This window comes from Dyadobacter sp. CY345 (assembly GCF_021502725.1).
In the GTDB taxonomy this organism is placed as follows: domain Bacteria; phylum Bacteroidota; class Bacteroidia; order Cytophagales; family Spirosomataceae; genus Dyadobacter.
Genome location: NZ_JAKFFS010000001.1, coordinates 115,344 through 230,686 on the forward strand (window position 1 = coordinate 115,344; position 115,343 = coordinate 230,686).

109 protein-coding genes and 1 pseudogene (2 of these 110 cut by a window edge) are annotated in these 115,343 nt (G+C 40.7%); 52 read left to right on the forward strand and 58 right to left on the reverse strand.

Annotated features, from left to right (window positions below; translation table 11 throughout):
* Together L0657_RS00505 and L0657_RS00510 are read right to left on the reverse strand one after the other, a co-directional pair.
* On the reverse strand, positions 1-503 hold the beginning of the coding sequence (locus tag L0657_RS00505) for a HEAT repeat domain-containing protein (RefSeq protein ID WP_235148366.1). It extends 2,914 nt beyond the left edge of the window; only the first 503 of its 3,417 coding nucleotides appear in the window; the start codon lies at positions 501-503; the stop codon falls past the left edge of the window.
* A 159-nt stretch (positions 504-662) separates the two neighbouring features.
* Positions 663-1,868 carry a DUF763 domain-containing protein gene (locus L0657_RS00510; RefSeq protein ID WP_235148367.1) on the reverse strand — a complete coding sequence of 402 codons (1,206 nt, stop codon included), beginning with the start codon at positions 1,866-1,868 and terminating at the stop codon, positions 663-665.
* A gap of 160 nt (positions 1,869-2,028) precedes the next feature.
* Here L0657_RS00510 and L0657_RS00515 point away from each other — a divergent pair, with 160 nt between their 5' ends.
* Together L0657_RS00515 and L0657_RS00520 are read left to right on the forward strand one after the other, a co-directional pair.
* On the forward strand, positions 2,029-2,274 hold the full coding sequence (locus tag L0657_RS00515; protein ID WP_235148368.1) for a DUF1456 family protein: 246 nt from the start codon (positions 2,029-2,031) through the stop codon (positions 2,272-2,274).
* A 151-nt stretch (positions 2,275-2,425) separates the two neighbouring features.
* Positions 2,426-3,715 carry a hemolysin family protein gene (locus tag L0657_RS00520; protein ID WP_235148369.1) on the forward strand — a complete coding sequence of 430 codons (1,290 nt, stop codon included), beginning with the start codon at positions 2,426-2,428 and terminating at the stop codon, positions 3,713-3,715.
* Positions 3,716-3,723: 8 nt separating this feature from the next.
* Here L0657_RS00520 and L0657_RS00525 read toward each other — a convergent pair whose 3' ends face one another.
* Positions 3,724-6,075: a PDZ domain-containing protein gene (locus L0657_RS00525; RefSeq protein ID WP_235148370.1), complete on the reverse strand. Its 2,352-nt coding sequence runs from the start codon at positions 6,073-6,075 to the stop codon at positions 3,724-3,726.
* A 109-nt stretch (positions 6,076-6,184) separates the two neighbouring features.
* On the opposite strand from L0657_RS00525, the gene L0657_RS00530 reads away from it, so the two are divergent.
* Positions 6,185-6,523 carry a hypothetical protein gene (locus L0657_RS00530; protein ID WP_235148371.1) on the forward strand — a complete coding sequence of 113 codons (339 nt, stop codon included), beginning with the start codon at positions 6,185-6,187 and terminating at the stop codon, positions 6,521-6,523.
* Between the two features lie 42 nt (positions 6,524-6,565).
* Here L0657_RS00530 and L0657_RS00535 read toward each other — a convergent pair whose 3' ends face one another.
* The 7 genes from L0657_RS00535 to atpA all read right to left on the reverse strand — a co-directional run bounded on the left by L0657_RS00535 (position 6,566) and on the right by atpA (position 14,081).
* Positions 6,566-7,255 (reverse strand): SDR family NAD(P)-dependent oxidoreductase, encoded by a 690-nt coding sequence (locus tag L0657_RS00535; RefSeq protein ID WP_235148372.1) that lies wholly within the window; start codon positions 7,253-7,255, stop codon positions 6,566-6,568.
* 144 nt (positions 7,256-7,399) lie between these two features.
* Positions 7,400-8,263, reverse strand: coding sequence for a UTP--glucose-1-phosphate uridylyltransferase GalU (gene galU / locus L0657_RS00540; RefSeq protein WP_090338954.1), 864 nt, complete (start codon positions 8,261-8,263; stop codon positions 7,400-7,402).
* A 149-nt stretch (positions 8,264-8,412) separates the two neighbouring features.
* Positions 8,413-9,408 (reverse strand): mevalonate kinase, encoded by a 996-nt coding sequence (locus tag L0657_RS00545; RefSeq protein WP_235148373.1) that lies wholly within the window; start codon positions 9,406-9,408, stop codon positions 8,413-8,415.
* A gap of 201 nt (positions 9,409-9,609) precedes the next feature.
* Positions 9,610-10,146 (reverse strand): YceI family protein, encoded by a 537-nt coding sequence (locus tag L0657_RS00550; protein ID WP_235148374.1) that lies wholly within the window; start codon positions 10,144-10,146, stop codon positions 9,610-9,612.
* A 154-nt stretch (positions 10,147-10,300) separates the two neighbouring features.
* Positions 10,301-11,035 carry an outer membrane lipoprotein-sorting protein gene (locus L0657_RS00555; protein ID WP_235148375.1) on the reverse strand — a complete coding sequence of 245 codons (735 nt, stop codon included), beginning with the start codon at positions 11,033-11,035 and terminating at the stop codon, positions 10,301-10,303.
* A 488-nt stretch (positions 11,036-11,523) separates the two neighbouring features.
* Positions 11,524-12,411 (reverse strand): ATP synthase F1 subunit gamma, encoded by an 888-nt coding sequence (atpG, locus tag L0657_RS00560; protein WP_235148376.1) that lies wholly within the window; start codon positions 12,409-12,411, stop codon positions 11,524-11,526.
* A gap of 95 nt (positions 12,412-12,506) precedes the next feature.
* Positions 12,507-14,081 carry a F0F1 ATP synthase subunit alpha gene (gene atpA, locus L0657_RS00565; protein WP_235148377.1) on the reverse strand — a complete coding sequence of 525 codons (1,575 nt, stop codon included), beginning with the start codon at positions 14,079-14,081 and terminating at the stop codon, positions 12,507-12,509.
* Between the two features lie 287 nt (positions 14,082-14,368).
* Here atpA and L0657_RS00570 point away from each other — a divergent pair, with 287 nt between their 5' ends.
* Together L0657_RS00570 and L0657_RS00575 are read left to right on the forward strand one after the other, a co-directional pair.
* On the forward strand, positions 14,369-15,127 hold the full coding sequence (locus L0657_RS00570; RefSeq protein WP_235148378.1) for an FKBP-type peptidyl-prolyl cis-trans isomerase: 759 nt from the start codon (positions 14,369-14,371) through the stop codon (positions 15,125-15,127).
* Positions 15,128-15,145: 18 nt separating this feature from the next.
* Entirely contained in the window at positions 15,146-17,263 is a 2,118-nt protein-coding gene (locus L0657_RS00575; RefSeq protein WP_235148379.1) for a carboxy terminal-processing peptidase, read from the forward strand.
* An 87-nt stretch (positions 17,264-17,350) separates the two neighbouring features.
* Here L0657_RS00575 and L0657_RS00580 read toward each other — a convergent pair whose 3' ends face one another.
* The 7 genes and pseudogenes from L0657_RS00580 to L0657_RS00610 form a co-directional block, all read right to left on the reverse strand.
* Entirely contained in the window at positions 17,351-18,793 is a 1,443-nt protein-coding gene (locus L0657_RS00580; protein ID WP_235148380.1) for a TolC family protein, read from the reverse strand.
* Positions 18,794-18,863: 70 nt separating this feature from the next.
* Positions 18,864-22,019, reverse strand: coding sequence for an efflux RND transporter permease subunit (locus tag L0657_RS00585; protein ID WP_235148381.1), 3,156 nt, complete (start codon positions 22,017-22,019; stop codon positions 18,864-18,866).
* A 28-nt stretch (positions 22,020-22,047) separates the two neighbouring features.
* Positions 22,048-23,199, reverse strand: a complete 1,152-nt coding sequence (locus L0657_RS00590) for an efflux RND transporter periplasmic adaptor subunit (RefSeq protein ID WP_235148382.1) — start codon at positions 23,197-23,199, stop codon at positions 22,048-22,050.
* Positions 23,200-23,416: 217 nt separating this feature from the next.
* On the reverse strand, positions 23,417-23,845 hold the full coding sequence (locus L0657_RS00595; RefSeq protein WP_235148383.1) for a hypothetical protein: 429 nt from the start codon (positions 23,843-23,845) through the stop codon (positions 23,417-23,419).
* Positions 23,846-24,277: 432 nt separating this feature from the next.
* On the reverse strand, positions 24,278-25,063 hold the full coding sequence (locus tag L0657_RS00600; RefSeq protein WP_409015022.1) for an ABC transporter ATP-binding protein: 786 nt from the start codon (positions 25,061-25,063) through the stop codon (positions 24,278-24,280).
* Positions 25,064-25,192: 129 nt separating this feature from the next.
* A pseudogene (locus L0657_RS00605) lies at positions 25,193-26,091 on the reverse strand (ABC transporter ATP-binding protein); the annotation flags it as partial.
* A complete protein-coding gene (locus tag L0657_RS00610; RefSeq protein WP_235148385.1) occupies positions 26,088-27,827 on the reverse strand; it encodes an ABC transporter ATP-binding protein in 1,740 nt (579 codons plus the stop codon). The pseudogene L0657_RS00605 and the gene L0657_RS00610, both read right to left, overlap by 4 nt.
* Positions 27,828-28,086: 259 nt before the next feature.
* On the opposite strand from L0657_RS00610, the gene L0657_RS00615 reads away from it, so the two are divergent.
* Positions 28,087-29,127 (forward strand): GNAT family N-acetyltransferase, encoded by a 1,041-nt coding sequence (locus L0657_RS00615; RefSeq protein ID WP_235148386.1) that lies wholly within the window; start codon positions 28,087-28,089, stop codon positions 29,125-29,127.
* Between the two features lie 95 nt (positions 29,128-29,222).
* Here L0657_RS00615 and L0657_RS00620 read toward each other — a convergent pair whose 3' ends face one another.
* The 8 genes from L0657_RS00620 to L0657_RS00655 form a co-directional block, all read right to left on the reverse strand.
* The gene (locus L0657_RS00620; RefSeq protein WP_235148387.1) at positions 29,223-29,825 is read right to left on the reverse strand and encodes an HmuY family protein; all 603 of its coding nucleotides are present in this window, start codon (positions 29,823-29,825) and stop codon (positions 29,223-29,225) included.
* Between the two features lie 78 nt (positions 29,826-29,903).
* A complete protein-coding gene (locus tag L0657_RS00625) occupies positions 29,904-31,286 on the reverse strand; it encodes an HmuY family protein (RefSeq protein WP_235148388.1) in 1,383 nt (460 codons plus the stop codon).
* Between the two features lie 33 nt (positions 31,287-31,319).
* Positions 31,320-33,581 (reverse strand): TonB-dependent receptor, encoded by a 2,262-nt coding sequence (locus L0657_RS00630; RefSeq protein ID WP_235148389.1) that lies wholly within the window; start codon positions 33,579-33,581, stop codon positions 31,320-31,322.
* A gap of 203 nt (positions 33,582-33,784) precedes the next feature.
* Positions 33,785-34,315 (reverse strand): YceI family protein, encoded by a 531-nt coding sequence (locus L0657_RS00635; protein ID WP_235148390.1) that lies wholly within the window; start codon positions 34,313-34,315, stop codon positions 33,785-33,787.
* A 35-nt stretch (positions 34,316-34,350) separates the two neighbouring features.
* Complete coding sequence (locus tag L0657_RS00640; protein ID WP_235148391.1) at positions 34,351-34,689, reverse strand: n-acetylglutamate synthase; 339 nt, start codon at positions 34,687-34,689, stop codon at positions 34,351-34,353.
* A 28-nt stretch (positions 34,690-34,717) separates the two neighbouring features.
* Positions 34,718-35,284: a DUF1003 domain-containing protein gene (locus tag L0657_RS00645; RefSeq protein ID WP_235148392.1), complete on the reverse strand. Its 567-nt coding sequence runs from the start codon at positions 35,282-35,284 to the stop codon at positions 34,718-34,720.
* A gap of 52 nt (positions 35,285-35,336) precedes the next feature.
* Entirely contained in the window at positions 35,337-35,720 is a 384-nt protein-coding gene (locus tag L0657_RS00650) for a glyoxalase/bleomycin resistance/extradiol dioxygenase family protein (protein ID WP_235148393.1), read from the reverse strand.
* 67 nt (positions 35,721-35,787) lie between these two features.
* Entirely contained in the window at positions 35,788-36,597 is an 810-nt protein-coding gene (locus L0657_RS00655) for a helix-turn-helix transcriptional regulator (RefSeq protein ID WP_235148394.1), read from the reverse strand.
* 425 nt (positions 36,598-37,022) lie between these two features.
* Here L0657_RS00655 and L0657_RS00660 point away from each other — a divergent pair, with 425 nt between their 5' ends.
* Together L0657_RS00660 and uvrB are read left to right on the forward strand one after the other, a co-directional pair.
* Positions 37,023-37,877: a cupin-like domain-containing protein gene (locus tag L0657_RS00660; RefSeq protein ID WP_234649908.1), complete on the forward strand. Its 855-nt coding sequence runs from the start codon at positions 37,023-37,025 to the stop codon at positions 37,875-37,877.
* A 77-nt stretch (positions 37,878-37,954) separates the two neighbouring features.
* Positions 37,955-39,973, forward strand: coding sequence for an excinuclease ABC subunit UvrB (gene uvrB / locus L0657_RS00665; RefSeq protein WP_235148395.1), 2,019 nt, complete (start codon positions 37,955-37,957; stop codon positions 39,971-39,973).
* 25 nt (positions 39,974-39,998) lie between these two features.
* Here the strand turns inward: uvrB and L0657_RS00670 are convergent, their stop codons facing one another.
* The 3 genes from L0657_RS00670 to L0657_RS00680 all read right to left on the reverse strand — a co-directional run bounded on the left by L0657_RS00670 (position 39,999) and on the right by L0657_RS00680 (position 41,132).
* Positions 39,999-40,298 carry a type II toxin-antitoxin system RelE/ParE family toxin gene (locus L0657_RS00670; protein WP_235148396.1) on the reverse strand — a complete coding sequence of 100 codons (300 nt, stop codon included), beginning with the start codon at positions 40,296-40,298 and terminating at the stop codon, positions 39,999-40,001.
* Positions 40,285-40,500: a hypothetical protein gene (locus tag L0657_RS00675; RefSeq protein ID WP_235148397.1), complete on the reverse strand. Its 216-nt coding sequence runs from the start codon at positions 40,498-40,500 to the stop codon at positions 40,285-40,287. The genes L0657_RS00670 and L0657_RS00675 overlap by 14 nt, the downstream gene beginning before the upstream one ends.
* A gap of 92 nt (positions 40,501-40,592) precedes the next feature.
* Entirely contained in the window at positions 40,593-41,132 is a 540-nt protein-coding gene (locus L0657_RS00680; RefSeq protein ID WP_235148398.1) for a 5' nucleotidase, NT5C type, read from the reverse strand.
* Positions 41,133-41,244: 112 nt separating this feature from the next.
* Here L0657_RS00680 and L0657_RS00685 point away from each other — a divergent pair, with 112 nt between their 5' ends.
* Positions 41,245-41,994 (forward strand): DeoR/GlpR family DNA-binding transcription regulator, encoded by a 750-nt coding sequence (locus L0657_RS00685; RefSeq protein WP_235148399.1) that lies wholly within the window; start codon positions 41,245-41,247, stop codon positions 41,992-41,994.
* On the opposite strand, the gene L0657_RS00690 is transcribed toward L0657_RS00685, so the two are convergent.
* The 5 genes from L0657_RS00690 to ileS form a co-directional block, all read right to left on the reverse strand.
* Complete coding sequence (locus tag L0657_RS00690; protein ID WP_235148400.1) at positions 41,991-42,146, reverse strand: hypothetical protein; 156 nt, start codon at positions 42,144-42,146, stop codon at positions 41,991-41,993. The genes L0657_RS00685 and L0657_RS00690 overlap by 4 nt on opposite strands.
* Before the next feature lie 536 nt (positions 42,147-42,682).
* A complete protein-coding gene (locus L0657_RS00695) occupies positions 42,683-43,462 on the reverse strand; it encodes a 3-hydroxyacyl-CoA dehydrogenase (protein WP_235148401.1) in 780 nt (259 codons plus the stop codon).
* Positions 43,463-43,488: 26 nt separating this feature from the next.
* Positions 43,489-43,674 carry a hypothetical protein gene (locus tag L0657_RS00700; RefSeq protein ID WP_235148402.1) on the reverse strand — a complete coding sequence of 62 codons (186 nt, stop codon included), beginning with the start codon at positions 43,672-43,674 and terminating at the stop codon, positions 43,489-43,491.
* A gap of 21 nt (positions 43,675-43,695) precedes the next feature.
* Complete coding sequence (locus tag L0657_RS00705; RefSeq protein WP_235148403.1) at positions 43,696-44,139, reverse strand: DUF6934 family protein; 444 nt, start codon at positions 44,137-44,139, stop codon at positions 43,696-43,698.
* 147 nt (positions 44,140-44,286) lie between these two features.
* Complete coding sequence (gene ileS / locus L0657_RS00710) at positions 44,287-47,718, reverse strand: isoleucine--tRNA ligase (RefSeq protein ID WP_235148404.1); 3,432 nt, start codon at positions 47,716-47,718, stop codon at positions 44,287-44,289.
* Between the two features lie 159 nt (positions 47,719-47,877).
* Between ileS and L0657_RS00715 the strand changes: the two genes are divergently transcribed.
* Together L0657_RS00715 and L0657_RS00720 are read left to right on the forward strand one after the other, a co-directional pair.
* On the forward strand, positions 47,878-48,933 hold the full coding sequence (locus L0657_RS00715) for an AAA family ATPase (RefSeq protein WP_235148405.1): 1,056 nt from the start codon (positions 47,878-47,880) through the stop codon (positions 48,931-48,933).
* Positions 48,917-49,441 carry a hypothetical protein gene (locus tag L0657_RS00720; protein WP_235148406.1) on the forward strand — a complete coding sequence of 175 codons (525 nt, stop codon included), beginning with the start codon at positions 48,917-48,919 and terminating at the stop codon, positions 49,439-49,441. The genes L0657_RS00715 and L0657_RS00720 overlap by 17 nt, the downstream gene beginning before the upstream one ends.
* Before the next feature lie 104 nt (positions 49,442-49,545).
* Here L0657_RS00720 and L0657_RS00725 read toward each other — a convergent pair whose 3' ends face one another.
* Positions 49,546-50,361 (reverse strand): family 16 glycosylhydrolase, encoded by an 816-nt coding sequence (locus L0657_RS00725; RefSeq protein WP_235148407.1) that lies wholly within the window; start codon positions 50,359-50,361, stop codon positions 49,546-49,548.
* A gap of 212 nt (positions 50,362-50,573) precedes the next feature.
* Between L0657_RS00725 and L0657_RS00730 the strand changes: the two genes are divergently transcribed.
* From L0657_RS00730 to L0657_RS00755, 6 genes are all read left to right on the forward strand, one after another.
* Positions 50,574-51,581 carry a bile acid:sodium symporter family protein gene (locus L0657_RS00730; protein ID WP_235148408.1) on the forward strand — a complete coding sequence of 336 codons (1,008 nt, stop codon included), beginning with the start codon at positions 50,574-50,576 and terminating at the stop codon, positions 51,579-51,581.
* Between the two features lie 43 nt (positions 51,582-51,624).
* Positions 51,625-52,248: a DUF4230 domain-containing protein gene (locus L0657_RS00735; RefSeq protein ID WP_235148409.1), complete on the forward strand. Its 624-nt coding sequence runs from the start codon at positions 51,625-51,627 to the stop codon at positions 52,246-52,248.
* Between the two features lie 13 nt (positions 52,249-52,261).
* Positions 52,262-53,641 carry a glutamine synthetase family protein gene (locus tag L0657_RS00740; protein WP_235148410.1) on the forward strand — a complete coding sequence of 460 codons (1,380 nt, stop codon included), beginning with the start codon at positions 52,262-52,264 and terminating at the stop codon, positions 53,639-53,641.
* 601 nt (positions 53,642-54,242) lie between these two features.
* A complete protein-coding gene (gene tnpA / locus L0657_RS00745; protein WP_235148411.1) occupies positions 54,243-54,707 on the forward strand; it encodes an IS200/IS605 family transposase in 465 nt (154 codons plus the stop codon).
* Positions 54,708-55,210: 503 nt separating this feature from the next.
* Complete coding sequence (locus tag L0657_RS00750; protein WP_235148412.1) at positions 55,211-55,984, forward strand: glucose 1-dehydrogenase; 774 nt, start codon at positions 55,211-55,213, stop codon at positions 55,982-55,984.
* A gap of 12 nt (positions 55,985-55,996) precedes the next feature.
* Positions 55,997-57,379, forward strand: a complete 1,383-nt coding sequence (locus L0657_RS00755) for an aldehyde dehydrogenase family protein (protein ID WP_235148413.1) — start codon at positions 55,997-55,999, stop codon at positions 57,377-57,379.
* 89 nt (positions 57,380-57,468) lie between these two features.
* On the opposite strand, the gene lysA is transcribed toward L0657_RS00755, so the two are convergent.
* A complete protein-coding gene (gene lysA / locus L0657_RS00760; RefSeq protein ID WP_235148414.1) occupies positions 57,469-58,704 on the reverse strand; it encodes a diaminopimelate decarboxylase in 1,236 nt (411 codons plus the stop codon).
* A 51-nt stretch (positions 58,705-58,755) separates the two neighbouring features.
* A complete protein-coding gene (pyrF, locus tag L0657_RS00765; RefSeq protein ID WP_235148415.1) occupies positions 58,756-59,583 on the reverse strand; it encodes an orotidine-5'-phosphate decarboxylase in 828 nt (275 codons plus the stop codon).
* Between the two features lie 108 nt (positions 59,584-59,691).
* On the opposite strand from pyrF, the gene rfbC reads away from it, so the two are divergent.
* A complete protein-coding gene (gene rfbC / locus L0657_RS00770; RefSeq protein ID WP_235148416.1) occupies positions 59,692-60,234 on the forward strand; it encodes a dTDP-4-dehydrorhamnose 3,5-epimerase in 543 nt (180 codons plus the stop codon).
* 37 nt (positions 60,235-60,271) lie between these two features.
* Here rfbC and L0657_RS00775 read toward each other — a convergent pair whose 3' ends face one another.
* The 4 genes from L0657_RS00775 to L0657_RS00790 form a co-directional block, all read right to left on the reverse strand.
* On the reverse strand, positions 60,272-60,952 hold the full coding sequence (locus tag L0657_RS00775) for a type 1 glutamine amidotransferase domain-containing protein (protein ID WP_235148417.1): 681 nt from the start codon (positions 60,950-60,952) through the stop codon (positions 60,272-60,274).
* A 190-nt stretch (positions 60,953-61,142) separates the two neighbouring features.
* Positions 61,143-61,799: a response regulator transcription factor gene (locus L0657_RS00780; RefSeq protein WP_235148418.1), complete on the reverse strand. Its 657-nt coding sequence runs from the start codon at positions 61,797-61,799 to the stop codon at positions 61,143-61,145.
* A gap of 4 nt (positions 61,800-61,803) precedes the next feature.
* Positions 61,804-62,619, reverse strand: coding sequence for a sensor histidine kinase (locus L0657_RS00785; RefSeq protein WP_235148419.1), 816 nt, complete (start codon positions 62,617-62,619; stop codon positions 61,804-61,806).
* 752 nt (positions 62,620-63,371) lie between these two features.
* Complete coding sequence (locus tag L0657_RS00790) at positions 63,372-63,758, reverse strand: hypothetical protein (protein WP_235148420.1); 387 nt, start codon at positions 63,756-63,758, stop codon at positions 63,372-63,374.
* 556 nt (positions 63,759-64,314) lie between these two features.
* Between L0657_RS00790 and L0657_RS00795 the strand changes: the two genes are divergently transcribed.
* The 4 genes from L0657_RS00795 (at position 64,315) to L0657_RS00810 (ending at position 66,438) form a co-directional block, all read left to right on the forward strand.
* Positions 64,315-64,731: a hypothetical protein gene (locus L0657_RS00795; protein WP_235148421.1), complete on the forward strand. Its 417-nt coding sequence runs from the start codon at positions 64,315-64,317 to the stop codon at positions 64,729-64,731.
* Positions 64,732-64,814: 83 nt separating this feature from the next.
* Entirely contained in the window at positions 64,815-65,090 is a 276-nt protein-coding gene (locus L0657_RS00800; RefSeq protein WP_235148422.1) for a SelT/SelW/SelH family protein, read from the forward strand.
* Positions 65,091-65,422: 332 nt separating this feature from the next.
* The gene (locus L0657_RS00805) at positions 65,423-65,827 is read left to right on the forward strand and encodes an Hsp20/alpha crystallin family protein (RefSeq protein ID WP_235148423.1); all 405 of its coding nucleotides are present in this window, start codon (positions 65,423-65,425) and stop codon (positions 65,825-65,827) included.
* A gap of 275 nt (positions 65,828-66,102) precedes the next feature.
* Positions 66,103-66,438, forward strand: a complete 336-nt coding sequence (locus L0657_RS00810) for a hypothetical protein (RefSeq protein WP_235148424.1) — start codon at positions 66,103-66,105, stop codon at positions 66,436-66,438.
* A gap of 79 nt (positions 66,439-66,517) precedes the next feature.
* On the opposite strand, the gene metG is transcribed toward L0657_RS00810, so the two are convergent.
* Positions 66,518-68,590 carry a methionine--tRNA ligase gene (metG, locus tag L0657_RS00815; protein ID WP_235148425.1) on the reverse strand — a complete coding sequence of 691 codons (2,073 nt, stop codon included), beginning with the start codon at positions 68,588-68,590 and terminating at the stop codon, positions 66,518-66,520.
* Between the two features lie 168 nt (positions 68,591-68,758).
* Between metG and L0657_RS00820 the strand changes: the two genes are divergently transcribed.
* The 9 genes from L0657_RS00820 to L0657_RS00860 all read left to right on the forward strand — a co-directional run bounded on the left by L0657_RS00820 (position 68,759) and on the right by L0657_RS00860 (position 79,207).
* A complete protein-coding gene (locus L0657_RS00820) occupies positions 68,759-69,313 on the forward strand; it encodes a hypothetical protein (RefSeq protein WP_235148426.1) in 555 nt (184 codons plus the stop codon).
* A gap of 206 nt (positions 69,314-69,519) precedes the next feature.
* A complete protein-coding gene (locus L0657_RS00825) occupies positions 69,520-70,059 on the forward strand; it encodes a carboxymuconolactone decarboxylase family protein (protein ID WP_235148427.1) in 540 nt (179 codons plus the stop codon).
* Positions 70,060-70,073: 14 nt separating this feature from the next.
* Positions 70,074-70,634, forward strand: coding sequence for a carboxymuconolactone decarboxylase family protein (locus tag L0657_RS00830; RefSeq protein WP_235148428.1), 561 nt, complete (start codon positions 70,074-70,076; stop codon positions 70,632-70,634).
* 32 nt (positions 70,635-70,666) lie between these two features.
* The gene (locus tag L0657_RS00835) at positions 70,667-73,432 is read left to right on the forward strand and encodes a TonB-dependent receptor (protein WP_235148429.1); all 2,766 of its coding nucleotides are present in this window, start codon (positions 70,667-70,669) and stop codon (positions 73,430-73,432) included.
* Between the two features lie 16 nt (positions 73,433-73,448).
* Complete coding sequence (locus L0657_RS00840; protein WP_235148430.1) at positions 73,449-74,699, forward strand: MFS transporter; 1,251 nt, start codon at positions 73,449-73,451, stop codon at positions 74,697-74,699.
* A gap of 85 nt (positions 74,700-74,784) precedes the next feature.
* On the forward strand, positions 74,785-75,933 hold the full coding sequence (locus tag L0657_RS00845) for a DUF3179 domain-containing (seleno)protein (protein WP_235148431.1): 1,149 nt from the start codon (positions 74,785-74,787) through the stop codon (positions 75,931-75,933).
* Positions 75,934-76,021: 88 nt separating this feature from the next.
* Positions 76,022-76,591, forward strand: coding sequence for a carboxymuconolactone decarboxylase family protein (locus L0657_RS00850; protein WP_235148432.1), 570 nt, complete (start codon positions 76,022-76,024; stop codon positions 76,589-76,591).
* A 132-nt stretch (positions 76,592-76,723) separates the two neighbouring features.
* Positions 76,724-77,722, forward strand: a complete 999-nt coding sequence (locus tag L0657_RS00855) for an NAD-dependent epimerase/dehydratase family protein (protein ID WP_235148433.1) — start codon at positions 76,724-76,726, stop codon at positions 77,720-77,722.
* 78 nt (positions 77,723-77,800) lie between these two features.
* Positions 77,801-79,207: a lipopolysaccharide assembly protein LapB gene (locus L0657_RS00860; RefSeq protein WP_235148434.1), complete on the forward strand. Its 1,407-nt coding sequence runs from the start codon at positions 77,801-77,803 to the stop codon at positions 79,205-79,207.
* 37 nt (positions 79,208-79,244) lie between these two features.
* On the opposite strand, the gene L0657_RS00865 is transcribed toward L0657_RS00860, so the two are convergent.
* Positions 79,245-80,240, reverse strand: a complete 996-nt coding sequence (locus L0657_RS00865; protein WP_235148435.1) for a glycosyltransferase family 9 protein — start codon at positions 80,238-80,240, stop codon at positions 79,245-79,247.
* Positions 80,241-80,425: 185 nt separating this feature from the next.
* Here L0657_RS00865 and L0657_RS00870 point away from each other — a divergent pair, with 185 nt between their 5' ends.
* Positions 80,426-81,715, forward strand: a complete 1,290-nt coding sequence (locus tag L0657_RS00870; protein ID WP_235148436.1) for a pitrilysin family protein — start codon at positions 80,426-80,428, stop codon at positions 81,713-81,715.
* A 383-nt stretch (positions 81,716-82,098) separates the two neighbouring features.
* Here L0657_RS00870 and L0657_RS00875 read toward each other — a convergent pair whose 3' ends face one another.
* Both L0657_RS00875 and L0657_RS00880 read right to left on the reverse strand, forming a co-directional pair.
* Positions 82,099-82,419, reverse strand: coding sequence for a hypothetical protein (locus L0657_RS00875; protein ID WP_235148437.1), 321 nt, complete (start codon positions 82,417-82,419; stop codon positions 82,099-82,101).
* Positions 82,420-82,494: 75 nt separating this feature from the next.
* Positions 82,495-83,739, reverse strand: a complete 1,245-nt coding sequence (locus L0657_RS00880; RefSeq protein WP_235148438.1) for a pitrilysin family protein — start codon at positions 83,737-83,739, stop codon at positions 82,495-82,497.
* A 95-nt stretch (positions 83,740-83,834) separates the two neighbouring features.
* Between L0657_RS00880 and L0657_RS00885 the strand changes: the two genes are divergently transcribed.
* The gene (locus L0657_RS00885) at positions 83,835-85,004 is read left to right on the forward strand and encodes a lipopolysaccharide assembly protein LapB (RefSeq protein WP_235148439.1); all 1,170 of its coding nucleotides are present in this window, start codon (positions 83,835-83,837) and stop codon (positions 85,002-85,004) included.
* A 108-nt stretch (positions 85,005-85,112) separates the two neighbouring features.
* Here L0657_RS00885 and L0657_RS00890 read toward each other — a convergent pair whose 3' ends face one another.
* The 4 genes from L0657_RS00890 to L0657_RS00905 form a co-directional block, all read right to left on the reverse strand.
* The gene (locus L0657_RS00890) at positions 85,113-86,258 is read right to left on the reverse strand and encodes an amidohydrolase family protein (protein ID WP_235148440.1); all 1,146 of its coding nucleotides are present in this window, start codon (positions 86,256-86,258) and stop codon (positions 85,113-85,115) included.
* A gap of 77 nt (positions 86,259-86,335) precedes the next feature.
* Positions 86,336-86,833 carry a 2-C-methyl-D-erythritol 2,4-cyclodiphosphate synthase gene (gene ispF / locus L0657_RS00895; RefSeq protein WP_235148441.1) on the reverse strand — a complete coding sequence of 166 codons (498 nt, stop codon included), beginning with the start codon at positions 86,831-86,833 and terminating at the stop codon, positions 86,336-86,338.
* A 186-nt stretch (positions 86,834-87,019) separates the two neighbouring features.
* Positions 87,020-87,496, reverse strand: coding sequence for a hypothetical protein (locus L0657_RS00900; protein WP_235148442.1), 477 nt, complete (start codon positions 87,494-87,496; stop codon positions 87,020-87,022).
* A 12-nt stretch (positions 87,497-87,508) separates the two neighbouring features.
* The gene (locus L0657_RS00905; RefSeq protein WP_235148443.1) at positions 87,509-87,970 is read right to left on the reverse strand and encodes a hypothetical protein; all 462 of its coding nucleotides are present in this window, start codon (positions 87,968-87,970) and stop codon (positions 87,509-87,511) included.
* Between the two features lie 348 nt (positions 87,971-88,318).
* Here L0657_RS00905 and L0657_RS00910 point away from each other — a divergent pair, with 348 nt between their 5' ends.
* Entirely contained in the window at positions 88,319-88,975 is a 657-nt protein-coding gene (locus L0657_RS00910; protein ID WP_235148444.1) for an HAD family phosphatase, read from the forward strand.
* A 28-nt stretch (positions 88,976-89,003) separates the two neighbouring features.
* On the opposite strand, the gene L0657_RS00915 is transcribed toward L0657_RS00910, so the two are convergent.
* From L0657_RS00915 to L0657_RS00925, 3 genes are all read right to left on the reverse strand, one after another.
* Positions 89,004-90,662: a hypothetical protein gene (locus L0657_RS00915; protein ID WP_235148445.1), complete on the reverse strand. Its 1,659-nt coding sequence runs from the start codon at positions 90,660-90,662 to the stop codon at positions 89,004-89,006.
* On the reverse strand, positions 90,659-91,882 hold the full coding sequence (locus L0657_RS00920) for a hypothetical protein (RefSeq protein ID WP_235148446.1): 1,224 nt from the start codon (positions 91,880-91,882) through the stop codon (positions 90,659-90,661). Before L0657_RS00920 ends, L0657_RS00915 begins: the two co-directional genes overlap by 4 nt.
* Before the next feature lie 122 nt (positions 91,883-92,004).
* A complete protein-coding gene (locus L0657_RS00925) occupies positions 92,005-92,622 on the reverse strand; it encodes a C40 family peptidase (RefSeq protein WP_235148447.1) in 618 nt (205 codons plus the stop codon).
* A gap of 324 nt (positions 92,623-92,946) precedes the next feature.
* Between L0657_RS00925 and L0657_RS00930 the strand changes: the two genes are divergently transcribed.
* The 9 genes from L0657_RS00930 to L0657_RS00970 all read left to right on the forward strand — a co-directional run bounded on the left by L0657_RS00930 (position 92,947) and on the right by L0657_RS00970 (position 100,381).
* Positions 92,947-93,558: a fumarylacetoacetate hydrolase family protein gene (locus L0657_RS00930; RefSeq protein WP_235148448.1), complete on the forward strand. Its 612-nt coding sequence runs from the start codon at positions 92,947-92,949 to the stop codon at positions 93,556-93,558.
* A 30-nt stretch (positions 93,559-93,588) separates the two neighbouring features.
* Entirely contained in the window at positions 93,589-95,541 is a 1,953-nt protein-coding gene (locus tag L0657_RS00935) for a M23 family metallopeptidase (RefSeq protein WP_235148449.1), read from the forward strand.
* 2 nt (positions 95,542-95,543) lie between these two features.
* On the forward strand, positions 95,544-96,002 hold the full coding sequence (gene bcp, locus L0657_RS00940) for a thioredoxin-dependent thiol peroxidase (RefSeq protein ID WP_235148450.1): 459 nt from the start codon (positions 95,544-95,546) through the stop codon (positions 96,000-96,002).
* A gap of 126 nt (positions 96,003-96,128) precedes the next feature.
* The gene (locus L0657_RS00945) at positions 96,129-96,986 is read left to right on the forward strand and encodes a transketolase (RefSeq protein WP_235148451.1); all 858 of its coding nucleotides are present in this window, start codon (positions 96,129-96,131) and stop codon (positions 96,984-96,986) included.
* A gap of 15 nt (positions 96,987-97,001) precedes the next feature.
* Positions 97,002-97,592, forward strand: coding sequence for a Uma2 family endonuclease (locus L0657_RS00950; protein WP_235148452.1), 591 nt, complete (start codon positions 97,002-97,004; stop codon positions 97,590-97,592).
* 60 nt (positions 97,593-97,652) lie between these two features.
* On the forward strand, positions 97,653-98,609 hold the full coding sequence (locus tag L0657_RS00955) for a transketolase family protein (RefSeq protein ID WP_235148453.1): 957 nt from the start codon (positions 97,653-97,655) through the stop codon (positions 98,607-98,609).
* 235 nt (positions 98,610-98,844) lie between these two features.
* Positions 98,845-99,387, forward strand: a complete 543-nt coding sequence (locus tag L0657_RS00960) for an RNA polymerase sigma factor (protein ID WP_235148454.1) — start codon at positions 98,845-98,847, stop codon at positions 99,385-99,387.
* A 53-nt stretch (positions 99,388-99,440) separates the two neighbouring features.
* A complete protein-coding gene (locus L0657_RS00965; protein ID WP_235148455.1) occupies positions 99,441-99,881 on the forward strand; it encodes a hypothetical protein in 441 nt (146 codons plus the stop codon).
* A gap of 20 nt (positions 99,882-99,901) precedes the next feature.
* The gene (locus L0657_RS00970; protein ID WP_235148456.1) at positions 99,902-100,381 is read left to right on the forward strand and encodes a hypothetical protein; all 480 of its coding nucleotides are present in this window, start codon (positions 99,902-99,904) and stop codon (positions 100,379-100,381) included.
* Positions 100,382-100,452: 71 nt separating this feature from the next.
* Here the strand turns inward: L0657_RS00970 and L0657_RS00975 are convergent, their stop codons facing one another.
* The 4 genes from L0657_RS00975 to hisB form a co-directional block, all read right to left on the reverse strand.
* Entirely contained in the window at positions 100,453-102,030 is a 1,578-nt protein-coding gene (locus L0657_RS00975) for a SulP family inorganic anion transporter (protein ID WP_235148457.1), read from the reverse strand.
* Positions 102,031-102,075: 45 nt separating this feature from the next.
* Entirely contained in the window at positions 102,076-102,717 is a 642-nt protein-coding gene (gene can, locus L0657_RS00980; protein WP_255717724.1) for a carbonate dehydratase, read from the reverse strand.
* Positions 102,718-102,846: 129 nt separating this feature from the next.
* On the reverse strand, positions 102,847-103,122 hold the full coding sequence (locus L0657_RS00985; RefSeq protein ID WP_235148458.1) for a hypothetical protein: 276 nt from the start codon (positions 103,120-103,122) through the stop codon (positions 102,847-102,849).
* 368 nt (positions 103,123-103,490) lie between these two features.
* Entirely contained in the window at positions 103,491-104,615 is a 1,125-nt protein-coding gene (gene hisB, locus L0657_RS00990; RefSeq protein WP_235148459.1) for a bifunctional histidinol-phosphatase/imidazoleglycerol-phosphate dehydratase HisB, read from the reverse strand.
* A 236-nt stretch (positions 104,616-104,851) separates the two neighbouring features.
* Here hisB and L0657_RS00995 point away from each other — a divergent pair, with 236 nt between their 5' ends.
* The 7 genes from L0657_RS00995 to L0657_RS01025 all read left to right on the forward strand — a co-directional run bounded on the left by L0657_RS00995 (position 104,852) and on the right by L0657_RS01025 (position 111,017).
* Entirely contained in the window at positions 104,852-105,223 is a 372-nt protein-coding gene (locus L0657_RS00995) for a hypothetical protein (protein ID WP_235148460.1), read from the forward strand.
* Positions 105,224-105,275: 52 nt separating this feature from the next.
* Positions 105,276-105,446: a hypothetical protein gene (locus L0657_RS01000; protein ID WP_235148461.1), complete on the forward strand. Its 171-nt coding sequence runs from the start codon at positions 105,276-105,278 to the stop codon at positions 105,444-105,446.
* 130 nt (positions 105,447-105,576) lie between these two features.
* Complete coding sequence (locus L0657_RS01005) at positions 105,577-107,034, forward strand: TlpA disulfide reductase family protein (RefSeq protein ID WP_235148462.1); 1,458 nt, start codon at positions 105,577-105,579, stop codon at positions 107,032-107,034.
* Between the two features lie 339 nt (positions 107,035-107,373).
* Entirely contained in the window at positions 107,374-107,967 is a 594-nt protein-coding gene (locus L0657_RS01010) for a riboflavin synthase (protein ID WP_235148463.1), read from the forward strand.
* A gap of 69 nt (positions 107,968-108,036) precedes the next feature.
* Positions 108,037-108,834 carry a PASTA domain-containing protein gene (locus L0657_RS01015; RefSeq protein ID WP_235148464.1) on the forward strand — a complete coding sequence of 266 codons (798 nt, stop codon included), beginning with the start codon at positions 108,037-108,039 and terminating at the stop codon, positions 108,832-108,834.
* 46 nt (positions 108,835-108,880) lie between these two features.
* Entirely contained in the window at positions 108,881-110,683 is a 1,803-nt protein-coding gene (locus L0657_RS01020) for a T9SS type A sorting domain-containing protein (protein ID WP_235148465.1), read from the forward strand.
* Between the two features lie 28 nt (positions 110,684-110,711).
* On the forward strand, positions 110,712-111,017 hold the full coding sequence (locus tag L0657_RS01025) for a rhodanese-like domain-containing protein (protein WP_235148466.1): 306 nt from the start codon (positions 110,712-110,714) through the stop codon (positions 111,015-111,017).
* Between the two features lie 47 nt (positions 111,018-111,064).
* Here the strand turns inward: L0657_RS01025 and miaA are convergent, their stop codons facing one another.
* Complete coding sequence (gene miaA, locus L0657_RS01030; protein ID WP_235148467.1) at positions 111,065-111,985, reverse strand: tRNA (adenosine(37)-N6)-dimethylallyltransferase MiaA; 921 nt, start codon at positions 111,983-111,985, stop codon at positions 111,065-111,067.
* Positions 111,986-112,035: 50 nt separating this feature from the next.
* On the opposite strand from miaA, the gene L0657_RS01035 reads away from it, so the two are divergent.
* Positions 112,036-112,698, forward strand: a complete 663-nt coding sequence (locus L0657_RS01035; protein WP_409014947.1) for a DUF4230 domain-containing protein — start codon at positions 112,036-112,038, stop codon at positions 112,696-112,698.
* Positions 112,699-112,819: 121 nt separating this feature from the next.
* On the forward strand, positions 112,820-113,422 hold the full coding sequence (locus L0657_RS01040; RefSeq protein WP_235148469.1) for a hypothetical protein: 603 nt from the start codon (positions 112,820-112,822) through the stop codon (positions 113,420-113,422).
* A gap of 234 nt (positions 113,423-113,656) precedes the next feature.
* Here L0657_RS01040 and gldN read toward each other — a convergent pair whose 3' ends face one another.
* Positions 113,657-114,694, reverse strand: coding sequence for a gliding motility protein GldN (gene gldN, locus L0657_RS01045; RefSeq protein WP_235148470.1), 1,038 nt, complete (start codon positions 114,692-114,694; stop codon positions 113,657-113,659).
* Between the two features lie 50 nt (positions 114,695-114,744).
* Positions 114,745-115,343 carry the 3' portion of a gliding motility protein GldM gene (gldM, locus tag L0657_RS01050; RefSeq protein WP_235148471.1) on the reverse strand. Its footprint extends 994 nt past the window's final position, so 599 of the gene's 1,593 nt are visible here — the last part of the coding sequence; its start codon lies off the right edge, out of view; it ends in the stop codon at positions 114,745-114,747.

The following is a 115,343-nucleotide window of genomic DNA, read 5'->3' on the forward strand; positions in this document are numbered from 1 at the left end:
CGCCATACTTCATCTTTTTCAACGGCAAGATCTTTCCAGTCATGGGAGCCGTCACCGTTCAAATCTTTCAGCCAGGCATTTTCCTTGCTTTTTGACGGATCAAATGTGCTGCGTAAAAACGCCCGGCGATCTTCCACTGTTTGAAGTGCGATCGAAGGCGTCATCCAGTTCCGGTGTCCGCGGATATCAAACTCAGAATTTTTCTGCCTGTTTGTACGGTTAAGGTAAACGCGTCCTTTATCATCGATTGCAATGGCAACCGGGTCCGGCGCCAGGGAATCAGAAGCCCACAAATCAAGCTTTAATCCGTCGGCAAGTTTAATAACCGTATTGTCACGAATTTCTTTTGCTCTTGCCTTTCCGGTAGCTGCATCTTCACGGATCACCAAAGCTTTGCTGGAAGTTTTGGAAGTTGTTGGAGCCATTTTCATACAGGAAACAACTACAATAGCCGTAAGTGCTAGTACAGGGAGTGGTTTTCGTAAAAAGTTTCTGGGGATCATCAGGTTCAATTACTGTTTGGTATGGAATATCGTTTTAGTCGTCGGTGACTAAATGTAACTTGCAAAATATAAAGAGGCGCAATTGTCCGGTTTTTACTGATGGAAATCAAGAATGTGCTGCAAGGGTTATTAATAAGATAAAAAATAAACACCCTACGCTCAAAACAATTCCAGCTGGCCTCTGTTTCCCTTTGGTTTTTTTGCCTTACCCATTACTGTCCGGCCTTCATATTTCCAGGAATTTTCCCGTTCATTTTGAATAACATCTTCAAAACGGTTATTCGGTTGAAAGTCTTTTTCAAGCTGGGCGGCTACTTTCGACAAATTTTTCAACGCGTCCGATTTATCATGTTCACCAAGTCTGGCCTTCTGAACAGCCTTGTCCAGAATTTGAATTGATTCGTCGTAAATTGTTATCGGGACAGGAAAAGGATGTCCGTCTTTTCCTCCATGCGCAAACGAAAACCGGGCAGGATCAGAGAAACGGGAAGGCGTTCCGTGAATAATTTCACTGACAAGCGTCAGCGACTGGATCGTCCTCGGACCAACGCCTTCCAGCAAAAGCAGCGATTCCATATTGCCCACCGGATTGTCTTGCGCGAGCGCCAGCACAGCACCAAGTCTTTTTAAATTCACATCGTCAGCCCGGACATCGTGATGTTCGGGCATAATTAATTTTCTGATTTCCCGCATGATTTTATCAGGATTCTCCGAAGTAAGTTCCAGAATTCCGGATCGGGTAGGAGCGGCAGCTTTGTCTGTCAGGTTTAATATTTTTCCCTGATTTTGACCATAAATAAAAGTATGAGGTTCTTCGATAAAAGACTTGATACTTGGCGAGTGCCAGTGATATCGCCGCGCCATTTTTTCATTCGTATTCATTCCTTGTTGCACAACCGCCCAATTCCCCTCTTTTGAAACGATGAAAGAATGGAGATAAAGCTGAAAGCCATCCTGAATGGCCGTGTTATCAACTTTTGCAGAAAGACGACTATTATGTACGAGAAGATTTCCATCAAGCCCGGTTTTATTTGCAATGGCCAGTAATTCAGCGGGTGTCTGCAGCGATTGTTTTCCTCGTCCGCCGCAAATGTAAATCCCTAAATCGGCTGATCTTTTATTAACAGATCGTTTCAAGGCCCCCATGACCGAAGTCGTAATTCCTGATGAGTGCCAGTCCATACCCAAAACACATCCCAACGATTGAAACCAGAAAGGATCACTCAATTTTTGCAGCAAAACATCACGCCCGTACTCAATCACAACGGATTCCACGATTGCTCCTCCCAGCAAACTCATTCGCTGGGCAAGCCATTCCGGAACTTTTCCATAATGTAAAGGCAAATCCGCATGTCCACTTTTCATACATGAAAGTTAATCAAAATCGCTCGAATCGGAAAGCTCGGAGACGTTGTCTTATATCCTGAGTCTCCTTATAAATCAGTTTTTTTAATTTTAAGAAAGACAAGAGCAAAACAAGGGCGATATTTGTAAAAAAAATTTTTTGGGTAATAAATAAGAAGATATGACCAACAACGATATTCTAAAAAAGTTACGTGTAGCACTTCATTTAAGAAATGATGAAATTATTCAAATTCTCGCGTTAGTTGATTTTAAAGTAACTGCCAGTGAATTAGGCGCATTATTCCGCAAGGAAGGACATGAAAATTACAAACCATGCGGCGATCAGTTATTGCGGAATTTTTTGAATGGATTAATTATTCACATGCGCGGACCTGCGCCTGATGGGAAAATTCGTGATGAAGAGTAGCCTGGCTATCAGTTAAAAGTGTTCATTTGACAAACAAAAACGCTTTGATCATTTCATTTTTTATATCTTTGATTGTACCGGATATGATTTACGCTAATCAATCCGGTTAATTTTTTTACGCTTAACACTACAATCACTTAAAAAACAAAAAATGGTCATTCAGGTTATTATTACCCTGGTCCTTGTACTTCTAAATGGTTTTTTCGTTGCTGCCGAATTTGCTATTGTAAAAATCAGAGCATCGCAACTCGAACAAAAGGCACAGGATGGGAACAAGATGGCCATTTTGTCAAAAAAGATTGTGGCAAACCTCGATGGTTATCTCGCTGCGACGCAGTTTGGTATCACACTCGCAAGTCTGGGGTTGGGTTGGATTGGAGAACCTGTTGTTTCGAAGATACTGATCGGAGGAATGGAGCTGATCGGCATCACACTTGATCCGGTTCTGGCTCATCAGATTGCATTACCTGCCGCCTTTGCGATCATTACCGTTCTACATATTGTTTTTGGGGAATTAGCTCCTAAATCGATTGCCATTCAGCGGCCGGAAGCTACAACCTTGTTTTTGTCATATCCCCTTCATATATTTTTCATTGTCTTCCGCCCGATCGTCTGGATTTTAAATGGGATTGCTAATTTTATTTTAGGTGCAATCGGAATAAAGCCGACGCATGGCAGTGAGGTTCACAGCAGCGATGAGTTGCGGTATCTGGTCCAGCAGCAAAAGGAAAGCGGGATGATAGAGGCTGCGGATTATGATCTGATCAAAAATGCCTTCAATTTCTCTGAGCGAATTGCCAGGCAGGTAATGATCCCGCGAACAAAAATGGTCGGTGTTGATATCAATGATTTTACAGAAACGGATCTCGAAAAAATCATTGAAGAAGGATATTCCAGAATACCGGTTTATGAGGACTCCATGGATCAGATCATTGGTGTTTTGCATTTAAAGGATTTGTTGATGAAGATGAGAAAGGGAAATGAAATTGTTCTTTCTGATCTTGTCAGGCCAATTTCCATGGTTCCTGAATCAAAACCGATCGGAGCCATTCTGCGTGATTTTCAGCTGAGTCGTCAGCAAATGGCTGTTATCGTCAATGAATATGGCGGTGTGGAAGGAATTGTGACGATGGAAGACATTCTGGAAGAACTGGTTGGAGAAATTCAGGATGAATACGATAACGAAACGCCAATTGTTAAAAATGAAAACGGGAATTATCTGGTTTTAGGTTCGGCCTCGCTGAGTGATATCAATGAACACTTGCCGACAGATATTTTCAGGGAAGGTGATTATGAGACGCTGGCAGGTTTTCTTATCTCAAAATTTAACCGTATTCCATCGATAGGTGAAAAGATCCGTACGAAGGATTATGAATATATGGTCATGAAAAAGCAGCGTAGTATGATAACGCTTGTGCAGATCACAGCCTTGGAAGAATAACAAATTTTCTATTTCAGGGAAAGATCGATTTTTAAAACCTGTTGATTTCGCATGATTTCAAGGTCCAGTTTGCCGGTCCAATTATATTGCTGGCGAATTGCTTCCAATCTTACTACGTTTCCCGCTTCCTCGTTATTGGCCGTCCTGATCACATCGCCGGCTTGAAGTTTGCTTTTTGAAAGGATACTCGAAGCAGGGATTTCGACAAGAATAACACCTTTTTCATCCGGCAGTCCAAAGGCGGAACGATCGCCCAGGCCATTTACATTTCTGATTTTGGCACCCAGCCAGACAGCTTCCTGCAACTCTTTTTCCAGCGCTGCATTAAGCAAAACAGGAAGCTCAACTTTAACAGCCATTTTTCGAAGACGAGCTTTTGTTACGCCAAAATTGTTCATCGGGAAATTCTTAAAGCCGGTTCTCAAAGCAAAACTGGATGACTTAACGTGATAATTTCCACTTTTGGCATCTGTAAAAACAGCATCACCAGCCTTACTGTTTTTGTCGATGTTCAGGATTTGCGCACTTGCCAGCGCAGTTTCGTCGGGGAAAAGATTATTGTTTACCTCCTTACCCCAGTCGTTGACCAAAATCGGAAAATAAGGACGCATAACAATATTTTTTCTAAAAACATCACCGCTGTTTTTAAACCAGACGTGCGGATGAAAAGAGTTATTGATCAGGATATTATTTTCGGCCATGCGACTGAATCCTTCCCGGAATTTAAGTCCGCCGCTTAGCAAAACGTTGTTATAGATATGGTAATTGCTGCTTCCGTCGTCAAGGTCGATATCCCAGCCATGATCGCACCGGAACCGGTTATTTCTTATCACGATCGTTTTTTGAGCATCAAGAAATATCAATTCCGGATGTTTTGAAACAAGGCTATCCATGGTTTTTCTATTCGGATGCCAGAATCGATCCCGTCCCCAGGAGTTAAAAGCACCGTGATCGCCTGTCTCCATGACGGTCTCAAAAACGTCATTGTTTTCAATTAAATGTCCACCCCAGCAACCATCTCCGATATTTATTCCGGCACGCGGGACGCGATAAATGGTATTATGACGTACCAAAATCTCTGAGGCCATCTCAATCTGCACCGCGGTTGACTGTTTTTCAATTTTTCCAATATCATGTATCAGATTATTTTCGGCAAAGCAACCGGAAGGAAACCGATTATTTTTCGGGCCAGGAGTTTTATCCAGTTTAGTATAGGGAACAAAATTATCATAACCAAAAGCCGGAGAGCGGACGGCTGAACTATCTCCGACAAAACAGATCGCGCTGGCACCGATGTCATGAAAATGAGAGCCTGAAACCCCGGAAGCATGATTATATCCGCTGAACAAAACTGCGTTTCCGCCTAAAAAAGCGAATTCCGAATCTTCAACAACACAGTCTTCCGTATTTTCCATCAGAATGGCACCGCCACGATAAATCATCCAGTCACTTCTCAAAAGAGGCTCATAATGTTCCATGAAGGTTCTTTCAGTATGCGTAAACCTGATTCCTTTCACAGTCACATTACGAACTGGTTTGTCCGGAGTGCCCTTAATTTCAAGAATATGTTTAAGATTGGAAACCTCAATCGTTGCTGTTTTGAGGTCACTTCCTGGCTGAGGATACAGATATAATGTTTCCGATTTTTTATCATAATACCATTCGCCGGGCGCATCCAACTCTTCAAAAACGTTTTCAACAAAACGGTACTTCGGATGAAGCGGCGCAGGACGGTTGTTTTGCCAGCCTCCTTCCATATCAGCTTTCCCGTTTGCAATTCCCGTAATCCGGTAGTGAAAACTTCCCCATTCGCCCTGATGTAGTGCATGAAAATAACCGCCCGCCGGATTTTTCCATTTGGTCATCCGTTCCTGTGAAATTGCATCTTCCGCAGTTCCGTTAAACACCCGGGCGGTCGAGTCGAAATTAGGATATCGTGCAAGAATCTGTGGTATTCCGTTTACAAACAATGCCTCAAAGCCGGTATTTTCAATTTTTGCCTTCGAGATATTTTCGTTGTATTTTTCCCAGTCAGGAGATAATTTCAAGCCAGCACTAAAAGCGACTTTTTCATTTTTGAACGCTTCGATGGATACTGTTTTTCCATTTAATACGTTCTCATTGAGCATTATAGTTTGGTCAAGGTAATAAGTTCCTTGGCGAATAAGTATGGTAATTTGGCTATGTTTTAACTGATTTATTTTATTAATAGCACCTGATGGTGTTTTCAAAGGAGAGGTGATTGAACCTGCATTTGCATCGTTTCCGGATGGAGAAACGTATAATTTATGTTGGGCGTATGAAGTGAATGAGACAACCTGGATCCAGATAAGCAACGTGTAAAAGTATCTATTTCGCATATTGTCAACGTAGATTGAAAATTATGTAACTCTTTCCTGGTTAAATTAAGATTTTCTCATTACTATTCTACCCATTTTTAAATGGACACACTTGCAAAATATTATTGCCATGAAGTATTATTCAAAATTGGTGGCTGGGGTTATTCTTCAAATATGGGCAGGAGGTTTTCTATTTGCACAGACCAAAGTGCCAAAAGATTCTCTTCCTCCTTATGCGCAGATTATGCCGAAGTTTTCAGAAATGACTGATTATATTAGTCCTGTTGTAGATGGGATTCAAGAGTTGCCGTCAGGAAAGGCCCCAGCTTCGAATCAATTGAATGCAGATGGTTCCATAAAAGTCAATCGGACCGGAGAAATTATTGTTCCTGCTACAACGCCTGATGTAATGAAGATTAAAAGGCAAAAAGACTTGCCAGGTCCGGTAAAAAAGGTAATTAAAAAATAGTTACATAAATAAAATCGGGCGTTGTGTTTCTTGGTTAACAGATTAGTCTTTACTGTAAATTTTCAAAACGGTTTCACGAAGTTTCATCCCTGGCTCGCTCAGTACAAACGCGATGTTTTCGGCAATATCTGATGCAGCAACCCATTTAGAAAAATCAGCATCGGGCATGGCTTTGCGATTCGTGGGTGTATCAATGATCCCAGGTACAATGACTGTTGCAGTAATATTTTTTGATTTTCCTTCCGCGTTAATGAACTCAGCCATTTTGAAAACAAGTGATTTGGAAAGTGCATATGCGAAGTTATCTTTTCCCTGATCAGCTTCAAGTGCAGGTCTGGCTCCGATAAAAATAAATTGCCCGCCGCCGCTGCTCTCGAAATGTTTCATGAGTGGTTTGACCAGATGGAAAGCTGTGAAAAAATTAATACTGAACATTTTTTCAAGTAGCGCATCATCGGTAGCATGAAGATCTCCGGGCGTATATCCGCCTACCAGAAAAATTCCAGCCTGAATTGTCGACGCTTTTTCAAGTGTTGTAGTGACAAAATCCATAGCTGCTTCCTGATCTGACAGGTCAACAACCTGGCTTATTACATTTTCGAGGTCGTTAAAAGCTTCCGATTTTGTTGACCCAAATGTTACATATAAGTTATTGCCGCCTTCACTGAGTTTTTTTACTACGTCCTTTCCCAGTCCTCCTGATGCTCCACTAATGATGATATTTTTAGACATTTCTATTATTGGCTGATGTGATTGCTAAAATAAGGAAGTAGTAGGAAAAGTGTGCGGTTTGGATAAATAAAAAAGAGAAGCCGGCTAAAACGCGTCGACTTCTCTTTTTCGGTCAGGACCTACCTGGAACCTCAGCTTTTTGCTTTATTTATTCAAAAGGTCAATCAGAAACTTTCTGAATGGTTCTGCAAATTCTTTCCTTTTCAGTGCGAACTCAACGGTTGTTTTAAGATAATCCAGCTTATCACCGATATCATGACGTTTCCCTTCGATGTGATGCGCGTAAATATTCTCGCGTTTCAGAAGAAGCAACAGGGAATCCGTCAACTGGATTTCATTATTTTTTCCTTTTGGTGTTTGTTCTATCGTATTAAAAATTTCCGGGGTCAAAATGTAACGACCTGCAATTGCAAGATTGGAAGGCGCAAGTTCAATGGCTGGTTTTTCAACCAATGTGCTCAATTCTAAAATGGTATCGCTTAGCGATGTGCCACCAACAATGCCATAACGATTAACCTTATTTGCCGGAACCTGTTCAACCGCGATCACCGATCCGCCATACTGCTCATAGGTATCCATCAATTGCTGCGTAACCGGGATTACTGAATCCATGATCGTGTCACCCAGTAAAACTGCAAATGGTTCATTACCAACATGATGCCGTGCGTAATAAATGGCATCGCCCAGTCCGTTTGCTTCTTTCTGACGTACGAAATGGACATTGGCCATATCAGCCAGACGGCGCATTTCATTAAACCAGATCATGTCTTCTTTTTCTTCAAGACGGGATTCAAGCTCAACATTTCTGTCGAAATGATCTTCAATCGCACGTTTCCCTTTTCCTGAAATAATCAAAATATCTTCAATCCCTGAATCAACAGCTTCCTGCACAACATATTGAATTGTGGGAATGTCGATGATAGGCAACATTTCCTTCGGCATCGATTTGGTCGCTGGCAAAAAACGGGTTCCTAGTCCGGCAGCAGGAATTACAGCTTTACGAATCATGATTTTGGCTTTCGGCAGTCGGCTATCAGCAATCGGCTGGCAGATAAATGCCTGTTGGTTAAATTTTTTAGATATATTTTATATTACTCTAATTATTAGGAAAATTTGTATCGACTAGTCGCCGACTGTTACTGGCCGACAGCCGATTGCTAAATTACAAACGGCTTAATTACCCTTGCATTGTATTTTTTGAGTTTTACAAAAAGCTGGTTTAGCATATCATCGTCTTTATAGATTCCGATAATGGTTCCGCCGGAACCGGCAAATTTGGCTGACGCTCCGCAGGATCGCGCTTCGTTGATCAGTTTTTTATTAGATTCCGGGACGTTATATATCTGACAGCGAAGATCGAAATTCTGGTTCATTAGTTCGTGGAGGTCGTCAGGCCGGCCCTCTTTCAAAGCAGTATGCGCTTCTTTTGCTTTCTGTGCGATTTGTCCCAGGACGTCGATCACATCCTGTTCGCCGCGATCAAATCTGGCGCGGACGTCACTGTGAACTTTCCCCGAAACTTTGCTAAGATTGGTATTGTAAGCGACATAAAGCTTGGGCAAAAGTGCCGGGTCTATTCTTTCGTAAAGTCCGTATCCCTGGGTTTGAATCAGCGATTTGTCAAAATCCATATACACACAACCTTCATAACACTGGATAACACGGTCCTGCAAACCAGCAGCAATCCCCAATTCTTCCGTTTCTGAAACCATCACCAGCTGTGGCAGAATTTCGATAGGGATTTCTACCTTGTAAAATTGCATCAAAGCCCTGAAAAGCGCGACAACAATTGCGCTGGAACCAGACATTCCTACCTGACGGGGTATTGAGGATCGGTATCTTACAGTAAAATTCCGGTTGGGTAATTTGATATTGTTATCTTCACAATAATCAGCAAATTTTTTGATGCCTGCTTTTATTAATGGAATTCCGCCATTGTAACCCAGCATACTGACAGAATCGCGCAGATGAAAAACGCTGCGGAATGTACTGCCATCCTGCGGTTCTGGCTCTATGTGCAGCTCTGGGGATTCGTATAAAGAAATAGATGCTCCGAAATTCCGGACAGATATTGATATTGTTTTTCCAAAAAAACCGTCAGAAGGATTTCCCAGCAGCCCGGCCCGGGCATATGCGCGTGTTTCAATAATCAATGTAAATATTTTTTAACGTCAAAGTAGTAACCTGTTGACGAAGCTTTACAGCTTTGTCCCTTAATAGAATCTGACGCTCAATAACGTAAAATTTATCAAAAAATAATGCTTAATTAAAATATTTTCTCTGCCAATTAATAAAAAAAGGACAGACCAGGTACGTATTCGACCCGATCTGTCCGCCAATATTTCTGCCTAAAATTAAGCTTGTTTAATCAACTGGATATTGATCACCAATTTGATTTCGTCGCCAACTACAACACCACCTGCTTCGGTTGTGGCGTTCCATGTTAAACCAAATTCCTTACGGCTGATTTTACCTGTAACCTCGAAACCCGCTTTGCTTTGACCATAAAAGTCTGTCATCGCTCCGCCATATTCAGCATCTAAAACAACTGGATTCGTTACACCTTTAATGGTTAAATCACCTTTAAGTTTATAAGTGTCTTCACCCGTTTTTTCCAGACCTGTCGAAGCGAAAGTTAATTTTGGGTAATTTTCTGCATCAAAAAAGTCGCCTGAACGAAGGTGTTCGTCACGTTGAGCCTGATTTGTGTCGATGCTGGCAACATCAGCAGAGAAATTAATACTTGCTGTTGTCAAATCGTCTCCGTCAGTTTCGGCCGTTCCTTCAAAAGTTTTGAATGCGCCTGTAACAGTTGAGATTACAAGGTGTTTCACTTTGAACTGAATCTCTGAATGCGTTGGGTCAATAACCCATGATGTTTTAGTTGACATGATATCTAATGTTTTGATTAATATGTTTCTACATTTAATGTATATACATGTAAATGTCAGAAAAAGTTTTAAAAATGACAAAAAAAATTCTCAATCTTTTTAGACTGAGAATTAAAGTACTGATAATGAAATGTTTACTTTTATTTATTTTAAATTATTCTTTTGGCATAACGAAAATGGTTTCGTCGATCTTGGGATTTACCTGCAACGATTTGATTGTCATGGCCATCGATGCTCCCGGCATCGCAGAAGTTTCAACTTCCGAAGTGAAGGGATAGGTTATGCCATCCACTTGTCTGAAATCTGATTGGTTATTTGTCGACTGGACATCCTGCCCATTTACGTTCATGAAGGCAACAACTTTCAAAACATAATACGTGTCTTTGGAAATGTAGTTGGTACGTTTGCCTCCATTTTTCAAATTTACAGTCACTTTGTAAATTTTTGCGCCTGCAAGGTCGTCCTCGCCGTCCAGTGTCAGGGTTTGTCCTTTTTCTTTGTAATTGTAAAGTCCGGTTAGATCGGTTTCTGCGGAGAGAGACTTAACTACTTCCTCTGGTAACGGTGTTGCTTTGGTTTGGCCAGCCATCGGATTAACAGACCAACCTTTGTCTTTATCAATAACCTGAATGATTGTCTGTCCTTGTACTGTTGTCTCACTACGGAACCCACGGTCCTGAACGATTGTGGTAATGACCGGAATTTCCATGTTCATTACCTTCATTTCTCCGGTTATTTTTACACTTTTCAACTTTGACAGTTTATCAGCACCACCCATCGCGGTAAGGTGCTTTGCTATAATCTCGTCAACGGTTTGCGCAAAGGTGGATGTGCTTATCCCGGCTATGATCAAAAAGATCACCGACTTTAAAAATGTCTTATTTTGCATTTGAGCTTGTTTTGATAAAGTGTAAATCTAGGGAATATTAGTTTAAAACCGAAGATGGTTAAGGTTGGACGGACAACTAGTCTGTTGAGCGTTGAAATTTTTGTTTACCCGTCCGATGGCGGAAAAAGCCATCGGACGGGTCGCTCGTACCGGTCGGACGGCTTTTTCTGCCGTCCGACCGGTAAAAAAACTGCGCAAGCCACAGCCGTTTTATTCGAACTTTGAATAAAAAAAACGAACAGACGAATGACGTTCTCGCCAAATGTTGGACGGACATCTAATCTGTTGAGCGTTGAAATTTTTTTTTACCCGTCCGATGGCGGAAAAAGCCATCGGACGGGTCGCTCGTACCGGTCGGATGGCTTTTTCTGCCGTCCGACCGGTAAAAAAACTGCGCAAGCCACAGCCGTTTTATTCGAACTTTGAATAAAAAAAACGAACGAACCAAAAATGATCCGCTCGCCAAAATATATAAGTTCTTAAACTAACTATGAATTTTTTAATGCTTCCGCACCACCAACAATTTCAAGGATTTCTGTTGTAATTGCTGCCTGACGCGTACGGTTATAAACCAGTTTCAACGCTTTCAAAAGATCCTGAGCATTTTCAGTTGCCTTGTCCATTGCTGTCATACGCGCGCCTTGTTCCGAAGCATTCGATTCAAGAACTGCGCGGTATAACTTGATCTTCAACGATTTTGGAATTAATTCAGCAAGAATTTCTTCCTCGTTTGGTTCAAATATATAATTAACCTCCGGTGCTTTAACTTGCTGTGCAGTGGTATCAGCAACGATCGGTAAAAACGGATCTGTATGAATTATTTGAGTTGCAACATTTTTAAATTCATTAAAAACAAGATCAACAACATCATAACGACCTTCTGAAAAGCCCTTCATGATGTTTTCTGCTGCTTCTTTAACGTTAACAAATTTAAGTCTTGTAAAAAGATCAGTAAAACCTGTGTTCACTTTAAATCCTCTGCGAACGAAAGCTTCTGCACCTTTTTTACCAATTGCAAAAATCTCAACATTTCCTTTGCTCGCCTGCACTGAATATTTTTCATTGATCAGTTGCAAGGTTGCTTTGATAATATTAGTATTGAAAGCTCCGCATAATCCACGATCGGACGTAACGACAATGATCAATACTTTTTCTATTGCACGAACGTCTTTCAGCGGGCTGTCAACAGAATTTTCAGAACCTGCCGACACTGTCGAAAGCATTTGACCTAGCTTTTGGGCATAGGGACGCATTTGCAGGATATTGTCCTGAGCTCTGCGCAATTTAGCAGCCGCAACCATCTTCATGGCTTTGGTGATCTGCTGGGTGGAGTTAACCGAAACGATCCGGTTACGTACTTCTTTTAAGCTTGCCATCTTAGGGAAATTAAATGCGGTCCGCCTGAGGTAATCAATAAGTGAAAAATCAAAAACATGTCACTGCTTCTAATTTTTCACTTAAAGCTTCTCTTTTAATATTTAGCTGAAATTTCTTTCGCTACTTTGTCTAGAACATCTGTGATGTTGCTGTCAAGCTTACCTGCACGCAAAGCGGCAAGGGTTTCGCTGTATTGAGCAGAAAGAATAGTTAGGTATTCTTTGTCAAACTGCTTAACCTTATCAACTGGAACTCTGTCTAACAATCCTTTTGTAGATGCATAAACAGTAGCCACCTGATGTTCAACTGGTACCGGAGCATATTGAGGTTGTTTCAATACTTCCTGGTTACGGCGTCCACGGTCAATCGCAAGTTTTGTAGAAGCATCAAGATCCGAACCGAATTTTGCAAAAGCTTCCAATTCACGGAACTGAGCCTGATCAAGTTTTAACGTACCTGATACTTTTTTCATTGACTTGATCTGAGCATTACCACCCACACGTGATACCGAAATACCTACGTTGATCGCAGGACGAATACCCGAGTTGAACAAGTTTGATTCAAGGAATATCTGTCCGTCAGTAATAGAAATTACGTTCGTTGGGATATAAGCAGAAACGTCACCAGCCTGTGTTTCAATAATTGGAAGTGCAGTTAATGAACCACCACCTTTAACTTTTCCGATCAGGGAAGGAGGAAGGTCATTCATGTTTGCAGCGATCGCATCATCATTGATGATTTTTGCAGCTCTTTCCAACAAACGGCTGTGAAGATAAAATACGTCACCTGGATAAGCCTCACGTCCCGGAGGGCGACGAAGCAACAAGGAAACTTCACGATATGAAACTGCTTGTTTTGAAAGGTCATCGTAAACAATAAGTGCAGGACGACCAGTATCACGGAAGTATTCACCGATTGCAGCACCTGTAAACGGAGCATAAAATTGCATTGGTGAAGGATCCGATGCACCAGCTGCTACGATTACCGTATAGTCCATTGCACCATAACGGCGAAGTGTCGCTTCGATACCTTTGATTGTTGAAGCCTTCTGGCCGCAAGCTACATAGATACAAAATACAGGCTCGCCTTTATCGTAATATTCTCTTTGATTGATGATTGTATCAATAGCAACAGCTGTTTTTCCAGTCTGGCGGTCACCGATAATCAACTCACGTTGTCCACGTCCGATTGGAATCATTGCATCAATTGCCTTGATACCAGTCTGAAGAGGCTCAGTTACTGGCTGACGGAAAATAACACCCGGCGCTTTACGCTCAAGTGGCATTTCAAAAAGCTCTCCCTGAAGAGGACCCATACCGTCGATTGGTTCAGCCAAAGTGTTAACAACACGGCCTACAATCCCATCACCAACTCTTACTGAAGCGATTTCCTTCGTACGCTTCACTGTGTCGCCTTCTTTGATTTCACTTGAATCACCAAGTAAAACGGCTCCAACATTATCTTCCTCGAGGTTTAGTGCGAGGGCCTTTAAGCCATTTTCGAAAACAAGCAGCTCACCCGCCTGTACTTCAGAAAGGCCATAAATGCGGGCAACACCGTCACCAACTTGAAGGACTGTTCCTACTTCTTCGAGTTCCGCTACCGATTTAGCGCCTGCAAGTTGTTCCCGCAGGATGGCCGAAACTTCGTCCGGTCTAACAGATACCATAGTATAATTGACTTATTTAGAGTATAGTAGTAAGTTTTTGAAATCAGCCGCAAAGGTAGGCTTAATTCTTTAAATAAAGAATACTTCACTTAAAAAAGTGGCTACAAAAATTAGATTTTTCCAAGTTTACTACTCTGTGCTATTACAGAGGCGTAAAAATATAGAATTTCAGGCATTTAAAAGGTTTTTAAAACTTTTTTAGGTACTAATTGTGTTTTTGTTGTAATTGAGTTCGTTAATAACTAATACTTATCAAAAATTTAATTTTCTGACGATCCTTAAGTAGAATGTACAAATTAGAAAAAACCATTTTAACCTCTGTATTATGTATCGGTTTAGCTGCATCACAAGGGTTCGCACAAGCACCTAAAAAAGTAACCAAACCAGCAGCGACAGTTAAGAAGTCCACAGCCACAGTAACAAAGGCAGTACCTGCATCAAATGTACTCAAGAATCAGATGGATTCATTATCTGCGGCGATCGGAGTAAGTTTTTCCAATTCATTAGCGTCTCAGGGAATTACTGGTATCAATACGGCAATTCTCAATAAAACGATCTCAGCGTCACTTAAAGGAGAAAAAACAACTTTTAGCTCTGAGGAAGCAAACAAATTTATTGGTGAGTATTTTCAAAAATTAACTGAAGAAAAAGGAGCCGTGGTAAAAATTGAAGGAGAAAAGTTTTTGGAAGAAAACAAGAAAAAGACAGGAATAACCACAACTGAGAGTGGATTGCAGTATTCTGTTATTAAAATGGGAGATGGTCCTAAACCAACAGCCACTGACAAAGTAAAAACACATTATCACGGCACTTTGACCAATGGAACAGTTTTTGATAGTTCTGTTGATCGCGGTGAGCCGGTTGAGTTTCCGGTAAATGGTGTGATTAAAGGGTGGACAGAAGCGCTACAGCTTATGCCGGTTGGTTCGAAATGGAAATTATTTATTCCTTATTCTCTGGCTTACGGTGAACGCGCGGCAGGTCCTCAGATTCCAGCTTATTCAGCTTTAGTATTTGAAGTTGAATTATTAGAAATTGTTAAATAGTTAACAAAAATTCGACGAATGAAAAAATACCTGATCACTCTTATTCCTGTTGTATTACTTGGCTGGCAGCGAGGTCCCGTACAGCAAAATGCAATCGTTACTACGGAAACTTCACTGGCGGAAGATATAAAGCCGACAGTTGCGCAGTATAAGGCCGAAGAACTTTCGACGCGAATTCTATCAAATTATCACTATCGTAAAATAAAACTGAATGACTCTTTGTCGTCAGCTATTTTCGATAAATACATTGATGGTATTGACCATGGTCGCTTGTACTTTCTGGCTTCTGATATGGCAGAATTCGAAAAGTACAGGTATTCTTTTGATGACTTTTTACAAAAGAGAGAACTGGATGTCCCTTTCAACATGTATAACCTTTTCAGAAAGCGTTATCAGGAAAGAAGCGAGTATATCCAGACGCTTTTGAAAACGCCAAAGCCGTTTGATTATACCGTAGACGAATCATTAAACACAGACCGTGAGAAAGTAGCCTGGGCTAAATCAAATGACGAGTTAAATGATACCTGGAGGAAGTATTTGAAAAGCGAAGCGCTTGATTTGAAACTCGCCGGAAAAGCCGACTCATCAGTGGTTAAAACGATGAGCGATCGTTATAAAAATCGTGACCGTGGTTTGAGCCGTATCAGAACAGAACAGGTTTTCCAGATGTTTATGAATGCGTATGCCGAATCGATGGATCCGCATACAAGTTACATGGCGCCGACTTCTGCTGACCGTTTCAAACAGGAAATGAGCCAGTCGGTTGAAGGTATTGGGGCACTGCTTCGTGAGGAAGACAACTACATTAAAATTGTTGAAGTAATACCGGGCGGCCCGGCTTTCAAAGGCAAACAGCTTAAGAAGGAAGATAAAATTATTGGTGTTGCGCAAGGTGACGACGGTAAATTTGTGGACCTGGTAGGTTGGTTTGTGGATGATGCCGTTAAGCTGATTAAGGGTACTAAGGGTACAGTAGTTCGTTTGCAAATTTTATCGGCAGACGCTTTATCAAGCACTCCTCCGAAAGAGATCCGATTGGTTCGTGAAAAAATCAAACTGGAAGATTCTCGCGCTAAGAAGGAAATTGTTTCCGTAAATACAGGAAATAAAGACTACAAAATTGGCGTGATTGATATTCCGTTGTTCTATCGCGACTTCGAAGGTGCGCAGCAGAAAGAAAAAGAATTCTCAAGCACAACGCGTGATGTTCAAAAGTTGATCGCCGAACTGCAAGCTGAAAGTGTTGACGGAATTGTAATTGATTTGCGTAATAATGGGGGAGGTTCTTTAACCGAGGCTGTTTCATTGACAGGTTTATTTATCAACAAAGGTCCGGTAGTTCAGGTTAAAGAAGGTCAGGGAGAAATTCAGGTTGAGACTGATAATGACCCAATGATCGCTTACAATGGTCCAATGGCGGTTATGGTGAATCGTTTCAGTGCTTCTGCATCGGAAATTTTTGCTGCTGCTATTCAGGATTACAAACGTGGAATTATTGTTGGAGAACAAACTTACGGTAAAGGAACAGTGCAGACTTTGATTGATCTAAACCAGTGGGCTCCGAAAGAAACGGATCAGCTTGGGCAGGTAAAATTGACAGTTGCGAAATTCTATCGTATCAATGGAAGCAGCACGCAGCTGAAAGGTGTTGTGCCTGATATGGAATTACCGTCCGCATTTAAAGTCAATGAATATGGAGAAGGATCGCAGCCAAGTGCATTGCCTTGGGATCAAATTGCTTCTTCGAAATACGAGAGCGCTAATAATATCAATGAAAAAATCGTTGGTCAGCTTCGTGATAAGTACAAACAACGTTTGAAATCTGATGAAGAATTGAAAACGTTGGTGAAAACACTAGATGACTTTAAAAAAGCACGTGAAAATAAAATGGTTTCATTGCAGGAAACGAAACGTAAAGTAGAACGCGACGAAGCTGAAAAGAAACGCGCTGCCATGAAACAGCTTGGTGAGGATGCAGAGGAGGAAGACGAGGATGCTGATCCGAAAGTAGCGACCGAAGCACCGAAAGATGTCAAAAAGAAAAAGGATATCTACATTACGGAGACTGGCCGCATACTTGCAGATTTGATCGTTGCGTCGAAAGAGCCAAGCTTGGCCGGAGCGAAGAAAAAGTAAGATAGATTTTAATACAAAAAATGGACAGTTGGTGCAAACCGGCTGTCCATTTTTTGTATTAAAATATTGATAATTTTTTCGCCAGTCTTATTCCCAACCGCCGCCAAGCGAACGATACAATTCTATCAAAGCCAGATGTTGATCTTTCTGAACTTCCATTAATGACAATTCAGCCTCCAGTACATTTTTTTGCGCCGTTATTATTTCCAGGTACGTTGCGTAGCCGGTAAGAAAAAGATCGCGGGAAACACCCACAGCCTGTTGCAAAACTTCGACTTCCTGCCTTTTGAAATCCGCAAATTTTTTGGTGTTTTCAATTTTCTTTAGACTGGTACTTACTTCCTGAAACCCGGTCAAAATTGCTTTATTATAAGAGTATAAAGCCTCGATATTCGCCGCCTCAAACCTTTTTTGTCCAGCTAAAAGTGCCTTTCTATTAAATATCGGAGCCGCCAAACCGCCTAATGCACTGTAAGCAATGGAGCCCGGATTGAATAATAAGGAACTTTTAAAAGCGTTAAAACCTAATAATCCAGTTATATTGAGGGAAGGCAGAAACGCTAGTCTGGCAGCTTGCAAATCTGCATTATTTGCCAGTAATTCCAATTCAGCCTGTTGAATATCCGGGCGTCTGATGAGCATTCTTGAAGGAATACCAGCCTGTACGCGTTCAGGTAAATTTTCGTTTAATGTTCCGCTTCTCGTGATTTTTTGTGGAAACCGCCCTAGCAAAAAATTTAGATTATTCTCTGCCTCAACGATACGCTGGTTGATCTGTATTTCAAGGCTTTGCGTATTTAATAATTGCGCCGTAAATTGTTGAACACCCAGTTCATTCGCACGGCCTCCCTCTTTTTGTATTTTAATATTTTCTACGGCAGATTGCTGCAGAATAATGTTTTTCTTAATAATCTCCTGCTCAGCGTCCATTCCCAGTAACTCATAATACAGGCGTGATACCTGTGCGATCAAACTTGTTGTCACCAGATGTTTTCCTTGTTCAGAAGCAAGAAAACGGGTATATGCTGCCTTACGCTGTGTTCTTAATTTTCCCCAGATATCTACTTCCCACGTGCTACGAAATCCAACAAAATAGTCAGGTAGGAAAGGAGCAGGTAGCCTTCTGTCGGCATCAATATTATCCGAAAAGTTGGTATCATAGTTTCCGACACCATCCATAGTGTAATCTCCGAATTTCCGTCCGCCGCCAGACACTTCTGCATTTACGGCAGGCAACAAAGCACCTTTCGCTAGCAAGACATTGGACCTGGCCATTTCAATGCGCTGCACAGCAATTTTCAAGTCAGGATTATTTAGCAAAGCGGTATCAATCAGAGCGATCAAGTTAGGATCTTTGAAGAAAGACTTCCATTGCATCGAGCCAATTCCAGTTGAGTCAGTTTGATTTTCAAAAGTTTCCGGCGTTCGGATAGACGCCGATTTTGTTACCGGCTGCATCATCTTACATCCACTCATGAATATCAAAGCAGCAACGGGAAGGGTTTTATAAATTGTTTTATATGTTTTCATTAATTCAATGCAGTTAGTAAAAAGCGGGCAGCCAGAATTTCTTCGTGGCTGCCCTGATATTGGCTGATTCTTAATGGACCAGAACTTCTTTTTCTTCCACTTTTGGCGCAGAAGGTTTTTTCGGGAGTGCCAGTGTTGCGAATAAAACGTAAAGGCCCGGAATGATAATGACCCCGAAAAGTGTTCCGACAAGCATACCACCGGCAGCTGCCGTTCCGATTGACCGGTTACCCAAAGCACCAGCACCGGATGCAATACAAAGTGGAATAAGTCCTGCAATGAAGGCGAAGGATGTCATTAAAATAGGACGTAACCTTTCTGTGGCTCCTTCCAGCGCCGCCTCAAAAACTGTCCGGCCCTCTTTCTGACGAAGAATAGCATACTCCACAATCAGAATGGCATTTTTCCCGAGAAGACCAATAAGCATGACCAGGGAAACCTGTGCATAAATATTATTTTCCAGTCCCATTAATTTTAAGGCCAGGAATGCTCCAAAAATCCCGGTAGGTAATGACAAAATTACCGGAAGCGGAAGCAAGAAGCTTTCATATTGCGCAGCCAAAAGCAGATAAACAAAGAGCAGACATATCCCAAAAATATACATCGCCTGATCGCCCGACAGGATTTCCTCCCGGGTCATCCCTGACCATTCATACGAAAATCCTTTGGGAAGCTTCTCTTTTGCCACACGTTCTACGGCCTTAATAGCATCTCCACTACTAAATCCGGGAGCAGCATCGCCGTTGATCATCGCGGACGTAAACATGTTGTAGCGCGTCAATAATTCTGGTCCGTAAACCCGTTCAAGACGTATGAAAGTTGAAAAAGGAACCATTTCGCCACGGTTATTCTTAACATACAATTTTAAAATATCTTCCGGGCTTCTTCGGAAACTTGGGCCTGCCTGAACCATAACCTTATACATCTGCCCAAACCGGATGAAGTTGGAAGCATACAAACTACCGATCAAAGTCTGAAGTGTGCTCATGGCGGCATCAACAGAAACTCCTTTTTTGGAAGCGATATCCGCATCAACATGAATCATATACTGCGGAAAGCTTGCATCAAAACTGCTGAATGCGCTGGAAATTTCCGGAGTCGCCATTAATTCCTTTACAAATTGATTCGTAACACTGGCGGTTTTTTGAAGATCATCACTACCTGTCTTATCCTGAATACGCAGCTCAAATCCACTTGAATTACCAAATCCGGGAACTGTCGGAGGAGGGAAAAACTCAATCTTGGCATCTGTGATATGCTTCGTTTTTTGCTCCATTAGTGCAATAATATCTTTCACCGATTCTTTGCGCTGATCCCAGGCTTTAAGGTTAATCATCGCCATACCGTATGAAGATCCGGCAGATTCTGTAATCAAGCTATATCCTGAAAGGGAGGATACAGATTCGACAGGTTCCAGGGATGCTGCTACTTTCTGTATTTCATCGAGTACAGCTTCCGTTCTTTCAACCGTAGCAGCGACCGGCGTTGTGACGTTCACATTAATCACACCCTGATCCTCAGTTGGAATGAATCCACTCGGAAGGATCGAACTGATACCATATGTGCCGATACAAAACGCGATCAGCAAACCAATCGTAATCATTCTACGGCCAATAATGACAGAAAGCAGTTTTTGGTATTTGTTGGAAATACCATTATATCCATTATTAAATCCTCTGAAAAACCGGTCAAGCGGGGTGTTTTTTGAAGGTTGACCATGTGTATTTTTAAGCATTATTGCACAAAGTGCGGGTGTCAGGGTCAATGCGTTGATACCTGAAATTACAATTGAAATGGCCAGCGTAATCGAAAACTGCCGGTAAAATATTCCGACCGGACCAGACATAAATGCGACCGGAACAAACACAGCTGACATCACGAGCGTAATGGCAATAATTGCCCCGCTCATTTCTTTCATCGATTCGAGCGTTGCTTCTCTGGCATCGAGATGTTTTTCAGCCATTTTTGCATGGACGGCCTCGACGACGACAATGGCATTATCGACCACAATACCAATCGCCAATACCAAGGCAAAAAGGGTAAGCAAATTAATCGAAAATCCGAAAAGCTGCATGAAAGCAAATGTACCGATCAAAGCTACCGGAACGGCTAATGCAGGAATCAGGGTTGAACGGAAATCCTGTAAGAAAAGGTAAACAATAATGATAACGAGAATAAATGCCTCGATCAATGTGCGAACCACTTCATGGATAGAGGCGTCTAGGAAACGAGATACGTCATAAGAAACAAAGTAGTCCATTCCCGGCGGGAAACTTGTAGTTTTCAGCTCAGCTACTTTACTTTTGATATTCTTGATAACATCCTGCGCATTGGAACCCGGACGCTGTTTGATCATAATGGATGCCGACGGTTTTCCGTTGGATTTGGAAGCCATGTCATATTCCAATGTTCCAAATTCGATATCAGCAACGTCTTTTAATTTCAGCATAGATCCATCCGGATTGGATCTCAGAACAATATTTTCATATTGAACCGGTTCAAATAACTTTCCGGTATATTTTAAAACATATTGCAAAACTTGTGTTTCGCGGCCGGAAGCGACGCCCGTTTTTCCGGGTGCAGCAACCACATTCTGGTCGCGTATCGCCAGCACAACTTCATCTGCCGATACGTTGTAATTATTCATCCGGTCGGGTTTCAGCCACACACGCATAGAGTAATCCTTACTTCCCATGATTTGCGCGCGACCCACGCCGTCAATTCTTTTTAGCTCTTTTAAGATGTTTATATCAGCGAAGTTGTACACAAAGTCCTCGCCAACAGTGGTGTCGGTGCTCATAATATCCAGATACATGAGCATACTGTTTACCTCTTTTTCAGTGGTAACACCAGCCTTAATTACTTCTTCCGGAAGTTCGTCAATTACTGTTTGTACACGATTTTGTACGTTTACCGCGGCCAGGTCAGGGTCTACTCCTACGTTAAATGAAATGGTGATTGTCGTAACACCATCGTTGCCGGATACGCTTGTCATATAAGTCATCCCAGGAACACCATTGATGGCTTTTTCCAGCGGAACTGCAACGGCATCGACACAAACTTCTGAGTTAGCCCCTGTATAAGTGGCCGTTACGACAACCGAAGGAGGGACGATATCAGGAAATTGGGAAACCGGTAGTCCTGTAAAAGCCAGAATACCCAGGAGGGTTATGAAAATAGAAATTACCAGCGACAGAACCGGTCGCTCTATAAATTTTTGAAACATGGTTTAAAATTCAGGTGAGCGTTTGATTTTATCGCGCTGTAAGCTCGATCTTGTTCGTTTCTGTTTTTACCGAATCCAGAAGGATGGTTTTTGGATTAATCGTAACGCCATCCTTCAATCCCTGAAGTCCTTCGCAAACGATCGTTTCTCCCGGCTCTAATCCTGATTTTACAATGTAATATCCCGAGAGTCTCGATTTCGGTACGAAGCTCCTGGTCTTAATCTTATTGTCTTTACCCAGAACGTAAACGAAGCTCTTATCCTGAATTTCAAAAGCAGCTTTTTGTGGAATTAAAATGGCATTTTCAACGGTATTGGTCAGTCGGATCGTACCGGTTGATCCATGTTTTAATAATTTTTCAGGATTTTTAAAACGTGCTCTGAAAGCAATAGATCCGGTACCTTCATCGAAAGCGCCTTCCATTGTTTCAATAATTCCTTTATGTTTAAAAAAAGAACCATCTGCCAATTCAAGCTCTACGACCGTGTTGTCATTGGATTTTGCCCCCCGCGCTCTTGTGTATTCGAGGTATTCATTTTCTGAGACATTGAAATAAGCAAATACATTTTTAGTATCAGAAAGCGTAGTAAGCAGAGTGCCTTCATTTATCAGACTGCCTGTTTTGTAAGGAAGCCTGTCGATAACGCCATCGAACGGTGCTTTGATCACGGTTTGTGCAAGGTGCAATGCGGCTGTTGATCTTTCGGATTTTGCCTCTTCGATTTTAGCATTCGCAGCTGCAAGTTTTGCCTGTGCAACCTCCAGCTCCGTCTTTGAAATAACATTCTTTTCAACCAGTAATTTGACGCGTTTCAGTTCAAGTTCCGCCCCTTTTGCATCCGCATCGGCACTCTGTAAATTCGCTTTTGCTTTTGCAAGGCCGGATTCATATTCTGCGCTGTTGATGCGAAACAATGTCTGCCCCTTTTTTACTTCTTTGCCTTCATCAACATAAACCTGCTCAAGATAACCTTTAACCCGTGCGTATATTTCTACATTCCTGACAGCGTGGATTGATCCCACATATTCTCTGTGAAGATCTGTTTTCTGGGATTTTAATTCGGTAACCGGGATGGTCAGAATCGAATCTTTGATTTCTGAGGAGTCTTTACTTTGCGTTGAACAAGCCGTGGCAAACAGGCTGACTCCCAATAAAAAAGACCAGTTATAATTTTTCATGATGAGTAGGTAATGATTTTAATTTAATATTTGGAAGAATAGGAATGGGATTTTAGCACACAGTTTTACAGCCAACATGTTGAATTTGGCATACGGATAATGTATCAGCAGAATACAAAACACATGCTTTTATGAGCAGGCATTTCGAGTGTCTGTAATACTTCAATAAATCTGTGCGGCTGAAAAATAATTTGGCAGAAATGCCGGAATGAATCCGTTAAAACGGACAAAGCCTGTGAAGGAAACTATAATAATCCGGCAAGGTAAGTAACCCCTCAATGGAGCCGATAACTTGCTTTGTATAATGTTTTACAACTGATTTTAAACAGCAATAGAAGTAATCAGAGAGGACAGTTTCGAAACTCGAAAAGCGATAACTGGATGTCCTGTGGCGTAACAGATGGGTCAGACTTTCTTTCCATTCAAATTCATCTGCCTTCACAATTGCCTGGCGCTTACAAATTGAATAATCAATTTCAATCAAATCCTCCTCCTCCTCTACTTCCTCGTAGTAAGCATTATTGAAAGGAGATAAAAATTTAATTCCAAAATTAGATCTGCACGACGCCTCTGCCTGTCCAGAGAACAGTGCCGAAGCAAAAATTTGCCCAATGCAAAAAAACAGTAAGAAAGTTTTTTTAAACATAGTACTTATCAAATTTCAAAACACCAAAAATTCATATTCTTATAATGAATTCAAGAAATATTGGAATTATTGGAATGGGAATACAAGACCGTAATCTAATAATTCAAATATAACAATTCAAACTTGATAACCAAATTTTCCTGATTGTTAACATCTGTTAATTAAATCTAATTTTTTTCTAATTTGGTCGTTAACTAATTGATTTTTAAGTTGCTTTATTTAGATCGACATACGCGGTTGAACGATTTCTCTCATCTTTTACATCTCGGTCACCCTGGATTGGTTTTACCGAAATGTAATTTTCGGTATCAACGATTTTTTTTAAAATAACTTTTTAACTGCACTTTTATTCCGAAACGTATCTTGTTTTCACATATTGAACTTGGGATAATCTAATTTTATACTTTTAAAAGAAAATTATTTCTGTATTGTTTACGAGAATTGTCCAGTGTATAATTGATAGTATTTACCTTTTTTAGACATAAGATCGGTATGACTTCCTCGCTCAATAATGTTGCCAAATTCCAGTACGATAATCTCATTTGCATTTTGCACCGTAGATAATCTGTGAGCAATGACGAATGTAGTTTTACCCTGCATCAGCGTGTCCATACCTTGTTCAATGAGCTTTTCAGTTCGGGTATCAATTGAACTTGTAGCTTCATCCAGAATCAGAATTGGTGCTTCGGCAACCGTGGCGCGGGCGATGTTAAGCAATTGTCGCTGTCCCTGGCTCAGGTTACTTCCGTCGCCATCGAGTACCGTCTGATATCCTTTCGGCATTCGGGTAATAAATGAATGAGCGTTAGCAAGTTCTGCTGCATTAACAACTTCGGCGTCTGTTGCTGTTAATCGTCCATATCGAATATTTTCCATCACAGTTCCGGTAAATAAATGTGTGTCCTGCAAAACAATCGCCATCGATTTTCGAAGGCTTTCTCTGGAAACATCTTTTATGTCAATGCCGTCAATCGTTATTTTCCCTGACTGGATATCGTAAAAACGTGGAAGCAGGTTAATAATCGTTGTTTTACCAGCACCAGTTGAGCCAACAAACGCGATTTTGTTACCTGGTTTCACACTCAAATTAATGTCATGTAAAATCACCTTTTCCGGTCCATATCCAAATGTCACATTTTCAAAACGAACATCGCCGTTTACTTTGGAAAGTGTAATTGCATTTTCTTCGTCAGTTGGTTCAGGCAATTGATCCATCATTTCGAAAACCCGTTCAGCTCCTGCCAGCGCAGCTTGTAAGCTGTTAACCTGGCTGGATAATTCATTTATTGGCCTTCCAAATTGTCTCGAATATTGTAGAAAGGATGCCAGACCGCCAATGTCCAGTCCACGTGTTACTGCAAGAATTCCACCGATTGTTGCCGTAAGCGCATAATTGATGGTGCTCATATTGATCATAATCGGCATCATCATACCAGAAAACATCTGCGCTTTTGTCGCTTTTTCCCGCAGGTCAGAATTCAGTTTTTCAAAATCAATTTCTGCTTTTTTCTCATATCCAAAAACTTTAACGACTTGATCCCGGTGATGATTTCTTCGATATAACCATTTGTAACTCCGACTGCTTTTTGCTGAGCCATAAAATAATTTTTACTTCGTTTAATCACTTGCGAAGCCAAAAAGAGCATAAGCGGGACCATCACCAATGTCACCAAAGTCAGCAAAGGACTGATATATAACATGAGCAGAAATGTTCCGGTCAGGGTTATGATGCTTGTGAAAATCTGGGTCAGGCTATTGTTTAAAGATTCGCTGATCAGGTCAACATCGTTTGTAAACCGGCTCATCAATTCTCCGTGACTATTCGTATCAAAGAAATGCAGAGGCAGTGATTGTAGTTTTTCGAACAGATCATTCCTTATTTCATTCACAGTTTTCTGAGAAATAATGATCATAAATCTGCTTTGCAAATAAGCAGTAGTAGCGCCTGCGAGATAAATGATCAGCATAATGCCCAGCATACGAAACAGACCGTCAACATCTTTTGGGATTATGTAATCGTTGATGAGCGGACGAAGCAGGTAGGAACCCGTCAGCGAAGCGGACGTATTGATCAGAATAAACAGGACAACAGTGGATAATCCGAATTTGTTTTTTTGTAGATAGCCCCAAAGTCTTCGCATCGTCAGACCCATATTTTTAGGTTTTTCTACGGAAAAGCGACGTCCGGAACTTGATCCGGGCATGCCGTCCGGTGCTGCTGAGGTGGTTGTATTTTTATCGCTCATGAGGCTATGGCTTCATTTTGCTGTTGTGACTGATAAATTTCCTGGTAAACTGCATTCGTTTTCATAAGCTCTTCATGGGTGCCGATTCCGATAATTCTGCCGTCATCCAGAATGACAATCCTGTCGACCGATTCAATGGAGCTGATTCTTTGGGCAATTATGAATGTAGTTGTCTGATGATGGTTTTCCTGTAATGCAGTCCTGATTTTCGCCTCTGTCGCCGTGTCCACTGCACTGGTGCTATCGTCCAGAATAAGAATGATCGGTTGTTTTAGAAGAGCCCTGGCGATACATAATCGCTGCTGCTGTCCCCCGGAAAGATTGACGCCGCCCTGTCCCAGCACTGTTTCATATTGTTCAGGAAAGGACATGATAAAATCGTGTGCCTGGGCATCTTTTGCAGCCGCAATTATTTCGTCGTCCGTCGCATCGGGTTTACCCCATTTCAAATTGCTTTTGATGGTACCTGAAAACAATACATTTTTTTGCAAAACGGTCGCAGTTGCTTCGCGAAGATGTTGCAAGGAATAATTTCTGACGTCAACGCCATCAATCAGGATTTGTCCTTCGGTTACGTCGTATAATCTTGGAATAAGTTGAACGAGACTTGTTTTTGCGGAACCTGTTGCGCCGATGATAGCGATCAGTTCTCCCGGAGCAACTTTAAAATTGATATCCTTCAAAACAAACAAATCGCTTTCTAAATTGTATTTAAAACACACCTCCCGAAATTCGATTTCGCCTTTCTGTACTTGAAAATTCCCACCATTAGCAGCTTCGGTATCTTTAATATCGATTTCGGTATCCAGTACTTCCAAAATCCTTTTCGAAGAAGCGCTTGCTCTGGAAAACATCATAATGGTCATGGAAAGCAACATTAACGCGATCAGAATTTGTGTGATATAACTGATAAACGACATCAGCTGGCCAACCTGCAAGTCGCCGGTCATCACTTTATTTCCTCCAAACCAAACCACAGCAACAATGGACACATTCATGATCAGCATCATCACAGGCATGATCAAAACCACGATCGTAGACGCTTTTACCGACATATCCATTAAATCCCGGTTGGCTACTGAAAATTTTTCTTCTTCAAAATCACTCCGTACAAATGATTTTACAACACGGATATTGGTAAGATTTTCCTGGATCGCTGCGTTTACACGATCCAGTTTTTGCTGCATTTTTGTGAAGTATGGAATGCCTTTCTTCATGATGAAAAAAATGGCGAAACTTAATACGGGAATGGCAACAGCTATAATAATGGTCAGTTCCTTATTGATTTGTAATGCGAAAATTACTGCGCAAACCAGCATCAACGGAGCCCGGATCAAGAGACGCAAGGACATCATCACCACTTGCTGAAGTGTATTGATATCGTTTGTAAGTCTTGTCACCAACGAGGCGCTGCTGAACGTATCAATATTGGAAAATGAAAATTCCTGAATTTTGTTGAACAGGCCCTGACGTAATTCACTCGCAAAACCCACGGAAGATTTAGAAGAATAATACACATTTCCAACGCCTCCAACAATTGCGACAAGTGATAGCGCAATCATAAGTGCACCCATTTTCAGAATATAATTCGTATCCTGATTTTTTATTCCGATATCGACTATATCAGACATGAGCATCGGTTGTACGATTTCGCCAAAAACGTCGATAATCGCCAGCAGCGGCCCTAGTATGATTGCTGTCTTGTATTTTGTTATGAAGGGGAAATATCGTTTCATCTTAATTTTGGCATATGGAAAAGGATCATATTACAGAGGAGTACGCAAAATAGAAATATATTCGGGAGGATCGTTACAAATATCCTGCCTGTTTCAACGGAAAATCTCAGATTTAACCCTGATGTCACCAAAAAATAAAAGAGATACATCTATTCTAAATTTATCTTTCAAAACGTATATTTAAAAAATCATCAATTAGTTTATTTAATCATTTGAATTTGTGACCGTTACTTGCAAACTATGCAAGGTGGTATCTATTATGAAAATATTTTCCATCAAGACCAATCGTTTTATTTTAACAAAAATGACAGCCTCTGATGGCGACAAATATTTTAGATTGAGCAACAACGAGAAAGTAATGAAATATGTGACCGGCCACGCGTTGAATCGTCAGGAGTCGGATGAAATGCTTGGCAGGATTGTGGAGGAAAATAAATCGGATACTTATTTTGGAAGATATTTAATTGAAGAGAAAAAAACCGGAAAACTGGTCGGGGCTGCGAAATTGGAAGCATTTGGTGCCGAAGTTGAAATAGGTTACCGGATTTTGGAAGAATATTGGGGGAAAGGTGTCGCAACCGAAATTGCCAAAGCTTTGCTGGTTTTTTCTATCCGGAAATTTCAGCCACCTGCCGTAATCGCTTTTGTAAATGTGGAAAATGCCGCTTCCATACGAGTTTTGGAAAAGGCGGGGTTGAGCAATTTAGAGCGCATTGAAGATCTTGACGAAATTAAATATAAGTTCAGTTTCACACCTCAAACAAATCCTCTTATGAAAAAAGCGCTCTACATTCTTCTTGGAATCGTTGCCATTTTTATTCTTGCGGCGACACTTATGCCCAAAGAGTATGCCGTTGAAAGAGAAATAATTGTTAATAAGCCAAAGGCCGAAGTGTTTGCATATCTGAAACCGTTGAAAAATCAGGACAATTGGAGTGTGTGGATGGCTAAGGATCCGGATGTGAAAAAAACATACAAAGGCACAGATGAGACGGTTGGTTTTACGTTCCGGTGGGAGGGAAATGAGGAGGTTGGGGTTGAAGAACAGGAAATTAAAAAGATTACAGAAGGTGAGAGGATCGATACCGAACTTCGGTTTATCAAACCGTTTGAATCGACGAATGATGCATATATGATCACGGAAACCGTTGGTCCGGAACAGACCCGCGTGAAATGGGGTTTTACAGGTGCCATGCCGATTCCGATGAATGTATTCCTGCCTTTTATGGGCATGGAAGACTCAGTTGGAAAAGATTTTTCTGACGGATTAAAAAATCTGAAAAAGATTCTGGAAAAATAAAATTTTGCCACGAATACATTAATTTTCACGAATGTTTGAATCGATATTCGTGAAAATTCGTGTATCCGTGGCGAGAAAAAGTTGATCTGCGAAGGTTAGAACTTACCATTTTCGTCAGCTAAAACATATCTGAAAGTATAGTATTTTGATTCTTCCGTCGGTACATCTTCCGGCGCGCCTTTGTAATAACTGATAAATTCAATTTTTGCGAATTTGCCCTCAGCCGTTTTAACTACAATGGTTCTGCCGGTTATTGGTAAAATCGCATGAACGTTCATATCATATTTGTACCAGGAATTTCCACTGCCGCTTGCAATTGCGTTTCCTGAACCATCGTCAGTTTTATATCCGTCTTTCGGGGCTTCTGTAACAGTATCAAATGGTTTTTCTAAAATTAGTGCGGCACCTTTTCCCGATCCGCTCGTACCGCCGTTGACAAGAATTGTGGTACCGCTGAAAGCAAGATCCCATTTGGTTGTTTTCGCATCCTCTGATAATATTTCTGTTCCTGCGACCAGACTGAAATAATGATACGTGTTTGGTTTTGCGGCAGCGATAAAATCCTTGATAACCCTGACTTCTGGTGTTGCCAGACTGGAAATAATTTCGAAATTAGCCTCAAAATCACTGTCAAAGGATGTTTTTGGAACATCCGTATTAATAAATAATGAGACCGAAAAAATGATTGACTTAAACATTTTTGTATTGATTTTCTTTTAAAATCAGAGAGAAAGGCACAAGCTGTTCTCTCTGATTTTTTGGAATAAGTTAAATAATTAAGCTCCTTTTTTAACCAGTTTGTATTCAAGTTTTGGCTTACCTCTTTCGCCACCGTCACTGGCGTGGAAGCTCAGGAACCTGAGTTTGTAAACATTTCCGGCAGCATCTTTGATGACATAAAAACGATCTGTTTTTACGCCGACCGTTCCACCTGAGGTAACTCTCCATTTTGAACCGATCACGTCACGATCCGCAACGAAAGTCACTGCTGCTATATTACTTTCAGCAAATGTGTCATAAGTTGTAGTCGAAGTCAACACCTCCGCCGCAGTTACGCCTGCATGATGATTGATGAAAACAAGGTCTGAGAAAGAATAAGGAGTTGTTCCTGTGAAATACAGACTATATCCCCAGACTATATCCCAGCGTGCTTTTGCAGGTTCCACACTTACAGCGGCGCCTTTTTCAAGAGATGCGAACTGAAAATTATAAGTCGGATCTTTTGTTACATCAAGTGTTTTGAAAGTGGTCTCATTCAATTTTGCATATTGAAGTGTATAACCCGTTCCTTTTCGAAGTACTCGAACTTTGTAAATTTTATCAACTGTTAAAACTGAACCCGAACCTCCTGCACGATTAACTACATACACCTTATTTTCAGCATCCGTGGCAGAAATTTCCTTGATAACGGTTTTAGTAAGATCGCCGGTGACACCGTCATACAGTGCGAAGGTGCCGGCACCTTGTCCGACAGCTAGTGTGTTGATGTCAAGATCTTTATCGGAAACAGTGTTGATATCCGATTTGTTAATCTCAATGGCCGTCGCACCGTTGGTATTGTTAAGAACCACACGAAAATCTGTGCCGCTGTTGAAACCCAGATCCCAGCTATCGCGCAGCACAGGTGTCTGAGTGTTGGCACTCAAATCCAGATAAACGGAATTTCCGGCGCTCGAACCAGCCTCAGATCCAGCAATCCCGTTTAGTTGCAACTGTGTTCCATCCGAAACGATCGCCTTAAAGCTAAGCTTCAATTCAGTGTTTGTGCCAACAACAACAGGAGACGAAACCGACGCGATTTTAAATGTTATACTTTCGTCACCATTTAAAAGTACGCCTGTTTTTTTTAGCACCTTAATATTTGCGGTAGTTTGCCCAGCCGGAACTGTTAAAGCAATGGTATTATTTGTAGCTGCCGGCTCCGTTGTAAATTGCGTACCATAAGTCAAAAGGCTTGGCGTAAGTGCAACTGAAATTGAAACCGCAGTTTCCGCTGCTCTTCCCAGATTGATTTTTAGATCAACACTTTCTCCTTCAAATCCTTGCGCTGTTGATTCGAAAGAAGCGAGATTGTCCGGAAGTGGTGGTTCATCGTCGCTGCACGCGTTAAATATCCCTAAAAGTGTAATGATAAGCAGAGATTTGATCAATCGTTTCATAATTGTTTGTTTTATTAAAAATGGGTAGGTGTATTATCTTTTTGACCATTGGACATTCAGTCCCACAAAATAAGAGCGACCACTGAATCCCGGTCCGGTTGCGTCATGGCCGGTACCGATGGTTGTATTTTTTATAGAAGTCAGATCGAAGAGGTTTTTGGCTCCACCGATCAGATTGACATATTTTCCGATGGTTTTCGTGACAGTGATATCGGCCATATTGTATCCGCTAATTTGTCTGAGACTGGCCGAAACCGGCGTTGTGCTCATCAGTGCATAGGCAGGTTTTTTGCCAGTATACTTATAGAAAAGATTTACACTGGCTCCCAGTTTTGGGAAATTGTATAGAAGGTTTGCATTAATTTCCGGAGACCAGACAAATTCAGGAAGGTTCTCATTCAATTCCGCGTCGTCGCTAATTTCGTTGTAAGTTCCAATGTAGGTTCCGCCCAATGACGCCTGAATATTTTTCCAATAAAGTTTATTGTCGAACGTCAGGCCAGTGGTTTTGTACAAACTGATATTCAGATAAGTTGTCTGAGTAGGATTGTTGGGGTCAAATCCGGTATCGATCCGGTCGTGGAAAACATTATAAAATCCGCCAAGCGTCGAGGTTAAGCGGAGCGCTGTTTTTTCAACTGCGCGCCAGGTCAGAAAGGAATTAAAGCTGTTAGAATATTCTGCTTTCAGATTAACATTGCCATTGATCGAGTGCGAAGCATCGTGAAAATCAAAATACAATTCACGTAGCGCAGGTGAACGGAAACCGCGTGCATAACCCATGCGGAGGTCCAACACCTTATTCAGTATTATTTTCGCATTCAGCGCAGGAATAACCGGCGGGGCATCATAAACAGAGTTTTTAATGAAACGAACTCCCGGACTAAACTTTATCGCAGGCGTTATTTTCAGTTCAGAAGAAACGAAAAAGGCATATTCATTTATGGTTGGAGAGCCCAGAATCCGTTGCCCGCTGCTGTTATTGTTATTAATTTCGATACCAGGAAGAATCGTAACATTGGGGTTAATTTTATATAAAGCGGTTCCTCTGAAAAACACTGTCGTGAAAATGGATTTATCCTGAGCCGCCGCGTCAAGTGAAAGTGTCCTGCGGCCAGTGTTAAGATCCAGCACTGTACTCAGGGTTCTTCGGCTGTAATCGGTGTAGGAAAGTGCTCCCGTGAAACCTAATTTGTCACTCGATTTATACTCTCCCTGCGCCTGATGAAACCATCGTTTCGTGATATAATCCTTGTCCGCAGCTTTATTTTCGGCACTTATTTTCCCAAAATATTTTATGGTTTCGTCCGTTCCATTGAAACGATACCAGACGTTCCATTTTTCTCTCGAATACCCGATTCCGGCATTATACAGCATTTGTTCCTTCGGCATCCAGGCTTTCAGGCGGCCCGTGGAATCACCTTGCCAGCCGCCGAAGTTATTTCTGGTGAGGCTTCCGGATAACTGAAAGCCGTTCTTTTGCCAGTTAATTCCCAAATTCTGGTTATGCGTTCCCTTATGCGTAAAAGCGTTATACTCGTCACTTACCGTTTCTTCCTGTAAGCGCGCCGAAATGGAGAGATTGTCACTTCCATCTCCTTTTTTAGTAATTAAATTGATAACACCGGCCAAGGCGTCTGTTCCATAAATAACAGACATCGGCCCTTCGACGATCTCTATACGTTCGATGGTATTGATATCAATTTGGCCAAGACTTTCGCGTGTTGCACCACGGTCAACCATCGGAATTCCGTCCAACAAAATCTTTACACTTTGGCCGGACATTCCCATTAATTGTATATCCGACGTGCCGAGTGTCGGATCATTTGAAAATCGGATACCGAGTTCTGTATTAAGTATGGTTTGTACATTTGTAGCACCCCGCGCCCGAATCCGTTCGCTATCAATTGTGCGGACCTGATATACTGAATTACGTAACGATTGCTTGCCAAATTGCCCTGTTATCACAGCATCATCCAGTGAAATGCCTGATTCCGAGAGCTGTATATCGTCCAGTATCGTCACTGAATTTGTCACCACAACTGGCAGTTCACGTTTTTCATTACCAAGAAGGCTGGCGACCAGTGTGTAATTTCCGGAAGGGGCTTTCAGGCGAAAATTCCCATCGCTATTGGTTGTGCTGCCATATTTAGTATTCTTCAACGATATAGTTACACCCTCAAATGACTTACCGTTTTGTATTAAAATCTTTCCTCTGATTTCTCCGTATTGAGCAAAAACCTCTGGTGCGCAGGACAAACAAAGAATGCATATAAGGGTAAAAAAATGTTTCATTGGGGAATTATATCTATTTAGACCAATTATATTTTGCAAATAAAAGGTTAATTAGACTAATTACAAAGTAATGGAGAGCGATTTATTTTTTATCAGGTATGAATCCGGGTGTTTAAACGGAAATTGGTGGAAGCTAAAACTGAAAAATGCATCTAAATCAGCCTGTGCCGATTTAGATGCATTCTATATCTCTGTTGGATCTTTTATTTAATAACCGCCTTCATCGTCACAGTCACCACATCTTTCAATTTCCAGTTGCTTTCTCCCACTTTATAATCCAGCCTGTTAATCTCAAATGTGCTATTGAGTGAATAACTGCCGTCAGCATTTTTCTTTGCTTGGAATGGTAAGGTTACGGGTTTAGTAACATCTTTAATTGTCAGCGAACCGATTGCCTGATATTTATCACCCTTCTTCTCAATTTTGGAAGATTTGAAACGGATTTCCGGATATTTTGCAACGTCAAAATAGCTATCGCTTTTCATATCCTTATCACGGCCATTACTATTCGTTTTGAAAGAATTTGTAGCAACAGTGAGATTAAAGGCGGAGGCATTCAAATTATTCGGGTCAAAATTGGCAGTTCCTTTTGGCGCATCGAAGGTGCCGTTACAAGTGCCAAGGATAAACTTTACGCTAAAATCGGTCGAGCCTGAAATTACTTTTGAAGTCTGTGCCGGTGCTTGTAAATAAGCGAGTAATGTAAATACAAAAACAAAAAATGTTGATTTCATAAATTTAGAATAAGTTATTAACGAACCGAACATTCTCAAAGTTCTTCCAGAAGTGAATTGCCTTCCGACAGATCTCCCGAAGTCCATTGCCATTTTTCATGTAAACGAATTTTTCCGTTTGGTAATATTTCTGGCGTCGACTTGCATATGCCCGTCGTAATTTCACCCTTGTCATTAATCTGATGATACCGCATATCAAGGCATCCGTTTTCATCGACAAGCGCAATTAAATGTCCCATACGGATATTAGCGCCTACGTAATCGCAGGTCAGAAGGTTGCCTGATTGTTTATAATGAAACTGCATTTTTAAATCAACTTCACCATTTTCTGAATTCGAAAGAGGAATAAATGTTTTGCCGTCGTAATTAATCATTTTATAAAAAAGTTGCTGTTACCGGTATTTAGACATCATTTTTACTGCACAAACTATCCACGCGCTCTGTCAACTTTTTCAATAAGTCGAGCTGTTTTGCCTGCACATCAAATAAGGTTTTGATTTGTTCTTCCAAAAGTAAATCCATTTTCTGATGCAGACTGCGCACTTCCAGCTCTGCTTTCATATTGATCAGATAATCATTTTCTGCCCGTATCCTGTCTTTTTCTTCCTGCCGGTTTTGGCTCATCATGATGATAGGTGCCTGCATCGCTGCTACACAGGAAAGTATCAGATTCATCAAAATAAACGGGTAAGGATCGAACTGCTCTGCTTTTGGGAGCGTTGAATTGTAAATAATCCAAAGGATAAGAATTACGCTGAAGATAATAATGAACGTCCAGCTGCCGCCAAATCTTGCCACTTTATCAGAAACACGTTGTCCCTGCGTAAGAATTTCCTGAGGCGGATGTGCCAGATTGTCAACGATCAGTTCTTCTTCCTGAAAAGCTTTTGTGACAATATCATGTAATTTTTTAATCTGCTCGTTTTGGTTGGCGAGAATATCGTCAACTTTATCAAAAATTTCGGCCATCTTTAATTCGGGTAATTTGTTTTAAAAGTACGAATTAAAGATGGCTTGCAAATTATTTCACGGAAGTAATCCACCAAACGTTCCCGCTCGGATCTGTCACGCCGCAGCCCCTTCCATAATCCTGATCTGCCGGTTCCATAATCGTTATTGCTCCTTCTGAAAGTGCTTTTTGATAAGTTTCATCGGCATTATCAACATAAACAAAAAGATTGGCAGTTTCTGTTTTCCATTTTTCAGTACTGTCACAAAACATAATCGTACTGCCACCGATCTGAATTTCAGAATGCATGACAACGTCCGTATCATCGCGCATTTTCTTAAACATTACTTCCGCATCAAAAACCTTTGTCGTAAAATCAATAAATTTCTCAGATGATTCCAGCATTAAATAAGGCATTATCGTCTGGTGTCCGTTTGGAATTTTCATAGTGCTCATTTTTTTTTATTTTATGTTTAAGCAAATGTAACTGGCCGGAAATGGCCAAAATTGGAGAAACACGACATTAAACATCACGGTATTCTGCACCTTCTCCTTTTCCTGAAAAGAAAAATTTTGTGTGTTGTCCGGAAAATTCTTTAAAGTCGTGAATGAAATGAGACTGGTCATAATACCCGCATTCATACGCGATTTCCGTAAGTGATTTTTCAGAATCCCCATACATATTTACTGCGGATTGAAAGCGGATAATCCGGGTATATAACTTGGGACTGAAACCTGAAAAGGTTTTAAATTTTCTTTCAAATTGCCGGGTTGATAAAAAACTTTGTTCTGCCAGTTGCTGGACATTAGCAATGCCCTTCGTTTGAATGATATCACAGATTGTTGAAAAGACAGCCGGCTCATATCTGTAATTATCGGCAATCTTTTTTTCCAGAAAAGCGGTAATGATCTCAACTCTTTGCTCATTTGTTTTCGCCAGCATTATTTTTTCTTCCAAAACTTTGCCTTCATTTCCCATCAATGTTGGAAGATCCGGCATTTGGTTACTCAGTTCGTCGGACGGCATTGAAAAAAGTATCGGGATAGCAAAAGGGTAGAGATAAACACCAAAAATTCCAAAATTTTGACGAACGATAAAACGGCGGAAATTTTGAGACTGACCGTGAACACCTGAATGGAAAGAAGTTTCAATAGTATCGTTTGACAGGATTTCGTCAAAGGGAGCTTGATAATGAAAAATCATCTCTGCGCAGCCGTCAGCCATGACCCGATGGATATAAGGTTTTTCAGAACCGACTTCATTTTCTAAAACCCAAAAAAATCTAACAAATTTTGCAATTTTAGGCGGCGGGGCAATGGTCCGGTATTCCATAGATCAGGCTGTTTATTATTAAAAAACCTTTCAATAATCAAAAGTGAAGATACGTTTAATGTATAATTTTGAGGTTGATTCCGGTCATATTTTTTCGTTGTGCAATCATCTAATTTAGCGGCACTATTTGGAAATAATTAGTTGTAAAGTACACATTATGAAATCAGTCAACTAAATGTTAACTCAAAATACAATAGGTATATTTCCGATTTCCTTTAATACATTTGAAGAAAAATTGGCAATATTGATTCAAATACTAGAGGTCTGCATCTAATATTATCGTCGTTTTGATGAATAATATGAAATTCAAATCTTTTAGAACTAATACCCAAATTGGAATTGTTATAGGTAGCAGTTACAAAACGGCTGCGAGCTCATAACAATCTCTTTACTCAGTCGATTACTAATTATACTCAGTTTCTGTCATGAAATTAGTGCCCATAGAAAAGCGTACCGGACTTACCCGGGAAGAATTTATTGAAAATTATCTTAAACCAAGTCGTCCTGTTGTTTTCACAGATTTGGCAAAAGACTGGCCGGCCATGCAAAAATGGACATTCGAATGGCTTCGTGAAAACCACGGACAAATTGAAATTCCATTGGTGGACAACCACATGCACGACGCTGACAAATATTTCCAGATCGCAAAAACAATGAAGTTTGGTGAGTATTTGTCCCTGATCGAAAAAGGCCCGACAGACCTTCGGCTTTTCCTTTTTGATATTTTCAAAAAAGCTCCTTCTCTGACAGAAGATATCCGGTTTCCAACCATTATGGACGGGTTTTTGAAATACTATAAATTTGTATTTTTTGGTGGTGAAGGGTCTATTACAAACCTTCACTACGATATGGATTGTTCAAATGTATTTTTGACGCAATTCCACACCCGCAAGCAGGTTATTTTATTTTCACCGGAAGAAAGTACAAGACTTTATCAGCATCCGTTTACGGTAATGAGCAAAGTGGATCCGATCAATCCGGACTACGAGCGCTTTCCGGCAATGAAAGGTGCAACAGGTTTTGAAACGACTTTGTACCACGGCGAAACAATATTTATTCCATCACTTTGGTGGCACTATATCCGATATATCGACGGAGGTTTCAGCCTTGCGTTGAGAGCAAATAATTCAGTTTTCACTGCGGTTCGTGGTGGTATGAATCTTGTTCGTCACACCTTCGTGGACAAAGGTATGGCTTCTCTTTTGGGTCTCGAATGGCAGCATTGGAAAGAGAAAAAAGCAGTTGAAAAAGCACAGCAGCTGATCGCTCAGGAAGCATAGAGGAATTCTGACGCATTCCGAAGAAACTATTTTATCTTTGGAATGCGTTATGACTTGTATTCCTTTTATGTTTTGATATGAATTTTGAACTCACTTCCGAATACCAGCCTACGGGAGATCAGCCCGAGGCAATCAGACAACTTTTAGAGGGAATTGCAGCCGGCGAGCCTGCCCAGACTTTGCTTGGGGTAACGGGTTCCGGAAAGACTTTTACAGTCGCTAACGTCGTAGCCGAAATCAATCGCCCTACGTTGGTATTAAGCCATAACAAAACCCTGGCTGCCCAGCTTTACGGCGAGTTTAAGCAGTTTTTCCCGAATAACGCGGTTGAATATTTTATTAGCTACTACGACTATTATCAGCCCGAAGCCTTTATTTCAAGCACCAATACTTACATAGAAAAGGACCTGATGATCAATCAGGAAATTGATAAATTACGGTTACATACGGTTTCCTCGCTCATGAGCGGACGCCGTGATGTTTTAGTAGTTGCTTCTGTATCATGTATTTATGGCGCAGGAAATCCGAATGAGTACAAAAAGAGTATTGTAAAGGCAAAACTTGGAGATATTGTTAGTCGTAATCAGTTTTTATACAGACTGGTAGAAATTCTTTACAGCCGTACCGAAGTTGAATTCGGGCGCGGGACATTTCGGGTAAAAGGTGATACCGTTGATATTTATCCTGGATATGCGGATTTTGCTTATCGTTTTATCTTTTTTGGAGATGAAATCGAAGAAATCCAGCGCATTGAACCTGAGAGCGGAAAGAAGGTTTCAAGTGAAAAAGCAGTTTCTATTTTTCCTGCTAATCTATTCGTGACTGGCCGTGATGTGCTTTCTCAATCAATCAAGGAAATTCAGGATGACCTGGTAAAACAGATTAATTATTTCACCAATAATGGAAGGGTAGCAGAGGCTGAGCGCGTAAAAGAGCGTACAGAATTTGATATGGAAATGATGCGGGAGCTTGGGTATTGCTCGGGTATCGAAAACTATTCAAGATATTTTGACAGGCGAATTCCCGGTCAGCGGCCTTTCTGTTTGCTTGATTATTTCCCGGAAGATTTTCTGATGGTTGTGGATGAAAGTCATGCAACCATGCCGCAGCTAAAAGCCATGTGGGGCGGCGACCGGTCCAGAAAAGAAGCTTTGGTGGAATATGGTTTCCGTTTGCCTTCGGCGATGGATAACCGTCCATTGACTTTTCAGGAATTTGAAGACCTTACGCCTCAGACGATTTTTGTAAGCGCAACGCCGGCAGAATATGAATTGCGCCGCTCGGATGGAGTTGTGGTTGAACAGATTATTCGTCCTACGGGTTTGCTGGATCCGGAAATTGAAGTGCGTCCAAGTTTGAATCAGATTGATGATTTATTAGAAGAAATAAACATTCGTATCAAACAAGGCGACCGCGTTTTGATCACAACGCTGACCAAAAGAATGGCCGAGGAGCTGAGCAAATATCTGGATCGTGTTGGTATCAAATGCCGCTACATTCACTCCGAAGTAAAGGCACTGGATCGGGTTGAGATTCTTCGTGAATTGCGCTTGGGGGTTTTTGATGTTTTGGTAGGTGTCAATCTTTTGCGTGAAGGTCTGGATTTACCGGAAGTTTCATTGGTTGCCATCATGGATGCTGATAAGGAAGGTTTTTTGAGAGATATTCGCTCATTAATTCAAACAATCGGTCGCGCTGCGAGGAATGAAAACGGAAAAGTTTTGATGTATGCGGATGTGATGACCGGATCGATGGAAGAGGCAATTGGCGAAACGAACAGGCGTAGAGCAATTCAGCTTGCTTATAACGAAGAGCATGGAATTACACCAAAAACAATCCTGAAATCAAAAGAAGCGATTATGTCGCAAACTTCGGTTGCTGATTCGAAACCAAGAAAAATTTATGTTGAGCCTAGTGAAATCCGGATTGCGGCAGATCCCGTTGTTCAGTATATGGGTAAAAATGATCTGCAAAAACTGATCATCGAGACTCAGAAGAAAATGGAAAGTGCTGCAAAAGATATGGACTTTTTGGAAGCTGCAAGGCTGCGTGATGAGTTGTTGCAGTTGAAAGAGCGGGCTAAGGAGAAGGTTTAGCGTAAGTGTAAATCCGGATAAATAATTATTTAAATTTATCCGGATTTTGACTTGTGTGGAAAATAGAAATAACAAAAATTGTTTTTAATTTCTCGTCAATCCAATAACAAATCAGATACGGAAAAATCGTTAAAGGTGCAAAACGTAATTCATTTTCATATTTAACTGCAAATTTGAATGGATTATCACTGATTCGTTTCAAAGAACTGGAAACCTCGTTGAAAAATCTATTTCCTAATTCGGATTGTTTTTCATTGTACCAATCAAATGCATCTGATAATTCAATTTCAGCATCAGCAATGAGCTCTACGCTATACTGATTCATATTCTTTTTTTATTTCTTCCCAGGATCTGGATCCTATTTTACCTTCGATCAAATCTTGTTTCCGCTTAACAAGATCTGCCATTTTTTCATCAGAAACATAAAAATCATGGTCAAGGGCAAGCTTGATTTGTATTATTTCTTCCTCATTCAAGCCTTTAATAGTCTCAATAAGTTGATCGATTGAAAGATTTACAGATACCATATCACTACATTTTGCTAAAAATCATCAGTTTATAGTACAATATACAAATATTGGTTTGAATATAATGTCTTGTTTACAGGCCGAGGGTGTTCTTAAACCACCTCAATATTCTCTCTCAACAACTTTACTGCCTCAATCCAGTTATTAACCCTGGTATGTTTTGTAACATTGATGTTATGTCCGGCCGTGAACAGGATTGGCATGCCCTTATGAAAATCAAGATTTTTTAGATGATCATCAATTAAGAAGTCAGTACCGATCACACTTTTATCTCCACAAAAAATAATATTTTTCCAGGAAATAAACGAGAAGTGCTCAGCCAGCCAGTCATGTTTTTCAAGTAATGAATTTGGAAATTCCATCGCCGCTGACACGATATAGATTTCAAAATCTTTCTGTATTTCTTTCAATGCTTCAACGGCACCTTCAATAATAGGTGCATTTCTGAAAAATCCCGGCTTGTATAGGAGGCTTCTTGCCTTATCCGGATCGGGAAATGCAAAATCTTCCGGTTTTCCCAAGAGATCCTTTTTATCTACCCGAACGCCAAACTCCTGTTCGTATAAATTTATCCAGTTGGTTTCAATATCTGCAATGACATTATCCATGTCGATGGCCACTGTTTTTTTCATAAAAAGATTAAGTCTGGTTTGCTATATTGTGCATCAAATGTAAAAACAATCTGCAATATTTTGCAATATAAATTTTAATTAATTGATATATTTGCAAAAAGTTGAATTGATTATGTTAAAGGAAGAACGATTTCGGATAATACTGGATCAGTTGGGGCAGGATCAAAAGGTGCATTTGGCGGGGTTGAGCGGTATACTCAACGTTTCAGAAGATACTGTTCGTCGTGATATTAAAGAATTGGCAGATCAGGGGTTGCTGAAATCTGTAAGAGGAGGCGCTGTGCCTCACTCGCCTGGTCCGCATCGTTTTAAAGATCGCGTTGAGTATGGAAGTGAACAAAAGCAAATTATTGCTGGTAAAGCATTAAGCTTTTTGAAAGACGGGCAAGTTGCCATTTTCGATGGAGGAACTTCCGCTTTGTTAATTGCTCAGGCTTTGCCAAAAGATATTCATTTGACAGTTGTAACAAACAGTTTTCCAATCGCCAGTATTTTGGAAGAACATGAAAAAGTGGAAGTGTTATTTGCCGGCGGGCGACTTTTAAAAAACTCTTTTGTGACGATCGGAAATGAGACCATTCAATTTTTCAGAAAATTCAGAGCGGATATATGCTTTTTAGGAATATGCAGTATTCATCCGGATTTTGGTGTCACGGGGCCGGATTATGAAGAAAGCGAGGTGAAAAGAGCCATGGTTGAGTCTTCCAGAGAAATTATAGCGCTCTCTACGATGGAAAAACTCGGAACCGCTGAGGCATATTATGTTTGTCCGACCAATCAGTTAACTACAATAATAACCGATCAGCCGGACAATCTGGATGCATTTGAAATTTACAAATCGATGGGCATCAACATGGTTTAGTCTTCATCTTCCGAAGTTTGTTCAATCTTATTAAGCGTATCATCAATCGTTTTTGTTTCCTGATTTAAAACATTGGCAAATCCCAGCATATAGGCAATGGTGATATACCTGAGCCATTTTATGGCTCCGAGAATTATTTTATTGATTTTCATGATTTCTGATTGGAAGTAATAAAATAGCCGAAACCAGATTCCAGAATAGGCAGGAACTGACATTAACTTCGCAATTAATTGCTAAGCATTCCGACAAAAATTATAAGTTTGAAACAGTTAGAATCTGTTTTTAGCAAACAAAATCAGGAAATCAACAGAGGAATCAGAAGTCAGATTGCGGCTTCTGAAATGAAGAATAATATTGCGAAGTACTAATTTGGAAAGAGAGAATTGTTTGTTCAAAAAGATATGGACACGATTATCCGACATTCTGGATAATGATTTTATTCGAAGAAATTGAAAATTGAATTTTTGAAAGTAGCCGCTTTTTTCAGTGCAAATTGAAAAGCTGGCAAAACTTCTTTTCTTCCGGGAATTGAAGATAAACTGATCAACCCGTTCAATTTGAACAGTTTTCCCAAATTGAAGATTGTCGTGATATGATGATATTCCGGACGATAAAAACAGAAATAACAGCCAACTGAAAATTGGAATTTTGAGTCCGTTAAGTTGTTTATTTTTCATATTCGATTTCATTATTTCGCCCCCATTCGTATCGCACCATCCAACCGTATCACCTCGCCATTTAACATTGGATTTTCGACTATGGATTTTGCCAGCAAAGCATATTCCGAAGGCTTGCCTAAACGTGATGGAAATGGAACTTGTTGTCCGAGAGAAACCCTGGCTTCTTCGGGTAAATCCATTAATAACGGTGTTTCAAACAAACCTGGTGCAATCGTCACAACCCGAATACCAGCTTTTGCAAATTCGCGTGCTATTGGCAAAGTCATACTAACAATACCACCTTTGCTGGCTGCATAAGCCGCTTGTCCAATTTGTCCGTCATAAGCGGCAACGGAGGCTGTATTGATAATTACGCCGCGCTCACCTTCTGAATTAGGTTCATTTTTCTCCATGGCAAAACCAGCCAAACGAATCACATTAAACGTTCCAATCAGATTAATACTAATTGTTTTTTCAAAAGCATCCAGAGCATGCGGGCCATAAACGCCATCCACTTTTCCGATCGTTTTCCGGGCAATCGCAATACCTGCGCAATTCACAACAATCTGAATTGAACCAAATAATTCAATAGCAGCATTCACTGCCAGTTTTACATCAACTTCATCCGATACATCTGTTTTGACAAATTTCAGTTTAGTAGGAAATTCCAGTTCAAGTGCTTTTCCGGAAGTTTCGTTGAGGTCAAGAATAACTACGTTCGCTCCTTCTGAAAGAAATAACCGAGCTGTGGCTTCACCAAGTCCGGATGCGCCGCCTGTGATGAGTGCTGTGGAGTTTTGTAGTTGCATGAAGTGTGAAGGCTAATTACTGTTAATCACTTGTCACTTCTATGTCGATTCAATATATGCTCTGGAATTGGATGTTTTTCTAAAAATGCGCGGGCTTCATCGTTTTTTCTTTGTGCCGCAGCTGGTATTGGTAAGTCATTTAATGATTTATCAATAATTACAGCACCATATTTTGGCTCTGTTTTTACCTGTTTTGGTCGCAATGTTTTCATGACAAAATTATTTAGCTAACTCTAAGATATTATACTTTTACCAATTAAAAAACTTTCGAAGGATAAGTTAGGTTCAAATGGAACCCATTTCTCATTAATCCAGCCGTAAATTTCAAAGTCGTTTTTGAGATCGAAATAAACTTTATTTATAGCAATTTGATATAGACGCGTTCGGGATTGTGAGCTACCTGTAAACTGGATCAGCTTGCTTGGTCTTATGTTTAAAAATAATTTTATGGCCTGAATCACGGTCGCGAGTACCTCTCTCATATCGCCATTATCGGTAACGGATAAATCAGTATATTCATCGGTAACCGGATCGTAGTCTAATAAAGCCAAATTGCATGGATTATCCAATAATGAGATAATTATGACTTTTTCAAAAATACCTCTCTTCCCAATGCTTTGAAATTCATAACGAGTATTATCTTCATTAATGTGTAAAGTGTATGGCTTGTAACTCATATTCTATAACATGGCAATCAAATTCTTGTTTAAGACGTGACACATCAAAATAAGTTACAAAACCAAAAGAAAAAGGAGTTTCACAAAGACAAAGAATCTCTGTGAACCTCCCTTTTTAAACTCCTCTAACTCTGCGTTTCCTTAAACCTAAGAAACAACTTCAATTTTTACTTTCAACAAAAACTCATCCATTTCAATCTCGCTGGCAGAACCATTAAGGTCGCTTACCAAACTAAGATCCAATGCCTGAACTTCCTGACAAATATATTCCCGGTTAGCAGTTATTGCACTTGCCAATAATTCGTCATTGTTTTGCAGCGTGATCTTGATCTTATCTGTTACTTCAAATCCGCTGTCTTTACGAAGATTTTGAACACGGTTTACGAAGTCGCGTGCGATACCTTCCAGACGGAGTTCGTCAGTAACGGTGATATCAAGTGCAACAGTCAGGCCATTTTCACTTGCAACCAACCAGCCCGGAACGTCTTCAGTATAGATTTCAACTTCGTCAATTAAAATCGCAGCTACCGGATGAAAATCGGTGATCAAAAACTGACCGTCCTTTTCCAGTTGTTTGATTTCAGTGTTGTCCCAAAGTTTAATTTTCTCCGCAACAGCCTGCATATCCTTTCCAAATTTCTTACCTAAAACCTTGAAATTTGGTTTGGCTCTTTTATGGAAAAATCCGTCGTTATCATTGATCGCGTCAACATCTTTCACGTTAACCTCAGACAAAATAATCGAAGCAACCTGATGGATCTGGCGACTTGTTTTTTCTGTCAAAGCCGGGATCAGAACTTTTGAAAGTGGCTGACGTACTTTTAGTTTATGTTTTTTACGGATCGAGTGAACCAGCGAACTGATCGACTGGGCCATTTCCATCGCTTCTTCCAGATCCAGGTCTATGTCGTTATACTCAACAACCGGCCAGTGTGACAAATGAACCGAGTCGTATTTCAAATGAGAATCCGCTTTGATCAATTCTTCTCTGATTCCATCCGTCAAACTTTTGTATAACCACTCTGCAAAAAACGGAGCAATGGGCGACATCAGTTGAGAAACTGTTACCAGACAATGCTGCAAGGTTTCATAAGCCGCTTTTTTGTCTTCCGTCAATCCCGAATTTTCGCTTGAAGGATTCCAGAAACGTCGGCGGTTCAAACGGATATACCAGTTTGAAAGCTGATCCGTCACAAAATCCTGAACCAGGCGTCCCGCTTTTGTCGGGTTATAATCATCAAACTGTTCGCCAACTTCTTTGATTAACGTATTCAGTTTTGACAAAATCCAGCGATCCAGTTCCGTTCTGCTTTCCACAGGAACAGACGTGGCTTCATGGAAATTATAACCGTCCAGATTCGCATACAAAGCGAAGAAATTGTAAGTATTAAGCAGCGTTCCAAAAAACTTGCGCTGTACTTCCTGGATTCCGTCGATATTGAATTTAAGGTTATCCCAAGGTTCCGCATTGGTGATCATATACCAGCGCGTTGCATCAGGACCATATTTTCCAAGTGTTTCGAATGGATCAACAGCATTTCCAAGACGTTTGGACATCTTGTTGCCATTTTTATCCAATACCAAACCTGTTGAAACAACATTTTTAAACGCAACCGAATCAAACAGCATTCCAGCAATCGCATGCAAAGTGAAGAACCATCCACGCGTTTGGTCCACGCCTTCCGAGATGAAATCGGCTGGGTAACTTTCGTTGAATGTTTCGTTATTTTCAAATGGATAATGCCATTGTGCATATGGCATCGCACCTGAATCAAACCAAACATCAATCAGATCCGGCTCCCGGAACATGATTTTCCCCTGGGATGAAACAAAATAAATATTGTCAACATAGGGACGGTGAAGATCGAAATCTCCTTCGCCTAATTTGGCAAGATAAACCGAATTGCTTTCCGCCTGCTCTGCCGATAATTTACCCGAAGTATTAGCCTTTTCAAGTAATTCTTTCAGTTCACTGATCGCACCAACACAAACTTCTTCTCCATCTTCACTGCGCCAGATCGGAAGCGGCGTTCCCCAGTAACGTGAACGCGATAAATTCCAGTCAACCAGATTTTCCAGCCAGTTTCCAAAACGGCCTGTTCCTGTGCTTTCCGGTTTCCAATTGATGGTTTTGTTCAATTCAACGAGCTTATCTTTCATCGCCGTTGTTTTGATAAACCAGCTATCCAATGGATAATACAAAACCGGTTTGTCCGTACGCCAGCAATGCGGATACGTATGTTCGTATTTTTCGACTTTGAACGCCTTTCCTTCTTCTTTCAGTTTGATCGCGATCAAAACGTCCGTTGCACGGAATTCAGGATCAGCCTGTTCTTCTGCCGAATAATATTCAGGCTTCACAAAACGGCCTGCATAATCTGTAATTTCTTTAACAAAACGTCCGCGACGATCTACTATCGGCACCTCTTTTCCGGTTTCATCTTTCACCATAATGGCAGGAATACCGTTGGCGTTAGAAACCCGGAAATCGTCCGCACCGAAAGTAGGCGAAGTATGCACAACGCCGGTACCATCTTCTGTTGTAACGAAATCACCGATAATCACACGGAAGGCAGGCTTGTCCGGTTGGACGTATGGCATCAACTGCTCGTATTCAACACCTTCCAGATCTTTACCTTTAAATTCTTTCAGGACAGTCCAGGGCAATAATTTTTTATCGCTCGCCGCATATCCCTCAAAATCTCCGTCTTTTCCTTTTTCTGTAAAATATTTTCCAATCAAATCCTTTGCCAAAACCACTTCAACGGGTTCGTAGGTATAAGGATTGAATGTTTTTACCAACACATAATTGATGTTAGCCCCCACCGTCAAAGCTGAGTTTGCAGGCAAAGTCCATGGCGTTGTCGTCCATGCCAAAATGCGCAGATCAACCAAACCTTCAACATCAGCAAAAACAGGATAAGTTTCCAACGCTTTCACCTTAAACATCGCCACAATCGTTGTGTCCTTCACATCTTTGTATGTGCCGGGCATGTTCAACTCATGTGACGAAAGTCCGGTTCCTGCTGCCGGAGAATAAGGCTGGATCGTATAACCTTTATATAGTAAACCTTTGTCGTAAAGCTTTTTAAGCAAGCTCCAAAGACTTTCGATGTATTCGTTTTCGTAGGTTACGTATGGATTTTCAAGATCCACCCAGTAGCCCATTTTTTCCGTAAGATCATTCCATTGGTCTGTGAATTTCATGACCGTCTGGCGACATCTTTCGTTATATTCTTCTACTGAAATTGTTTTCCCAATATCATCTTTCGTGATCCCAAGTTCCTTTTCAACCTGCAACTCGACCGGAAGTCCATGGGTATCCCAGCCTCCTTTACGCTTCACCTGAAAGCCTTGAAGGGTTTTGTAACGGCAAAAAATATCTTTAATTGAGCGCGCCATCACGTGGTGAATACCCGGCGTTCCATTTGCCGAAGGCGGACCTTCATAAAAAGTAAAGGAAGGCGAACCTTCGCGCGTATCGATCGACGCTTCAAAAATTTTATTGTCTTTCCAAAATTTCAGTATATCATCACCAATCTGTGGATAACTGAGGTTTTTATACTCTTTGTAGTTCATATTGGCAGTTAGCTGTAAGCCGTGTCGCTTTAAGCTTCGTTATTTGGCTCTTCCTAAATTTCAGACCGCAAATTTACGGATTTTTTGGGTGAAAGGGAAGGAGGTGTGCTAATGAATACAGGTTAGATTTTGTAATATTGTAAAAAAGGGACAATAGAAATGGCAGATAAACTAATCATAAGGGATTTTGGGCCTATCAAGAATGCTGAACTTGATATTAAGAAAACAACTGTATTGATTGGTCCGCAGGGGAGTGGGAAGAGTACGCTGGCGAAGTTGGTGGCGATATTCAACTCACTACAAAATGGGGAAGAAGACTTAATTGCATTACTTTCGAGATATAGTTTAAGTCGTAAGTATATCACAGGCGGAACTATTTTAGAAAAAAGTAAAGAAGTAGACTCTTTTACACGCAAAATAATATTTGAAAGCTTAAAATTGAATTTTGACTTTAATACTTCGCAAATAGGAGTTAAGGCAAGAGATTTTGAAGATTTTAAAAACTTTTATATTCCGGCTGAGAGAACATTTTTACCACTCTTTATAGATTCAATATTTGAGCTCATCACACAAGAGACTTCAATTCCTAAATTTATTTCAGAATTTGCAAGAGTCTATTTTATTGCAAAAAGTAAAATAACTACTTTGCCTGTGGAATATTTAGATGTTTCTTATAAAAATGAAAATGGGAATGATTATATATTTAGTAGTGAGTCTGGAGATGTGTTGCTAAGTGAAAGTGCAAGTGGTTATCAATCAATTTTTCCAATGAAATTGGTGATTGAAAATAACATTAATAACGTTGGGAACTTTTTTATAATTGAAGAACCTGAGTTGAATCTGTATCCGTCGACCCAAAAAAGTCTAATATATGATTTAACAGATAAATGCACTAGAAAGGGAGGTCATTTATTGATGACAACTCATAGCCCGTATGTCCTTTCATCATTAAATACTTTACTTTTTGCCTACAAAGTTGCTCAGAAACATCCTGAACGAGCAGAAGAAATAGCGAAAGTTATCCCAAAGGAATCGTGGTTAAATCCTGATGATTTTATTGCATACTTTGTTGCAGAAGGCACTATACGTTCAATTACTAGTTCGACAACAGGACTTATTGCCGAAAATGAACTGGATGGTGTTTCTGAGGATATAATGGATGAATTTAACGCCTTGATGGAAATTTATAGAACAGAAAATGCAACAAGCCATTGAAAATTCCTTTCCGCAAATTGTTGGTGGTACGTGCTTGGAAAGATTGACCACTTCGTTTGAAATATTTGATAATGATAGTGATCCGCGGCGTTGCTATGTTCGTAAAAATTTAAACGAACAAGTTCATTTTGCTGTAAAAAATCCCAGGAATATTGAAATACATTTTCTGGCTATTGATAAATGTATTTTTACTGATTTGGGGCCATCTCGTTGTGATTGTGCAGTCTTTACAGAAAGTGATTTTTGCTTTTTGGAGATTAAATTCTCAAAAAAACTTGGTCAGAGAAAGAGGGCACGGGAAACTGCTCAAAAGCAGCTACAAAATACAATTTATGAGTTTATTAAGGCAAATATTTCTTTTCATCGGCTTCAACTCAAAGCCATAATATGTATAGTCGGTAATAATTCTTATCCTGTGGCCAGAGCTGAATCACTTAATGCGGTTGTTGATTTTCTGGATAAGTTTAATGCTGAGCTTTTGGTAGGAAATGAGATTACATTACTCTGACAATGAGTATTTATTCCACTATTTCAAACCCTTATTTTTACTATGGTCATAAGAAATACCTATGTCAAAAATCTAACAGAGTTAGTTACAATCTTGAAACCTCGTCATTTCTGATAAACCCTCACATAATCAATCTCATAACGCGCCGGAAAATCCGTTTTAGCAGGATCTTCTCCATTATCACCACCAATCGCCATTCCGACTAAAATGTAATGTGGCTGACGGAAAGGGTTTTTGTGTGGTTCTTTTGCGTTGTATGTTTTTTCAAGATCAATGGAATTCATCAAAAAATCATCAACATAAAGTTTGATGCTTTTTTCATCCCAATCCATTCTCCACATGTGAAATTTGTTAGACCATTCCGGATCATTAAATTCTGAAATTGGCTTTTTCACAGTGCTCCAGATACCTTTCCATTTTTCCCTAGAACCCCAGACAGCGTTGGCCAGGATCGTTCCGCGGTAATATTCCATTATATCAATTTCACCGTTTTCGGGCCACTCGCCTTCATTTCCTAGCGTCCAGAAAGCTGGCCACATACCGGATCTTGTATCAATTTTAGCACGCATTTCAAATCGGCCATATTTGAAACTTTGCATGCCTTGCGTGACCAGGCTCGCCGAAGTATAATGAGCTGAACTTCTTTCCTCCTTCCAGTTCTTACTTCCGGAAATATAATTTGGATTTTTCACCTCTTCCCGGCGCGCTTCAATAATGAGCATTCCATCTTTACAAAAAGCATTTTCTGCCTGATACCATTGATCTTCATGATTCCTGACAAATCCTTTTTCAGCTTTCCAGTTTTTTGGATCCGGTTTTCCGTCAATATTAAACTCATCAGACCAAACCAGCTTCCACTGCGCTTTGGCAGAAATATTAGAAAATACTGAGAAAATTAAAATTAGGTAACTGATTTTCATTTTAAGGCGTTTATTGATCAGGAGTTTGACTTTTCAACGATGATAACAGATTATTCCTGGCCAAACAAATAGGTCAAAAGGATTTAATTACGTTATATTCCACGACGAGATCGCATCATTCTAACCTTTTGTTCATTAGTTAGAATTCAGAAAAAATTATTGATAAACTGTAACGCATTGATCTGATTAACTTCGGATGTAGTGAAAATGAAATGAATAAAATTGCAAATGTGGCGCAAAAGGCTGGTTTGGACGGATTTTTATTGTTGCTGATCAGCATGATCGGATTGGCGTATTTATGGCCATATCCCGGAATGAAGACAAGCCCTGTGCCATTGGGGGAGATTGCGACGTACGGTGTTTCAGTAGTTTTTTTCTTTTACGGATTAAGGCTAAGTCCGGAGAAATTAAAGGCGGGCTTGTCCAACTGGCGATTGCACGCAATGATCCATTTTTCAACTTTTGTGTTATTTCCATTAATCGCGCTGGCTTGCCGTCCGCTTTTTGTTGGGCATGAGAATGAAATGCTTTGGTTATCTATCTTTTTTCTGACTACACTTCCTTCAACTGTTTCCTCTGCTGTTGTTATGGTTTCCATAGCAAACGGTAATATCCCGGCTGCAATTTTTAATGCCAGTATTTCCAGCTTAATGGGTGTTTTTATCACACCGCTTTGGATGGGGCTGGTACTGGATGATGCTTCCGGTGATTTTGATTTGATAGGCGTAGTCGGAAAACTGTCTTTACAAGTGATGTTACCAGTGGCGCTGGGGTTATTGCTGAATAAAAAATGGGGAAATTTTGCAGAAAGAAATAAAACCAAAATCCGGTATTTCGACCAGTCTACCATTCTATTGATCGTTTACACTTCATTCTGTGAATCATTTGGCGAGCATTTATTTAGTGGATTTGAAATTAAAGATATTGTACTTTTAGGAATAGGAATGTTGTCCTTGTTTTTTCTAATTTACACAGTATTAACCTTTTTTAGTCGACTGCTGCATTTTAGTCGAGAAGATGAAATAACTGCAGTATTTTGTGGTTCGAAAAAATCTCTGATTCAGGGCGCTGTAATGTCCAAAGTTTTATTTTCAGGCGCTGCTTATGCCGGAGTAATGTTGTTGCCCATTATGCTCTATCATGCGTTACAGCTTATCGCGGCTAGTGTTATAGCACAGCGAATGGCCCGTGAAAATTTGAAAATTACAGATTCTGAATAGCTTTAATAGGTTGATAAAGAGATAAGTCACTTAAAATAATTTTATGCGTTTAATTCCATTCCTGATCCGATTTTTTTTATTCGTACTTATTCTGGTCGGATTAAAATCAATGTGGGATAATTTCAGTACCGGAAACTGGATTCCGGACTGGGTTTCGGGAAAAGGCAAGACAGAGACAGTTCATACTTTGGTGCTTGAAGAAATGACGGCTATGGGCAAGCTGGAACTGGTAAAATATAATTTTAAAGATGTCGTGGAACAGGAAGTTGTTAAGACCTGGCTTCCCAATGCAAAAGCGGTTATCATTGTACAGGGAGAAGCAATTGGTTGTGTGGATTTAACCAAAATTGAGATTGCTGATATTACCTCTGAACAGGAGATTTTAGTAGTGAACATGCCTGAACCGGAGTTATGTGTTTTCAAAATTGATCATGAACATTCCAAAGTTTATAATACGGAATATGCTTTTATGGAAGAGGGGAAACTTGTGAATGAGGCATTTTTACAAGCGGAAAAGCAAATCCAGAAGTCGGCCCTGGATATGGGGATTCTGGAACAGACAAAGGAAAATGCAACCAAAATATTGACGCCCATGCTTGAAAAAGCGTCAGGTAAAAAGGTTATGTTAAAATTTCCAATGAGTACTAAAATAGATAAATTACGCTAACAACCACTTTCTTATGCCCGTTAAAGGATTTCTCACACAGGAAGATTTTGAAAAAAAAGTTGAGCTTGAAGAAATTGAAACTGTAATCGTAGGGTTTACAGACCATTACGGGCGCTTACTTGGAAAGCGGGTGGACGCTGAATATTTCATTGATAGCGTACTGAAATCGGGAACGCACGGCTGTGATTATCTTTTGACAACGGATATGGAAATGGAGCCGGTTCCGGGATATACTTATGCGAACTGGGAGCTTGGTTACGGCGATTTTCACATGGTTCCCGATCTATCCACTTTGCGTATGGCGGACTGGCTGGAAAAAACAGCGCTGATTATCTGTGATATTTTTGATGAAAAAAACCATGCTCCTGTTCCTGTCGCACCGCGCTCAATCTTGAATAAGCAGCTTGAAAATGCCGCAGACTTTGACGGGTTAAAATGTTTTGCAGCGTCGGAATTGGAATATTACCTTTTAGAAAATACTTACAAAGATGCTTTTCAAAAGCATTACCAGGATTTAACCCCGGCCGGATATTATCTTGAAGATTACCATATACTTCAAGGGACGAGAAATGAAAAATTCACTTCTGCAGTCAGAAGGCATTTGAAAAACTCCGGCATTGCCATCGAAACGTCCAAAGGCGAGTGGGGGTTAGGGCAACATGAACTGAATGTGAAATATGCTGAGGCTTTACCCATGGCGGATAACCATGTTGTTTATAAACAATGCATGAAAGAGGTGGCCGATGCCATGGGTTTTTCGGTAACTTTTATGGCAAAGTTTGCAACAGGACAAGCCGGTTCAAGCAGTCATATCCACATGAGTTTGTGGAAAGATGGTAAAAATGCTTTTGCAGGAGATCAGCAGTTTGGGCCGGTAAAAGGGTCAGATATTTTTCGCTGGTTTCTGGGCGGATGGATAAAACATGTGCCGGATGTGATGCCGTTTTACGCGCCGACAGTGAATTCCTATAAACGTTTTGTCGACGGCTCCTGGGCTCCGACGCGCCTTGCATGGAGTTATGACAATCGCACAGCTGGTTTTCGCGTGGTGGGACATGGTTCAAGTCTGCGGATCGAATGCCGAATTCCTGGCGCTGACTGTAATCCTTATCTGACTTTTGCAGCTTCGCTTGCATCAGGATTGGCAGGAATAAAAAATAAAGTTGAACCGCCGGAATGTTTTGAAGGAGATATTTATGCAGCCGCGCATTTGCCAAGAGTCCCGTACACACTTGCCGAAGCAACAGCTCTTTTTGAACAAAGCACATTTGCCAAGGAGACTTTTGGAGAAGATGTAGTGAAACATTATACCCATTTCTTTAAAACAGAACAGCGGGCATATGATATGTCGGTTACGGATTGGGAACGGAAGCGGTATTTTGAACGCATTTAAGGGAGATTTGCGAGTTAGGCAGGAGGCTCCTACGGAGCCGGTAAAATTTTACCTTGCAACAATTTCTATAAACAGGATGCTCCTACGGAGCGAAAGCCAGGAAAGTGGATTTTTGAAGCGACAATTTATTCCTGAAATTTAGAATTATCCAGCCGCAGCGCGACTTCCTGTTTATAGTGATGGGACTAATCCTGGCCAGTGTTCGCAAAGGAAACCTTTGACGAAGATGTGGTAAAACATTACATTTCTTTAAAACAGAATAGCGTGCATATTATATATTGGTTACGGATTGGGAATGGAATCGATGTTATTGAACGGATTTAAGGGAAATTTACGAGTTAGGCAGGAGGCTCCGCTGGAGCCGGGAATTTTACCTTACAACAATTTCTATAAACAGGATGCTCCTACGGAGCGAAAGTCCGAAAAGTGGATTTTTGAAGCGACAATTTATTCCTGAAATTTGGAATTAGCCAGCCGCAGAGCGGCTTCCTGTTTATAGAAACGGCACTAATCCTAGCCGGTGTTTGGCTCCGTAAGAGCCTCCTGGAAACCACAACTATCTATGAATTGATATATTACCACACACTAAAAAATAATAGAGATGGCAAACACCTATTCTCAAATTTATTTGCAATTTGTTTTTGCGGTTAAAAACCGACAAAGTTTAATACCTCAAAATCACAAAGAAGAATTGCATAAATATTTCACTGCTCTGGTTCAAAACAGAAAATCAAAAATGTTGGCCGTAAATTGTATGCCGGATCATACGCATATTTTTGTCGGATTTAAACCTGTTTTGTCCATCCCTGATTTTATCAAAGAGATTAAGGTTGAGAGTAATGAATTTGTCAATAGCAAGAAGTGGACGAATTATAGATTTGGATGGCAGGAAGGATATGGTGTGTTTTCTTATTCACATTCTCATATTGGTTCGGTCATGAATTATGTTTTGAATCAAGAAGAACATCATCGAAAAAAAACATTTGAAGAAGAGTATCGTGATTTTCTGAAAAAATTTGAAGTGCCGTTTGATGATCAATATTTGTTTGAGTTCTTTGATAAATAGTTAGGAGGCTCCGAAGGAGCCTGGATTCCGAATCAGAAGAAGCAATTGCTATAGACAGGATCCTCTGATGGAGCGGGGGTGTAAAGAGGGAAATTTCTCGAATAAGAATTAATATCTCAGAATCAGGAATTATCCAGCCGCTTAGCGGCTTCCTGTTTATAGAAATGAATTATAAAGCGCAAGGTTTGGCTCCGTAGGAGCCTCCTGGATTTGATTGCAGCTGTATTTAATAAAAATTGGGAGACTCCGAAGGAGTCACGATCAGGCTCACATAAGCAATGGGCTATAAACAGGATGCTCCGGTGGAGCTGAGTAATAAGCCGGAGAGTTGCTGAAGAGAAATTAGTTCTAAAAATTTGGAGCCAGCCGCAGCGCGGCTTCCTGTTTATAGTGATGGGACTAATCCTGGCCAGTGTTTGGCTCCGTAGGAGCCTCCTTGAAATACCAGAAAATTTTAAAACGATAATAAACTCAATTACTATAATTTTAAACAATACCATCCAATGCGTTTAGAAAACAAAGTCGCCCTTATCACAGGTGGAAGCGGTGGAATCGGCCGGGAAACTGCTCTTTTGTTTGCAAAAGAAGGAGCGAAGATTGTTATTACCGATGTCAATGATAAAGCCGGGCAGGAAACGGCGGATATGATAACCGCAGAAGGCGGCGAAGCTTTTTATCTACATGCCGACGTATCAAAAGCAGCCGATTGTGAAGCAATGGTTGCCTTCACTGAAGAAAAATTTGGAAAGTTAAACATCATGTTTAACAACGCCGGTATCATGCACAGCGATGACGATAATGCGGTAACGACCGAAGAATCCATTTGGGATCTGACGATGAATATCAATGCAAAGGGAGTGTTCCTTGGTTGTAAATATGGTATTCCAGCCTTGCAGCGGGCAGGTGGAGGATCCATTATCAATACCGCATCTTTTGTGGCAATTTTGGGAGCTGCAACACCGCAAGTTGCTTATACAGCGAGTAAAGGAGCTGTTTTAGCTTTGACAAGAGAATTGGCCATTATCCATGCACGTGAAAATATCCGTGTAAATGCCTTGTGCCCGGGCCCTCTTCGTACAGAATTGCTAATGAAATTTTTAAATACAGAAGAAAAGAAACAACGCCGTTTGGTACATATTCCCATGGGTCGTTTTGGTGAAGCAAAAGAAATGGCTTCTGCCGTTTTATTCCTTGCATCAGATGAGTCTTCTTTTGTAACAGGAACTGACTTTTTGGTTGATGGAGGGATTACCTCTGCTTATGTAACGCCATTATAAATTTTCGGTTTTATGCAAAAAACAATAAGTCCCGTCGATGGATCCATATATCTGGAACGGCCATTGGCGACAGATGAAATGATCGAAAATGCTTTGGCAAAAGCAACAGAAGCACAGAAGGAATGGAAAAAAACGTCGATTAAAGATCGCGCTGATTTTTGTTTACAAGCTGTTGAGTATTTCCTGAACCATGCCGACGAAATTGGTTTGGAGCTGACCTGGCAAATGGGGCGCCCGATCCGTTATACTGCCAATGAAATTCGCAAAGGATTTCAGGAGCGTGCGAAGTATATGATTTCTGTTGCTGAACAAGCTTTGGCAGACGTTGAGGTGGAGGAAATTGCCGGATTTAAGCGGTTTATCAGACGCGATCCGGTCGGCGTAATATTTGTGGTTGCACCATGGAATTATCCTTATCTGACTTCGGTCAACTCCGTTATTCCAGCGATTATGGCTGGAAATACAGTTATTTTGAAACACGCACAGCAAACACCGCTTTGTGCCGAACGTTATGCGGAGGCATTTGCCTACGCAGGTTTGCCGGATGGTGTTTTTCAATATTTGCATTTAAGTCACGAAAAGGTGGCAAAGGTTATTTCCGATCCGAGAACTGCCTATGTTGCATTTACAGGCTCGGTGGAAGGCGGACATGCAGTTCAAAAATCGATCAATGAGCGATTTATTGTAGGCGGGTTGGAGCTTGGTGGAAAGGATCCTGCCTATGTGCGCGCGGATGCCAATCTTGCTGACGCAGTTGAAAATCTGGTGGATGGATCATTTTTTAATTCCGGACAATCATGCTGCGGTATCGAAAGAATTTATGTTCACGAAGACGTGTACGACAAATTTGTTGAAGGATTTGTTGAACTGACGAAAACATATACCCTCGGTGATCCGCTTGATGCAGACACAACTTTGGGACCGATGGTTAGAACTTCTGCCGCCGCTTTTGCTCAGAAACAGGTGGACGAAGCAGTTAAACAAGGCGCGAAGGCACTTGTTGATACGTCGCTTTTTCCTTTGCATAAAGAAGGAACGCCTTATATGGCTCCTCAGGTTTTGGTCAATGTCGACCATTCCATGCAGGTGATGACGGAAGAAACTTTTGCTCCGGTTGTCGGAATTATGTCGGTGAAAAGTGATGAAGAAGCGATTCAATTAATGAATGATAGCCAATATGGTTTAACGGCTTCTATCTGGACAAGCGATATTGATGCGGCTTTGGAAATTGGAGCGCAGGTGGAAACAGGAACATGGTTTATGAACCGCTGCGACTATCTTGATCCTGCCCTGGCTTGGACGGGTGTTAAAAATTCTGGTAGGGGAGTGACGCTTTCAAAAGTTGGATACGAAGCTTTGACAAAAGCAAAATCTTTCCACTTGAAAATCGGGTAGGTTACACAGGGGATCACAGAGAAAATTAAGAGGGACACAGAGTTTTATTTTAACGTAAACTCTGTGTCCCTCTTTTTTTTTCCTCCGTGTTACTCTATGTAACCTACCTGCGTGCGAAGCAGATCTTCCAAAGTCTCGCGTCGTCGAACCAATTTCGCGGTGCCGTTGTCAATTAAAACTTCTGCCGGGCGGAAACGGGCGTTGTAGTTTGAACTCATCGTGAAACCATACGCGCCAGCATTCATAAACGCCAGAACATCACCCTGACGAACTGCCGGTAGCGGACGATCGGTTGCGAACGTATCCGTTTCGCAGATATAACCTACAACAGTATAATCCTTTTCTTCACCCGCCGGATTAGAAATGTTCAGGATATGGTGGTAAGATCCGTACATCATCGGCCGGATAAGGTGGTTCAAACCAGAGTCGATATGAACAAATGTGCGGGCCGGATCTTCCTTTACAACAGTTGCATTTACCAGCAAATAACCACATTCGCTCACCAGAAATTTCCCTGGTTCAAACCATAGTTGCAGTTCACGGCCATATTTAGTGCAGAAGTTTTTGAAACGTTCTGAAATTTTATTCCCCAAAAGCTCCATATCAGTGATCGGATCATTTGGTTTATAAGAAACTTTAAAGCCGCCTCCCAAGTCAATAATTTCAAGGTCCGGGAGCTGCAATGCAGCCTCGAAAAGAATATCCGCTACCTGTAAAAATGGTTCAGCATCTATTATGTCTGACCCGGTATGCTGGTGTAAGCCAATAACTTTGATGTCGTACTTTTTTACAACTTCTAAAATCTGGTCCATAAGCAACACCGAAATCCCAAATTTGGAATCTGCATGGGCAGTCATGATTTTAATATTTCCACCGGCAGCTACGTTTGGTTTCAGACGTATCAGGCATGGCTTTGTATTTCCATAAGTTTGTCCAAACCATTCCAGCAAAGGAATGCTGTCAACATTGACGATTGCACCAGCTTCAACTGCCGTTTTTACTTCGTGAAACGGAACACCGCTTGGTGTGAATGTGATTTGTGTAGTATCATATCCGGCTATTTTTCCCATTTCCAACTCGCCGGTCGAAACCACATCAAGCCCAACGCCGATTTCACGCATCAATCTTAAAATGGCAAGATTCGTATTTGATTTGCATGCAAATTTTATCTTCATATCAATGCTTGAAAAAGCACTTTGCAATTCCTGCACTTTGCGACGAATTGTAGATCCATCATAAACATAAAGAGGGCTGCCGTATTGCTCAACAAGCTGAATCGGATCAATGTTTTGTATTGTATATATATTTTGTTCTGAAAGCTGCATTGGAAAATAATTGGATGGTATTAAATTAATTTTTAGAAAGCGGAAGGTGACTTATTTGCAATACTTGTCGAGATATACAGCCATTTCCTTTTGTAAAACCTGCGCTTCCTCCTTCGCCTTTTGTGCAAAATCAAGACCGTCGCTGGCGTAAATGATACTTCTGGAAGCATTGACAAGTAACCCGCAGGATTTATTCATACCATATCGTGATACTTCTTCGAGGTTTCCACCCTGTGCGCCAACACCCGGAACCAATAAAAAATGATCAGGAACGATTGTGCGGATATTGGCCAGATCTTTTGCCTGCGTCGCCCCAACCACATACATCATGCGATCAGCACCTGCCCATGTTTGTGAAGTTTTCAAAACGTGTTCATATAAAAAGCCTTCCTTTGTTTCAAGTCGCTGAAAATCAGATCCTCCTGAATTAGATGTTAGCGCTAAAAGGATCACCCATTTACCATCGAAATCAAGAAATGGTTTTACTGAATCACTTCCCATATAAGGTGCGACGGTCACCGAATTAAAATCCAGGCCTGATGAAGATGGATCGAAAAAAGTACGGGCATACAGTCCTGACGTATTTCCAATGTCACCTCGTTTTGCATCGGCAATAGTAAAATGGCTTTTTGGAATATACTCAATTGTTTTTTGTAAACTTTCCCATCCCTTTGCGCCCAGAGCTTCGTAAAATGCGATATTTGGTTTATAAGAAACGCAATAATCAGCTGTGGCGTCAATAATTTGTTTATTGAATTCAAAAACCGGATCACTCTCTTTTTGTAAATGAGCAGGGATTTTACGTATATCGGTGTCAAGTCCGACGCAGAGGTAAGATTTCTTTTGGGAAATTTGGTCAAAAAGCGCTTCGTATGTCATGTTATTTCGAAATAATGTGCCGAAATTACAACGTCTGCAAATAGATTCATAAATTTGAGCGCACATTAAATTGTTACAATCTTAAAAAGGGTAATTTAAAAAGTCATTATGCAGATCCGTGAAACATCTATTGCTGGTTTAGTCGAAATTTTCCCACGTGTTTTTCAGGATGACAGAGGGTTTTTCTTTGAGTCATACAATGAAGAAGTGTTTGAAAAATTAGGCTTGCCAACGAATTTCGTCCAGGACAACCAGTCATTTTCAATCAAAGGAGTTGTCAGAGGCCTGCATTTCCAGAATGCACCTTTCGCTCAGGGGAAATTGGTCCGTGTAATATCAGGGCGTGTTTTGGATGTAGCCGTTGATATTCGTCCCGATTCTCCAACTTTTGGAAAACATGAAGTTTTTGAATTACGCAGTGATACCAACAACATGGCATACATTCCGGAAGGATTTGCACACGGTTTCGTAGCGCTCGAAGATTCTGTATTTAGTTATAAATGTACCAACGTATATAACAAAGGCGCTGAATCGGGCTTGTTATGGAATGATCCTGAACTAGGTATTGACTGGGGCGTTACAAATCCGATTGTCTCAGAAAAGGATGTAATTCTGCCAACGTTCAAAACATTGTTCGAAAAGTTTGTATAACATTGATAAAAGGCTTCTGTGATTTATCAGGAGCTTTTTATTTTTCAAAAAGTTCTTCCAAAGCTTTGGAGGCAACTTTTCCGGCAGAGTTCGGATTTTGTCCGGTGATCAGGCGTTCATCCATTTCAATGTATTCAATAAAAGGAATCATTGATTTGGTATAATGCGCGCCCCGTTCCCGAAGTTTGTCTTCCAGATGAAATGGAATTTCACTGACAAAACTCATCAACGTATCCTCAACGTGGGAGAAGCCTGTAACGTATTTATCTTCAATCAGATAAGAGCCGTCGGATAATTTAACATTCAAAAGTCCGCTTACACCGTGGCAAACAGCGGTTACCATTCCATAGTTTTCGTAAATTATTTTTGTAATTTCCTGTAATTCAATGTTATCAGGAAAATCCCACATGCCTCCATCGCCTCCCGTAAAAAAGATCAGACGATAATCTTTTGCAATTATTTCAGATGGATTCAGCGATTTTTCAAACTTTGCTAAAAACGCTGCATCATTAAGACATTTCTGATTGATCTCATCCTTCAGATCAAAACTTCTTTCGTCAATTGGAATCGTCCCGCCTTTCGGGCTTACTATATCAACCAATACTTTTCGCTTTGTCATGGCATCATAAAAATGCGTCAACTCACTCAGCCACAATCCTGTTTTTCCCGTTTTTGACGGGTAACTGTCGTGATTGGTACAAACAATAAGTACTTTCATTTGATCAATGATTGAATTTTGAATGATGGAATGTTGGGTAATTCTATCATCATTAATAAGTTAGAAAGATAAATAAAATTGGAAGAATGATTTCATACGAAACAAAAAAGATAAAATTAAAGCACGCAAAGCTATTTGCGTGCTTTAATTTTATCTTCTAAAACTTTGGGTGAAATATGAAACGAAGAGTCTATAAAAGCTGATTTTTGTAAGCAAAAGCAACAGCAGCGGCAGTTGTTTTTGTACCTGTTTTTTCAAGAACACGTAGACGATGCCCTTCTACGGTACGCACACTGATAAATAGTTTTTCACTTATTTCAACGGTTGATAACCCATCACAGATTAATTGTAGAACTTCTTTTTCCCGGGCTGAAAGCGCAACGTTACATGAGTTCGGGAAAAACGGATGTTTGTTTGGCTGGCGGTTCACCATTTTTCGGTGCATTGCCTTTGATACAAAATCGTTGTAATAAAATCCGTCTTCCGATACGCGTCTGATTGCTTTTTCAACTTCGTCTGGGCTGGTATCTTTTAAAAGATATCCCTGAACTCCTTTTTCGAGCATGTGTATTACAAATCGGTCTTCGTTATACATGGAAACAACGATGATTTTTATGTCTGGAAAACGCTCGAAAGCAAGTTCCGTCGCCTGGATACCGTCCATGACGGGCATTTGCAGATCCATAAAAACAATATCAGGCATATTTCCGGGAAGTTTATCCAGAAGTTCCTGGCCGTTGGCCGCCTCCAAAATAAAATCAAAATCAGGGATATTACTCAGCATGGAAATAAATCCTTTTCTGAATAATTCGTGATCGTCTGCGATGCCTAGTTTCAAGGTTTTCATACTGCTAAATTATCGCTTTTTCACGACGAAATGGATGTAATGGTTCCGGTTTGGTGGCGGAAGTGGGTACTACCGGTATCCGGGCATATGCCTTGCATCCGCCCATAGCAGGTTTTTCGTAAGCGATGGTTCCATCCACAATGGCAAGCCGGCTTTCTATTCCAAGTAAGCCAAGACCCGCCAGTTTGTTTTCCTTAATCATCTCAGGATCAAATCCTATACCGTTATCAGTTACCTGAAGCCCGATAATCGTACTGTTTATCTGCAAGTTAATTTCAATCTGGGAACATTGTGCGTGTTTGATCGAATTGTTGACAAGTTCCTGCATTATGCGATAGATCGTGAGCTCAACCTTAGCGCTCTGCCGGGGAGCGTCTTCTGTATTAGAATGAAAGGAAAGAGTTAAGTTATTATCCTCTTCAAGTTTGCTGATAAATTCTTCGATAGCCGCGGCCAGGCCAAATCTTTCCAGCGTGGTCGGTACCAAGTCGCGTGTAATCCGCCGCACATGGAGGATTGTTTCTTCAAGAAGCGACTGAGATTTTCGCATAATCTGCTCCTCCTTTACCCCGCTGTCAACCGTTAGTTTACTAAGCTGATTTAAGCTAAGTTTCGTCAGAGACAGCATCGTCCCAATATCATCGTGTAAATCCTGTGCAATCCTGCGACGTTCTGTTTCTTCTGAATTTAAGGCAGTATCAAGTAAAAGACGCTGATAGTCTTTTTCAATTTCCCGAAGTTTTTTTTCCTGCGATAGTTGTCGTTTCTGATAGAACATAACGAAGAGGATCACAAAAAATGCCATCATTAACATTGCCATAGTTGCAATTAGTAAAGCCCACTTTAATTCGTCACTTTCGAGCATAATACCGCACAGAAAAGATCCAAGTACCGACACCAAAAAGTATCATTGAGATACTTTCGAAAATATAAGGGATATGCTGTAGAAAACCTATATCGATTTTATTATTCCATTTTTCAGTATAACTCAAAACAGGGGCAATAAAAAGAATGGTAGAATAATACAATAATAAACCTGAACATACCCAAAAGAAAGGAAACGTCAATATGTTAGGGATTTTAAGCGCCTGAATTGTTTGATAAAAAAACAATAATACCCAAAAAAGCATTAAAAGGCTTTCCAGGGTAGTCGCATATAGCACCATACGATGATTATGCAAATCTGAAAGCAATGGATTAACGTGCAAAAAATCCCAAATAAAAAATAATATGAAGAGACCTATGGATACTAATATTCCGGTTTTGAAAATCTTAATATCCATTTTATAATAAAACATACCACTAAAAAGCGCGTAACGTATGGGGACGCCAATGTTGTAGTACAAAATATTATTTACTCTTATGGATGCGTAATGAAACATGACCAGGTCAATACATAATTTTAAAACCAGATAGACGAAAAGCAGCAAAAATGCCGGATCAATAAATGCTCGTCTATACCAGATCACTAGTATGGGTATAATGGTGATAAAAACGGAAATACTTGCGATTGGCTGTCTCTGACAGAATGATAAATAACCCTCAAACATTTACGTTTCAATTAAATCATATTTAGCAATGCGAGGGACACGTCGGCCCGCCTGCCATAGCATCGTCATCAGCAGGCATATCCTTATGTCCCATTCCTTTCGTAATGTCTCTGCCGTTTGCATCAACCGGCACGATCACTAACCTCGAGGTTGGCTTTCCTTTTCCGAACACTGGCTCGTCCCCTTCATGGTCTTCATTCTGTGCGCCATAATATACCCGAAATCCTACACAGTTGTCTCCTAAGGGCTCAATTAATTTGTTAAATGTATTAATACCAAAAAATTCTGCCTTAATATAATTTTCACCACGGGCATGGATCGCCTTTTCCTTTGCCTGGTGTGGCTCCATTAGTGCTTTGGCCGCAAGTGCCGAAATAAGTCTGCCTTCATTACCAGTAAACTTTGCCATAACTTTTTAATAAGGGAAGAATGTGGGATAAATTAATTAGACGTAAAATTAATCCTAACCATTTGCATAACAAGACCGGTCAAATCACCTTAATAATTTTATTCTATAATTTACTGATTAATAGTGAGTTATTGTGATTCATTTAAGTAAAACACGTAATTCTACGTATCAGAATGGGGGTTATTACCACTTGGCAGAACCTGGTTTACGCGCCGTTTAAATCAGGGTAATTCACGCTAAAATACAATAATGGCTTCTTGTAATTTCGTGTCAGCCATGAAAGATATTTCCACAGCGTACGATTAAGGTTAAGGTTAGGCTAGTATAAAAATCCGGAATGAAGATTCATTCCGGATTTTTTGTCTTTTAATTTTTGTACTATCAAAACAATCTTCATCAATGAAGGAATAAACATTGAATAATTTCAAGTTTAAAATTTGTTTAAAGATAATGTTTTGGCGTGGTATTTATTTTGTATTGACTTGTATATCAATATTTTATAGCTTTATTTTATTGAAGAGTATCAGTTCTATTTTTATTAATAAACCTGTATGCTATGAAAAACTATTCTATCAAGTTCTTATGGTTGTTTTGTTTACTGATTTTGTCGGTTTTAAGTAAGCGGGCTTCGGCGCAAAGTATTACCGAAAAGAAAGAGGCTGCTTTTTATTCTGATTTTTATGTGATGCAGGTCAAGCCAATGAAATTTCAATTGACTTATAATTGGCCGGCTACCGACCGGGTACTTATTCGAATCAGTGATGGAAACAGGAATTTGCTGTTTACTGAAAAAGTACTGGTTTATAAAAAATATGAGAAGTTGTTTGACCTGTCCACGTTCATAGATGGTCAATATACCTTTGAGTTATGGGATGGGGAGAAAAAATTTGTTCAGTCCTTCAACATCACCACGGTAACCAAAAGAGAAGCCACTGCAAGAAATATCGCTTTTTTATCGAATTCTGAACTTTGATTTTACATTCACAAGTAATCTTCTTCGCCATTCTCGTCTCCCGATAAAGATTCTGTAACTAACTTTATCAAAAAAGATTCAAGATGAAACCCACAATTACAATCGAGTATTGCCCGAAGTGCGGCTGGTTGTTACGGTCAGCCTGGATGGCGCAGGAACTGTTATCCACTTTTACAGAAGATATACATGCAGTTACATTAGTCCCATCAGAAGTTGCCGGACGGTACACAATCAGGCTGGATGAAGTACTTTTGTGGGACCGCAAACGAGAGGGACATTTTCCTGAGCCCAAAGAGATGAAACAGCGCGTTCGCGACCAAATTGATCCAAACCGGGATTTGGGTCATAATGATCGATAAGCGCGACAAAATCGTATGTTCGGTAAAATTGATCTGTAATTATCTAAAATAATGTGTTAAACCTCCAAGATGTTTTTGAGTCTATAATAAAGATAGATTTAAAGGACATTATGGCATTTCGTTTAAATGGATCGGTTATAATGTCAGCTGTTACAAGTTTAGTAAAAAATTTCATTTTTGCCACAAATCATTATTTATTTTGTAATATACTTTAAATCAATAAGTTATATTGTTTGGTTGTATTTTTCAAATCAAAGAATTTTTATGGGTAAAATTCTGGTATAAATGTTTTTGTTAAGTGTACAATTGAGTTAATACAAAACGCGGAACACATGGAAAGCAAAATAAAAATACCCCGGGAAATGTTGATGCACATTGATTTTACTAATAGCATCAATGGAGGAACGAGTGAGCCGGTCGTGCACCTTGAAAAGGGAACCGACGGCTATCAGGTAACAGTAAAAGCTCCCGGGATTGATTCGGATGATCTGGAACTTGAAATTGTAAAGAATAAAATGCGTTTATATCACCTTTTGCCTATATTTTCACAGGATGGGGAGCGGGAAGAACAGTGGAAAACAATTCATTTCATTAGTACGCTGACAATTCCTGATGGAGTTGACGCGGATAATATTACTGCAAGGTATGACGAAACAAAACGTCAGCTAGTCCTATTTCTTCCATTCAATCACCAACAAGATGACTTTCGTAGAAAAGTGGATATCGAGCGTTGGTAGTCGGAAAGAGAATATAATTGACATTTAGAAGGCCTCACAATTTTACTGTGGGGCTTTTTGTTTGCCAAATAATTCAGACAAAAAATACGTTCTCTAAGCGTGGATAATGATTTTCGTGAATTACCTGTTTCTCAAATGGTTTGAACGTTAAATTTATTGTATCAATCTAATAGTTAATGTTAAGATACGATTAACCTACCATGTCGGGTGAATAATAAATTTGGATATGTGTATATTCGTGTAGAAAATTCCTCCAAATAATTGAATACAACGTTATGAAAAAATCAAACATCTTTGCTTATATCGAACTTTCGAAGTTGGCAGAAGGTCTTCGTATTTCTGATTCTACAGAACATGCAAAAAATCAGCTAAAATCTCAGGCAGCTTATTTCAATATTATAGAACCTAAATATTTTTCGGACGATCTTATGATTGAATGGGAAAATATTCTAGGATATACAAAAAAGCTGGGAGCGAAAGTTAACGAGGAAGGTAGGATTGTTTCTAATGCTGTAACAAATACAATAGAAAATATGTCCGATGCAGAATGTAAGGTTTTGGTGGAACGTGTTAATGCGATTTACGACAAGTTGAAAAAGGAATTCGAATAGATATTCATAGTCTAAGCTTATAAAACAAAACCTATTGCGCTTGGCAATAGGGTTTTGTTTTATATATACAGATCAGTTATCAATTAACGGTGCCGCCATTCCACACATCTTTTCCAGGCTGAACAAAAGCAAGACTTCCGTCTTTGTCTTCTGCCATCAGGATCATACCGTGACTTTCCATTCCCATCATTTTTCGGGGTGCCAGATTGGCCAGGTATAGAACAGTTTTACCAATAATATCTTCCGGTTTGAAATGTTCAGAAATTCCGCTTAAAACGGTACGTTGTTCGCTGCCGATATCCACTTTAAGTTTCAAAAGTTTTTTGCTTTTTGGAACACTTTCGGCTTCAACGATCGTTGCCACACGAATATCCATTTTGGCGAAATCATCAAACTGGATTTCTGCCTTCACCGGTGCTACAACTTTTCCTTCCAGCTCGTTCGCACGTTTGGCATCGTGTAGTTTTTGAACTTGTTTCTCGATCACGTGATCCTCTATTTTTTCAAAAAGCAAACCTGCTTCACTGATCGGCTGGCCGGCCTCTAACAAATCCAGTTTTCCGGCATCAAGCCAGTTTTTGCTCGTTACGCCTAATTGTTTCTGAATTTTTTCAGCTGTAAAAGGAAGAACTGGTTCGGATACAATCGAAAGAGACGCAGAAATCTGTAATGCAATATTCATAATCGTGTTAACCCGCTCCGGATCTGTTTTGATTGCGTGCCAGGGCTGCGTGTCTGCCAGGTATTTATTTCCTAACCGGGCAAGATCCATGATAAAAGTCAACGCTTCCCGGAAACGATAATTTTCCATCGCATCACCTATTTTTGCAGGAAAAGCAGCCAATTCAGCCAGGACAGCCTTATCAATTTCCGTTAATTCTCCCGCAACGGGTACTTTGCTGTCACAGAATTTTTGCGTTAAAACAACCGCACGATTGATGAAATTTCCGAAAATTCCTACCAGTTCGCTGTTGTTACGCGTTTGGAAATCCTTCCAGGTAAATTCGCTATCCTTGGTTTCTGGTGCGCTTGCTGTTAACACATAACGCAAAACATCCTGTTTGTCAGGAAGTTCTTCCAGGTATTCATGCAGCCACACGGCCCAGTTTCTTGAAGTTGAAATTTTGTCACCTTCCAGATTCATAAATTCATTGGCAGGAACGTTATCCGCAAGTACCAGATTTCCTTCGGCAATAATTGTCGCCGGAAAAATAATGCAATGGAAGACGATATTGTCTTTTCCAATAAAATGAACCAGCTTGGTTTCCTCCGCGCCGTCTTCATTTTTTTGCCACCATTTTTTCCAACCCTCGTCTGTTCCGTTTTTCTGGATGAGCCAGTCTTTGGTAGCAGAAATGTATCCGATTGGAGCTTCAAACCATACATAAAGAACTTTTCCTTCTGTATTTGGCACAGGAACCGGAATGCCCCAGTCAAGATCGCGGGTCATTGCGCGTGGCTTCAAACCTTCCTTCAACCAGGACTGGCATTGTCCCAACACATTCGTTTTCCATTCCGGATGGCTATTCACATATTCTTCAACCTGCGGCTGTAAAGTATCTAACGGTAAAAACCAGTTTGTCGTCGGGCGCATCACCGGTTTTGCTCCCGAAAGCATCGAATGCGGCTCAATCAATTCTGTCGGGCTCAAAGCAGATCCGCAGCGTTCACACTGATCGCCATAAGCATTTGGATTGGCGCATACCGGACAGGTACCGACGATATATCGGTCCGCCAAAAACTGCTGAGCCGTTTCATCATAATATTGCTCCGTAGTTTCTTCTATGAAAACACCTTTCTCATACAGATCTTTAAAGATTTCCTGCGAAGTTTCGTGGTGAATTTTCTTACTTGTCCGTGAATAGACGTCAAAAGAAATTCCCAGCTGCTTGAAAGATTCGTCAATCTGCGTATAATATTTATCGACAACCTGCTGAGGCGTAAGTCCTTCTTTTTTTGCGCGGATCGTGATGGGTACGCCGTGTTCATCCGTGCCACTGATAAACGCAACATCTTTTCCGTTTGAGCGGAGATAACGTACGTAAATATCAGCCGGAATGTAACATCCGGCAAGGTGGCCAATATGAATAGGTCCATTGGCATAAATCAATGCCGCCGTGACGGTATAGCGTTTAGGGTCAATAATTGCCATTAATTTTTAACTATAATTTAGTTTATTGTGCAAAGTTACATCTAATTAAAATGTAACAAATTGTTGGAAGTTAATTATCCAGATAACTGAAAATAATGTGGGGTTTGGAAATTTCAATGCTTGTTATATATTTGTACAATTATAAGTAAAACTTTTACTTTTGTAACCTTGGGTCGCATACTTTCCATATTACTTTGCGGGCTTTTGCTCTACAACATGATGGGCTACTCTGTGGTCTATTTGTTGGAGGACAAGTATACCGTAAGTGCTGGAAATAATGATTTTATAGAGAAACAATCTTCCTCAAAAGACATTCTGATTAAAATTCCTGTCTCAATACCTTATCAAACCAGCTGGGATAATGCCGAACAGGCAGAAGGCAAGATAGAACACGAAGGTGAATTTTATCAAATGAAAACAAGGCAGCTGATTAATGACACGATGTATGTTCATTGCGAATTTGATCAGAACGCGCGCGATCGTTTTATGACACTTGCTTCAAATATTAATGATGAAGTGGCAGGTGACAACGCGGATCCTGGTAAAAAAGCACCATCAACACTTTTAAAAAGCTTTCTTAAAGATTACATGTCTTCCGGAAAGAAACATGTTTTCTATGTAATGGAATGGTCTGAGGAAATAATTAATCCTGCCGACCGTTGTCATTCCTTTTTGCTTCAAGCCTTCCTGAGTATCCCATCTCCGCCTCCTGATTTAGTGTAAATTTTTACTTCCTGTTTGAACTATGGAAACTTCACTCTAATGTTTTAGCATCATGGTATTTGTTTGTCTATAATTCATTTGGTTTTGACCGGCAGGAACTTCTCTGAAAATTTTCAACTATTTCAAAACCAGTTGGTTGTCGCTTGTTTTATGGCGAAACTGCGATCAGTCATTTTCAATGATTGAATAAAATTGCTCATACTTAAATGGCGCATATATCCTTACCGAATGAGGAGCTTCCGGGCATTGTCGGACTTTTCTACTTTCGTCCCGAAACTGCTAAACCGCTCAACGCACTTGCTGAGGTGCTGCTCAGAGGCCCGTCTTCTCTGACAAGCGGCGACCGCGAATTAATTGCTTCTTATGTTTCAAATCTGAACAATTGCCATTTCTGCCATACTTCCCACGGTGCCGCGGCAATGGCGCATTTGTCATGTGATGTAGATTTGCTGGATGATATCAAGCAGGATTTTGTCACAATCCCGGTTTCACAAAAATTACGTACACTATTAACGATTGCCGCCAAAGTTCAGAAAAGCGGAAAAAATGTATTGGAAGAGGATGTTCAGGCAGCGCGTGAATCAGGCGCTAATGATGAAGAAATTCATGATACAGTATTGATCGCGGCTGCATTCTGTATGTTCAATCGCTACGTTGATGGCTTGGGAACCTGGGCTCCGAAAGAAAATGAGGCCTATCGCGAAATGGGCGAACGAATGGCTTTTGTAGGTTATAACCGGTTCTGATAAACATCCTGAAAATGCCACATATACCATTACCATCACATTTACCGGGTATTACCGGTTTGCTGGAATTCAGCCAGGACACGGCTGCGCCTATCCGTGAGCTCACCCAGATTTTGCTTCGCGGCGACTCCACGCTCTCACAAGGTGAGCGGGAATTGATCGCAAGCGTAGTTTCCAATGACAATGAATGCACATTTTGCACCACAGCGCATACAGCAGCCGCCGATTTGCTTTTAGGTGAATCGGTCACCTGCGAGATGGTTAAAAAAGATATCGATTCAGCGCCGGTCAGCAGTAAAATGAAGGCACTTTTGAAAATCGCAAAACTCGTCCAGCAAAGTGGAAAAGCAGTGACAGAAGAAGCTGTTTCAATAGCAAAAACGGAAGGGGCAAGTGATCTTGAAATTCACGACACCGTTTTGATCGCTGCGCTTTTTTGCCTTTACAACAGGTATGTAGACGGCCTTGCCAGTGTAACGCCAACAAACCCGGAGTTTTATCAATACCTGGGAGAACGGATCGTAAATCATGGCTATAACCGTCTGCCGCAAGGTTACGATCATTTAAAAAAATAAATTTCTGATATCACAATTGTTCACCCTTCCCTATGAAAAGAAACTTTTACCTGTATATATTATTTACGGTCTTATTCAGTGCTGCGATGGCAAAAGCACAATCTTCCAAAATTTCCGGCCTGGTTCAGGATTCGGAGACAAAGCAGCCACTGGCGGGAGCGTCTGTCGTGGCAAAAGGGAATATTGCCGGAACAATCACAAATGCCGCGGGTAGTTTTGAAATAACAACTTCATCAACAACTTTAATAATTTCGCTCGTTGGCTACGATCGTCAGGAGGTGAAGGTTAATAACAATTCGTTTATCACTATTTCCCTGAAATCATCTGCCGAAGAGTTGGATCAGGTCGTGATATCTGCTTCGCGTGTTGAAGAAAATATTCTGCGCTCGCCGGTAAGTATTGAAAAAATGGATATCCGGGGTATTCAGCAGACACCGTCCGCCAATTTTTATGATGGCTTGGTCAATATCAAGTCTCTGGATATGGTTACCAGCAGCTTGACTTACAAACAAATCAATACCCGCGGATTTAATACAACAGGTAATGGTCGTTTTTTGCAACTTGTTGATGGTGTGGATAATCAGCCTGCTGGTTTGGGTTTCGCCATGGGTAATTTGTTCGGCCCGCATGATCTTGATGTAGAAAGTGTCGAGTTAATTCCGGGAGCTGCCTCTGCGCTCTATGGCCCGGTGGCTTTTAACGGCATGTTGTATACCCGAACAAAAAATCCTTTTGAATATCAGGGATTAAGTGTTCAGACAAAATTTGGTGTAAATCACATCGGAGACGGTACTGGTCTGGGCGCGAAACCGATGTATGATATGGCTGTCCGTTATGCAAAATCTTTTAACAACAGACTGGCTTTTAAAGTAAACGCTTCGTATTTAAAAGGCACTGATTGGTATGCCAATGATTACACGGATATCGATCCGAATACGCCTGTCGAAAACAGAGGCCCAAATAATTCAGGTAAAAATTCATTGAATATTTATGGAGACGAAGTGGCTCAAAGTCTTGTTGGGATTGGCCGCGTCTCCCGAACAGGTTATGAGGAAAAAGATCTTGCCAGTTATGGCGTGTATAGTTTAAAGTTAAATGGCGCGCTTCATTACCGGATAACGGATAAGATCGAAGCGATTTATCAGGGTAATTTCAATCAGGGAACGGCGCAGTACACTGGCAGCAACAGGTTTGTGATCAATGATTTTAAATTGATACAACATCGCCTTGAATTAAAAGGGAGTAATTTTTATGTCAGAGCTTATTCGAACAAAGAATTATCCACAAACTCGTACAACACAAGGGCGCTTGGACAGCAAATTAACAGGACTTGGGTCCGCGATTTAAACGGAGCGACGGTAACGCCGGATAAGGCTGACGCAACGTGGTTTACAAGGTACGCGGCGGCATTCAACGGCACGATCGGCGGTGTGGCAGGAAATGATAATAATGCAGCGAGAGCCTTTGCTGACCAGGGAAGAGTTTTGCCAGGCAGCGCGGAATTTGACGCTGAAAAAGAAAGATTAATCAAAGTTCGGGGACTTTCAGGAGCGGGCATTTTGAGCGAATGCAAATTGGAACATATCGAAGGAATGTACGATTTCAGTTCCCTGCTTAAAGTTTTCAATTTACAGGTTGGCGGGAATTACAGAAAATATTACCTGAATACCGGCGGAACATTATTTGATGATAAAGATAAAAATCTGACCAACGAAGAATACGGAGCTTTTGCTCAGGCTTCAAAATCTTTATTTAAAGATCATTTGAAACTGACTCTGTCCGGTCGTTACGATAAAAATGAAAATTTTGAGGGAAGATTTACGCCACGCGCTTCGGCTGTTTATTCAGTTGGTGATCATAATTTCAGGGCTTCCTATCAAACTGGTTTCCGTAATCCAACGATCAGTGATCAGTATATTAAATTAAATGTCGGGCCGATTATTATTCTCGGAGGTGCGCCATCAAACGCTATCGGCCAAAATGCATATGAAAATTCTTTCACTTCCGCGTCAGTTTCGGCCTTTGGTTCTGCTTTTGGAAAAGAAGTGCAGCAAGGTGTGCCTTTCCCGCAAGCGGTTGCGAATAATAAGGATAAGCTGGTAAAGTCAGATGTTCCTTACATCAAGGCAGAGCAGGTGAAAAGTTATGAGATTGGTTATAAGGGTTTGTTTGGAAAAAAACTGCTGGTAGATGTGAATTATTATCATAGCCAGTACACTGACTTTATTATCAATACGGTTGTTATCCGTCCGAATTCAAATGTCTTGGCCGCTGATGGATCGATTAATCTTGCCGCCGCAGGTGATATTCCTGCCGGAAATATTCAGGCTTTTCAGCTATATACCAATGCTACTGATAAAGTTTCAATTCAGGGAGTAAGTGCAGGTTTGACTTATTCTTTTCCGAAATCATATCGTCTGAATGCTAACTCAACCTGGGCAAGCTTTAATATTCTGGATGCAAATCCAAATAATATCCCTGCATTCAACACGCCGGAGTGGAAGACAAATCTGGTATTCAGCAACCCGAAAGTTACAGAGAATTTAGGTTTCAGCGTCGCCTGGCATTGGCAGGATTCGTTTGATTGGTATGGCAGCTTTACGGAGATGCGTCCGGGCAAAATAAATGCTTACAATTTATTGGATGCGCAGATCAGCTATAAAATTCCTTCGCTGAAAACGATCGTCAAACTTGGTGCAGCAAACCTGACGAATAAATATATCGTGCAGGCATACGGCTCTCCGGCAGTTGGAGGATTGTATTATGTAAGCTTGAATTTTGACCAAATATTCAGATAGGTTTATAAAAATAATTATGGAAACCCTGGAATTGCAAAAGGCAAAAAGTCACGTATTGTCCAGAAACTGGATCGCATTCGGTTTGTGTATGGTGAGCTATATTCTTAGCGGAACGGTATCCACATTGATGTCGGTTTATTTGCCGGTTGCGATTCCTGACCTCTTAAAAAGAAATGTTTCGGAGGCCGAACTGGGGGAAATCGGAGCTTACGTGAACGCGACATTTTTATATGGCTGGATGCTGGGAGGGCTGCTTTTTGGTCTGATTAGTGATAAAATCGGAAGGGTCAAAACACTGGCTCTGGCAACAGCGCTTTCGGGTTTAGGGACTTGTCTTGTTGTGATCGTGCCAGACTGGTATATTTTAATGGGACTAAGATTCCTGACTGGAATGGGTGTTGGCGGGGTATTGCTGGTATCGACAGTTTACATTTCCGAAATATGGGAGAAACGCACGCGTCCGGTAATGCTGGGAATTCTGGCTGTTTCTTTTCCAATCGGCATTGTAGCGACAGGAAGTTTAAACATACTTTTTGCGGAATGGAGACCGGCATTTGGTCTTGGTATTATTCCTATTGTTATTGCTGTTTTGATTTTACTGACGTTAAAAGAATCAACATCATGGCAACTGACCAGGACACAAGTTTCCCAAAAACCGGAAAGTATTTTTGATAAAACAAACAGGCCAAATCTTATCGCAGGATCTGTGATTTTTGGTTCGGTACTTATAGGTCTCTGGGGTATTTTTTCCTGGCTTCCGACCTGGGTTCAAACGTTACTTGCGGCTGGCGAAGATGGTCAGAAACAACGCGGCCTGACCATGGTACTTCTGGGGTTAGGCGGAATAACCGGCGGGATTTTGTCAGGTTTTTTGATCCGGAATTTCGGAAGCAGAAAAATCCTGATGATGACTTTTTCCGGTTGTATCGTTATGTGCGGGATTTTGTTTATTACAAACCATACTTTCAATACGGTCATTTATGGGGAAATAGCGGCACTGGCACTTTTCTTTGGCATCAGCCAGGGTGCTTTGTCAAGCTATATTCCTGAATTATTTCCGGTGGTGATCAGGGCAACGGCGACAGGCTTTTGCTTTAATATCGGCCGCTTTTTTACTGCTACTGCTGTTTTTTTTATCGGTGCGCTGGTTGCAATCCTTGGTGGATTTGGCAATGCATTAATGGTTTTTTCAATACCATTTCTCATCGCTTTGACCGCTGCCTGGTTCAGCAGAGACACGGATACTAATATTAAGAACTTATCATAGGTTAATTAATTCAAGCAAACGGACTTGTCATTTGACGAGTCCGTTTCTCTAAAATTGCAAAACCTTTGTTTATCAAAATTTTACAATGAAAAAATATTTTTACGTCGGCATTATCGGATTAATTCTTTTTGAAATTGCCAAAGTTTATTTCATCATGCCCATGCCGGGAAGTCAGCGGATGAATAGTATTGATCTCGCTTATTTTTTGCATACCTGGCGCTGGACGTTCAGGATTTTATTTATTATACTCATCCTCCTGGGCTCGCCCTCAGTTTTTAAAACAAAGAAAAAGTGGCTGCCGGCTTTGATGATATTATTGGTCGCAGGAGTGGCCTACGCTGCTAATTTTGAAATGGCGGCTGATACCATGTTTTACCAACCGAAAACGCTATTGCTGAAAAATGCGGGAAGTAATAAGGTTGACAAAGACAGACTGGTTATCGGCGTCGAAGAAAATGGAGAGGCAAAAGCATATCCAATTCAGTATATCGGGTATCATCACCAGGTTGAGGTTCAATTAAATGGGAGACCTGTTATTGTTACCTATTGCACGGTTTGCAGAACCGGAAGGGTTTTTGAACCTGTTGTAAATAATCAGCCGGATGTTTTTAGATTGGTCGGAATGGATCATTTCAACGCCATGTTTGAAGACGGGAAAACGCACAGCTGGTGGCGGCAGGCAAATGGCGAAGCAATTGCAGGACCATCAAAAGGGCAAACTTTGCCTGAAATCAACAGCACGCAAACATCTTTGGGCGAATGGCTGAAACTGCATCCAAACAGCCAGATCATGCAGCCGGATCCGGAATTTCAGATGAAGTATGATTCCATGAGCAAGTATGAAAGCGGGAAAGGTAAATCCGCGCTGACGAAGACTGATTCTCTATCCTGGAAAGAAAAATCCTGGGTTGTTGGAATTCAGATGGGAAAAGAAAGTAAAGCTTTTGACTGGAACCGTTTAAAAAAAGAAAGAGTGATTAATAGTGAAGTTGGAAATACGCCGGTTGTTTTGGTTCTGGCTTCGGATGATAAAAGCTTTTTCGCTTTCATCAGGTCTTCTCAACAAGAGAATTTTATAGTAAGAAATGACACAATTATCGGCGCGGAAAACAGATATAATCTGCTTGGTAAAAATGTTACATCTGAATCTTCAAATGATTTAAAACCCATAAACGCCTACCAGGAATTCTGGCATAGCTGGCAGACATTTCACCCTAAAACTGAGAAGTATTAAAACACAAAAGTTATTAGCCATGATTTTAATTCGGTCGCTCATTTTCGGGCGGCCGAAATTTTTGATTCCCATATTAATCTTCAATAAAATGGCGCATATAAAAATTCCGGAAGAAGACCAATTACCTGGGATTCGCGGTCTGATGGCTTTCAGGCCAGAAACCGCCAAACCCTTAAATGACCTCGCTGAGGCTTTGTTGAGAAAAACAGATAACGATCTGTCAAGAGGCGACCGGGAGTTGATCGCTACCTACGTTTCCTATCTAAATGATTGCCTTTTCTGCCAAAGCGTACATGGGGCGGCAGCGCAATGTTACCTGGAAGATGACGGAACGTTGGTAAGGCAGGTTAAAAACAATTTTGTCGAATCAAAGGTTTCTGAAAAAATGAAAAGCCTGTTGTCCATTGCTGCAAGCGTTCAGAAGGGTGGGAAATTTGTCACCCCTGATCAAATTGAAATTGCAAAAAATAACGGCGCAACAGATTCGGAGATACACGACACAGTTTTGATCGCTGCGGCATTTTGTATGTTCAACCGTTACGTGGATGGTTTGGGAACTTGGGCATCGGCTGATCAGGAAAGTTATATTCCAAGAGGAAAGAGGATTGTTGAAGAAGGATATGCGGGTTATGATCCGATGAAGAGTTTGTTGAAATAAACCGTTGGTTAACAACTAAATGAAGGTGAATACTTTAATGGAAAAATTATATTCTTGTTAATATTCAAAGCCTATTATCATCATGTGCTTTATTACAGCGAACTTTGACGATCTACTGTTCGTTCTACATTCATGAAAATCCTTATTACCGGAGCCACAGGTTTAGTTGGAAGTACTGTTGCAAGGCAACTTCTGGCAGAAAATCATACTGTTTTTGCACTTGTTCGTTCAGGTTCCGACAGAAGTCTTCTCAATGATATTGAAAAAAATATCCAATGGATTGAAGGTGATATATTGGATATCAAGTCGTTAGAGGAAGCGATGGATCAGGTTGAGTATGTGGTTCATACCGCCGCCGTTGTCTCCTTTATTCCCAAAGACCGGAAAATGATGTACAAAGTCAATATGGAAGGCACTGCCAATGTTGTCAATGTTTGTCTGAAATACGATATCAAAAAATTTTGTCATGTTAGCAGTATCGCCGCCATCGGACGGCCTGATTCTCGAAAAATTATTGATGGTCAGGACCTGATTATTGACGAGGATCAGCGCTGGGAAGAATCTCCTGAAAATTCTGAATATGCAAAATCTAAATATCTGGCTGAACTCGAAGTTTGGCGTGGTATGGAAGAAGGATTAAATGCAGTCATCGTAAACCCTACATTAATTCTCGGCGAGGGCGACTGGGCGAAAAGCAGTACACAGATTTTTAGATACGTTTATCAGGAAAAACCATTTTACACCGAAGGCATCGCAAACTATGTCGATGTTCAGGACGTGGCAAAAGCGGTCGTTCAGCTGCTTGCGTCGGATATTTCCGGGGAAAGATTTTTGCTGAATGCGGGGAGCATTTCCTATCAATCTTTGTTTAATAGTATTGCGGATGCAATGGGTAAAAAGCGGCCGGCCTTTAAAGTCGGTCCCGGACTGGCGGGTGTGATCTGGCGTGTGGAGGCTGTGCGTACCTGGCTGATGGGGACGAAGCCGCTGATCACGAAAGAGACCGCACAATCGAGTGCAAGAAGATTCCGTTATAACAACGAAAAAATTAAAAAAGCAATCGGGTTTGAGTTTCAGCCTATTGAAAAAACGATCGCTCGGGTGAGTGAAAGTTTGATCGGCAAGATTTGAATAGACCGGATTTATTTTTAACTTTCTTTTATTATAGTTAGTGGTAAATTTACCCTCAACTCTAACCTACTGATCCGTATGATGGAGAAAAACTTCGGGGAAAGAAAAGATTACATGAAAGAAACATTGCTCAGGTTTGAAAGAATGTTGAAAACCAAAGAGTCAGAGTTTTTCGATTTGGATACATACGAGAAAGTAACGGAGTATTATTTGGAAAAAGGGGATTGGGATAAGGCTTATCAGGCCTGCGAGTTAGGTTTGGCAGATTTTCCATATTCGCTTGATTTATTGCTTAACAAAGTACAGCTTCACGCCAATCGCGGCGAGCATGATCTGGCGATGGAGATATTGGAGCGTGCTTCTCTTTTTCATCCCGGCGACGTTGAAATTTCCTTTATGCAGGTGGGCATTGCCAATATGATGGGCGAATATGAAGAAGCGATCACAATTCTGGAAGGACTTTTGAACAGGGTGGAGGACAAGGATGAAATCTATTTTCAAATAGGGCAGACATTTCAGAACTGGGGAAAATATGATGAGGCGATTTTAAATTACAAACTTTCATTACGAAACAACCTGAATAATGAGAGTGCATTATATGAGCTGGCACATTGCCTGGATTTGATTGGTGAGCTTGAAAGTCATCTTGCTTATTATCATGAATTGGTGGATCGTGATCCGTTTTCACAACATGCCTGGTATAACCTCGGAATAGCATTCAGCAAACTTGAACGCTTCGAAGATGCGGTGAATGCTTATGAATATGCAACGCTTGTAAAAGACGATTTTGCGTCTGCTTTTTTTCAACTCGGTAATTCTTACATGAGCCTTGAACAATATGAGCAGGCAAAAATACAATATCTGAGAGCCATAGAACTGGAAGGCAAGCAAACAGAAACCTGTTGTTGTCTGGGGACCTGTTATGAGAAACTTGGTGATTTTGAAACCGCAATAAAATACTATCGTGAGGCTGTAAAACTGGATAGTCAGTGGGACGACGGCTGGTATGGTCTGGGGATATGTTTCAGCGAACTCGGACGCTGGTATGAGGCAGTTGGGTTTTTAAGAAAAGCGATTCAGATCACAGAATTAAATCCTGATTACTGGCTTGCTCTGGCCGAAACTGAATTCCGGGTTGGGAATGTCATTTCAGCATTCGAAGCTTTTGAAAAAGCCGCCGAAATTGAACCTTCAAATCCTGATATCTGGCTAAAATGGTCTTTTGTACTTTTTGAGCAGGGAAATTATGCGCGTGCCTGTGATCTGATACAAGCTGCGATTGACGAAATGCCCGAAGAAGCGGATCTTTATTATCGTATGGCAGTTTATCAGATCCACGCCGGCGATTATCGAGAAGCTTTGGTTAATCTGGAAGTGGCGCTTACCCTTGATTATGATGCCCATTTACAGCTTTTTGACTTTTTTCCTGAATTGGAAAAACAAAAAGCATTGTTCAGAATTATCGAACAGTACCGCGAAAAGTAGTATCGGATTATAAAATATTGACAGTTTCTTGAACCTGCTATCTCAGAACTTCAAGAAACTGTTCTGTTTTAATGTCGACAGCACATTTGAAATGGCCTTGGGGACAAGCCTTGTGACCATGAAGCCCACAGGGACGGCAGGTTAATTTTTCCAAAACTTCAATAAGATGTGAATTGTCAGACAACGGCCCGAAGCCAAATTCCGGAACTGTTGAACAATAAACTGCCGTTACGGAAGCATTGACCGCAGAGCTGATATGCATAGGTGCAGAATCGTTCACAAAATTCATTACCGAAGATTTCATCAAAGCGGCGGATTGCAGGAAGGATAGTTTTCCGCATAAGTTCTGAACCTTTGCTTTGGAAGAAATCTGATTTTGAATACTCTGTGCCAGTTCATCATCGCCTGGTCCGCCGAGGAGAAAAATCTGATATCGATCTGTAATTTGACTGATAAACTTGATCCAACCTTCCGCTGGATATTGTTTCGTAAACCAAACAGAAGCCGGCGCGATACAGATATAAGATTTTGACTGATAATGTTTTACGAAATTGTAGTCATCCGCAGAAGGATATAATCTTGGTTTAAGAAGTTCGCCCGAAATCTCATTTTTTACAAGTTCGAAGTTACGGGTTGTTTCATGGATACCATTTTCAATTTTGTGCGGAAATTTATTAGTAAAAAGAAAAGAAAATGGATTTTTGTCAAAACCAGTGGTCTTTGGAGCCTTTGAAAATGCCGTCAGCATTCCCGTTCCGCCAAACCTTTGTAAATTGATAACCCAGTCATATTCCGATTTTCTTATTTGTTTTAATAACTGGAAAAGGCTTTTGAACTTACCCTCTTTCTTTTTCCAAATCAGTACATTGTTCAAGTAAGGATGATTTTCAAAAAGGCCTTCATTACCTTTTCGAACCAGAAAATCAATTTTTGCGTCCGGTAAACCCTGATGCAGGTTTTCCAATAATGAGGTCGCAAGAATTACATCGCCGATAAAAGCAGTTTGGATAACGAGTATGCGCCTAGGAATCATGTGATTGGAATCAAAAATTATATTTTCAAAATAAAATTAATAAGTAATTGATTTTCAATAAATTATTAATTTTTCAATAAGTCGCTTTTTGACCATTGGCCTAAAAAAAACATCTTTCAAACAAAAGTCTGTAATTTTGCAGACATCACCGAAAATTATTGACAGGTAATTTGTGTTCATAAGGAATGAAGAGAAATAATATGCGTAAACATGTGAATGCCGAAGCTCCCTCATTAGCGCTAACAGAAGAATATAAATTACACACCTTAGCAAACGGAATTCGCATTGCACATAAACAAGTTCCTTACACGCAGATTGCGCACGTAGGAATTATGCTTGATATCGGAAGCCGGGATGAACAGCCTCACCAACAGGGACTGGCTCATTTTTGGGAACACATGGCTTTCAAAGGAACTGAAAAACGTAGTTCATATCATATCATCAACCGTCTTGAAAATGTTGGCGGTGAACTTAATGCGTACACAACCAAGGAAAAAATTTGTTTTCATGCATCTGTTCTGGATGATCATTTTGACAAAACGCTGGATTTATTAGCGGATATTGCGTTTCATTCAGTTTTTCCTGACAAGCAGATTGAGCGGGAACGAAATGTGATTATTGAAGAGATGTCAATGTATAACGACTCTCCGGAAGATGCGATCCAGGATGATTTTGACCAGCTTGTTTTCGCAAATCATGCGTTGGGGAATAATATACTGGGAACCCCCGAAACAGTCAATTCCTTTGGTCGTGAAGAGCTTTTCCAGTTTATAAATGAAAATCTTGATACAGAACAAATTGTTGTTTCTTCGGTAAGCCGTTTGCCATTTTCGAAAGTAGTACGTGTTGCTGAAAAATATCTCGGGAATATTCCTCATAAAAAAACGACAAGAATCCGTCAGGCTCCCGGACTTTATACTCCCATTATTCAGGAAAAGGAACGTTCAATTACGCAGGCCCAATGCGCGATGGGGCAACCGGCATATGCACTTGGAGACGATAAGCGTTTGCCATTTTTTATGCTTGTAAATCTGCTTGGCGGACCCGGCATGAACTCCCGGTTTAATTTATCGCTGCGTGAAAAATATGGTTTCGTTTATTCCATCGAAGCCAATTATACGCCATATCTGGATACCGGATTTTTAGGGATATTTTTCGGGACGGAACAGAAACAGCTGGCCAGAAGTATTTCTTTGATCAATAAAGAGTTAAAAAGAATCCGGGAAATTCCATTGTCGACATCACAGCTGCATCAGACAAAGGTTCAACTGATGGGCCAATTGGCAATGTCGGAGGAAAGCAATATGAGTTTCATGCTGATGATGGCAAAAAGCTTGCTTGATACAGGACGTGTGGATTCTTTGCCTGAAATTTTCACAGAAATCCAGGAAATTACGTCGGAACAATTGCAATCAATCGCCCGGGAAATGTTTAACCCAGAGCATTTTAGCTATCTGACTTTTATTCCTGAGTAAGTTAGATTTTTGGTATAATATTATGGACAGTCATTTGCTTCGGTGAATGACTTTTTTTTGTTTTTTAAATTACGTTTTCAGGCGACTCCGAAGGAGTCTGATATCAGGCATTTCTGTCTCATTACTATAAACAGGATGCTCCAAATGGAGCGGGACATTTGGTGAACGTCACCTGAAATTGAACTGTTATGATCACTGTAATGAATAACCACAGCGTAGTTCCCTGTTTATAGCAAGTACCTAAAACAAAAGCGCTCCTGGCTCCTTAGGAGATTCCTGTTTGTTATTTATCGTACGGAATTTTTGTAAATGATGAAAAAAACTTCCGGATGTATACCATGCATCCGGAAGTCAATGTTTATTTCGCGAAGTAATTGACCAAATTATTTGGCTTTAAGTATTGCTTGTACCTGATCAAAATCTTTGGTCAGAAATAATTTATATAACTCTTCAATTTCAGCCCAGTCGGAGAATTGCGCCTTTACGTTTTCATCCTCGTCTTCATTGAAAATTCCGGTAACCGTCAGATCTTTCTTTGCTTCCAGTATAACCTCGGCATCGCCAACAAATACGCCAACCCAAAATAAGCCTTGTTCATCATCCATTTCGATTGTTTCAGAGATCGCCCAGCTAACGTCTTCCATGTCCACGTCGTCTACGGAATCACCCCATCCTGTCTGCAAATATGTTTGTGGTATTGTCATTAACCAATTATTTTAAGGTTGAAAAAAGTGGGACTTTGAAATAATCTCATCGAATTATTTCAAAGCTGTAATTATTTAAACACTTACCTCAGCCCGGTAATAAAGCGTCGATCCGTTTTCCGGCCGCAGTATATTTTTTGCAGCTTCATGCAAGTCCTCCGATTTCATATTTCGGATAATTTCGGCATCATCATTTGCCCAGTCAACATTTCCCGCGTTGGCTGCAAAAGCAAGGTTCATCGCACGATTCAGAAGCTCAACCTCTGAAAATGCCAGGGTTGCTTCCGTCTGATTTTTAACCTTGGTTACCTCTTCATCTGTGGCACCAGTCGCAACAATTTTACTTAACAGATCCTTTACCGCTTCGTCAGCCTCTTCCAAAGTAACGCCCGGATTAAGATTTCCCCTAATCAAAAGAAGTCCGGGATCCAGCGAAGATGTGGTGCTTGCGCTGATACTGTTAAAAAGCGGTTTGTCTTTCAGCAAAGCCTGATACAGTCGCGATGATTTCCCTCTTCCCAGAATATCACTTAACAAATCTGATGCATAAAACTGATCTTCATAGCGGCCAGGCATATGAAAAACTTTGATCAATGAGTTTAATGGAACAGCTGCGGAAGTTTCCAAATGACGTGCTTCGGTCTGTTTCGGTTCTTTGGGAATATTACGAACGTAAGGGGCCCCGGCAGGAATTCCTGCAAACCACTTTTTCGCTAATTGTTTTATCTGTTCCAGTTTTACCGCACCGGCCACCACCATGACTGCATTATTGGGTCTGTAAAAACGGAAGAAAAAATCCTGAACATCTTCCATCGTGGCACGTTCAATATGTTCGATGTCTTTTCCGATCGTTGCCCAGCGGTATGGATGTTCCTGGTAAGCTAGCGGTCTCAATTTCAACCACATATCACCATAAGGCTGGTTAAGATAACGTTGTTTGAATTCTTCTATGACCACCTTGCGCTGAACTTCCAGCACATTCGGATCAAAAGACAAACTCAACATTCTGTCGGATTCGAGCCAGAAAGCAGTCTCAACATTGTCGGCGGGAAGTGTGATATAATAATTCGTAATATCAGGTGATGTAAACGCATTATTTTCGCCGCCTACGGTCTGGACCGGGATATCATAGTTTGGAATATTTTTTGAGCCACCGAACATTAAATGTTCAAATAGATGCGCAAAACCGGTGCGTTCTTCATCCTCATCCCGCGATCCGACGTTATATAAAATATTAACCGCAGCCATCGGCGTTGAAAAATCTTCATGAACATATATTTTCAGACCGTTGTCTAACGTAAAGTGCTCGTAGCGAATCATAAGTAAGTCAGTAATTAGTAGTTGAGGTTGTCTCCTCAAAATAAACAAAAACAGGAGAAACCTGTACGCAGGTTTTGTGGTTATAAACAAAGCTAATGCTCAGGTGGGATTCCACCAAACCATTTATCCCGTTATCATTGATCGTCATGAAATTTACGTTGCGTTTTATTCTATTAACCATTTTCTTTTTTGTTGCTTCAAAACCCGCAGATGCCCAACTATTAAATGACGCTGCATCGCTTAAATTAATTCAAAAAGGGCTCGACCATATTTACAATTACGAGTATACAGAAGCAAATGTCATTTTAAACCAGGTCGAAAAAAAATACCCCAATCACCCGGTCTCTTATATCCTCGACTCTTTTGTGATGTATTGGCAATATCTGCCGATTAAGGATAATCCAACGAAGTCAAAGGAATATATCGCCAAGCTGAATCAATGTCTTGATGCGATAACGAAGAAATATGGAAAGAACAGTACCGATCCGGAAGCTGTTTTTTATACCATTGTTGCCCGAGGTTATATTGCGATGATGTACAACTACAACGGAGAACTGATGAGCGCGGCAGGGGAAGCAAAAAAAGCTTACAATGCGCTGACCACAGGTTTGAAATTGACTGAAAGAAATCCTGAGTTTTATTTCACCTCCGGGATGTATAATTATTATGTTGAATTGTATCCGGAAGACCACGCGATGGTTAAACCATTGATGATTTTCTTCAAAAACGGAAATAAAGCACTGGGATTAAAACAGATTGATATTGCGACTCGTCATGGCGTCATTACCAGAGCAGAAGCCTGTTTTTATTTGTCACATATTTATATGGAACATGAAACGAACTTCCCAAAAGCGCTGACTTATTCTCAAAAACTGGCTGACTGGTATCCCAAGAATCAGATTTTCAATATGGTCAACACCGAGGCATTGCTGCTTACCGGAAAGTATTACCAGGCGGAGAAAGGAATGAATATGCTGAAAGCGAATACGAGAGGATTTTATCCGATTGCCTACAATACTTTTCAGGGAATCATTTATGAAAAGAGTGCAAAAAATGACAGCGCGGCTCAAAGATCCTACCTTACTGCACTTAAAACGCCACATGACGATCAGTATACCCGTGAATATTATGCGATGTCCTACTCGGGTTTGGCTCGTATTGCTAATCGCGCAGGCAATAAAGCGAAAGCCAGAGAATATTATAAAAAAGCTTTGGAGAAAGCGGAATACAAGTCAATTGTGAAAGAGGCGAAAGAGTTTAAATAATGGTTAATTGTTAATGGTGAATTGTTAATGAGGCGGGCTTGCAAGATCTTTCTGGCAAGCCCGCTTTTATCATATTGATCAACAACTTTTAAGTTATTTTCAAAATTATTATTTTGGAAATAATGACTTATCCAATCCTGGAATGATGGTTAAGGCGTTTTTGTAATAAAGTTTTTTTAATACATCGTCGGAAAGTCCCAAACCATACATACGCCAGAAAGCGTGGTATTTTTTGTGATATGGAAAATATTCGTCTTCCGTTTCAAGCACCCTGAAATAAGTACTGTATTCAGACGGAACCCAGCTGTCTTTTCCAAAAAGAACCTTGTCCTGCCATTTGTCAAAAAACTTTTTTGCTGCTCTCGGCTGGCGTCCTAATTCTGCAATAACCGCACCGATTTCAACGTACATATTTGGCAGGGCGGTCATCAGGCTGTCCAACTTTTTCAGGTTGTTCGGATACCAGCCCATGTGCGCATTTATAAAAATCGTTTTCGGATTATTTTTGAAAATGTAGTGCTGTTCAGCGATCAGTGAGTCAAAAGGAACTGGGTCATTAATTCCACGCCGACGGCCGGGGTGTGTTTTTAATTCCAGCCAACGCTCATTGTAACGGTCCATCGGGTCCCAAAAGGAGGGAACGTCCGCGGTATGAATCAATACCGGGATTTTCAATTCACCGCATTTTTTCCAGATAGGATCAAGTCTTGAATCATTCACCGCAACCCGGTTTCCCTTATCATCTTTAATGCTACTGAAACCGAGATTTTTATAGATTTTAAGTCCTTTGGCACCCATTTTAATATCAGCTTCCAGCTGTTTTACCGCTTTCTCCGTCCAGTCCTTATCGCCAAATCCTTTAAATTGAAGGTTTGTAAAAAGGGCAATACGCTTTGGTTCGTTTTTAGCAATATTTTCTAGCGATCCTTTCAACGTTGCTGTTCCCTCACTCCATTCCTGCGACCAGCCTCTTCCGCTCAGATTTATCATGATGCCCATATTCAAACTGTCCATTTGCGAAACCAGCGCTTTCAGATCCTGAGTCTGCATTTGATACTGATGGTTATGAACATCAATAAAAGGAAACTTTGCCCGTGTGACCTTGTGTTCCTCAACTTTCAAAGTCGAGACCGGATCATATTCTTCAAAACCTAGTGGCTGAGGAATTTCCTGCGCAAAGGTGTTCCGCGGAAAAAGGTTTGAAACACTGACAATCGATAAAGAAAATAGGAGTAAAGGTCTGATGATTTTCATAGTAAACGGTTTCAGGGGGAATTTTACCTTTATTAGAAAAATGTAATGACGCGACGGCTTTTAGGGATCAAAAATATTTATCTAGGCTTACTTTCAGAACGATAAATCAACGCAACACAGTGCGCGGCAATTCCTTCCTCTCTCCCTACAAATCCAATATGCTCAGAAGTGGTGGCTTTTATTGAAATATCATCCTCAGAAATCTGCATTACGCCTGCCAGACAAGCTTTCATTTCAGGAATATGTGGATTCAATTTTGGTCTTTGCAGCACAATCGTAACGTCAACGTTACCAACTTCAAAGCCCTTCTCACGGACCATTTTCAGTACTTTTTTTAATAAAACCTTGCTGTCAACGCCTTTCCACTGTGGATCCGTATCCGAAAAATGATAACCAATGTTCCGCATATTGGCTGCCCCTAGCAAGGCATCACAAAGCACGTGGCACACGATATCTGCGTCAGAGTGGCCTTTTGCGCCGTGGGTATGCGGAATCAAAATGCCGCCCAACCAAAATGGGCGATCTTCAACTAATTGGTGAACATCATAACCTTGTCCGATCCGAAAGGGAAACATGTAAAATTGGATTAATGAATAGTAAATGCAAGTTGGTGATTGAAATTGTGAAAGACAATAGTGAGGTGGAAAACGGATAAATTACTTATATGTCTGAGATAGGCTACTGCTAAATTTTGAAAAGCTGTAACAACGAAAATCCCTGCATCCGGACAGTCGGAATGCAGGGATTTTTTATAGAAAAAATTATCGTTGTGGTACTGAAATTTCGGTTCTTAGTTTTTCAATTTCTTTTTCCAGACTGGCCGATTTAAAATAGTAATACAGACCTGCAATCAGGAATATTTTCGATAATATAAAAACGGCGATAAATGCCGGGCGCCACCACTTGTGAACTTTTATGTAAGTATCGTTTACCTCGACATTTAAATATTCTTCCTTCTTTTGTTCAGTTTTTGGAATGTCGTAATAGGTGTGTTTTCCGGCTTTTTCAATATCAGTTTTCCCGGCACGAAGCTGTATGGTTTCCCTCACAACGGGCGGAGGCGGAACTGCATTTTGAATAAAATATCTATGGGCATTTTTTTCGAATTCCACCACGTAGTCCGCAAATTCTGAGCTGGCCAGGATCTGCTGATTAACTTCATGTTGTTCTTCCTCCGAGGCAAATCCCAAGAGGTAAGACTCCAAAACACCACTTTTTATAAATTCCTGCGTATTCAAAGTTTATATAAATTAAGCGTGAGGAAAGGATTTGAAAAATTCATGAAAAGCTTTTAGCACCTCTGACTTTGAGATCTTTAACTTTTCAGCAACTTCTTCCGGAGAAAATCCCTGACGAAAAGCAAGGTCAAAAATTAACTCTGGGGTTACTTCCTGCTCATTCTGAATTCCATCTGCATTAAAAGAGCCAATCGACATTAATTTTCTCTTTGCCTCTATCGCTTTTGAACGGGCCAGTTTGATGACGCAGGCTGCAAATGTAAAAGGATAACTATTGCACGATTGTAATAGCGGCGAGGAAAATACATTGACCAAAACTTCCTGCGCCAAATTGGGCTGAGGGATAATTTGCAGGATAATTCCATATGCCATAGCGCCATATTTGTCATAAACTTCTAGCGACGTCATCGGTGCTGATTGCTTGGCAACAGACTGATGCCCGGAGTTGTCATTTAAACGTTCTAGTTCGTTCATATAACGCTGATTTTGCGGATAGAGATAGGGGTAAGGTGTTAATCTGATATTGAAATAACGAAGCTCAATCCTTTATTTGGATGAATAACATTACAATAATTGCAGAAATGATTATCAAATATTACAAATATACCAAGGCTAAATTAAAAAGTATCCCGGAAAAATCACTATGGATTATCTCATTTTTTTAATTAAAATTGAGATATGTGCCCAATTTATCTTTAAACGGTGAATTTTTTTTACAAGTATTTCTACGAACTATTTTTTTAAGAAGTTAAATACTTGGTATATCAGGCCGATAATTATTTGGTATTGCGATTTTACTTCGTTGATCATTAACTTTAAGGCATGAAAAAAGAAATTGCAGTCATATTTGATATGGACGGAGTAATCGTTCATACCAATCCTTACCATTCCCTGGCTTTTCGTAAATTTTTTGCAAGCCGGAATCTTGCTCCAACGGACGAGGAGTTTGCTCAGCACATGTTTGGAAAAAGCAACAGTTATATCCTGAGCCATTTTCTCCAAAGAAAGATTGAAGGAGAGGAGCTTAGTTTGTTGGAAGATGAAAAGGAAAGTTTGTTCCGGAAAATTTATGAGCCCCATATTGACCCAATAAAAGGCATCGTTCATTTTATTGAGGATTTATATGCAAATGGTGTAAAACTTGGCGTTGCGACCTCTGCACCGCTCGCCAATCTTGACTTAATTTTAAGCAAAGTGCCACTGCGCGAAAAAATGGGTTCTATTCTGGCAAGTGAAAATGTGAAAAAACACAAACCGGATCCGGAAGTGTATCTTACTTCTTCAAAAAATCTGGCTGTATCTCCTGATCAATGTGTGGTTTTTGAAGATTCATTTTCAGGTATTTCTGCTGGTTTGAATGCCGGAATGAAAGTAGTGGGTGTGCTTACTTCGCATACCAGAGATGAATTGCCGCCGTGCAGTTTTTATATCAAGGATTATTCTGAGCTTTCGTTTAAGAAAATCGCGGAGTTGTTTTAAAATAAAAATGATAATATTTTATCGAACATTACAATGTCGTAGGGTCTGTCACCTGTGCATCAAATGCGCCTGTTAAAACCTGACCGTTTCTTTTGACCTGCAAAAAAATTCGATAACGCCCTTTTTTTGGAAACGAATATGGGAAAGAAATTCTATTGCCGTGTTCCATACCGATCATTGCTCCGCCATCTTGCTTGTACATACCCATTTCAGTCATTAAAGTTTCTTCCCGTTCTATGGTAGACATCGCTTTGAGTTTAGCCAAATAATGGTCAATGCTGTCTTTAAATACAACAGAAGATGGTCTGCCAACGAGTTTTGTCGTATCAGTTAATCTGTTTTTCATGGTCTGTTCCGCTGCCATCGCAAATGTTCCTGTTGGATGCAAATGAATATAAACAGAACCATCGGAACGGAAAACGGCCACGTGTCCCATCATACCCAGATATGGTTCCGGAAAAGTCGGCGTACCGTCCGGGTTGAAAACTTCAAAATTCAATAAATAAGGTTTTCCAGCTTCAAGCGCACGATTCGGTTTCCCTTCCCAAATTGCATAGGAACTATCCTTAAAAACAGTTTTTGTACCTGGTTTTCCACAAATTACAACATTGTCGTCCATTGGAATCTGCCCTGGCGCGTTGATCGGATCCGTGACGACATAAGTATCCTCTTCCGCCGTCTTTTTCAGGACAGAAGTTTTTTCAGCCTGTTCCGGAATATCAACTGTATCAACAATCGTTTCAGCAAAACCAGAATATTGAACAATATCGGCGTAAACCAGGTATTTGCCTTTCGGTAAATTCGGAAGATATGCCTGGAAAGTCGTACTGTCAGTGCGTTCGGGATGGATATGAGCGAAGGCGTCCATTTCAGGCGTGCGAATCAGGAAAGCGTGCATCAGTTTTCCATGGTCAGGGATTAGCGTACTTAACATCGATCCCCTGTTTCTTTTAGTCCAGTCACTCGTATCGATTTTTAGTGTAAATATACGCTGGTTATCCTCTTCTATTATACTTGAACTACCCTGCAAAGGTTTGTACATAAACTCTTTATAATCTTCCGCCCAGCTATTCCACCAACTGCTTCCACCATAAAGTATCAGCGCACAGACAGCCGTGGCAATGCCCATGTTGATCCACCTTTTCCGTTTTTGTTGGGGTGATAAAACTTCTCCGGGACGTAGGAGACCATCGCTCACACTGGCACCAATTGCTGTGATCATTAACAAAAACAGTAGAAGACCAAGAATTGAAAGTCCGATACCCAAACCCTTCGGCATTTCCCGTTGCGCGGTTGATACGGCAACGATGGGAACAATAAACTCGCCTTCTCCCTCTTTTCCGGAAATCTTGATCTGAATGCTTGACGAACCATTTTGCATTAACCAAACTTCTCCCTGAAATTGTCCTGGCTGATTTGGCAAGGATAGAATTTCATCCGCGGAAGGAGCGCCCTGGTCTCCTGAACGAAAATATATTGGGCGTACCAATATTTTTTCCGCTGTTCCTGTCTCTACAAAAACAGTGATTTTAGCCGTTCCGGGAATAACATCCGGCGGTTTCACGTCAATTAATACCTTGTAAGGACCCGCCTGACCCTGCATCAGCACGCCTGAGCTGCCCACATGCGCGAAAGATATCTGGATTGAAACCAGTATCAGGACGATAAAGTATAGTATTTTTTTCATCGTTGAATTTTGTTCATCCAGTTTCCCCATTTCAAGCCAATTCGCGTTGAAACCAGGCAGCATAGCCAGGCAATAGCCAGACCTTTTACAAGTTCAGCCGTTGATTCGAGGCCCCAAGGCGGAAATTTATATCGAAATTCCCAGTCCGGGTTACTTCCAAAATACCAGTAGTGACTGCCGAAAACCCAGTTTCTTGCATAAGGAGATTCCACCAGGAAAGTCCCGAATGGCCATTGTACCACAAAAAAGGTCAGAAGAAAGGCTGTCGCTAAAATCGGGGTTAAAATCCAGTCGTTCAGGTATGCAAATTTATTTCTCAGAATATCAGTGACTATAGCAGGAATTAGCAGCAGCAAAGGAAACTTAAATCCCTGATAATGATCGATATGGTTGATGACCGGACCAAGTTTTGGCTCTGCGGGGAAAAGCGGAATAATCCAGAGGGTCAGCAGCATTAATATAGTATATGTTCCGGTTACAGCTGCAATTGTCCACCTGTTTTTCACAGCTTTGCCAAAAGCCATAAGAAAAATGGGGAAGACGATACCGGCCACAATGTAAAAATCTGATTTATGCGTGTCTCTGTGGCCCATTTCTTCTGAAAGCAAGGTATACCACATCGTCAGTAAAAAACCGGCAGAAAGTGAGAACAGCCAGAAAAGTATTTTATTCCTGACTTTTTTCCTGTCTGGATTATCGCTGAAAAAAAGTTTAGTCTGATTTTTCAGAGAAATTACACTGATCATTGCTCCAAACTGCACGCTGATAATTCCGAGTGCCAGAACGGTATGAGGCGGCGAAAGAATCGTGACGTCGAGTCCGTAGGTGTTGTGCCACCAGTCATCGAACGGAGCAGATGTCAACATCGCAAGCGCACCCCAAACACAGAATAATGCACCCAGAGAACTATAAAAAAATCCCCAGACTTTTACGCTTTTTGCTTTCTCAATAGGTTTTCCGAAAAAGGTAATCCTTAAAATTTCGTATCCGGAAAATAATCCCGACACCACCGCACCTAAATAAATAATTAAATGAGGAGGAGATAACAATCCGTCGCGCCCGATACTCATGTGCCAGCATATGTCCCAGATCAGACCTGTGATGACACAGAACGATGAGAAAACAGTTGCAAAAATATACGGTGGAATTTCTGAGCTTCCAGGATGCAGGGTTATAACCCGGCCTGGTGGCTCAGCTGGCGGATCAATCGTCGTTTCCATGATCAGTATAGGAGGTTAAGGTGTTTCGGATATATGGGAAAAAGTTTTTAAGCCACTGTCAATGATGTACTTAAAAGAAATAGTTAAGATACTACTACTTAATTTAATTCCTGATATTTATCTCAAAAAGGTCGCATTGCTTTGACAAACCTTCCTTTAAAATAGGTAGAAAATAAATTGTCTTCCCGGACACCACGGGATGTTGATGCATGGATGAAAAAAATCTCACCTGGGTTGCGTACATCAGTAACAATTCCCGCATGGGACACATATCCTTCCTTGCCGGCTTCTGGAACAAAAAACAGCCAATCGCCTGCTTTTATTTCTTCGATACTACCAACTTCCGTCCCGAATTCAGATTGCTGCCAGGAAATCCGAGGCACTTTTACGCCAATTTCTGAATAAACAGAACAGATCAGCCCTGAACAATCGATACCATTTTTATCGTTGCCACCTGATCGGTAAGGCGTGCCGGAGTATGTTCTGGCAACTTCAACGACTTGCGGAATTTCTTTTGAAAAGTTGCCAGTTGGACGGGTATATGTGGGTTTGGCAGGAGCGTTTCGTGTTGTTATTGGAGCGGGGCGTCTGCCTGCTGGCGCGGTAGGTCTTCTGTTCGCTGTTGTCGGCGGTTTTCTTTTTTGAGCCGTCGGAGCGGGGCTTTTACGTAAGGTATCGCAGGAAAATAAAACGAAAATGCAAATCGCGGTAATGAAAGAAATGGAAATCTGCTTCTTCATGAATTACTTTTTATTGATTGAACTAAACGGCAAAGCCAGAAATTTTGCTGTCAGGACGTATTATTTAAAAAAAAGTTACATTGGGTTATGTCTTAATCTATACAAATAACGCTACTTCAGATAAAAATTGTAGGATAGATTCAGGAAAAGGTGGTAAGAAATATCTAACCGGTTGACATTCAAATTTTACACATTTTTGGCAATATTAAAAAATGGTGGAAATATTATGTGACTGTGCGCTTTGTAAGTAGTTTTGTCATTGACCAGAATTATTCACTGAATAATTTTTCTGATACCATTATTTATAATCTCAAATCAATTTTGATGAAAATTATTTGTGTTGGCCGTAATTACACGGAGCATATTGAAGAGCTTAATAACGAGCGCCCCGACGCTCCGGTTATTTTCCTCAAACCTGAAACGGCCCAAATCCGTGCAGGAGAGCCATTTTTTTATCCTGATTTTTCAAAAGATATTCACCACGAAGTTGAGTTAGTGGTAAAAATAAACCGGGTTGGCAAAAATATTGAAGAACGTTTCGCACATAAATACTATGACGAAATCGGCGTCGGCATTGATTTTACCGCGCGTGATGTGCAGTCTGAACTGAAAAGCAAAGGATTGCCCTGGGAACTTTCAAAAGCATTTAACGGCTCTGCTCCGGTTTCTGAATTTGTTCCGATCTCCACGTTTGAAGATATCCAGAATATCAATTTTAGCCTCGAAGTGAATGGTGAAACACGTCAGAGCGGAAATTCTTCGATGATGTTGTACCGTATCAATTACCTGATTTCGTTCGTTTCAAAATACTTTATGCTGAAAAAGGGAGATTTGATATTTACGGGTACTCCCAAAGGCGTTGGTCCGGTTCAAATTGGTGATCGCCTGACGGCTTACATAGAAGGTAAAAAACTTTTGGAGTTGGGCGTGAAGTAAGGAAAAAGTTAATTTATCAGAATTATTTTCATGTTTTATAATTATTTGGCAGTCAGACGTTCCGGGTTTTTATTCTTGTTGTTTCTTGGCATTTTTTTTTCTGTCAATGCTCAGAAACAATCCTATCCAAAAGGCTATTATCAGTTTCCAATCCGGCCGGGTTTGTCTAATTCCCTGGCAGGCGGCCTGGGCGATTTACGTACCAATCATTTCCATGCCGGTGTAGATATCCGGACACAGCAGGTGGAAGGTTTGCCGGTATATGCTGCGGCGGAAGGTTATGTGTTCAAAGTCGCTGTGCAGCGGTCAGGATATGGCAACGTAATATATCTACGGCATCCAAACGGTCAGACGACAGTATATGGACATTTGCAAAAGTTCAGCGATTCGCTGGCTGCGTATGTAAGGAATGAGCAATATAAAAAACAGACTTTTGAAATTGATCTATTTCCAGAACCTGGAAAATATGCCTTTCGAAAGGGAGAGTTGATCGCACTTTCAGGAAATACCGGAGGTTCTGCCGGGCCACATTTGCATTTTGAGATTCGTGATTCAAAGGATAATTACCTTAATCCTTTGTTTTTTGGTTTCAACGAAATCAAGGATGTTACACCGCCTAAGTTTGTTAGCCTGGCCATTCGTCCGCTTGATATCAATGGCCGGGTAAATGGCAAATTTGACAGACAGGCTTATACTCCTGTTCGCCAGAAGGACGGCACTTTCATTATTCCTGCAACGATCACCGCATCAGGAATGATTGGTCTGGAATTGATGGCGCATGACATGATGACGGGAACTGGCTTTCGGTATGGTTTGCAGTGTATTGAAATTAAGGTTGATGATAACGAAGTGTTCGCCTACAACATGGAAATTTTTCCAAATGCTGCCACGCGGGATTACAACAATCTCATTGATTATGAAACGGAACAGGAAACAGGTCAGCGTTATTTAAAATGTTATGTCCCCGACGGAAATGTGTTTGATCTTTACAAAACCGGTGCTTACAAAGGCAAACTTTTCATAGCCGACACACTCGTTCATAAAGTCAAAATCAAGGTTTTTGATTCCTATGAAAATTCATCCGTTTTGATGTTTAGTATCAAAGGAGAAACGGAAAGTCAGCCTTTGCCTGTTTACGATACTGAGCTTAAACCCGAGTGGATTCAGACCGAAATTAGCGGAAATACTTTGAAAGTCAGAGCTAAATATTACAGAAGTTCACTTCCACTAGCGACATTTTATGTAGAGGGAAGGCAGGTTAAAAAGATCCCGGATTTATATGAAAATGAGTCTGCGGTTTTTCTTGCTGATTTAAGAGAATATATGCCCGACTCTGTACAAATTGGTAATACAATGGCCAGGACATATCTGCGGGCAAAGATCTCTCCGGGAAGAATTGCAAGTTATAAAGGTAACCGCTGGTCTGTTGATTTTCAGGAGACAAGCCTGTTTGATACGTTATACATAACCGGTCAGCAAAATTACAATGCGCTGACAATTAATGATAAGGGAACACCGCTTCGCGATTATGTATCGATAACTTTCAAGCCGGAAGAAACCCCGACAAATAAGGACCGTAGCAACATTTACAGGTATACAGGTTACAGTTACCGTTTTATTGGCGGCGAATGGAAAGGGGATGAAATTACTTTTAAAACAAAAGAGCTTGGTACTTTCGTGATTCAGAAAGATACCATTCCTCCGAGAGTAAGATTGATCGAACATAGCAAAAACAGGATCCGCGCTTACATTGCGGACGGAATGTCCGGGATTGATCGTTTTAAGGCCTTCATCAACGACGAATGGATTTTAATGAATTACGAAGCAAAGACGGGCGTTATCTGGTCGGAAAAACGCGACAACACGCAACTTTTTGAAGGAGAACTAACGCTTGAAGTGACAGATGGCGCCGGAAATAGTACTATCTTGCAAACTGATATAGTTGAAACGGTGATCGCACCTACAAAACGAAAACGAAAATAATTATGGCACTTCAGACAGGTGATCCAGCTCCGGAAATTTTGGCCAAAGACCAGAGCGGAAATGACGTAAAACTTTCCGATTTCAGAGGCAAAAAAGTAATTCTTTACTTTTACCCAAAAGATGATACTCCCGGCTGTACGGCTCAGGCATGTAACCTTCGTGATAATTACGATTCTCTTTTGAGCAAAGGTTATGTAGTTTTGGGCGTCAGTGTGGACGGAGAAAAATCGCATCAGAAATTCATAAAAAAGTACGAACTTCCTTTTCCGCTACTGGCTGACACGGACCACGCGATTGTAGAGTCTTATGGCGTTTGGGTTGAAAAAAGCATGTATGGCAAAACGTATATGGGGACTGCACGTACAACTTTCGTCATAGATGAAAACGGTATTATTTCAGAGATTATCCAGAAAGTAGATACGAAGAATCATACTGATCAAATTTTGAGTAAAAATGACTAATTAAAAGTCAGCAATTAATCGTTTTTAATACGTAATTCGCATCTCCTTACATGATGCTTATCATGAACGAGATAGCGGAAGTTTAATCCAGCTGTATTACGCTCCAAAAAAAATAATAATCGAGAAATGGAAATTGAACAATTAGAAAAAGTCGCAGCACAAGTTCGCAGGGATATCGTTCGCATGGTACATGGCTGCCAGTCAGGACACCCGGGAGGATCTTTGGGCTGCACAGATTTATTAGTTGCGTTGTATTTTGAACGCATGAAACTGAAAGAAGAAGACGGTAAGCCCGTTTTTGACATGGATGGAAATGGAGAAGACCTTTTCTTTCTTTCGAATGGCCATATCTCTCCGGTGTTGTACAGCGTTTTGGCTCGTAAGGGTTATTTCCCGGTTCCGGAACTGGCAACATTCCGCAAGCTGAATTCCAGACTTCAGGGACACCCGACTCCTCACGAACATCTGGAAGGTATTCGTATCGCGTCAGGTTCATTAGGCCAGGGCATGTCTGTCGCAATTGGTGCGGCACTTTCTAAAAAACTGAACAAAGATGATAGTCTTGTTTACGTCCTGATGGGAGATGGCGAGCAGCAGGAAGGACAGGTTTGGGAAGCGGCTATGTTTGCGCCTCACCACAAAGTTGACAACCTTATTGCAATAATAGATTTGAACGGTCAGCAGATTGACGGTCCGACAGCGAAAGTGATGGATAACCGTGATCTTGGTGCCAAATACGAAGCATTCGGTTGGGAAGTAATGGAAGTGGAAGAAGGAAACGATATGGCTTCTGTTGTAAAAGCGCTTTACGAGGCAAAAAGCAAAGCCGGACACGCAAAACCAATTATGATCCTTCTTCGTACCGGAATGGGTTATGGTGTTGACTTCATGATGGGAAGCCACAAATGGCACGGTGTTGCGCCAAACGACGAACAATTGGCAGCGGCATTGGCGCAGCTGGAAGAGTCGATGGGGGATTATTGAGATCAGAAATTTTGGATGATGACAAGCTTAGATCAATTAGATTTTTCCCGGCAATACACCTATGCAGATTATCTGCAATGGAAATTTCAGGAACGTCTGGAACTGATCAGAGGGTACATTTACAAAATGTCGCCTGCGCCTGCTCGTCGTCATCAGGATATTTCTCGGAATCTGGGAAGGCAAATAGATAAATACCTGCTTGATCTCCCGTATCAGTGGTACTCAGCACCTTTTGATGTCCGTTTACCTCGTCGTAATAAAAATGGAGATAGTGAGATTAGTACGGTGGTGCAACCCGATATCTGTATTGTTTGTGATCTGTCAAAACTTGATGATCGCGGCTGTATCGGAGCTCCGGATGTTATTATTGAAATACTTTCTCCGGGCAATACGAAGAAGGAAATGTTTGATAAATTTCAGGTATATGAAGAAGCTGGGGTGAAAGAATACTGGCTTGTTGAGCCCGCTGATAAGATGGTGTTGGTTTACACTTTGAATGAGCAAGGGCAATATATCGGCAAGCGGCCTTTTACCGAAGGGGAAAAGATGAGTTCTTTTGTGTTTCCAGAATTAGAAGTGGATCTTAGTACTGTTTTTGTTGATTGAAAACTCTGTCTGTGACAGTTACCCAAATAGATAATTAAAATATTATAGACATTATTCATAATGAAAAAATACACCTTCACCGAAAAAAAAGATACCCGTTCGGGCTTTGGCGCCGGAATGCATGAACTTGGTCAGAAGAACCCAAACGTGGTAGCGCTTTGTGCTGACCTTGTTGGCTCTTTGAAACTTGAACCTTTCATCAAAGAAAATCCTGAAAGATTTGTTCAGTGTGGTATTTCTGAGGCAAACATGATCAGTGTTTCTGCTGGTTTGACTATCGGTGGTAAAATTCCTTTTGCAACAACTTTTGCCAACTTCGCTACGGGCCGTGTTTATGACCAGATCCGTCAAAGCGTTGCTTATTCGGGTAAAAATGTAAAAATCTGTGCTTCACACGCAGGTCTTACTTTGGGAGAAGATGGTGCAACCCACCAGATCCTTGAAGATATCGGGATGATGAAAATGCTTCCGGGTATGACCGTGATCAATCCTTGCGATTACAATCAGACAAAAGCGGCTACAATCGCAATCGCGGATTACGAAGGGCCGGTTTATTTGCGTTTCGGTCGTCCGGTTATTCCAATTTTCACTGCGGCAGATCAGGTTTTTGAAATTGGTAAAGCTTGGATGGTAAGTGAAGGAACGGATGTAAGTATCTTCGCAACAGGCCATATGGTTTGGGAAGCGATCCAGGCTGGTGAGCAATTGGAAGCAGAAGGTATCAGTGCTGAAATTATCAATATCCATACAATCAAACCGCTGGATGAAGAAGCGATTCTGAAATCGATTGCAAAAACGCGTTGCGCTGTTTCAGCTGAGGAGCATAACCGTATTGGTGGATTGGGCGATAGCATTGCACAGGTGATCGTTAAAAATGACCTGGTTCCTCAGGAATATGTTGCAGTTGATGATAGTTTCGGAGAAAGCGGAACGCCAGCACAATTGATGGAAAAATATGGTTTGACTGCTGCTGATATTGTTGCAGCGGCAAAACGTGCGATTGCTAAGAAAAAATAATATATCCTTCTGGCAAATTAAAATAGCCATTGGAACCGGAATACCTTTGAGTCTTGTATATAAGTGAGATAACATTCTGCTTATATACAAGACTCGAATTTTATTTGCCCTGGACAAAAAAATAGACTATTATTGATTTTTCTAAAGAAACAAGAACCATCATTGTATTTAGAAAAGGTAAAGATCGTTTTAGATTCAGCCTTTTATCAAACAATCAGACTAGGACTGAGTATAAATGTCTGACGAAGAATTATTAGCATTATTCCAAAATCCCGAAACGCGGAGAAACGCTTTCAACCAACTGGTGCGCAAGTATCAGCAAAAGGTCTATTGGCTGGTTCGTAAAATGGTGGTAGACCATGACGATGCTAATGATATCACACAGGATGTGTTTATCAAAGCATGGACAGCGCTTGAAAATTTTAGAGGTGATTCCAAGTTTTACACCTGGCTTTACCGCATCGCAAGTAATGAATCGATTAACTTTTTAAATAAAAAACGGAAACGGTTTTTTGTGCCAATTTATGATGTTGAAAATGAATTAAGCGAAAAACTTGAAGCCGATCCATTGATCAGTGGAGACGTAATTCAGCTTAAATTACAAAAAGCTCTACTGAAATTGCCTGAGAAACAGCGACTTGTATTTAATTTAAAGTACTACGAAGAGTTGCCATATGAAGAGATATCCGAGATCACGGGCACATCGGTAGGAGCGTTGAAAGCTTCGTATCATTGGGCCGTGAAAAAAATAGAAGACTTTTTAAACGAAACAGATTAAACCATTTGTAAGTCATTAAGTCAAAGATTAGTAAGACAAAGAAACACGCAGTCATGGACAAAAAGCACATACGGTTAGATGATCTAAAAAAGGAAACGCCTTTTGTAGTACCAGATGGCTATTTTGAAAATTTACCCCAAATCATTCAGTCAAGAATTCCTAATGAAGTTGTCCGTGAGTCATTTATTCAATGGAGCTGGCGAAGGTCGGCTGGTTTAGTGGCTGCGATGAGTTTTTTACTGGTGATGGTGTGGATTACTTTTCCTGAACGCCAAGGTTCTTTGGGGCAGGAGCCACTTAGTTCAATCAGTGATGCCTCGATAGTAACATATCTGGAAGATCAGGATATCAGCTATTATGATTTAAGTGAACATCAGGTTGTGCAGAAGGCTTTCGATACAGATTCGACCGTCATGTATTATCTGGATGGACTGGATGAGGATCTTATCCGTGAGCAAATCCTGGAATCAGGTTCAGCCTCCGAACAAATTTGACATTTAATGACCTAACAGAAATGAATCCATTACAAAAAAAGACCAACGTTAAGATATTTAGTTTGATGTTGCTGTGTACGCTTTTCTCATCAGCTTCGGCTTGGGCCCAACGTCCGTCAGGTGAGGAAATGCAGAAAATACAGGATGCTAAAATTGCGATTATAACCAACAGGCTTAACTTATCTCCCGAGCAGGCAACAGGCTTTTGGCCGGTCTATAATGAGTATTCTCAGAAAAGAAAGGATATTCACCGTGCGCAACGCAAAATTATCAATGATAAGAAAGCAGAGGGCAAAACGGATGATCAGGTATTGAATAATTTGAAAGAAGTGCAAGATCTGAAACAAAAAGAGCTGGATCTTGAAAAGGAATATCAAAATAAATTCCTGAAAGTTATTTCCGCGAGCCAGGTAATAGAGTTGTATAAAGCAGAACGGACTTTTAACGATATGCTTATCCAGCGACTGAAACAAAGGAAAGAGCAAAAGCCAAACGAATAAAACTTGTTAAAAAATGATCCCCGCAATCGATGATTCTTTTGCGGGGTTCATTTTTTTAAGAGGTCCCGGACTTAGTGTCCGCCAACTGATGATACGGACTCGATACCTCTGGTTTCCACTGTTATGTTTTTCGCAGGAGCTGCGTGTTTCCTGAATTCCTGAATAATTTCCAGAACGTCGTAGTCTATATTCATCGACTTGGATCCATCAATAATCACCTTTGAGTTTTCCGGAAGATTGTCCAGCGTATGCCCTATACTTCCTTTATTCAGAAATGTTACCTCCTCCGACAAAACAAGCGTGATGACGTCGCCATCTTTGTATTCTTCTTTCTTATAGTGATAAGAATGTTTGTAATTCTTTCTCAGAATGAAGTATATCGCAATGACCATACCAACAGCTATTCCTTTCAACAGGTCAGTACTTAAAATGGCGATAATCGTCACGATAAACGGAATAAACTGCTCTTTTCCTAAATTATACATTCCCCTGTAGAGCTGCAATTTTGACAATTTATAGCCCACAACCAATAGAATCGCTGCCAAAGACGCAAGCGGTATATAATTCAGATAAGTTGGTATAAAAATGGCAGAAAGAAGCAAGATGGAACCATGTGTTACGGTTCCCATTTTTGTCCTGGCCCCTGATTCAATATTTGCAGAACTACGAACAATTACCTGAGTTACCGGCAAGCCGCCCAAAAGACCCGAAATCATATTACCGATTCCCTGCGCTTTCAATTCACGGTTTGTAGGTGTATTCCTTTTATACGGATCAAGCTTATCAGTTGCCTCCACCGAAAGCAGAGTTTCAAGACTAGCTACGATAGCCAGAGTAAATGCCACTGTATAGACATTAACGTTTGTGAATGCACTAAAATCCGGATGTTTGAAAAAGCTAATGAATTCGGAAGCGCTTGATGCCACCGGAAGCTGCACCAGATGTTCTCCACTCAATGCAATCGAAGGGAAAAAATTGATGAACACCAAATTTAAAGCAATTCCAATCAGAACAACGAAAAGAGCACCAGGTAAAAACTTGAAAAGCTCAATTCTTTTTACGAAAGGTTTGTCAAACAGAAGGAGTAGTCCAAGTGAAATGGCCGAAATAATGATGGCGCCTGTACTGCTATAACGGATAGCATTATACACTTCCGTAAAAGTATTTTGTCCATCTTTCTGACTGAAAGCTTCGTCGCCCATAAAGTCCGCATCATAACCGAACGCATGTGGTATTTCCTTTAAAATAAGCGTGATACCAATGGCAGCAAGCATTCCTTTAATGACAGAGGAAGGGAAATAATAACCAATAATCCCCGCGTTTAAAAATCCTGCAATAAGTTGTATGGCGCCGGCTATGACAACGGCAAGTAAAAAGGCTTCAAAACTTCCAAGTGTTTCAATCGCAGTCAAAACGATAACCACGAGTCCGGCAGCAGGGCCAGAAACTCCAAGCGCGGAACCACTTAGAAGTCCGATTACAATGCCGCCAATGACCCCGGAAATTATCCCGGAAAATAAAAGATCAGGTCGTCCGGTTGATGCAAGCGCAACACCCAGACAAAGCGGCAAAGCTACCAGATATACGACCAATCCTGCCGGGAAATCGTATTTAAGGTTTGAAAACAGACTATTCTTATTAGCTGACATAGGGATTGTTCGAAGAATAAAAAACGGTTATTTAAGAGCTTTAAATTATATAACAGCAGTTTCCATCCGATACACATCTTCGATGTCTTCGTTATTCTCGATTGTCAGGCCAAGATCTGTCAGAACGCCATCCTTAACACTATATACAATTCCATGCACCTGAAGTGATTTTCCATTGGCCCAGGCATTTTGGACGATCGACGTTTTTGTTAAGCCATAAACCTGCTCCTGAACATTCAATTCAACCAGGCGGTCGCCTCTTTTACTTGTATCTTCAATAGCGTTCAATTCATCTTTATGCAGACGATATACGTCTTTGATATGACGCAGCCAATTGTCTATCAAACCAACCTGTTTGTGTCCCATTGCCGCATTAACTCCTCCACAGCCATAATGGCCACAAACAATAATGTGTTTCACATTTAAAACATTTACAGCGTAATCCAGAACACTCAACATGCTTATGTCCGTGTGGATGACCATATTGGCAATGTTTCTATGTACGAATATATCTCCCGGGAATGTTCCAGTAATTTCATTTGCCGGAACACGGCTGTCGGAACAACCGATCCATAAAAACTGTGGTGACTGGCCCGCTGCAAGGTTGTCAAAGAATTCAGGGCTGCGTTTTTTTGTTTGCTCCACCCATTTTTTGTTGTTGTCGAAAAGCTGATTATATGAATTCATGATTGTCTAATTAATTATCGTTGAAAAAAACAGCATATAGCTGAAAAAGTAGACCGATGCCGATCCAGAGGAGCAGGCATAAACCTTACTGACATTAAATAATGTCAGTGCACTAATTCGATAAGAAACTTAGACTAATTCGGGTGGGGGAGATAGGAGATTTCTGTAAATCTCATTTTCGAAACCGACGGTGTACGAAAAAGCAGTATTTAGGACAACTGCGGCCGTAGCATGATGTAAAGAAAAATGATCATCAGAAAATAACTGATCGTCAATCATTTTTTCAGCTTCCTCAGTATTTTCGTTATCACAAGTGCCAGAATCGCAAACAACTTGTGCCTTTTCTTTTGCCAACAGAAGGCTTGCAACATCTGTGGCTTTACAGATGAGGAAGGTCGTGAGCAATATTAGACAAAGTGTTTTAAACAAAGCTTTGGAAATAATTATGATTTGTGACAGAAACAGAGTTTTACCGCTAAAACGTTCAGAGGGCTTTATTGGTATACTAAATGAATAGAATTGATATTTTTTACAATAATGGTTTAAATTTTGCAAATAAAAAAGGGAGTTAAAATAACTCCCCTTATATCAAGGCTTATAGCTTTTTTCGTGATTCTCTAACCAGCGGCCAACCAAAAAGGCTGAACCCAACAGAACCACATAAAAAACTATCATTACAATCGTCATGAACATAATAATATCTGATTAAGCGTAATTGAATATGAACAAAATTAAAGAAAAAAAGCAGATGCCTGACCTCGATACATAAAAAATTATAAAACGCCTTTGGTTGAAGGCATAAAATCCAACGCTTTCAGGTCACGGCGAACGGCCATTTTAATTGCTTTGGCGAAACCTTTAAATATGGATTCGATTTTATGATGCTCGTTTTGGCCTTCAACTTTGATATTCAGGTTTGATAACGAAGTATCAGAAAATGATTTAAAAAAGTGGAAAAACATTTCCGTCGGCATTTCACCAATTTTTTCTCTTTTGAATTCTGCATCCCAAACTATCCACGGGCGACCAGAGAAATCAATTGCAACCTGTGCCAAAGCTTCATCCATCGGCAATAAAAATCCGTATCGACTGATACCACGCTTGTCTCCGATAGCAATTCTATAAGCTTCACCCAAAGCCAGTGCTGTATCTTCGATCGTATGATGTTCATCAATATGAAGATCGCCTTCCACATGAATGGTCAGGTCCGCGCCCGAATGTCTTGCCAATTGGTCAAGCATGTGGTCAAAAAATCCTAGTCCTGTATGGATTTCAGATCTTCCGCTTCCGTCAAGGTTCAGTTCAATGCTTATCTGCGTTTCTTTGGTATTTCTTTGCACAGAAGCCGTTCTTGCCGGCAATTTCAGGTGTTCATATATAGCGTCCCAATCCGTCGAAACGAACGAAACTGCCGATTTCATTTCTTGTGAAACGCCGTCCTGCGCTAGCTCCGAACCAATAAATATCGCTTTCGAACCCAAATTTACCGCCAGTTGAACATCCGTAAGCCGATCTCCGATCACGTAACTATTCGCCAGATCATATTCTTCTGAGAAATAAGAAGACAGCATACCAACTCCCGGCTTTCTGGTAGGTAGGTTGTCTTCCGGGAAACTTCTGTCAACATGTACCGCTGTAAACTCGATATTTTCTCCTTTTAACGTTTGAAGCATTTTATTTTGCGCCGGCCAAAAGGTATCTTCAGGAAAAGAACTTGTTCCAAGTCCATCCTGGTTCGTAACCATAACCAGTTCATAATCTGTCTCTTCCGCTATTTTTCGAAGATTGGAAATGGCTTTGGGTAAAAATTCCAGTTTTTCAAGAGAATCAACCTGGAAATCTGTTGGTGGCTCGACGATAATCGTTCCGTCGCGATCAATAAATAATACTTTTTTCATTAAAATAGGATACTATGGCTCAAACGATTTGATACAAATTGGGGTAAAGGAAAAAGGCCGCTGCCTGTTATCCGCCACGAAGTTCGTAAACTAGTGGTTAAATTAAAAGAAACACTAATGTGTTCCCAGAGCAATTTCCGCTTTAATCGAAGCTATCATCAAAAAAATGCTATATTATTTACAACTATTTTTACATTTAGGTGTCATGTACATGAATCATAAAACCACATCATGTTATGCATTTTATCGTCCAGGCTCTATTTTTCTTTATTTTGCTCTTTGTTTTTTCATCTTCTTGTAAGAAGGAAAAAATTGAACCGGACTGTGGGTGTGATGGGTCAGTATACCTAACAATTGAAAACCTACAAGCCAGACATTCAGGCAATGGATATTTCGTTATTAATAAAACAGATACAAATGGAAATTTAACTTATGGATTGGCTTGTGATGTAGATAGTGCCTGGGAGGTCAGCACAGATGAGAAAAAGTGGAATTACATCATTTCGGGAAATATGAAAAACAGATGCCCGAGTAATCTTGATGGCCAGTATGTATTAATGTCTCCGGGAGGTTGGATTCAGATCACATCTATCATTAAGAATAATTGAGTTTAGATATTTGAAAAAGATCCTGTGTTTCAAATCTAATTTACGTTAGTTGATGAAACATAGAATAAAGGGGAAAGGCTGTTTTGCGGAAGTTCTTGTTTTGGATAAGGAGAGCGCAATTCTCCCGGTTGCGTTCCAGATAGCAACCGTATCAAGAATAGAAGGGGGATGTGGGGAAATTGATAAATATGTCGCAATTGAACTCCGGGTTGATATGTGCTGACGTTCCGTATGGGGAGACATGTAAAGTTAAAATATTTCAATTTTTAAAAGAAAAAGTCTTTGTCTCCACAGAATACATTTTATAAGCGTAAACTCATATAAGCGACTTTTATTTATAAAACTGGAATCAAATGCACAATTACCTTTATCTGGTATTGCTTCTTTCGACATTACTGATCGGCACAGCAGGCTGTGAAAAGAAGTCTAAGGAATCAGTTAAAATATCAATTAATATTCCGAAGGCGGCTGGGGATACCATTGTAATTGAAAGAACGAACATGATAAGTTTCGCAGGTGTCGAACTGGCGAAAATCCGGTTGGATAGTGTAGGAAAAGGTTTTGCAGAAGTGGCTATAAAGGAGTCTGTCTTTTGCTATTTTAACAACGGAGAAAACATGGCGGCAGGCTTTTTGATTTCGCCTGGGGATGAGTTTCAGATTGTGTCTGCCGAACCTGGTGCAAAATTCCCCTTACGTTTTGAGGGAGATGGGGCAGCAGTCAACCAGGTTTATTATGAGGCGCTGGAATTGAGGTCCGCTTTTGATAAATGGAATGGTATTTATTCTTTTCAGCTTGCAGGGAATGAATTTTTGAATGCAAAAGATTCATTGGAAAGAAGTTATGGTCAATTATTAGGCAAACTGAAAACCAATCCGGAAGTTGCCAAGGAAAAGTTGGACCTAATGAAGCGTTATTTCGATATGCATGTGATTTTTTACCAATATAATTTCGCTGTCGGAAAAGACTCCGCAGAAATTCCACTTTCGGTTTGGGAAGTAGTCCAAAAGTTTCCGGTTGATACAATAGCGCTAAAGGCCGGTGTGTACGACTACGAATTCATTGGAAGCAATTTTTATCGTGAAAAAATCAGTAATGCTATTTATGATGAAAATAATGAAGTAGACGGCGATACACTGGAAGCTATTTTCCCCCAACTGGCAGATAACAAAATTAAAGCTAGCCACTATCCGAAGTCCATAGAAGATTTTCTCAGGGTAAAAAGTACCAATGTCCAAATCGGGTTGAATGGTCTTACGCCGAACCTGCATAAGCTTGCGGAAGCACTTGAAAAGGAAGTTACATCAAAGGATTATAAAAGTGTGATTCGCGAAGATATTGCCCGCTGGGAAAAAATAGGCCCTGGCCAGCCAGCCCCAAATTTCTCGGGCACTACTCCGGATGGAGAGCAACTGGCGCTGTCGGATTTGCGGGGTAAAGTTGTGTATGTAGATATTTGGGCAACCTGGTGCGGGCCTTGCATAGGCGCGTTTTCAGATTCTAAAAAGATCCAGGCAGAGTTTAAAGGCAACGACGAGATCGTATTCCTGTACGTGTCGGTAGACCGCGATACCCTCGCCTGGAAGAAAATGGTGGCTAGCGGCAAAGTGCCCGCTGGGCTGCATATGCTTAATGGAAACGATAAGCCTGAATCCATTTGGAACCTGTACCACGTCTGGGGCATTCCGCGCTACCTGCTAATAGACGAACGTGGCCGGATGATAGCTGCGCACGCTGCCCACCCGTCTGAAAGCAATGCCACGGATGATCTGAAGAAGGCGTTGGCAGCAAGCAGTTTTGCAAAGAGATAGTGGTACGAGCCGTTGCCTAGCGACAATCACAATTCCGCCTCGCGCAGAGGAGGTAAGTCTTGAAACATAAGTTTAGCATTCTTTAAGTATCAAAGAACGAAATGGATCGACGGTCTTATCTGGACAGTAGCTTTGAGCTGTTGATTCAAAGTACCTAGTCAAGCGACTGTTCTTGTCCGTTTTACCTCTAACCTTCCACCGCAGCTTTGCTGACGTGAAACCCAACAACACCAAATTGAGAGATTCACACCAACTAAATAATACCAATCACCAAGTCTACCTCAAAAAGGTCTCCAAGAAGTTGTACATTTACGTTAAAAATTAATTCATTTTTGCAGAATGTTTACAGGAATTGTTGAAACCATAGGAGAGGTTCTAAAAGTTGAAACGGAAGGCACTAACAAAACCTTCACTTTACGTTCAAGTTTGACTCCTGAATTAAAAATTGATCAGAGCCTGAGCCATAATGGCGTTTGTCTAACGGTTGTGTCAATTAAAGAAGATACTTACCAGGTAACTGCTATTGAAGAGACTTTAAATAAGACAAATCTGGGTCAGTTAAAAGAGGGAAGTAAGGCAAATCTTGAAAGATGTATGTCGGCAAACGGTCGTTTTGACGGACATATAGTCCAGGGCCATGTGGACCAGACTGCCATTTGCAAGCGTGTCGAGGAGCGTGACGGAAGCTGGTTGTTTGATTTTGAATACGATGCTTCGCTGGGTAATATGACGGTGGAAAAGGGATCCATCTGCATCAATGGCGTTAGTTTGACTGTTTTTAATTCGGAGACTAATTCATTCCGGGTTGCCATTATTCCATACACCTATTCTTTTACCAATTTTCACCAATTGCAGGAAGGAGACACCGTTAATCTTGAATTTGATATTCTTGGAAAATATATCAAGAGAATTCTTGGTTCATATACCGTCTAGGATATTTGCATCTTGAAATATTCCTTCTATTTTTACCGTTTTTAGAAAATTACCGCATCATGTTTTTCCATGGCAAAAATTAGCACACAATCCCGCAAGGATCTTTTTATACATATAGGCATTGTAGTATCACTCATACTGGTATTTTTTCTAGGCTTTTTCTTTATTTATTTACCATTCACGACTAATCACGGGGAAGCAATCACCGTTCCTGACCTGCGTAAAAAAAATCTGAGCGAAATTGAAGAATTTCTTGACAGCCGTGACCTTCGTTATGAGGTAGATTCCACTTATGTTGCCAACATTCCGCCTTTGACTGTTATTCAACAATATCCAAAACCGGGCGCAAAAGTTAAGGAGGGAAGAAAGATTTATATCACGGTTGTTGCATTAACAGCTCCGCTTATAAAAATGCCAAAACTCACAGACATGACGCATAGAAGTGCGCAAATGCAGCTGAAAAGTTTAGGTCTTGAAGAAGGAACAATTTCTTATGTGCCGGATATGGCGCAAAATGCGGTTTTGAGACAAATGTATAAGGGCGTTGAAATTTTGCCGGGCCAGCCAATTGCCAAAGGATCGAAAATTGATCTTGAATTAGGAGAAGGTTTGGGATCTGCACAGTTTGAATTGCCTTCTGTTATCGGAATGCCACTGGATGAGGCCAAAGTCCAGATCGTTGGAGCAGGATTGAAAGTTGGCCAGGTTATGGAAATAGCGGCGGAAGAAGGCCAGATTCCCGGTACGGTAGCAAAACAAAATCCTGAGGGAGGCGGCAAAGTTCGAATCGGCGATGTAATTGACCTCTGGGTAATCCCGGCAGGGGCGGAACCAAATGCCACAAATGGAGAAGACACACAACTATAGAACACTATTCGTAAAGACTTTTAAATTTTGTATCATCACATTTTTGATGCTGACCTCGATTCAGTACAATCTTGTGCACGGCCAGTTGAAACTTGTTCCGATCGGAGCAAGTCCTCATGCAGAATCTGCATCGCAGAAATCAGGGAGGATTCAGGCTGTCAATTTGCCTTTTTTTGACGATTTTTCGACGACCGCTTCGTCTCAGCCAGATCCTGCTTTTTGGATGCAGGGAAGCGGTGTTTATATAAACAATACCCTCGCGACAACGCAGCCTTCCGTCAATATGGCAACTTTTGACGGACTGAATGCCAGCGGTGTTCCATACAATTATACAAACCAACTTTCTCAGGGAAATACTGATACTTTAACATCTGTTGCAATTAATCTGGCAGGGCTGGCACCCAGCGATTCTGTCTATTTGAGTTTTTACTGGCTGGCTAAAGGTCTGGGAGAATTTCCTGATGAGAATGACACTTTGCGGCTGGAATTTTTAAATCAGAACAAACAGTGGATCTCAGTTTGGCAAAAAAATGGGATGGTTTATGATTCTTTATTCAAACAGGAATTTATAGCGGTCAATAACCCAGCGTTTCTACACGCCGATTTCCAGTTTCGTTTTCGGGCTTATGGCAGGCTTTCCGGTTTTTATGACACCTGGCATCTGGATTATTTGTATTTGAATAAAGGCAGGTCGATCAATGACCGGTTTATTAAGGATATCGCAGTTCGGAAGCCGCTGACTCCGTTTTTGAAAAAATATACTTCTATGCCGTTGAAGCAATATTGGGTAAATCCAAGGCTGGCAACGGCTGATTCTGTTGGGACTGATATTCTGAATCTCTTCAACAATTTCAATTTCACAACATTTACATTTACAGTAAAGGACGAACTTACCGGTAGACAATTACAGAATTACAATGGTTCTGCCTCCGTTTTTATAGGAGGAAGTCAAACGCAGGTGAAGTCGGTTGCGCTTAATCAAATCGCCGAGGATAATTCTGTAAAGGCATTAAAGTTGCGTTATAAATTCAATCTTATCACCACAGACGATCAAAATCCAGCTATTCCGTCTGTGAATCTGCGGCGAAATGATACGATAAGTGCGCGGGCGGATTTGAGCGATTATTATGCATACGACGATGGAAGTGCAGAATATGGTGTTCGGATTAACCAACGGCTTGCACGTGCAGTTGTCAGATTTTCACTTTCGCAACCGGATACTTTGGCCGGCGTGCGTATGTCGATTGTGCCATTTAATAAGGATATCTCGGGACAGTCATTTACGCTTCAGGTTTGGAGTAATAAAAACGGAAAGCCTGACCAGTTGATTGTACAAAAAGCAGTGGCAGCAAGTTATGCTGCTGAACGTGACAGTTTGATTCAATATGCATTTGACAATCCTGTCGCGGTTGCAGATACCTTTTATGTGGGATGGCTTCAGATAAATGAAGAACCTTTGAGTATAGGATTTGACCGCAATTCTTTATTAGGAAGGAATGAAGTGTTTTTTAATTTGGGTACTGAATGGGTAAAAGATACCGGATTAAAGGGCAGCATCATCTTACGGCCGTATATGGGTGGGAGAGCAGTCGGAGTTGTAACCGGCTCAGAAGAATTTGAAAAAGACGCTTATTTTTTTCCAAATCCTAACAGAGGTGTTTTGAACTGGAAAAACAAACAGATAAAAAAAATAGAGATTTTTTCAATCGTCGGATCTTTGGTCAGCGTTTTACATCCTGAAAGTGGGACCTTGTCTGCGACAGTGAATGATCTGCCAGACGGAATGTATTTAATAAAAGCATCCGATGGGAAACGATCTTTTGTGCAAAAAATGTTGATAGTAAAATAGATTTAAGCAATATCATAACGCAATAAATATGGATATCACAGTAGAGGAATTGAAAGAACGTCTGGATAAAGGTGAAGAACTGAATTTTTACGACGTACGTGAAGAACACGAATTTGAAGAAGATAATCTTGGCGCCATTTTGATTCCTCTGGCCGAATTGCCGGATCACGTGGCGGAACTTGAACCCCTGAAAGATTCTGAAATAATCATCCATTGCCGTTCCGGCGCCAGAAGTGGTAAGGCTGCTAAATTTCTGGAATCACAAGGTTTCACAAATGTTCGTAACGTCTTAGGTGGAATTCTTGCTTACAGGGAATTGGAAGAAGAGGCATAATACATCGAAATTAAGTCGAACCGGGTTAATCTGATTTCTCAAAAAATCTAGATTAACCCGGTTTCTGTTTGTACAAAGTTTAATAGTTCGTTAAACTGATTGGGCTGAAACCATTTGAAATTTCCCTGATGTCTGAACCAGGTCAGTTGTCTTTTTGCATATCTCCTGGAATTTTGTTTCAATCGACGAACCATTTCTTTTTCGTCATATAACCCATCCAGATAGCCATACACTTCTTTATAACCGACAGTTTGCAGAGCATGGCAATCCCGAAACTGTATTACACTTTTAGCTTCTTCGACCAAACCTTCCTTTAACATATTATCCATTCTCAAATCTATCCTGTCATACAGTTCTTTTCTATCCCTATCCAGGGCAATCAAAATTTGTTTGAACGGGCGTTGCTGGATATTTTTTTGCTGATACTGAGATATGGGAACTCCTGTCGTTTTAAATACTTCCAGGGCTCTGACCACACGCTGCGGATTATGAATTTCTTTTGTTTCGGCAAAAGCAGGATCAATGACTCTGATTTCTTCCTGTAAAACTTCGAGGCCTTCATTTATTAAACGAGCTGTCAAAGTCTCACGTAAACCTTCCAAAGGCGCAGGCAGGACATCTAATCCTTCACAAACAGCTTTGATATATAAGCCTGAGCCACCTGTCATGACCACACAATCATGATGACTGAATAGCTCATCAAGTTTTCCAAGTGCATCCCGTTCGAAGTCACCGGCGCTGTATGTTTCCGTAATGGAATGGGAATTGATAAAATGATGTGGTACAGCTGCTAACTCAGCCGCATTTGGCTTGGCGGTCCCTATGGATAATTCTCGAAATATTTGTCTTGAATCAGCCGAAATAATTTCAGTGCCTAGTGCCCCGGCGAGCTTAATAGAAAGTTCGGTTTTCCCTACTGCCGTTGGTCCGGCAATGGTAATGAGGTATTTTGCCTGGCTGTTTGGCATTCTGGACTTTTTATGTGATTTTAGTAAACACAAAAATACACATCATGGAAATGAGCACACTACTTTTTTTTATTTTATCTGTTACACTGGGAGGAAGCCTCGGGGCAGGAGCCTATTATTTTTGGTCCCGAAAATATTTGGCAAACTCTGAGCCGCAAAAAGAAGCAATTGTTTTATTAGAAAGAATAGAGAAAGTTTTCAAAGTTGTGATGGCAGAAGGATACTTCACGGAAATTTATAATTATCAGCACGACAAAAATATCTGGAATTTGATAAAGGATAAGAAGAAAGCATTGATCATAGCAAAAGCGAAAGTTCTGGTTGGATATGATTTTGGAAAGCTTCGTTACCATATTGAAGGAAGTGAAAAGAAAATGATCATCGACTTTTTCCCGGAACCGGAAATTCTTTCTATGGATACCGATTATAAATTTTACGACATTGAGCAGGGATGGCTGAATAGATTTCAGAGCGATGACTATACTTCCATACTGAACGAAGCCAAACAAACGATGAACGAGAAAGCATTGCAAAGTGACCTTCCCCGAATCGCAACAAATCAGGTTCAATTGATGATGTTTCAGCTTGCTGCGACGATGAACTGGAAAATTGATATGCAGTTGCCGGAAGCCAATAAAGACCTTCTGGATGAATACACGGCCTACAAACCAATTGATGCCGGGATAGATTCGCTAAATAAAAAATTAGATTGAAATTGATGATCCTGCAAAATAATACTTGTCAGTTTCATCACTTTGATCATTTCCAGCGTATACTTAATTGAATTCTCTCATATTCTTAATAACTATTACTCATTCTTAAACTTTTACTTTTATGTACAAAAAATTATTATTGGTTGTATGCGTATGCTTTATGGCATTTTTGGCAGGTTGTAAAGGGGACGATGGCGCAGTTGGGCCGCAGGGTGAGAAAGGTGAAACTGGCGCGACTGGGCCCGCAGGGCCGGCAGGTAGTGGTGGAGCAGGGGCATCCGCAATTGTACTTACAACCGGTGCTGTGTCGGGAACGGGAACGCAGGGCGATTTGTCATTTGTAATTGATGATCAGCTTGATGCGGAAGCTGAAGCTTTCTACGACAGTAGCGTTGTGGTAATGGTTTATGGTAAATCTTTGGGTGTCTGGTGGCCTTTACCGGGAATCGTTCAATTTACAGGTGATGCTGTAAGCAATTTTACCTTCGTTCATGGGGTTGATCAGGCAACTTTTTTCCTGGATATCTTAACTACGGGTTGGTCTGAGGATACAGATACAGCGCCTACGAGAAATTTCGATGATATTAGAATTGTTTTGGTTCCTGCTTCGAGTGGAGCAAGACTTTCGGCTGATGTGAATTGGAAAAGTTACGAAGAGACAATTTCAGCGTTGGGGTTGAATGCCAGTCTTGCTAAAAAGGCTATCCCATATAGGAAGAAATAGATTTATCGAAAGACATTATTGACAGAATCCCGATCTCAACAATCGGGATTTTTGCTTTTGAATTAGTTAAGCTAGATGTTTAGTATTTAGCAATTCCGATAAATTCATTGAGTTTTCAAGACAAACTCTCGCCGAGATAATTCAACGACTATAATAAGAAATTTACAGTTCCTTTATAACAAAAACGGAGATACCAATCTGGCATCTCCGTTCGTGTTATAAAGAAATCTGGAATTAATATTCCCAAAGCCCGTGTTCAAGTTCCATCAACTCCTGTTCGTAGTTAAGAGACTTTATAAGTGCTTCTTTATCTCCTTTGTAAATGTCAATAAATGATTTGTCAGCTGCATTGGAGTATTTTGTAATACGTCCGTAAAACAAACGCAAATCGAAAGCATCTGCAAGGTTTTTATTCTGAGCAGTGTTCTTATTGTTATACCAGATGTATTTTTTAGGATCACTTCTAAATAGACGCTCTACATCTTTATAACGGAATGAAGCAATTGGTAATTCAAGACCTGTTGCAGCGTTCATATCTGAAGGAATCAGAAGTGTGATTGCCTGGATATCCATGTACAAACGAGAGCGTTTTTTGTCAAAAGTCCAATCTTCCTTCACTTCCATCAAATTGATCTGATCAGGAAAAAATTCTTCTTCAATCGCCATCGTAGCAGCTATCTGGAAAGTATCAACTGGTGCAGTTGCAACAACCGGTGGTTCTTCTTTTATCGCCTTACCTTTTGTTCCTTTTTTCTTCGGTTTAGGTGCTCCCCATCCGTCATCTTCGACAGCTGCTTTTTTAGTTGGTGCTCCCCATCCGTCATCAGCCGCTGCTGTTTTTTCGGTAGTTTTAGTGTCTACTTTTGGCTTATCATCCCATCCACTGGCATCCGTCGAAGGTTTTCCAAAACCTGCTGCAATTTCTTCGGCAGACAAACCCGCTGTCTGATTTGGAATAAGCAGTTTTTTATGAATCAGATCACTGGATAATTTAGTAGTACAAGAGTCGTTTGTATAGGCATCGATAAGACCTGCTTTCGCTGCCTCTAAAAGATATCTTGTAATCTCATTATTTTTTGAGAACATGGATGAATTTTGTTTCTCTTTAAGATCCACTCTTCTCCATAACGTTCTCTTCATCATTACATCACCATCACTGATTGGATGTGATGAAAACTGATTAGCGGTAGAGTCTTCCTTCTCCTGTGCAAATACCATGGAAGATCCCATCGTAAGGGATAATATTGTCCATGCAATTGTTTTTCCGTTCATTCTTCTCATTGCTTATATTTTATCTTATCCAATCAGCAATTTGTATGTTATTAATTAAGCGGTACGGATCTGATTATCTGACCCATTTCAACTTCGCTCACATTACCCTTGAAATTCTGACGTTCTACTCTTAAAACTTCAATCACATAACGATCACCAGGTTCAGCTTGTTGTGCAAGTGACGAAATTGAACCTCCACCACCAAGACTTATTGGATTTCCAATGCGTCTTGATCCTCTTGCTAATGAAACTTGAATAGAAGAGACACGGAAACGAGCGTCTTCCGGAGAGAAAGTTTTAAAGCTTTCGTCAGCGATCGCTACAACCTGGATGCTACGTGCAGCACTTGCAGCTATTCCACGACGTTCGTCCAAAGCTGCTCCATTTACACGAATTTCAAGTGTTGGTTTTGGAACAAGTCTTACACGAAACGGCTCAGTTCCAAGAACATTTCCCTGGTTACTAACTGTCAGGTTAAGTTGAGCTCTGTTTGGTACAATCGTAAATTTACCTTTTTGTCCGCTGTTAATAATTTCTCCACCATCGGTTGAGAAACTCGGAGCCCAAAGAGCACCTAATGCAGGACTTTGAATACTTAACTTGTTAGCACAACCTAAATACAAAGGAGGTAGAGTTCCTGTCTCAATTT

Excerpts from the sequence above, each read along its gene's own strand:
- L0657_RS00840 (WP_235148430.1), top strand. The coding sequence starts at position 73,449 with ATGGAAACCCTGGAATTGCAAAAGGCAAAAAGTCACGTATTGTCCAGA.
- L0657_RS00610 (WP_235148385.1), bottom strand. The coding sequence starts at position 27,827 with ATGAAACGATATTTCCCCTTCATAACAAAATACAAGACAGCAATCATA.
- L0657_RS00950 (WP_235148452.1), top strand. The coding sequence starts at position 97,002 with ATGATGACAAGCTTAGATCAATTAGATTTTTCCCGGCAATACACCTAT.
- L0657_RS01035 (WP_409014947.1), top strand. The coding sequence starts at position 112,036 with ATGAGCACACTACTTTTTTTTATTTTATCTGTTACACTGGGAGGAAGC.
- L0657_RS00650 (WP_235148393.1), bottom strand. The coding sequence starts at position 35,720 with ATGAGCACTATGAAAATTCCAAACGGACACCAGACGATAATGCCTTAT.
- L0657_RS00750 (WP_235148412.1), top strand. The coding sequence starts at position 55,211 with ATGCGTTTAGAAAACAAAGTCGCCCTTATCACAGGTGGAAGCGGTGGA.
- L0657_RS00945 (WP_235148451.1), top strand. The coding sequence starts at position 96,129 with ATGGAAATTGAACAATTAGAAAAAGTCGCAGCACAAGTTCGCAGGGAT.
- L0657_RS01015 (WP_235148464.1), top strand. The coding sequence starts at position 108,037 with ATGGCAAAAATTAGCACACAATCCCGCAAGGATCTTTTTATACATATA.
- L0657_RS00730 (WP_235148408.1), top strand. The coding sequence starts at position 50,574 with ATGAATAAAATTGCAAATGTGGCGCAAAAGGCTGGTTTGGACGGATTT.
- L0657_RS00520 (WP_235148369.1), top strand. The coding sequence starts at position 2,426 with ATGGTCATTCAGGTTATTATTACCCTGGTCCTTGTACTTCTAAATGGT.
- L0657_RS01000 (WP_235148461.1), top strand. The coding sequence starts at position 105,276 with ATGAAACATAGAATAAAGGGGAAAGGCTGTTTTGCGGAAGTTCTTGTT.
- L0657_RS00960 (WP_235148454.1), top strand. The coding sequence starts at position 98,845 with ATGTCTGACGAAGAATTATTAGCATTATTCCAAAATCCCGAAACGCGG.
- L0657_RS00525 (WP_235148370.1), bottom strand. The coding sequence starts at position 6,075 with ATGCGAAATAGATACTTTTACACGTTGCTTATCTGGATCCAGGTTGTC.
- L0657_RS00670 (WP_235148396.1), bottom strand. The coding sequence starts at position 40,298 with ATGAATCAGTATAGCGTAGAGCTCATTGCTGATGCTGAAATTGAATTA.
- L0657_RS00580 (WP_235148380.1), bottom strand. The coding sequence starts at position 18,793 with ATGAAAACATATAAAACAATTTATAAAACCCTTCCCGTTGCTGCTTTG.
- L0657_RS00555 (WP_235148375.1), bottom strand. The coding sequence starts at position 11,035 with ATGCAAAATAAGACATTTTTAAAGTCGGTGATCTTTTTGATCATAGCC.
- L0657_RS00825 (WP_235148427.1), top strand. The coding sequence starts at position 69,520 with ATGGCGCATATATCCTTACCGAATGAGGAGCTTCCGGGCATTGTCGGA.
- L0657_RS00695 (WP_235148401.1), bottom strand. The coding sequence starts at position 43,462 with ATGCAACTACAAAACTCCACAGCACTCATCACAGGCGGCGCATCCGGA.
- L0657_RS00715 (WP_235148405.1), top strand. The coding sequence starts at position 47,878 with ATGGCAGATAAACTAATCATAAGGGATTTTGGGCCTATCAAGAATGCT.
- L0657_RS00880 (WP_235148438.1), bottom strand. The coding sequence starts at position 83,739 with ATGATTCGCTACGAGCACTTTACGTTAGACAACGGTCTGAAAATATAT.
- L0657_RS00690 (WP_235148400.1), bottom strand. The coding sequence starts at position 42,146 with ATGAAAATCAATAAAATAATTCTCGGAGCCATAAAATGGCTCAGGTAT.
- L0657_RS00855 (WP_235148433.1), top strand. The coding sequence starts at position 76,724 with ATGAAAATCCTTATTACCGGAGCCACAGGTTTAGTTGGAAGTACTGTT.
- L0657_RS00515 (WP_235148368.1), top strand. The coding sequence starts at position 2,029 with ATGACCAACAACGATATTCTAAAAAAGTTACGTGTAGCACTTCATTTA.
- L0657_RS00935 (WP_235148449.1), top strand. The coding sequence starts at position 93,589 with ATGTTTTATAATTATTTGGCAGTCAGACGTTCCGGGTTTTTATTCTTG.
- L0657_RS00675 (WP_235148397.1), bottom strand. The coding sequence starts at position 40,500 with ATGGTATCTGTAAATCTTTCAATCGATCAACTTATTGAGACTATTAAA.
- L0657_RS00700 (WP_235148402.1), bottom strand. The coding sequence starts at position 43,674 with ATGAAAACATTGCGACCAAAACAGGTAAAAACAGAGCCAAAATATGGT.
- metG (WP_235148425.1), bottom strand. The coding sequence starts at position 68,590 with ATGGCAATTATTGACCCTAAACGCTATACCGTCACGGCGGCATTGATT.
- L0657_RS00510 (WP_235148367.1), bottom strand. The coding sequence starts at position 1,868 with ATGAAAAGTGGACATGCGGATTTGCCTTTACATTATGGAAAAGTTCCG.
- L0657_RS00805 (WP_235148423.1), top strand. The coding sequence starts at position 65,423 with ATGGAAAGCAAAATAAAAATACCCCGGGAAATGTTGATGCACATTGAT.
- hisB (WP_235148459.1), bottom strand. The coding sequence starts at position 104,615 with ATGAAAAAAGTATTATTTATTGATCGCGACGGAACGATTATCGTCGAG.
- L0657_RS00850 (WP_235148432.1), top strand. The coding sequence starts at position 76,022 with ATGGCGCATATAAAAATTCCGGAAGAAGACCAATTACCTGGGATTCGC.
- L0657_RS00860 (WP_235148434.1), top strand. The coding sequence starts at position 77,801 with ATGATGGAGAAAAACTTCGGGGAAAGAAAAGATTACATGAAAGAAACA.
- L0657_RS00965 (WP_235148455.1), top strand. The coding sequence starts at position 99,441 with ATGGACAAAAAGCACATACGGTTAGATGATCTAAAAAAGGAAACGCCT.
- tnpA (WP_235148411.1), top strand. The coding sequence starts at position 54,243 with ATGGCAAACACCTATTCTCAAATTTATTTGCAATTTGTTTTTGCGGTT.
- L0657_RS00740 (WP_235148410.1), top strand. The coding sequence starts at position 52,262 with ATGCCCGTTAAAGGATTTCTCACACAGGAAGATTTTGAAAAAAAAGTT.
- L0657_RS00930 (WP_235148448.1), top strand. The coding sequence starts at position 92,947 with ATGAAAATTATTTGTGTTGGCCGTAATTACACGGAGCATATTGAAGAG.
- L0657_RS00680 (WP_235148398.1), bottom strand. The coding sequence starts at position 41,132 with ATGAAAAAAACAGTGGCCATCGACATGGATAATGTCATTGCAGATATT.
- L0657_RS00705 (WP_235148403.1), bottom strand. The coding sequence starts at position 44,139 with ATGAGTTACAAGCCATACACTTTACACATTAATGAAGATAATACTCGT.
- L0657_RS00785 (WP_235148419.1), bottom strand. The coding sequence starts at position 62,619 with ATGGCAATGTTAATGATGGCATTTTTTGTGATCCTCTTCGTTATGTTC.
- L0657_RS00865 (WP_235148435.1), bottom strand. The coding sequence starts at position 80,240 with ATGATTCCTAGGCGCATACTCGTTATCCAAACTGCTTTTATCGGCGAT.
- L0657_RS00630 (WP_235148389.1), bottom strand. The coding sequence starts at position 33,581 with ATGAAACATTTTTTTACCCTTATATGCATTCTTTGTTTGTCCTGCGCA.
- L0657_RS00535 (WP_235148372.1), bottom strand. The coding sequence starts at position 7,255 with ATGTCTAAAAATATCATCATTAGTGGAGCATCAGGAGGACTGGGAAAG.
- can (WP_255717724.1), bottom strand. The coding sequence starts at position 102,717 with ATGAATTCATATAATCAGCTTTTCGACAACAACAAAAAATGGGTGGAG.
- L0657_RS00890 (WP_235148440.1), bottom strand. The coding sequence starts at position 86,258 with ATGAAAATCATCAGACCTTTACTCCTATTTTCTTTATCGATTGTCAGT.
- L0657_RS00575 (WP_235148379.1), top strand. The coding sequence starts at position 15,146 with ATGAAAAAATACCTGATCACTCTTATTCCTGTTGTATTACTTGGCTGG.
- L0657_RS00735 (WP_235148409.1), top strand. The coding sequence starts at position 51,625 with ATGCGTTTAATTCCATTCCTGATCCGATTTTTTTTATTCGTACTTATT.
- L0657_RS00615 (WP_235148386.1), top strand. The coding sequence starts at position 28,087 with ATGAAAATATTTTCCATCAAGACCAATCGTTTTATTTTAACAAAAATG.
- L0657_RS00870 (WP_235148436.1), top strand. The coding sequence starts at position 80,426 with ATGAAGAGAAATAATATGCGTAAACATGTGAATGCCGAAGCTCCCTCA.
- rfbC (WP_235148416.1), top strand. The coding sequence starts at position 59,692 with ATGCAGATCCGTGAAACATCTATTGCTGGTTTAGTCGAAATTTTCCCA.
- L0657_RS00795 (WP_235148421.1), top strand. The coding sequence starts at position 64,315 with ATGAAAAACTATTCTATCAAGTTCTTATGGTTGTTTTGTTTACTGATT.
- L0657_RS00955 (WP_235148453.1), top strand. The coding sequence starts at position 97,653 with ATGAAAAAATACACCTTCACCGAAAAAAAAGATACCCGTTCGGGCTTT.
- L0657_RS01020 (WP_235148465.1), top strand. The coding sequence starts at position 108,881 with ATGCTGACCTCGATTCAGTACAATCTTGTGCACGGCCAGTTGAAACTT.
- L0657_RS00645 (WP_235148392.1), bottom strand. The coding sequence starts at position 35,284 with ATGGCCGAAATTTTTGATAAAGTTGACGATATTCTCGCCAACCAAAAC.
- L0657_RS00590 (WP_235148382.1), bottom strand. The coding sequence starts at position 23,199 with ATGAAAAATTATAACTGGTCTTTTTTATTGGGAGTCAGCCTGTTTGCC.
- miaA (WP_235148467.1), bottom strand. The coding sequence starts at position 111,985 with ATGCCAAACAGCCAGGCAAAATACCTCATTACCATTGCCGGACCAACG.
- L0657_RS00685 (WP_235148399.1), top strand. The coding sequence starts at position 41,245 with ATGTTAAAGGAAGAACGATTTCGGATAATACTGGATCAGTTGGGGCAG.
- L0657_RS01025 (WP_235148466.1), top strand. The coding sequence starts at position 110,712 with ATGGATATCACAGTAGAGGAATTGAAAGAACGTCTGGATAAAGGTGAA.
- L0657_RS00570 (WP_235148378.1), top strand. The coding sequence starts at position 14,369 with ATGTACAAATTAGAAAAAACCATTTTAACCTCTGTATTATGTATCGGT.
- L0657_RS01010 (WP_235148463.1), top strand. The coding sequence starts at position 107,374 with ATGTTTACAGGAATTGTTGAAACCATAGGAGAGGTTCTAAAAGTTGAA.
- L0657_RS00660 (WP_234649908.1), top strand. The coding sequence starts at position 37,023 with ATGAAATTAGTGCCCATAGAAAAGCGTACCGGACTTACCCGGGAAGAA.
- L0657_RS01040 (WP_235148469.1), top strand. The coding sequence starts at position 112,820 with ATGTACAAAAAATTATTATTGGTTGTATGCGTATGCTTTATGGCATTT.
- L0657_RS00725 (WP_235148407.1), bottom strand. The coding sequence starts at position 50,361 with ATGAAAATCAGTTACCTAATTTTAATTTTCTCAGTATTTTCTAATATT.
- L0657_RS00835 (WP_235148429.1), top strand. The coding sequence starts at position 70,667 with ATGAAAAGAAACTTTTACCTGTATATATTATTTACGGTCTTATTCAGT.
- lysA (WP_235148414.1), bottom strand. The coding sequence starts at position 58,704 with ATGCAGCTTTCAGAACAAAATATATATACAATACAAAACATTGATCCG.
- L0657_RS00810 (WP_235148424.1), top strand. The coding sequence starts at position 66,103 with ATGAAAAAATCAAACATCTTTGCTTATATCGAACTTTCGAAGTTGGCA.
- L0657_RS00830 (WP_235148428.1), top strand. The coding sequence starts at position 70,074 with ATGCCACATATACCATTACCATCACATTTACCGGGTATTACCGGTTTG.
- L0657_RS00780 (WP_235148418.1), bottom strand. The coding sequence starts at position 61,799 with ATGAAAACCTTGAAACTAGGCATCGCAGACGATCACGAATTATTCAGA.
- L0657_RS00975 (WP_235148457.1), bottom strand. The coding sequence starts at position 102,030 with ATGTCAGCTAATAAGAATAGTCTGTTTTCAAACCTTAAATACGATTTC.
- atpG (WP_235148376.1), bottom strand. The coding sequence starts at position 12,411 with ATGGCAAGCTTAAAAGAAGTACGTAACCGGATCGTTTCGGTTAACTCC.
- uvrB (WP_235148395.1), top strand. The coding sequence starts at position 37,955 with ATGAATTTTGAACTCACTTCCGAATACCAGCCTACGGGAGATCAGCCC.
- L0657_RS00905 (WP_235148443.1), bottom strand. The coding sequence starts at position 87,970 with ATGAACGAACTAGAACGTTTAAATGACAACTCCGGGCATCAGTCTGTT.
- bcp (WP_235148450.1), top strand. The coding sequence starts at position 95,544 with ATGGCACTTCAGACAGGTGATCCAGCTCCGGAAATTTTGGCCAAAGAC.
- L0657_RS00720 (WP_235148406.1), top strand. The coding sequence starts at position 48,917 with ATGCAACAAGCCATTGAAAATTCCTTTCCGCAAATTGTTGGTGGTACG.
- L0657_RS00925 (WP_235148447.1), bottom strand. The coding sequence starts at position 92,622 with ATGAAGAAGCAGATTTCCATTTCTTTCATTACCGCGATTTGCATTTTC.
- L0657_RS00585 (WP_235148381.1), bottom strand. The coding sequence starts at position 22,019 with ATGTTTCAAAAATTTATAGAGCGACCGGTTCTGTCGCTGGTAATTTCT.
- L0657_RS00995 (WP_235148460.1), top strand. The coding sequence starts at position 104,852 with ATGCATTTTATCGTCCAGGCTCTATTTTTCTTTATTTTGCTCTTTGTT.
- L0657_RS01005 (WP_235148462.1), top strand. The coding sequence starts at position 105,577 with ATGCACAATTACCTTTATCTGGTATTGCTTCTTTCGACATTACTGATC.
- L0657_RS00875 (WP_235148437.1), bottom strand. The coding sequence starts at position 82,419 with ATGACAATACCACAAACATATTTGCAGACAGGATGGGGTGATTCCGTA.
- pyrF (WP_235148415.1), bottom strand. The coding sequence starts at position 59,583 with ATGACATACGAAGCGCTTTTTGACCAAATTTCCCAAAAGAAATCTTAC.
- L0657_RS00920 (WP_235148446.1), bottom strand. The coding sequence starts at position 91,882 with ATGGAAACGACGATTGATCCGCCAGCTGAGCCACCAGGCCGGGTTATA.
- L0657_RS00530 (WP_235148371.1), top strand. The coding sequence starts at position 6,185 with ATGAAGTATTATTCAAAATTGGTGGCTGGGGTTATTCTTCAAATATGG.
- L0657_RS00790 (WP_235148420.1), bottom strand. The coding sequence starts at position 63,758 with ATGGCAAAGTTTACTGGTAATGAAGGCAGACTTATTTCGGCACTTGCG.
- L0657_RS00655 (WP_235148394.1), bottom strand. The coding sequence starts at position 36,597 with ATGGAATACCGGACCATTGCCCCGCCGCCTAAAATTGCAAAATTTGTT.
- L0657_RS00845 (WP_235148431.1), top strand. The coding sequence starts at position 74,785 with ATGAAAAAATATTTTTACGTCGGCATTATCGGATTAATTCTTTTTGAA.
- L0657_RS00550 (WP_235148374.1), bottom strand. The coding sequence starts at position 10,146 with ATGTCAACTAAAACATCATGGGTTATTGACCCAACGCATTCAGAGATT.
- L0657_RS00915 (WP_235148445.1), bottom strand. The coding sequence starts at position 90,662 with ATGAAAAAAATACTATACTTTATCGTCCTGATACTGGTTTCAATCCAG.
- ileS (WP_235148404.1), bottom strand. The coding sequence starts at position 47,718 with ATGAACTACAAAGAGTATAAAAACCTCAGTTATCCACAGATTGGTGAT.
- L0657_RS00910 (WP_235148444.1), top strand. The coding sequence starts at position 88,319 with ATGAAAAAAGAAATTGCAGTCATATTTGATATGGACGGAGTAATCGTT.
- atpA (WP_235148377.1), bottom strand. The coding sequence starts at position 14,081 with ATGGTATCTGTTAGACCGGACGAAGTTTCGGCCATCCTGCGGGAACAA.
- L0657_RS00885 (WP_235148439.1), top strand. The coding sequence starts at position 83,835 with ATGCTCAGGTGGGATTCCACCAAACCATTTATCCCGTTATCATTGATC.
- ispF (WP_235148441.1), bottom strand. The coding sequence starts at position 86,833 with ATGTTTCCCTTTCGGATCGGACAAGGTTATGATGTTCACCAATTAGTT.
- L0657_RS00800 (WP_235148422.1), top strand. The coding sequence starts at position 64,815 with ATGAAACCCACAATTACAATCGAGTATTGCCCGAAGTGCGGCTGGTTG.
- L0657_RS00755 (WP_235148413.1), top strand. The coding sequence starts at position 55,997 with ATGCAAAAAACAATAAGTCCCGTCGATGGATCCATATATCTGGAACGG.
- L0657_RS00625 (WP_235148388.1), bottom strand. The coding sequence starts at position 31,286 with ATGAAACGATTGATCAAATCTCTGCTTATCATTACACTTTTAGGGATA.
- L0657_RS00775 (WP_235148417.1), bottom strand. The coding sequence starts at position 60,952 with ATGAAAGTACTTATTGTTTGTACCAATCACGACAGTTACCCGTCAAAA.
- L0657_RS00620 (WP_235148387.1), bottom strand. The coding sequence starts at position 29,825 with ATGTTTAAGTCAATCATTTTTTCGGTCTCATTATTTATTAATACGGAT.
- L0657_RS00970 (WP_235148456.1), top strand. The coding sequence starts at position 99,902 with ATGAATCCATTACAAAAAAAGACCAACGTTAAGATATTTAGTTTGATG.
- gldN (WP_235148470.1), bottom strand. The coding sequence starts at position 114,694 with ATGAACGGAAAAACAATTGCATGGACAATATTATCCCTTACGATGGGA.
- L0657_RS00595 (WP_235148383.1), bottom strand. The coding sequence starts at position 23,845 with ATGTTTAAAAAAACTTTCTTACTGTTTTTTTGCATTGGGCAAATTTTT.
- L0657_RS00640 (WP_235148391.1), bottom strand. The coding sequence starts at position 34,689 with ATGATTAATTACGACGGCAAAACATTTATTCCTCTTTCGAATTCAGAA.
- L0657_RS00600 (WP_409015022.1), bottom strand. The coding sequence starts at position 25,063 with ATGATGGATCAATTGCCTGAACCAACTGACGAAGAAAATGCAATTACA.
- L0657_RS00635 (WP_235148390.1), bottom strand. The coding sequence starts at position 34,315 with ATGAAATCAACATTTTTTGTTTTTGTATTTACATTACTCGCTTATTTA.
- galU (WP_090338954.1), bottom strand. The coding sequence starts at position 8,263 with ATGATTCGTAAAGCTGTAATTCCTGCTGCCGGACTAGGAACCCGTTTT.